The sequence below is a fragment of the Variovorax glucosi genome, assembly GCF_051216695.1.
Lineage (GTDB): Bacteria > Pseudomonadota > Gammaproteobacteria > Burkholderiales > Burkholderiaceae_C > Variovorax.
In genome coordinates this window covers 451317-562485 of the sequence record NZ_JBPJZE010000003.1, presented here as the reverse complement: position 1 = coordinate 562485, position 111169 = coordinate 451317, and the positions used below count along the sequence as shown (strand labels likewise).

Annotated in this window: 107 protein-coding genes and 2 pseudogenes (1 of these 109 running past the window's edge); 72 read left to right on the top strand and 37 right to left on the bottom strand. The window is 64.1% G+C overall.

Features of this window, described 5'->3' with window-relative positions; genetic code table 11:
• Together ACSFA3_RS17345 and ACSFA3_RS17340 are read left to right on the top strand one after the other, a co-directional pair.
• A pseudogene (locus ACSFA3_RS17345) lies at window positions 1-55 on the top strand (aminotransferase-like domain-containing protein); it begins 1158 nt to the left of the window's first position.
• 59 nt (window positions 56-114) lie between these two features.
• Window positions 115-432 (top strand): hypothetical protein, encoded by a 318-nt coding sequence (locus tag ACSFA3_RS17340; RefSeq protein WP_435506722.1) that lies wholly within the window; start codon window positions 115-117, stop codon window positions 430-432.
• On the opposite strand, the gene ACSFA3_RS17335 is transcribed toward ACSFA3_RS17340, so the two are convergent.
• The 5 genes from ACSFA3_RS17335 to ACSFA3_RS17315 form a co-directional block, all read right to left on the bottom strand.
• Window positions 422-847, bottom strand: a complete 426-nt coding sequence (locus tag ACSFA3_RS17335) for a hypothetical protein (RefSeq protein WP_435506721.1) — start codon at window positions 845-847, stop codon at window positions 422-424. The two genes, ACSFA3_RS17340 and ACSFA3_RS17335, sit on opposite strands and share 11 nt — an antisense overlap.
• Window positions 848-954: 107 nt before the next feature.
• Window positions 955-2196, bottom strand: a complete 1242-nt coding sequence (locus ACSFA3_RS17330) for a CaiB/BaiF CoA transferase family protein (RefSeq protein ID WP_435506720.1) — start codon at window positions 2194-2196, stop codon at window positions 955-957.
• A 44-nt stretch (window positions 2197-2240) separates the two neighbouring features.
• Window positions 2241-2774, bottom strand: coding sequence for a hypothetical protein (locus ACSFA3_RS17325; RefSeq protein WP_435506719.1), 534 nt, complete (start codon window positions 2772-2774; stop codon window positions 2241-2243).
• Window positions 2774-4114, bottom strand: a complete 1341-nt coding sequence (locus tag ACSFA3_RS17320; RefSeq protein WP_435506718.1) for a DUF6402 family protein — start codon at window positions 4112-4114, stop codon at window positions 2774-2776. Before ACSFA3_RS17320 ends, ACSFA3_RS17325 begins: the two co-directional genes overlap by 1 nt.
• Before the next feature lie 74 nt (window positions 4115-4188).
• Window positions 4189-5388: an acyl-CoA dehydrogenase gene (locus ACSFA3_RS17315; RefSeq protein WP_435506717.1), complete on the bottom strand. Its 1200-nt coding sequence runs from the start codon at window positions 5386-5388 to the stop codon at window positions 4189-4191.
• A 194-nt stretch (window positions 5389-5582) separates the two neighbouring features.
• Between ACSFA3_RS17315 and ACSFA3_RS17310 the strand changes: the two genes are divergently transcribed.
• The 6 genes from ACSFA3_RS17310 to ACSFA3_RS17285 all read left to right on the top strand — a co-directional run bounded on the left by ACSFA3_RS17310 (window position 5583) and on the right by ACSFA3_RS17285 (window position 10767).
• Window positions 5583-6542: a LysR family transcriptional regulator gene (locus tag ACSFA3_RS17310; protein ID WP_435506716.1), complete on the top strand. Its 960-nt coding sequence runs from the start codon at window positions 5583-5585 to the stop codon at window positions 6540-6542.
• Window positions 6543-6549: 7 nt separating this feature from the next.
• Window positions 6550-6951 carry a phage holin family protein gene (locus ACSFA3_RS17305; protein ID WP_435506927.1) on the top strand — a complete coding sequence of 134 codons (402 nt, stop codon included), beginning with the start codon at window positions 6550-6552 and terminating at the stop codon, window positions 6949-6951.
• Window positions 6952-7399: 448 nt separating this feature from the next.
• The gene (locus ACSFA3_RS17300; RefSeq protein ID WP_435506715.1) at window positions 7400-8239 is read left to right on the top strand and encodes a LytR/AlgR family response regulator transcription factor; all 840 of its coding nucleotides are present in this window, start codon (window positions 7400-7402) and stop codon (window positions 8237-8239) included.
• 145 nt (window positions 8240-8384) lie between these two features.
• The gene (locus ACSFA3_RS17295) at window positions 8385-8993 is read left to right on the top strand and encodes a hypothetical protein (RefSeq protein ID WP_435506714.1); all 609 of its coding nucleotides are present in this window, start codon (window positions 8385-8387) and stop codon (window positions 8991-8993) included.
• Window positions 8994-9005: 12 nt separating this feature from the next.
• Window positions 9006-9842: a hypothetical protein gene (locus tag ACSFA3_RS17290; protein ID WP_435506713.1), complete on the top strand. Its 837-nt coding sequence runs from the start codon at window positions 9006-9008 to the stop codon at window positions 9840-9842.
• Window positions 9811-10767: a protein-tyrosine phosphatase family protein gene (locus ACSFA3_RS17285; RefSeq protein WP_435506712.1), complete on the top strand. Its 957-nt coding sequence runs from the start codon at window positions 9811-9813 to the stop codon at window positions 10765-10767. Before ACSFA3_RS17290 ends, ACSFA3_RS17285 begins: the two co-directional genes overlap by 32 nt.
• Here ACSFA3_RS17285 and ACSFA3_RS17280 read toward each other — a convergent pair.
• Both ACSFA3_RS17280 and ACSFA3_RS17275 read right to left on the bottom strand, forming a co-directional pair.
• Window positions 10764-12749, bottom strand: coding sequence for an acetoacetate--CoA ligase (locus ACSFA3_RS17280; protein WP_435506711.1), 1986 nt, complete (start codon window positions 12747-12749; stop codon window positions 10764-10766). The genes ACSFA3_RS17285 and ACSFA3_RS17280 overlap by 4 nt on opposite strands.
• The gene (locus ACSFA3_RS17275) at window positions 12746-14065 is read right to left on the bottom strand and encodes a hypothetical protein (protein ID WP_435506710.1); all 1320 of its coding nucleotides are present in this window, start codon (window positions 14063-14065) and stop codon (window positions 12746-12748) included. Before ACSFA3_RS17275 ends, ACSFA3_RS17280 begins: the two co-directional genes overlap by 4 nt.
• 48 nt (window positions 14066-14113) lie before the next feature.
• On the opposite strand from ACSFA3_RS17275, the gene ACSFA3_RS17270 reads away from it, so the two are divergent.
• A complete protein-coding gene (locus tag ACSFA3_RS17270) occupies window positions 14114-14536 on the top strand; it encodes a hotdog fold thioesterase (RefSeq protein ID WP_435506709.1) in 423 nt (140 codons plus the stop codon).
• A gap of 9 nt (window positions 14537-14545) precedes the next feature.
• Here the strand turns inward: ACSFA3_RS17270 and ACSFA3_RS17265 are convergent, their stop codons facing one another.
• Window positions 14546-14803, bottom strand: a complete 258-nt coding sequence (locus ACSFA3_RS17265) for a hypothetical protein (RefSeq protein WP_435506708.1) — start codon at window positions 14801-14803, stop codon at window positions 14546-14548.
• A gap of 121 nt (window positions 14804-14924) precedes the next feature.
• On the opposite strand from ACSFA3_RS17265, the gene minC reads away from it, so the two are divergent.
• The 6 genes from minC (at window position 14925) to ACSFA3_RS17235 (ending at window position 20264) form a co-directional block, all read left to right on the top strand.
• Entirely contained in the window at window positions 14925-15695 is a 771-nt protein-coding gene (gene minC, locus ACSFA3_RS17260; protein ID WP_435506707.1) for a septum site-determining protein MinC, read from the top strand.
• Window positions 15696-15754: 59 nt separating this feature from the next.
• A complete protein-coding gene (gene minD / locus ACSFA3_RS17255; RefSeq protein WP_435506706.1) occupies window positions 15755-16570 on the top strand; it encodes a septum site-determining protein MinD in 816 nt (271 codons plus the stop codon).
• Window positions 16571-16573: 3 nt separating this feature from the next.
• Window positions 16574-16876, top strand: a complete 303-nt coding sequence (gene minE / locus ACSFA3_RS17250) for a cell division topological specificity factor MinE (RefSeq protein ID WP_435506705.1) — start codon at window positions 16574-16576, stop codon at window positions 16874-16876.
• Window positions 16877-17497: 621 nt separating this feature from the next.
• On the top strand, window positions 17498-19417 hold the full coding sequence (locus ACSFA3_RS17245) for a GspE/PulE family protein (RefSeq protein WP_435506926.1): 1920 nt from the start codon (window positions 17498-17500) through the stop codon (window positions 19415-19417).
• Between the two features lie 22 nt (window positions 19418-19439).
• A complete protein-coding gene (locus ACSFA3_RS17240; protein ID WP_435506704.1) occupies window positions 19440-19874 on the top strand; it encodes a low molecular weight protein-tyrosine-phosphatase in 435 nt (144 codons plus the stop codon).
• A 141-nt stretch (window positions 19875-20015) separates the two neighbouring features.
• Window positions 20016-20264: a hypothetical protein gene (locus tag ACSFA3_RS17235; protein WP_435506703.1), complete on the top strand. Its 249-nt coding sequence runs from the start codon at window positions 20016-20018 to the stop codon at window positions 20262-20264.
• Between the two features lie 34 nt (window positions 20265-20298).
• On the opposite strand, the gene ACSFA3_RS17230 is transcribed toward ACSFA3_RS17235, so the two are convergent.
• The gene (locus tag ACSFA3_RS17230) at window positions 20299-20790 is read right to left on the bottom strand and encodes an RcnB family protein (protein WP_435506702.1); all 492 of its coding nucleotides are present in this window, start codon (window positions 20788-20790) and stop codon (window positions 20299-20301) included.
• Window positions 20791-20920: 130 nt separating this feature from the next.
• Window positions 20921-21502, bottom strand: coding sequence for a cob(I)yrinic acid a,c-diamide adenosyltransferase (locus ACSFA3_RS17225; RefSeq protein ID WP_435506701.1), 582 nt, complete (start codon window positions 21500-21502; stop codon window positions 20921-20923).
• 91 nt (window positions 21503-21593) lie between these two features.
• Between ACSFA3_RS17225 and ACSFA3_RS17220 the strand changes: the two genes are divergently transcribed.
• Entirely contained in the window at window positions 21594-23021 is a 1428-nt protein-coding gene (locus ACSFA3_RS17220) for an FAD-binding oxidoreductase (protein WP_435506700.1), read from the top strand.
• Window positions 23022-23214: 193 nt separating this feature from the next.
• On the opposite strand, the gene ACSFA3_RS17215 is transcribed toward ACSFA3_RS17220, so the two are convergent.
• From ACSFA3_RS17215 to ACSFA3_RS17185, 7 genes are all read right to left on the bottom strand, one after another.
• On the bottom strand, window positions 23215-24165 hold the full coding sequence (locus ACSFA3_RS17215; protein WP_435506699.1) for a ParB/RepB/Spo0J family partition protein: 951 nt from the start codon (window positions 24163-24165) through the stop codon (window positions 23215-23217).
• Between the two features lie 5 nt (window positions 24166-24170).
• Window positions 24171-24734, bottom strand: a complete 564-nt coding sequence (locus tag ACSFA3_RS17210; RefSeq protein ID WP_435506698.1) for an RBBP9/YdeN family alpha/beta hydrolase — start codon at window positions 24732-24734, stop codon at window positions 24171-24173.
• Window positions 24724-25605 (bottom strand): ParA family protein, encoded by an 882-nt coding sequence (locus tag ACSFA3_RS17205; protein WP_435506697.1) that lies wholly within the window; start codon window positions 25603-25605, stop codon window positions 24724-24726. Before ACSFA3_RS17205 ends, ACSFA3_RS17210 begins: the two co-directional genes overlap by 11 nt.
• A gap of 30 nt (window positions 25606-25635) precedes the next feature.
• Entirely contained in the window at window positions 25636-26250 is a 615-nt protein-coding gene (locus ACSFA3_RS17200; RefSeq protein WP_435506696.1) for a LysE family transporter, read from the bottom strand.
• Between the two features lie 82 nt (window positions 26251-26332).
• Window positions 26333-27004 (bottom strand): 16S rRNA (guanine(527)-N(7))-methyltransferase RsmG, encoded by a 672-nt coding sequence (rsmG, locus tag ACSFA3_RS17195; protein WP_435506695.1) that lies wholly within the window; start codon window positions 27002-27004, stop codon window positions 26333-26335.
• A complete protein-coding gene (mnmG, locus tag ACSFA3_RS17190; protein WP_435506694.1) occupies window positions 27001-28971 on the bottom strand; it encodes a tRNA uridine-5-carboxymethylaminomethyl(34) synthesis enzyme MnmG in 1971 nt (656 codons plus the stop codon). Before mnmG ends, rsmG begins: the two co-directional genes overlap by 4 nt.
• 375 nt (window positions 28972-29346) lie before the next feature.
• Window positions 29347-29532, bottom strand: coding sequence for a DUF1328 family protein (locus ACSFA3_RS17185; RefSeq protein WP_435506693.1), 186 nt, complete (start codon window positions 29530-29532; stop codon window positions 29347-29349).
• Between the two features lie 166 nt (window positions 29533-29698).
• On the opposite strand from ACSFA3_RS17185, the gene gstA reads away from it, so the two are divergent.
• Complete coding sequence (gstA, locus tag ACSFA3_RS17180; protein WP_435506692.1) at window positions 29699-30310, top strand: glutathione transferase GstA; 612 nt, start codon at window positions 29699-29701, stop codon at window positions 30308-30310.
• A gap of 49 nt (window positions 30311-30359) precedes the next feature.
• On the opposite strand, the gene ACSFA3_RS17175 is transcribed toward gstA, so the two are convergent.
• On the bottom strand, window positions 30360-31901 hold the full coding sequence (locus tag ACSFA3_RS17175) for a cryptochrome/photolyase family protein (protein ID WP_435506691.1): 1542 nt from the start codon (window positions 31899-31901) through the stop codon (window positions 30360-30362).
• A 115-nt stretch (window positions 31902-32016) separates the two neighbouring features.
• On the opposite strand from ACSFA3_RS17175, the gene ACSFA3_RS17170 reads away from it, so the two are divergent.
• On the top strand, window positions 32017-33120 hold the full coding sequence (locus tag ACSFA3_RS17170) for an alkene reductase (protein ID WP_435506690.1): 1104 nt from the start codon (window positions 32017-32019) through the stop codon (window positions 33118-33120).
• 19 nt (window positions 33121-33139) lie between these two features.
• On the opposite strand, the gene ACSFA3_RS17165 is transcribed toward ACSFA3_RS17170, so the two are convergent.
• Complete coding sequence (locus ACSFA3_RS17165) at window positions 33140-34510, bottom strand: sensor histidine kinase (RefSeq protein WP_435506689.1); 1371 nt, start codon at window positions 34508-34510, stop codon at window positions 33140-33142.
• A gap of 4 nt (window positions 34511-34514) precedes the next feature.
• Entirely contained in the window at window positions 34515-35204 is a 690-nt protein-coding gene (locus ACSFA3_RS17160) for a response regulator transcription factor (protein WP_435506688.1), read from the bottom strand.
• Window positions 35205-35300: 96 nt separating this feature from the next.
• On the opposite strand from ACSFA3_RS17160, the gene ACSFA3_RS17155 reads away from it, so the two are divergent.
• The 7 genes from ACSFA3_RS17155 to ACSFA3_RS17125 are packed head-to-tail and all read left to right on the top strand — an operon-like array spanning window position 35301 to window position 44603.
• Window positions 35301-36605: a TolC family protein gene (locus tag ACSFA3_RS17155; RefSeq protein WP_435506687.1), complete on the top strand. Its 1305-nt coding sequence runs from the start codon at window positions 35301-35303 to the stop codon at window positions 36603-36605.
• 20 nt (window positions 36606-36625) lie between these two features.
• Window positions 36626-37831 (top strand): efflux RND transporter periplasmic adaptor subunit, encoded by a 1206-nt coding sequence (locus ACSFA3_RS17150; RefSeq protein WP_435506686.1) that lies wholly within the window; start codon window positions 36626-36628, stop codon window positions 37829-37831.
• A complete protein-coding gene (locus ACSFA3_RS17145) occupies window positions 37828-40938 on the top strand; it encodes an efflux RND transporter permease subunit (RefSeq protein ID WP_435506685.1) in 3111 nt (1036 codons plus the stop codon). Before ACSFA3_RS17150 ends, ACSFA3_RS17145 begins: the two co-directional genes overlap by 4 nt.
• Complete coding sequence (locus ACSFA3_RS17140; protein WP_435506684.1) at window positions 40935-41774, top strand: alpha/beta hydrolase; 840 nt, start codon at window positions 40935-40937, stop codon at window positions 41772-41774. The genes ACSFA3_RS17145 and ACSFA3_RS17140 overlap by 4 nt, the downstream gene beginning before the upstream one ends.
• Before the next feature lie 49 nt (window positions 41775-41823).
• Entirely contained in the window at window positions 41824-42117 is a 294-nt protein-coding gene (locus ACSFA3_RS17135; protein WP_435506683.1) for an acyl carrier protein, read from the top strand.
• 20 nt (window positions 42118-42137) lie between these two features.
• A complete protein-coding gene (locus ACSFA3_RS17130) occupies window positions 42138-43457 on the top strand; it encodes a beta-ketoacyl-[acyl-carrier-protein] synthase family protein (protein ID WP_435506682.1) in 1320 nt (439 codons plus the stop codon).
• Window positions 43458-43478: 21 nt separating this feature from the next.
• Entirely contained in the window at window positions 43479-44603 is a 1125-nt protein-coding gene (locus ACSFA3_RS17125) for a sterol desaturase family protein (RefSeq protein ID WP_435506681.1), read from the top strand.
• Window positions 44604-44998: 395 nt separating this feature from the next.
• On the opposite strand, the gene ACSFA3_RS17120 is transcribed toward ACSFA3_RS17125, so the two are convergent.
• A complete protein-coding gene (locus ACSFA3_RS17120) occupies window positions 44999-47266 on the bottom strand; it encodes a heavy metal translocating P-type ATPase (protein WP_435506680.1) in 2268 nt (755 codons plus the stop codon).
• Between the two features lie 113 nt (window positions 47267-47379).
• Here ACSFA3_RS17120 and ACSFA3_RS17115 point away from each other — a divergent pair, with 113 nt between their 5' ends.
• Window positions 47380-47574 carry a heavy-metal-associated domain-containing protein gene (locus tag ACSFA3_RS17115; protein WP_435506679.1) on the top strand — a complete coding sequence of 65 codons (195 nt, stop codon included), beginning with the start codon at window positions 47380-47382 and terminating at the stop codon, window positions 47572-47574.
• Window positions 47575-47597: 23 nt separating this feature from the next.
• Window positions 47598-47993: a Cu(I)-responsive transcriptional regulator gene (gene cueR, locus ACSFA3_RS17110; RefSeq protein WP_435506678.1), complete on the top strand. Its 396-nt coding sequence runs from the start codon at window positions 47598-47600 to the stop codon at window positions 47991-47993.
• Here the strand turns inward: cueR and ACSFA3_RS17105 are convergent.
• Window positions 47990-48961, bottom strand: coding sequence for a YcjF family protein (locus tag ACSFA3_RS17105; protein WP_435506677.1), 972 nt, complete (start codon window positions 48959-48961; stop codon window positions 47990-47992). The two genes, cueR and ACSFA3_RS17105, sit on opposite strands and share 4 nt — an antisense overlap.
• Before the next feature lie 514 nt (window positions 48962-49475).
• On the opposite strand from ACSFA3_RS17105, the gene creB reads away from it, so the two are divergent.
• From creB to ACSFA3_RS17080, 5 genes are all read left to right on the top strand, one after another.
• Entirely contained in the window at window positions 49476-50252 is a 777-nt protein-coding gene (creB, locus tag ACSFA3_RS17100; protein WP_435506676.1) for a two-component system response regulator CreB, read from the top strand.
• The gene (gene creC / locus ACSFA3_RS17095) at window positions 50249-51685 is read left to right on the top strand and encodes a two-component system sensor histidine kinase CreC (protein WP_435506675.1); all 1437 of its coding nucleotides are present in this window, start codon (window positions 50249-50251) and stop codon (window positions 51683-51685) included. The genes creB and creC overlap by 4 nt, the downstream gene beginning before the upstream one ends.
• Before the next feature lie 86 nt (window positions 51686-51771).
• Window positions 51772-53865, top strand: coding sequence for a VIT and vWA domain-containing protein (locus tag ACSFA3_RS17090; protein WP_435506674.1), 2094 nt, complete (start codon window positions 51772-51774; stop codon window positions 53863-53865).
• Window positions 53866-53879: 14 nt separating this feature from the next.
• On the top strand, window positions 53880-55376 hold the full coding sequence (gene xrtQ / locus ACSFA3_RS17085; protein ID WP_435506673.1) for an exosortase Q: 1497 nt from the start codon (window positions 53880-53882) through the stop codon (window positions 55374-55376).
• Between the two features lie 15 nt (window positions 55377-55391).
• Window positions 55392-56645 (top strand): biosynthetic peptidoglycan transglycosylase, encoded by a 1254-nt coding sequence (locus ACSFA3_RS17080; RefSeq protein WP_435506672.1) that lies wholly within the window; start codon window positions 55392-55394, stop codon window positions 56643-56645.
• Between the two features lie 23 nt (window positions 56646-56668).
• Here the strand turns inward: ACSFA3_RS17080 and ACSFA3_RS17075 are convergent, their stop codons facing one another.
• A complete protein-coding gene (locus ACSFA3_RS17075; RefSeq protein WP_435506671.1) occupies window positions 56669-56821 on the bottom strand; it encodes a hypothetical protein in 153 nt (50 codons plus the stop codon).
• Window positions 56822-57035: 214 nt separating this feature from the next.
• Between ACSFA3_RS17075 and ACSFA3_RS17070 the strand changes: the two genes are divergently transcribed.
• From ACSFA3_RS17070 to ACSFA3_RS17040, 7 genes are all read left to right on the top strand, one after another.
• Entirely contained in the window at window positions 57036-58073 is a 1038-nt protein-coding gene (locus ACSFA3_RS17070; protein ID WP_435506670.1) for an ABC transporter ATP-binding protein, read from the top strand.
• Between the two features lie 53 nt (window positions 58074-58126).
• Window positions 58127-59416 (top strand): ABC transporter substrate-binding protein, encoded by a 1290-nt coding sequence (locus ACSFA3_RS17065; RefSeq protein ID WP_435506669.1) that lies wholly within the window; start codon window positions 58127-58129, stop codon window positions 59414-59416.
• A gap of 8 nt (window positions 59417-59424) precedes the next feature.
• Entirely contained in the window at window positions 59425-60342 is a 918-nt protein-coding gene (locus ACSFA3_RS17060) for an ABC transporter permease (protein WP_435506668.1), read from the top strand.
• 1 nt (window position 60343) lies between these two features.
• Window positions 60344-61234: an ABC transporter permease gene (locus tag ACSFA3_RS17055; protein WP_435506667.1), complete on the top strand. Its 891-nt coding sequence runs from the start codon at window positions 60344-60346 to the stop codon at window positions 61232-61234.
• Between the two features lie 25 nt (window positions 61235-61259).
• Window positions 61260-62000 (top strand): aspartate/glutamate racemase family protein, encoded by a 741-nt coding sequence (locus tag ACSFA3_RS17050; protein WP_435506666.1) that lies wholly within the window; start codon window positions 61260-61262, stop codon window positions 61998-62000.
• A gap of 29 nt (window positions 62001-62029) precedes the next feature.
• On the top strand, window positions 62030-62353 hold the full coding sequence (locus tag ACSFA3_RS17045; protein WP_435506665.1) for a thioredoxin family protein: 324 nt from the start codon (window positions 62030-62032) through the stop codon (window positions 62351-62353).
• A 116-nt stretch (window positions 62354-62469) separates the two neighbouring features.
• Complete coding sequence (locus tag ACSFA3_RS17040) at window positions 62470-63039, top strand: Spy/CpxP family protein refolding chaperone (protein WP_435506664.1); 570 nt, start codon at window positions 62470-62472, stop codon at window positions 63037-63039.
• Window positions 63040-63137: 98 nt separating this feature from the next.
• Here ACSFA3_RS17040 and ACSFA3_RS17035 read toward each other — a convergent pair whose 3' ends face one another.
• A complete protein-coding gene (locus ACSFA3_RS17035; RefSeq protein WP_435506663.1) occupies window positions 63138-63500 on the bottom strand; it encodes a serine/threonine protein kinase in 363 nt (120 codons plus the stop codon).
• A gap of 227 nt (window positions 63501-63727) precedes the next feature.
• Here ACSFA3_RS17035 and ACSFA3_RS17030 point away from each other — a divergent pair, with 227 nt between their 5' ends.
• The 6 genes from ACSFA3_RS17030 (at window position 63728) to ACSFA3_RS17005 (ending at window position 70274) form a co-directional block, all read left to right on the top strand.
• On the top strand, window positions 63728-64540 hold the full coding sequence (locus tag ACSFA3_RS17030; protein WP_435506662.1) for an endonuclease/exonuclease/phosphatase family protein: 813 nt from the start codon (window positions 63728-63730) through the stop codon (window positions 64538-64540).
• Complete coding sequence (gene clsB, locus ACSFA3_RS17025; protein ID WP_435506661.1) at window positions 64537-65766, top strand: cardiolipin synthase ClsB; 1230 nt, start codon at window positions 64537-64539, stop codon at window positions 65764-65766. Before ACSFA3_RS17030 ends, clsB begins: the two co-directional genes overlap by 4 nt.
• Window positions 65763-66746: a lysylphosphatidylglycerol synthase domain-containing protein gene (locus ACSFA3_RS17020; RefSeq protein WP_435506660.1), complete on the top strand. Its 984-nt coding sequence runs from the start codon at window positions 65763-65765 to the stop codon at window positions 66744-66746. The genes clsB and ACSFA3_RS17020 overlap by 4 nt, the downstream gene beginning before the upstream one ends.
• Before the next feature lie 15 nt (window positions 66747-66761).
• Complete coding sequence (locus ACSFA3_RS17015) at window positions 66762-68063, top strand: putative DNA modification/repair radical SAM protein (RefSeq protein ID WP_435506659.1); 1302 nt, start codon at window positions 66762-66764, stop codon at window positions 68061-68063.
• A 43-nt stretch (window positions 68064-68106) separates the two neighbouring features.
• Window positions 68107-69669 carry a UdgX family uracil-DNA binding protein gene (locus ACSFA3_RS17010; RefSeq protein ID WP_435506658.1) on the top strand — a complete coding sequence of 521 codons (1563 nt, stop codon included), beginning with the start codon at window positions 68107-68109 and terminating at the stop codon, window positions 69667-69669.
• A gap of 101 nt (window positions 69670-69770) precedes the next feature.
• A complete protein-coding gene (locus ACSFA3_RS17005; RefSeq protein ID WP_435506657.1) occupies window positions 69771-70274 on the top strand; it encodes a polyhydroxyalkanoate granule-associated phasin in 504 nt (167 codons plus the stop codon).
• On the opposite strand, the gene ACSFA3_RS17000 is transcribed toward ACSFA3_RS17005, so the two are convergent.
• On the bottom strand, window positions 70262-71467 hold the full coding sequence (locus ACSFA3_RS17000) for a metallophosphoesterase (RefSeq protein ID WP_435506656.1): 1206 nt from the start codon (window positions 71465-71467) through the stop codon (window positions 70262-70264). The genes ACSFA3_RS17005 and ACSFA3_RS17000 overlap by 13 nt on opposite strands.
• Before the next feature lie 118 nt (window positions 71468-71585).
• Here ACSFA3_RS17000 and ACSFA3_RS16995 point away from each other — a divergent pair, with 118 nt between their 5' ends.
• The 12 genes from ACSFA3_RS16995 to ACSFA3_RS16940 all read left to right on the top strand — a co-directional run bounded on the left by ACSFA3_RS16995 (window position 71586) and on the right by ACSFA3_RS16940 (window position 82011).
• A complete protein-coding gene (locus ACSFA3_RS16995) occupies window positions 71586-72758 on the top strand; it encodes a sensor histidine kinase (RefSeq protein WP_435506655.1) in 1173 nt (390 codons plus the stop codon).
• A 45-nt stretch (window positions 72759-72803) separates the two neighbouring features.
• Window positions 72804-73043 carry a ribbon-helix-helix domain-containing protein gene (locus tag ACSFA3_RS16990; protein WP_435506654.1) on the top strand — a complete coding sequence of 80 codons (240 nt, stop codon included), beginning with the start codon at window positions 72804-72806 and terminating at the stop codon, window positions 73041-73043.
• A complete protein-coding gene (locus ACSFA3_RS16985; protein WP_435506653.1) occupies window positions 73040-73378 on the top strand; it encodes a type II toxin-antitoxin system RelE/ParE family toxin in 339 nt (112 codons plus the stop codon). Before ACSFA3_RS16990 ends, ACSFA3_RS16985 begins: the two co-directional genes overlap by 4 nt.
• A gap of 22 nt (window positions 73379-73400) precedes the next feature.
• Window positions 73401-74072, top strand: coding sequence for a response regulator (locus tag ACSFA3_RS16980; protein WP_435506652.1), 672 nt, complete (start codon window positions 73401-73403; stop codon window positions 74070-74072).
• A gap of 136 nt (window positions 74073-74208) precedes the next feature.
• Entirely contained in the window at window positions 74209-75549 is a 1341-nt protein-coding gene (locus tag ACSFA3_RS16975) for a CmpA/NrtA family ABC transporter substrate-binding protein (protein ID WP_435506651.1), read from the top strand.
• On the top strand, window positions 75546-76418 hold the full coding sequence (ntrB, locus tag ACSFA3_RS16970; protein WP_435506650.1) for a nitrate ABC transporter permease: 873 nt from the start codon (window positions 75546-75548) through the stop codon (window positions 76416-76418). The genes ACSFA3_RS16975 and ntrB overlap by 4 nt, the downstream gene beginning before the upstream one ends.
• A 145-nt stretch (window positions 76419-76563) precedes the next feature.
• Window positions 76564-77373 carry an ABC transporter ATP-binding protein gene (locus ACSFA3_RS16965; RefSeq protein WP_435506925.1) on the top strand — a complete coding sequence of 270 codons (810 nt, stop codon included), beginning with the start codon at window positions 76564-76566 and terminating at the stop codon, window positions 77371-77373.
• A gap of 46 nt (window positions 77374-77419) precedes the next feature.
• Complete coding sequence (gene cynS / locus ACSFA3_RS16960) at window positions 77420-77863, top strand: cyanase (RefSeq protein WP_435506649.1); 444 nt, start codon at window positions 77420-77422, stop codon at window positions 77861-77863.
• A gap of 73 nt (window positions 77864-77936) precedes the next feature.
• Window positions 77937-78641, top strand: coding sequence for a DUF3348 domain-containing protein (locus ACSFA3_RS16955; protein ID WP_435506648.1), 705 nt, complete (start codon window positions 77937-77939; stop codon window positions 78639-78641).
• 16 nt (window positions 78642-78657) lie between these two features.
• The gene (locus ACSFA3_RS16950) at window positions 78658-80748 is read left to right on the top strand and encodes a DUF802 domain-containing protein (RefSeq protein WP_435506647.1); all 2091 of its coding nucleotides are present in this window, start codon (window positions 78658-78660) and stop codon (window positions 80746-80748) included.
• A complete protein-coding gene (locus tag ACSFA3_RS16945; RefSeq protein WP_435506646.1) occupies window positions 80748-81386 on the top strand; it encodes an OmpA family protein in 639 nt (212 codons plus the stop codon). Before ACSFA3_RS16950 ends, ACSFA3_RS16945 begins: the two co-directional genes overlap by 1 nt.
• Window positions 81379-82011 (top strand): DUF2894 domain-containing protein, encoded by a 633-nt coding sequence (locus tag ACSFA3_RS16940; protein ID WP_435506645.1) that lies wholly within the window; start codon window positions 81379-81381, stop codon window positions 82009-82011. The genes ACSFA3_RS16945 and ACSFA3_RS16940 overlap by 8 nt, the downstream gene beginning before the upstream one ends.
• A gap of 183 nt (window positions 82012-82194) precedes the next feature.
• Here ACSFA3_RS16940 and ACSFA3_RS16935 read toward each other — a convergent pair whose 3' ends face one another.
• From ACSFA3_RS16935 to ACSFA3_RS16915, 5 genes and pseudogenes are all read right to left on the bottom strand, one after another.
• Window positions 82195-85395 carry a type I restriction endonuclease subunit R gene (locus tag ACSFA3_RS16935; RefSeq protein ID WP_435506644.1) on the bottom strand — a complete coding sequence of 1067 codons (3201 nt, stop codon included), beginning with the start codon at window positions 85393-85395 and terminating at the stop codon, window positions 82195-82197.
• A 126-nt stretch (window positions 85396-85521) separates the two neighbouring features.
• Window positions 85522-85749, bottom strand: a pseudogene (locus ACSFA3_RS16930) (restriction endonuclease subunit S domain-containing protein); the annotation flags it as partial.
• 297 nt (window positions 85750-86046) lie between these two features.
• Window positions 86047-87141: a virulence RhuM family protein gene (locus ACSFA3_RS16925; protein ID WP_435506643.1), complete on the bottom strand. Its 1095-nt coding sequence runs from the start codon at window positions 87139-87141 to the stop codon at window positions 86047-86049.
• Window positions 87134-88645 carry a type I restriction-modification system subunit M gene (locus ACSFA3_RS16920; RefSeq protein ID WP_435506642.1) on the bottom strand — a complete coding sequence of 504 codons (1512 nt, stop codon included), beginning with the start codon at window positions 88643-88645 and terminating at the stop codon, window positions 87134-87136. Before ACSFA3_RS16920 ends, ACSFA3_RS16925 begins: the two co-directional genes overlap by 8 nt.
• Complete coding sequence (locus ACSFA3_RS16915; RefSeq protein WP_435506641.1) at window positions 88642-89199, bottom strand: restriction endonuclease subunit S; 558 nt, start codon at window positions 89197-89199, stop codon at window positions 88642-88644. Before ACSFA3_RS16915 ends, ACSFA3_RS16920 begins: the two co-directional genes overlap by 4 nt.
• A gap of 177 nt (window positions 89200-89376) precedes the next feature.
• Between ACSFA3_RS16915 and ACSFA3_RS16910 the strand changes: the two genes are divergently transcribed.
• Complete coding sequence (locus ACSFA3_RS16910; protein ID WP_435506640.1) at window positions 89377-89679, top strand: DUF3892 domain-containing protein; 303 nt, start codon at window positions 89377-89379, stop codon at window positions 89677-89679.
• Between the two features lie 40 nt (window positions 89680-89719).
• On the opposite strand, the gene ACSFA3_RS16905 is transcribed toward ACSFA3_RS16910, so the two are convergent.
• The 4 genes from ACSFA3_RS16905 to dnaA all read right to left on the bottom strand — a co-directional run bounded on the left by ACSFA3_RS16905 (window position 89720) and on the right by dnaA (window position 96192).
• Window positions 89720-90904 (bottom strand): FAD-binding domain-containing protein, encoded by a 1185-nt coding sequence (locus tag ACSFA3_RS16905; protein WP_435506924.1) that lies wholly within the window; start codon window positions 90902-90904, stop codon window positions 89720-89722.
• A 50-nt stretch (window positions 90905-90954) separates the two neighbouring features.
• Window positions 90955-93576, bottom strand: coding sequence for a DNA topoisomerase (ATP-hydrolyzing) subunit B (gene gyrB / locus ACSFA3_RS16900; RefSeq protein ID WP_435506639.1), 2622 nt, complete (start codon window positions 93574-93576; stop codon window positions 90955-90957).
• A 63-nt stretch (window positions 93577-93639) separates the two neighbouring features.
• Window positions 93640-94758, bottom strand: a complete 1119-nt coding sequence (gene dnaN / locus ACSFA3_RS16895; RefSeq protein WP_435506638.1) for a DNA polymerase III subunit beta — start codon at window positions 94756-94758, stop codon at window positions 93640-93642.
• A 33-nt stretch (window positions 94759-94791) separates the two neighbouring features.
• Complete coding sequence (gene dnaA / locus ACSFA3_RS16890) at window positions 94792-96192, bottom strand: chromosomal replication initiator protein DnaA (RefSeq protein ID WP_435506637.1); 1401 nt, start codon at window positions 96190-96192, stop codon at window positions 94792-94794.
• A gap of 302 nt (window positions 96193-96494) precedes the next feature.
• Between dnaA and rpmH the strand changes: the two genes are divergently transcribed.
• The 6 genes from rpmH to ACSFA3_RS16860 all read left to right on the top strand — a co-directional run bounded on the left by rpmH (window position 96495) and on the right by ACSFA3_RS16860 (window position 101091).
• Complete coding sequence (gene rpmH, locus ACSFA3_RS16885; RefSeq protein WP_007834827.1) at window positions 96495-96629, top strand: 50S ribosomal protein L34; 135 nt, start codon at window positions 96495-96497, stop codon at window positions 96627-96629.
• Between the two features lie 46 nt (window positions 96630-96675).
• Window positions 96676-97098, top strand: a complete 423-nt coding sequence (locus ACSFA3_RS16880) for a ribonuclease P protein component (RefSeq protein ID WP_435506923.1) — start codon at window positions 96676-96678, stop codon at window positions 97096-97098.
• A complete protein-coding gene (gene yidD / locus ACSFA3_RS16875) occupies window positions 97095-97376 on the top strand; it encodes a membrane protein insertion efficiency factor YidD (RefSeq protein WP_435506636.1) in 282 nt (93 codons plus the stop codon). The genes ACSFA3_RS16880 and yidD overlap by 4 nt, the downstream gene beginning before the upstream one ends.
• Window positions 97373-99052: a membrane protein insertase YidC gene (yidC, locus tag ACSFA3_RS16870; protein WP_435506635.1), complete on the top strand. Its 1680-nt coding sequence runs from the start codon at window positions 97373-97375 to the stop codon at window positions 99050-99052. Before yidD ends, yidC begins: the two co-directional genes overlap by 4 nt.
• 74 nt (window positions 99053-99126) lie before the next feature.
• Complete coding sequence (gene mnmE / locus ACSFA3_RS16865) at window positions 99127-100566, top strand: tRNA uridine-5-carboxymethylaminomethyl(34) synthesis GTPase MnmE (RefSeq protein WP_435506634.1); 1440 nt, start codon at window positions 99127-99129, stop codon at window positions 100564-100566.
• Window positions 100567-100623: 57 nt separating this feature from the next.
• Window positions 100624-101091, top strand: a complete 468-nt coding sequence (locus ACSFA3_RS16860) for a Crp/Fnr family transcriptional regulator (RefSeq protein WP_435506633.1) — start codon at window positions 100624-100626, stop codon at window positions 101089-101091.
• A 29-nt stretch (window positions 101092-101120) separates the two neighbouring features.
• On the opposite strand, the gene ACSFA3_RS16855 is transcribed toward ACSFA3_RS16860, so the two are convergent.
• Window positions 101121-103106 carry a monovalent cation:proton antiporter family protein gene (locus tag ACSFA3_RS16855; protein ID WP_435506632.1) on the bottom strand — a complete coding sequence of 662 codons (1986 nt, stop codon included), beginning with the start codon at window positions 103104-103106 and terminating at the stop codon, window positions 101121-101123.
• Window positions 103107-103172: 66 nt separating this feature from the next.
• On the opposite strand from ACSFA3_RS16855, the gene ACSFA3_RS16850 reads away from it, so the two are divergent.
• The 4 genes from ACSFA3_RS16850 to ACSFA3_RS16835 are packed head-to-tail and all read left to right on the top strand — an operon-like array spanning window position 103173 to window position 106220.
• The gene (locus tag ACSFA3_RS16850; RefSeq protein WP_435506631.1) at window positions 103173-104174 is read left to right on the top strand and encodes a KpsF/GutQ family sugar-phosphate isomerase; all 1002 of its coding nucleotides are present in this window, start codon (window positions 103173-103175) and stop codon (window positions 104172-104174) included.
• Window positions 104174-104752, top strand: a complete 579-nt coding sequence (locus tag ACSFA3_RS16845) for a KdsC family phosphatase (protein ID WP_435506630.1) — start codon at window positions 104174-104176, stop codon at window positions 104750-104752. Before ACSFA3_RS16850 ends, ACSFA3_RS16845 begins: the two co-directional genes overlap by 1 nt.
• Window positions 104749-105408, top strand: coding sequence for an LPS export ABC transporter periplasmic protein LptC (gene lptC / locus ACSFA3_RS16840; RefSeq protein ID WP_435506629.1), 660 nt, complete (start codon window positions 104749-104751; stop codon window positions 105406-105408). Before ACSFA3_RS16845 ends, lptC begins: the two co-directional genes overlap by 4 nt.
• Before the next feature lie 32 nt (window positions 105409-105440).
• Window positions 105441-106220, top strand: coding sequence for an SDR family oxidoreductase (locus ACSFA3_RS16835; protein ID WP_435506628.1), 780 nt, complete (start codon window positions 105441-105443; stop codon window positions 106218-106220).
• Between the two features lie 71 nt (window positions 106221-106291).
• Here the strand turns inward: ACSFA3_RS16835 and ACSFA3_RS16830 are convergent, their stop codons facing one another.
• On the bottom strand, window positions 106292-106891 hold the full coding sequence (locus ACSFA3_RS16830; RefSeq protein WP_435506627.1) for an RNA recognition motif domain-containing protein: 600 nt from the start codon (window positions 106889-106891) through the stop codon (window positions 106292-106294).
• Window positions 106892-107223: 332 nt separating this feature from the next.
• Between ACSFA3_RS16830 and metX the strand changes: the two genes are divergently transcribed.
• The 3 genes from metX to ACSFA3_RS16815 are packed head-to-tail and all read left to right on the top strand — an operon-like array spanning window position 107224 to window position 109572.
• Entirely contained in the window at window positions 107224-108387 is a 1164-nt protein-coding gene (metX, locus tag ACSFA3_RS16825) for a homoserine O-succinyltransferase MetX (protein ID WP_435506626.1), read from the top strand.
• On the top strand, window positions 108384-108968 hold the full coding sequence (metW, locus tag ACSFA3_RS16820) for a methionine biosynthesis protein MetW (RefSeq protein WP_435506625.1): 585 nt from the start codon (window positions 108384-108386) through the stop codon (window positions 108966-108968). Before metX ends, metW begins: the two co-directional genes overlap by 4 nt.
• Window positions 108969-108972: 4 nt before the next feature.
• Window positions 108973-109572: an IMPACT family protein gene (locus tag ACSFA3_RS16815; RefSeq protein ID WP_435506624.1), complete on the top strand. Its 600-nt coding sequence runs from the start codon at window positions 108973-108975 to the stop codon at window positions 109570-109572.
• Between the two features lie 12 nt (window positions 109573-109584).
• Here the strand turns inward: ACSFA3_RS16815 and ACSFA3_RS16810 are convergent, their stop codons facing one another.
• Window positions 109585-110481 carry an ion transporter gene (locus ACSFA3_RS16810; RefSeq protein WP_435506623.1) on the bottom strand — a complete coding sequence of 299 codons (897 nt, stop codon included), beginning with the start codon at window positions 110479-110481 and terminating at the stop codon, window positions 109585-109587.
• 143 nt (window positions 110482-110624) lie between these two features.
• Here ACSFA3_RS16810 and ACSFA3_RS16805 point away from each other — a divergent pair, with 143 nt between their 5' ends.
• A complete protein-coding gene (locus ACSFA3_RS16805) occupies window positions 110625-111152 on the top strand; it encodes a bactofilin family protein (RefSeq protein WP_435506622.1) in 528 nt (175 codons plus the stop codon).
• The last annotated feature ends 17 nt before the right edge of the window (window positions 111153-111169 follow it).

Below are 111169 nucleotides of genomic sequence, written 5' to 3'. Positions count from 1 at the left end.
GATCGATGCCGCCATTCGACAACTCGGTGCGATTGTCGGTAGGCTGTCCGAATGATGAAACGCGCCCTGCTCAAATCCGTCTCCTGTTTTCGCTCAGCGACCGCTGTTCTTGGCATGTGCGCTGCCTGCGTCGCCAGCGTCGCCGCGCTCGCGCAGACACCCAAGATTCCGTTCAAGAGCGATGACCAAGGCAGCCTGTACGTGAGCCCGAACGTGATCTCAAACGACGTGGCAACCGAAACCAAAGGCGCGACGGTCGGCGTCGAGCGCAAGGACGGCAGCTCGACCTACGGCGGCGTCGACACCGCCGGCGCGCGACCGATTTACTCCGTGGGCGGCGCCACCGGCGGCAGCGTGTCCTATTCGGCCGGCGTGCAATCGGACGGCAAGGACAACAAGGGCGTCAAAGCCGGCGTGACGATCAAGTACTGAGTCCGAGCAGCACGGCTTTCTGCATGGCGGCGACATCCCTGGCACTTGCATTTCCGGTGGGCGAGCACATACCGCCCATGATCAACATGCCGATACCCCGCTGCGGAAAGTCGACGTAAAGCATGCCGTCGCCCGCCTCGGTGATTTTTCCGCGAACGCCGGAAACGTCGAACTCGAAATTGCGGCTGAACTGGCCGCCCGGCGGCACCTTCGCATCGAAAAGCGTCTGCACCCTTTCCTGAAAAGTAGCCGATTCGTCGGATCGGTCCACGCTCGTCGCGCGCACAGGGCTTTCGCTCGCCCGCTTGAAGACAGGCGATTCGTGGCGCTGGTGAGACAGCGGCGTCGCAGCTGCATCCGGGTTTCTGACGGCTGTGATCGCAGCGATGCCGGAAACGGTATTGACTGAACTCATGCGATGGCTTTCGAAGATTGCGCGGTGGAGAAACTCGTCGCAATCTAGAAGACCTCGTCACCGCACCTCCTAGGATCATTCCTAATCCGTGCGGCTGGTTGCAGCCGTCAGATTGCGCCGGCCTTGCGCAGCGCGGCGATCTGAACGGCATCGACGCCCCATTCCGCCAGCACTTCTTCGGTGTGTTGTCCCAGCGAAGGCGGCGCGCGGCGCAGCACCGGCGGCGTGGCCGACAGCCGCAGCGGACTCGCGACGCCGACGATGCTTTCGATGCCGTCGCCCAGCGCGGCGCCGTCGCGCGGCAATGCCACCGCGAGTCCGCGCGCCTTTACTTGCGGATCGTCGAAGGCCTGCGCGATGTTGTTGATCGGCCCGCACGGCACGGCCTTGTCTTCGAGCAACGCGATCCACTCGCCGGTTGTGCGTGTGCGAGTGACGTCCTGCATTGCCGGAATCAGCACTTCGCGGTGCTTGACGCGCAAGGTGTTGGTGGCGAAGCGCGGGTCCGCGGCCCATTCGGGATGACCCGCTGCCTCGCAGAAACGCACGAACTGCCCGTTGTTGCCGATGGCCAGCAGCATCGCGCCATCTTGCGTCTGGAAGTCCTGGTACGGCGCCAGGCTCGGATGGCTGTTGCCCTGGCGCTGCGGCACGCTGCCGGTATTGAGAAAAGCGCTCGCCTGGTTCGCGAGGATCGCCATGCCCACGTCGAGCAGCGCCATGTCGATGTGCTGCCCTTCGCCGGTTCGATGCCGCACCTGCAGCGCCGCGAGAATCGCGGTGCTCGCGTAGACGCCGGTGAACAGATCGGTCAGCGCGACGCCGACCCGCAGCGGACCGCCGCCGGGCACGTCGTCGGGCCGGCCGGTGATGCTCATCATTCCGCTGGTCGCCTGAATCATCAGGTCGTAGCCTGCACGCGCGGCATGCGGACCGTCGTGCCCAAAGCCGGTGATGCTGCAGTAGATAAGCGCCGGGTTCACCGCGCGCAGGGTTTCGTGGTCGAGGCCATATTGCGCGAGTCCGCCGGTCTTGAAATTCTCCACCACGATGTCGCAGTCCGCCGCCATGCGCTGCAGCAGCGCCTGGCCTTCGGGCGTCGCCATGTCGATGGTGACCGAGCGCTTGTTGCGGTTGCACGCGGTGAAATAGGTCGCCTGGTCGGTGTCGTTGCCGTTCGAATCCTTGAGGAACGGCGGGCCCCAGCCGCGCGTGTCGTCGCCGACACCGGGGCGTTCGATCTTCACGACATCGGCGCCGAGGTCCGCGAGGATCTGCGTGCACCACGGGCCGGCGAGAACGCGGGAGAGATCGAGGACCTTGATGCCGTCGAGTGCTGGTTGTGTCATTGGGAACGGTGATAAGTCAATTGAATTGGGGTCGCGGATGACAGTCATGGGAGTTTTGCGCGGAGTTGGTCCCAGCGGGTCGGTGGCAATGCGAATTCAGCATTGCCATCTGCCACACCGACACTCAGATAGTCGGGTGCCCAGTACACGATATTGAAAGAAGGGTTGTAGAAGTCCCGCTCGGCTAAAACACGGCCATCCACCGTCGACCGGAGACGTACAAAACCTTCCGTATCTGCGTTTTGCGGCAAGCCTGCTGTCACGCACACCAAGGCGTCGTAGGGCCCGTATGGCGATGGGCCTTTGACTGTGCACTCGCTTGGCGGAGCGTTTGCACGCAAATGCGCAGCTTGTAAATAGTAGGCAACATCGGCCCCCAAAATCACTGAGGCAAATAGCAGGCCCGCACGGACGGTCCGCTGCTTGCGCCGCCCGCTTTCACGCAAGACATAGGACGGAGCTTTTAGCGCCAGTATCAATAACAACGGGATGCTCCACATCCAATAGCCCCAGCGCACGTACTCTTCATCGGGGAAGTGCCACGCGAAAATTTGCTCCAGAAAGCGCCAGATGTGCATCAGAGGCTCACAAGCAACTCTTGAGGCAATCGGACTTTTCGGGCATCGGTATATGACAGAAAATCTCCACCTCGATTATGTTTGGCCCGCCAGTCGCGAAAGCTTCTGTTTGAGACGGGATACATGATCGCGCTCTTTTCGTAAATACTTCGCTTGATGTCGGCCAAGGGTGCGCCGATCCAAGAACCAAGCCCTTTTCTGTAAATGGAAGGCAGCGGTGCAAGGTAGACTCCATCCTCGTTCCAGTGCCCTAGGTATTGGGACTGTTCTTGATCTTTATCCAAGAACGAATACGAATCGCGCACGTAAAGATAGATCGATTTCACTCGCGCAACGCGGGAGACGGAACTGAAAGACACTTCGCCTAAAGCTGCGTAAATTGAGAAGGCACCAAGGGCTCCTGTCAGATCGTCCGGCGCTTTGATCGCACCGGCGCGTCCATCAATCCACAGAAAGAACTTCTCGGAAAGTTTCGCATCGATACTGATTTTTTGAAACTGGAAATCCGAGTGCAGGCGGTGAATATCCAGCCCGCTGGATGTCATTCCATCGATTGAGGCAAACGTGCCCGACTGACGTCTTATGAAGGCAGATAGCCGCTTCTTTATTTCCACACGTGCAGTCGGCTTGTAAACTGCATCCGACAACAAATCGTCATACGCCTTCTGTGCACGCTGGAAGGTCAACACCCAGTCAAGCGTAATGATGTTCTTATCAATCATGTCTGACGCATAAGGATTGCCGTACTGATCAATTCCTGCTACTAAATCCTCTCCGGTTTTAGAGTAATTTTCCGAACCTGCAAACCAATATCGCATCATCCGCGCAGACACCGGCAACTTGAGCTTCTCCATTGCATCCGGAATCTGCTGTATATCAAAAGGCGGAATGATCGGTGCAGCAGATGACTTCTGAATTGCTGGCGCAGGCAAAGGCGCAGATAACGCCGCCGGCTTCGGTGGCAAGAGCGGCGGAAACGGCTTGTTCCACCACGTACGAACACTTTCGGCAACCCGTAGAGCCTTCATCAACCGCAACGCATCGCTTTCTGCCTGCGTGAGTGGCGTCTTTGCGGGCGGGTTTGCTGCAGAAATCAATGTCGCAGCTGCAGATGCCGGAATCGGCGGACTACGCAACGGCGGCGGCGCCTGATCCAGTGAAAGCGCGGCCTGCGCCACCACCGCGCAACCCTCTTTGTCGGATACGACACAGGCCACCCACGTGTAGGTCCACCAACTCCGCGTGTAGTACGTAATCGGCCGCGCCGACCTGCTCAACACCACCCGGCCGTTCTTGCCGAACTCGTACCGGCCCAGCTCAGTCACTGTCTCGTTGCTCATTTGTTCGCCCTGTCTGCGCGCCTTATAGGTCAGACCCAAGGCGCCAACAGACACGGGACGGGAGCAACTGAGACTTAGTTCGCGAAAGCAGCAATACCGGTAATCGCGCGGCCCAGGATCAGCGCGTGAATGTCATGCGTGCCCTCATAGGTGTTCACCACTTCGAGATTCACCAAGTGCCGCGCCACGCCGAACTCGTCGCTGATGCCGTTGCCGCCCATCATGTCGCGCGCCAGCCGTGCGATGTCCAGCGCCTTGCCGCACGAATTGCGCTTCATGATCGACGTGATCTCGACTGCAGCCGTGCCTTCGTCCTTCATGCGGCCCAGGCGCAGGCAACCTTGCAGGCCCAGTGCGATCTCGGTCTGCATGTCGGCCAGCTTCTTCTGGATCAGCTGGTTGGCTGCGAGCGGGCGACCGAACTGCTTGCGGTCCAACGTGTACTGGCGTGCGCGGTGCATGCAGTCTTCGGCGGCGCCGAGTGCGCCCCAGGCGATGCCGTAGCGCGCACTGTTGAGGCAGGTGAACGGACCCTTGAGCCCCTGCACTTCCGGGAAAGCGTTCTCCTCGGGGCAGAACACGCCGTCCATCACGATCTCGCCAGTGATGCTCGCGCGCAGACCGACCTTGCTGTGGATGGCTGGCGCGCTCAGACCCTTCATGCCTTTTTCCAGCACGAAGCCGCGGATCGGTCCGACCGCGCCGGCTTCGCTCACTTCCTTGGCCCAGACCACGAATACGTCGGCGATCGGGCTGTTGCTGATCCACATCTTGCTGCCCGACAGCGAATAACCGCCCGGCACTTTCTTGGCCCGCGTCACCATGCTGCCCGGATCGGAGCCGTGATCGGGCTCCGTCAGGCCGAAACAGCCGATGAATTCACCCGTCGCCAGCTTCGGCAGGTATTTCTGCTTCTGCGCCTCGGTCCCGAATTCGAAGATCGGCACCATGACCAGCGAACTCTGCACGCTGGCCATCGAGCGATAGCCGGAATCGACGCGTTCGACTTCGCGCGCGATCAGGCCATAGGCGACGTAGTTCAGGCCGGGACCGCCGTATTCCTCGGGAATCGTCGGGCCGAGCAGGCCGAGCGCGCCCATTTCGCGAAAGATCGCCGGATCGGTCTCGCCGCTGCGAAAACCCTCGACCACGCGGGGAAGGAGACGCTCCTGGCAATACGCATTCGCCGCATCGCGAATCATCCGCTCGTCGTCGTTGAGTTGCTGGTCGAGCAACAGCGGATCGTCCCAGTGGAAAGCAGCTTTGGTAGCCATGGTGTTTGTCTCCGGAGGTCGGTGGAAATTTGGGCGACGGTGACTGCCGCGCGATGAACCGATCGTAGCGACGCTCCTTCACCGGTGCAAACGAGTCTTTCGAACCCAGATATGCGTACGGAGAATGTCTGGCGCTTGAGCCGATCGCCCTAAACGCTTTTAACGGGCCTGCTAGTCATACACTTCCAGCATATATGGGCCGCAAGATTCCCCCGCTCCAGACTTTGCTCTGTTTCGACGCAGCCGCGCGTCACGAAAGCTATACGCGTGCAGCGCAGGAGCTGTCTCTGACGCAAAGTGCCGTGTCGCGGCAGATCGGCACGCTCGAATCGTTTCTCGGCGTCGCCCTGTTCCGGCGTACGCGGCACGGCGTCGCGCTGACGGCAGGCGGCGCGGCATATGCACGGCAGATCGCAAGGCGCCTCGAGGCCATGGAGCGCGACACGCTCGACGCCATGGCCCATCTCGACGGCTCCGGCACCGGCGGCGCGCTGTCCCTGGCGGCCGTGCCGACTTTCGCGACGCGCTGGCTGCTCCCGAGACTTCCCCGATTCGCGGCGCTGCAACCGGACACCGTCGTTCACCTCGAAACCCGCACCCGCCCTTTCCTTTTCGGCGACACCGAATTCAATGCTGCGCTCTATGCCGGCACGCGGGCGCAGGTCGAAGGCTGGGCCGGCACCGAAGCCACGCTGCTCATGCGGGAAGACGTGATCCCGGTCTGCAGCCCGGCATTCCTGCGCGCTTCGGGAACGACCGGAAACGCCTTGCCGCCGGCCGCCATTGCGATGCTGCCGCTATTGCAGCAAAGCACTCGGCCCGACGGCTGGCGGCAGTGGTTCGACGCGCAAGGCGTCGAAGCGCCGCTGGCCCGGTCCGGGCCACGGCACGAACTGTTCTCGATGCTGGCCACTGCCGCCGCGTACGGCATGGGCGTTGCGCTGATCCCCACGCTGTTGATAGCCGACGAACTGGCACGCGGCGAACTTGTGATCGCCTGCAACCGTCCGTTGCGTGGCGAACGCAGCTATTACTTAGTCACGCCCGAGCGCGCCGACCCGCATCCCGTATTGGCGCTGTTCAGGGACTGGCTGGTCGCGCAGGCCAAAGCTGACGCCGCAAATGCCGCAGGTGCCGCATACCCCCCGATATGATCGCCGGATGCTGCAAAACCTGACTCCTTTCCTTGTGCACTGGGCCATCACGGCACTCGCACTCTGGGCCGCAAGCTTTCTTTTTCGCGGCATCAAATTCGACAGTACCGGCGCGCTCGCGATTGCAGCACTGCTCCTGGGTTTTGCCAATGCGGTCGTCAAGCCACTGCTCATCGTCCTCACGCTGCCGTTGACGCTGCTGACCTTCGGCCTCTTTCTGCTGGTCATCAATGCATTGATGATCCTTTTGGTTTCGGCGCTGGTGAGAGGTTTCCGGGTCTCGGGATTCTGGACAGCGCTTTTCGCAAGCATCTTCATCTCGCTCCTGAGCATCGCCATCGGGTCGCTCGTCGGCGGCAGCGATCCGGCAACCACGATCCAGATGCCCCAAAGCGGCAACTGGTTGTAGACGAACAGCTGACCGGCGAAGGGGTGCCGGGGTGCCGGGGTGAAGGGATGAAGGGGTCAAGGCAAGCCCCTTGCTGCATCCAAAGGTCGGCGCCCGTGATTTTGCAAGTTCCCAGACGCATCTCCGACAGAGTGGATGCACGGCTTTTGGGAACAAAGTGACATCTCGGCAATTCGGACTCCTACGAAACCGGTAACCTCGAATTTCGCTGGTGCTGTCAGGCGAAATAGCGAATTGCCGGTCGTCCGAATCTGAACTTAACTGTCCAGTAGACCTCCCGTCTGAATACGGGAGTTCATCATCGGCCTGTTCAAACAGCGCCTGCACCACAAAAGCATTAATTCAAAACGGTAGGAAAATCTTTCTTCCTTTGCCGACAATCGTCCGTTCCCGGCACAAATTGCTTCAATTCTGAACAATTAATTAGCCAAGTTTTTGCACCCACTTCATGCAAGACCTCATAACTCCCGAGCCCCATGTAGCGTCGCGCGACAAGAAGCCAGATGTCGGCAGCGAATCGACTGTCGCCAATGCCCGTCCGACACCGGCAGAAAATGCGGTTTCGGTGCTCTTGGTCGACGACGATCCGTATCAATTGGCGCATCTGGCCTCGCTGGTCAATCAGCTTCGACCGGAGTGGCGTGTGGCTGCACAGCTTTCTTCCGTCGTGAACATCGCCACGGTGCTGGACACCGTCCAACCCGACCTGTGCATATTCGACGTTCTGTTCCCGGGCACTACGAGTCTTGTCGTGGTTCGCGAATTAGGCGACATGTGTCCCGTCATCTTCGTGACCGGCGACCCTCTTTTTGCAGCGGAAGCCTTCGATTGCGACGCCGTCGACTACATCATGAAGCCCGTGCGCGCCGAAAGATTCGAGCAGGCCCTGCGCAAAGCGGAAGCGCTGCTGGCTTCGAGATCTGTCGAACTTGCAAAAACACCCGAAAGCGCGCCCGCAGGCTTCACGTCCATCCGTTTCCTGCGCGGCCAGGATGTCGTCTGGAGCGCACTGCGCGAGGTCCGCTATTTCCAGGCACAACGCAAATACACACGCGTCGTGCTCAAGGACCAGGAAGGGCTATTGAGGCTTGGGCTGACGAACGTGCAGCAGCATCTGAGACCCGCTGAATTCTTGCGTATCCATCGTGGTTTCGTCGTCAACGTCAATCACATCGAGAACGCACGAAGAGACGACTTCGGCCGATTGGTGGTTCGGGTATCGGGTCGCGATGACAAGCTGATCGTTTCCAAACCGTACGAACGCTTCTTTCGCGATGGCTTCAGCTGAATCGAAGTCGGAACGCGTCAAAAAAATCAGAACGATTGATTAGGAGAAATCCGAGCGTTTTCGAAGACGGCCGACCATATTCTTGCAGGCTGGCCACGGACGCAAGAGACCGAGCTTTTCATTCATATTTCAGGACGCCATGACAATGATCCGATCGCTTGCGCAAAGTCCACCATTGTCGTTGGCCACCGTCTCGGCTTCGGTCCCCGCACGGATGCGCCATAAAGCCGGACACGATTCCGTATTTTCAGACTCCGAAAAGATTGCCGACGCAGTCGTCAAATTCGATCAGGAGAATTCAGACGTCGGCAATGAAAGACTGGCCGGCCGCCTTGTCGTCGCGGGTGACTATTTCAAGCTGGGTGGTCTTCTTCATAGAAAGCTGATCGATCCGAATACGAAGTCCATAAACAAAAGCAATTCGCTACTTCACGCGGCATTCGGCTTTGTGGACAACCATTTCAATCAGCAACTCGTCGTCTACGAACTGGTTTCCAGTGGTGCCGATGTAGATGCCAAGAACATCTATGGCATGACGCCGCTCGATGTTGCCGTCGGACGCACGAATCCCAACCGGGTGGCGATCGGTCATCTGCTTCGCTTTGGAGCTCAGGTGACCCTTGCCGCGCATCAAAGGGCATTGGGGCTGGCTCGCGAAGGCGATCGACGCCTGTTGCACACCTTCAGAAATCTGAAAGCTCGTCAGGCGAATCCACCTGTCGACGCGTCGCATTTCTTCGGTTCTTTCTTTTGAGGATAACGGTTCATGCAGACCAAATTCAATCTTGCAGCGACGTCGGTTAAAGACAACCCTGTTCTTTTCTCGTCGACCGTTGGACCGTCGATTTCCCCTTCCGGCATCTGGACACGCAAGACGCTCGATACGGCCAAAACGCCGGCCGACCAGTCTTTTCCAAAACCCCTGGGTGCAATGCTGACAGGAACCAACCTAGAAAAACTGGAAAAGAACGAAGCTGCCCATTTGTCTTATCTGCGCGCGCAACTTAAAAATCACAAACTCGACCACCTGAATGTCGGCAACGAAATAGGGCGCGGCGCGGCAAAGACCGCTTACGATCTTCCCGGCACAGGCACGGCGCTAGTAACCATACCCTCAGGACCCTGGGGCCTTGCCGATGAAATCAAGAATATCAATCGTCTGAAAACAGCTGGAATGCCAACTGCAAAAATTCTGGCTGTTGGTAATTACCGGGGTTCCGAGGCCATGGTGATGGAGAAGTTCTCCGAAATCGTGAAGCCAATGCCCCCGACTACCGCGTCTGGTGAAGATTTCGTCAACTCGAGGCTGACCAATCACCGGACTCTCGCTTCTCTCATCAAGATAAGAGACTCGATCGCGAGAGAAAAAATCATTGTCCTGGATCTGCAATTCGGAGTTCGGGGGCCTGGTGAGGCTGACAGCAGGAGTGCGAAAGACCAAATAGGATCGCTGGCTGTTCTCGATCCATTCCAGGTTTGGCCATCGGAAGATGGTTTTGACAACGCTTCACAACTCCAGGACCTGGATGAGTTGATTTCGGCGATACGCGAAAAACTGAGCTCCAGAAGATTTGCTGTTCGACAACCCATCGGACACCACTGAGATGGATTCCGTAACTTCAAAGTCCGGGATTGCGAGAGCGCAGACAGGCCATCGATTGCCGGCCGCAAAGGAAGTGGATTCCGTGCGCGACGCAAGAGCCAACAACTCTCTTGGAAACAATGCGATGCAGCGGGTATTGGCGCCGCTGAATCCTTACGAACGACAGAAAGCAAATCAGCTCGCGCGCACGTTGGCGCCCACGCATCGCGCTTCGGCACGATTCAACGCGTCGACGCCCAGTCATGCGGTCGGGCCCTATTCGGGCACGCAATACACATTCACCTGTTGCCCCACCGAACACGGTGCGCCCGGCACTGGAAATTTCAAGCTCGATGACATGCTCGACAGTGCGTTCAGGTCCGGGACCACCACGACGATGAGTTTGACCAACGAAGGTGATGCGAGGCATTCCACTTATTACAAGCGGAGCCAGACTACGCCAAGCGGCAAGTACACGGTAGCTTCGCACGGAACACCTGAATACACCACGATGGTCAATGAGCGCGGAAGGCCAGTCACCGGTTCCATATTCAAGAACACCGTGCGGAACAACCAGACCGGGCAGATTCAACAGATGAAGATGATCCACGTCAACGGCTGGCCGGATCAAACTGCGATCGAAGCGAAGAACGAGTTGAAAATCCTGTCGGATGTCAGCGCGAACCTCGGTCCGAACGACATGAAAAAAGTCTTGATCCACTGCACGGCGGGTCGCAACCGGACATGCTCCGCCACATCCATATTCGAAATGGCGAATGCGGCGTCCAAAGGTATGAAACCTAATGTGGACGGGGTGCTCGGCTGGTTCAGACAGGCGCGCGTTGCAGATGCAGCAGGCATTCCGTCGCAATTGCAGGCGCTTGCCGAATCGAGCATCCGCCTCGGACGTTTGGCCAAACCCTCAGGCGCCGGATTCGTGCGCTAGTTGCGACTTGCAGTGAACGATTCGTACCAGGCAAGGCATCCGGGATTGGCCATCGCCTCGCGGTTCACTATCTTGTCGAGCGGCTGGCCGAGCAGCAGTTTCTTGATCGGCAATTCCTGCTTCTTTCCGGACAGCGTGCGCGGAATTTCCGCCACCTCGAAGATGTCGTTCGGCTGGAATCGCGGCGAAAGCGAGGTCCTGATGGCATCGTTGATCTTTTCGCGCAGCGCCTCGTCGAGCGTTGCGCCGGTACGCAGCACGACGAACAGCGGCATATAGCTTTCGCGGCCCAGATACTCGAGATCGACGACCATCGAATCGAGCACTTCCGGCAGGCTCTCCACAGCGCTGTAGATTTCGCTGGTGCCCATGCGCAGGCCCTGACGATTAATGGTCGCGTCGCTGCGACCGTAGATGATGCAGCCGCCGTCGTTGCCGATCTTCAGCCAGTCGCCGTGTCGCCAGACTCCCGGGTAAATGTCGAAATAGCTCGACAGGTAGCGCGCATCGCCGTCGTCGTTCCAGAGACGGAGCGGCATCGACGGCAGCGGCTGCACGCACACCAGTTCACCGACATCGCCAATGACCGGTTCGCCTTGCGCGTTCCATGATTCGACGGCAGCGCCGAGTTGACGGCACTGCATCTGACCCGGCACCTCGGGCAGTTCCCGATGGCCGCCGACGAAGGAACTGCAGAAGTCGGTTCCGCCCGAAATGTTGCACCACCAGAGATTTTCCGATCCGGCCGCTTTCAGCTGCGCCGAGCCCCAGCGCTGCACGTCTTCGGCGAGCGGCGATCCGGTACTGCCGAGCGCTCGCACGCGCGACATGTCGCCGCAGCGCGCAACGTCGAGCCCCGCCTTCATGCAGTTTGCAAAGTACGCGGCACCGGCGCCGAAGAACGTGACGCGATGCCGCGCGACGAAACGCCACAGCACGCCCCAGTCCGGCCGCTCCTTGCTGCCGGCCGGGTTGCCGTCGTAGAGCGCGACCGTGGCGCCGAGAGCCAGCCCCGCGAGCTGGCAGTTCCACATGATCCAGCCGGTGGAGCTGTACCAGTGGAAGCGTTCGCCGAAGTTGTTGGCGCCGTAGCTGGCGCCGATGTCGTTGTGCAGCCCGCACGCGTACATCGTGAGAACGACGCCGCCATGACCATGAACGATGGCTTTGGGCAGGCCGGTCGTACCGCTGGAATACACGATCCAGAGCGGATGATCGAAAGGCAGCCATTCGGGCTCGAATGCGGCGACTTCGGCATCGTCGCGCGCGATGGCGGCATTCCAGTCCACCTCGGCAGACGTCGCACGCGATGCGAAAGGCGTCCGCAGCAGCACGAGGTGCCGCACGCTTGGCAACGCGGCGCGCAGGTCCTGCACGACGCCGCTGCGGTCGAGCGGCTTGCCGCCGTAATGAACGCCGTCGGCGGCGATCAGCATCGTCGGCTCGATCTGCAGGAAGCGGTCGATCACGGCTGCGGTGCCCATGTCGGGCGCACAGACGCTCCAGACCGCGCCGATGCTCATGCAGGCCAGTGCGGCGACCATGGTTTCCGGCACGTTCGGCAGATAGGCCGCAACGCGATCGCCGCGCTTCACGCCGAGCGATTTCAACGTCAGCGCGACCGAGGCCACCTGGCGGCGCAGTTCCCGCCACGACAACTCTCGCGTCTCGCCCAGCTCGTTGTCGCTGACTATGGCCGGCATGCCGGCTGCGTGTGCGGCGTCGGCATGCCGCAGGACTTCGCGCGCGTAATTGACCTGTGCGCCCGGAAACCACACCGCACCCGGCATCCGGTTCTCCAATAGAACGGTGCTGTGGAGCGTCGGCGAATGCATGCCGGCATAGTCCCAGATGCTTTGCCAGAACGCATCGAGATCGGTGACCGACCAGCGCCACAGCGCGTCATAGTCGTCGAAAGCGAGGCCGCGCGTCTCGCGCAGCCAATCCTGATACAGCCGAATCTGCGGAATCTGTGGAGTCATTGCGCCCGTGGTCCCTTGTGCGGTTGTTTCTTTTTGCCTTCGCTGCCGAAGATGCGTTCGAGTTGCTGCCCGATGCGCGCGCCGATCGCGGTGCCGACGCCCGGCAGCACCGCCGAACCCACAGCCGCACCGGCCAATGCGCCACCCGTCAGCGAAAGTTCGGGCGCATCGAGCGTGCCTCCGAGCTTCAACGGCACGCCGACCACGCCGTCGACGATGTCCACCGCTGCCTCGCCGTCGAGCTTGCGATTCAGGATGCGCGCCGAACCGGTCGCAGTGAGCAGACCCGATCGCGCCTTCAGGTCGCGGTAGGTCATCTGCGTGCCATCGCTGGTCGCCTGCGTGTCGAGCGTGCCGGACAACTGGTCGAGCGGCGTGCGGCCGCCACGGCTGATGCCGGCGGTCTTCACCGCCGCGGCCAGGTCGAACTTCGTCAATGCGGCAGGGCTGACTGCGAACCGCGTGCGCGTATGCAGGTTGCGCGTGAGCTCGGACATGCCCTCTCCGCGCGTGTCGACTTCGGTTTCGCCGTTGACCTTGCCGGACACAGGCGCGCTGCGGCCGAATGACTTCACCAGAAGTTCGACATCCAGATTGCGCGGCGCCAGCTGCGCGTTGAAAGACAGCTGGCCGCCGTCGGCCACCTTGAACGTCGCGGTGCCGTTCACGGTACCGGCGGCCACGTCGATCAGCACGCGCCAGCGGTCTTCGGCGCTTGCGGTGCTTTCGCGTTCGACGCGAAGACGCGCGGGCGGCGACGCGTCGCGGCGACTGAGCTCGGCCGTCCGCGGGCGCCAGTTCGGATCGAAATCGATGCTGCCGTCGTAACTCAGCGCGATGCCGCGCCGGTCGACCCAGGTCGCGTCGGTCACGCGCAGGTGCGCGAGTGGCGTGTCGGCAAGCTTCCAGCTGCCGATGGATCCGGAAATGCCCGTGTCGCCCTTGCCACCCTTCCCGCGGAAGGCGATCGTCGATTCGCGTGGCACCGCCAGGCCATCGGCTTCCAGGCTGTCGATGCGCACTTCTCTGGCGAAAACGGCGCGCCACGGCATCGCGGCAGCGAGCCGGTGGGCGCGGATCGGCGCGTCCTGCACCGTCGCGACTTCCTCGATCACGATCCGCGGCGACGGAAACGGCGTCCAGTGCAGGCGACCGATCTTCAACTCGACGCCTGTGCGCTCCCTGAACTCCTGTGCCAGACGCGCGGCCAGCTGGTCGTCACTCGGCAGCTTCCAGGCGACGAAGGCGGCGCAAGTGCCGAAAAGCACGACCAGCGAGGTGGCAGCAAAGGTCAGCTTTCGGCGCAGCGGTGTCATTGGCGCAGCTTAGCTATAGTTTTCCTTGCTCTTCTACTGGAGTCTTCCATGACCATCTGGCAAAAACCAATCTCGATCGAGTTCCTCACCGAGAACGCACGCGACACCGCGATCTCGCATCTGGGAATCGAATTCACCGAGATCGGCGACGATTTCCTGCGCGGTCGTGTGCCGGTCGACAAGCGCACCGTGCAGCCTTTCGGACTGCTGCACGGTGGCGTGTCGGTAGTGCTGGCCGAAACGCTGGGTTCGGTCGGTGCGATGTATGCATCGCCCGAAGGCCATCGCGCGGTCGGGCTCGACATCAACGCCAACCATTTGCGCGCGGCGACCGGGGGCTGGGTTACCGGCACGGCCCGCCCGATTCATCGCGGCCGCACGACGCAGGTCTGGCAGATCGAGATGGCCGACGATGCTGGCAATGCGGTCTGCATTTCGCGCATCACGATGGCGATGCTGTTGCCGCGTTGAAAAAGACGCTCAAAGAATGCCCAACGCGAATTTGAAACTGATGACCTGACCGTAGGCTTTTTCAAAGCTCTTGTGCAAAGCAGCTCGTTGGGCGTCGATCTCCTTTTGAATGGGCCGAACGAAAATGCCGGACTCCTTCGGTGAAACGTCGCCATCGTTTGCGTAGGCTTTGATCCGCGAATCTGCCGGTGCCAAATGTCTTATCTGCATGTCTTCGATTCCAGGATTGTTGAATTGGCAATATGGGAAGCGAGACGAAATGACCATTCAGGCATCGTCCTAAATCACACGTGTCGTCGAAACACTTTGTCGCGCAGGTCTGCGCTGCAGGCGTTGCTCCGAACCGCGACGCCGTTAGACTTCAACGCTTTTCGGACGACTTCTACCTATGGCCGATGCATCCGCCGCGCGCACCAAGGCGGTATTCGAATTCAAGAGCGCCACGCTCCCGCTGATCGCGGTCATCCTCAAGACGGCCGACCTTTCGCTGCTGGCCACCGCGCTCGACCTGCAACTGGCCGACTCGCCCGATTTCTTCGAGCAGGAGCCGGTGGTCATCGATCTTTCGCAACTTCCCGAAGACGACGCCTCCGCCGCCATCGACTTCCGCAAGCTGCGCGACATGCTCGCCCGCCACCAGACGCAGCCGATCGCGGTCCGCGGCGGCAGCGCCGAGCATCACGTGGCGGCTCGCGCAGCCGGACTGTCGATCGCCGAAATGCCGGCCGCGCCTCTGCCCGCCGCCCGCGCGCCTGCGCCCGCGCAACCGGCTCCGGCTCCGGCGCCCGAAGCGCCGCAGATCGTCCGGGAAGTCACCGTGCCCGCGGGCGCCACGCTCGTGATCGACAAGCCGTTGCGTTCGGGCCAGCAGGTGTACGCCCGGGGCGGCGACGTGATCGTGCTGGCGGTCGTGAGTTTCGGCGCCGAAGTGATCGCCGACGGCAACGTGCACGTCTACGCGCCGCTGCGCGGCAAGGCGATCGCCGGAGCGCGCGGCGACACGGCTGCGCGCATCTTCACGACCTGCATGGAAGCGCAGCTCGTCGCCATTGCCGGCATCTACAAGACGTCGGAAGTCGACCTGCCGAAGAACCTGCAGGGCAAGCCGGTGCAGATCCATCTGGACGGCAAGAAACTACTCATGGAACCCATCGTCTGATGGCCCGTCCACGCAAACAACACGACCGCAAAATCGAAAACCGGAACAGGAACAGAACAATGACCAAAATAGTGGTGGTGACTTCGGGCAAGGGCGGCGTCGGCAAGACGACGACGAGCGCGAGTTTCGCGTCGGGCCTGGCGCTCGCCGGCAAGAAGACCGCAGTGATCGACTTCGACGTCGGCCTGCGCAATCTCGACCTGATCATGGGTTGCGAACGCCGCGTGGTGTACGACCTGATCAACGTGATCCAGGGCGAAGCCAACCTGAACCAGGCGCTGATCAAGGACAAGCAGTGCGACAACCTGTTCGTGCTCGCTGCCTCGCAGACGCGCGACAAGGAAGCGCTGACGCAGGAAGGCGTCGAGAAAGTGCTGAAGGACCTGTCTGAGATGGGTTTCGACTACATCGTCTGCGACTCACCGGCCGGCATCGAGACCGGCGCCATGATGGCGATGCATTTCGCCGACGAGGCGCTGATCGTCACCAACCCCGAAGTCTCCTCGGTGCGCGACTCCGACCGCATCCTCGGCATGCTCGGCAGCAAGACCAAGCGCGCCAAGGACGGCGGTGATCCGATCAAGGAACACCTGCTGATCACCCGCTACAACCCGAACCGTGTCGCCGGCGGACAGATGCTGTCGCTCGACGACATCAAGGACATCCTGCGTATCGAGCTGATCGGCGTGATTCCGGAATCGGAAACCGTGCTGAATGCGTCGAACCAGGGCGTGCCGGCGATCCACGACAAGGGCACCGACGTGTCCGAGGCGTATACAGATGTCGTGGCCCGCTTCCTCGGCGAAGAGCGCCCGATGCGTTTCATCGACGCCGAAAAGCCGGGCTTCTTCAAGCGCATCTTCGGAGGGAAGTAAGCCATGTCGTTCTTCTCCTTCCTTCTCGGCGAAAAGAAGAAAACGGCGAGCGTCGCCAAGGAGCGGCTGCAGATCATCCTCGCCCACGAACGCGGCAGCCTGGGCGGCAAGCGGCCCGAATACCTGGCCGATCTGCAGCGCGAGCTGATCGCCGTGATCTCGAAATACGTGTCGATCAGCCCGGAGGACATCAAGGTGAACCTCGAACGCCAGGACGACCTCGAAGTGCTCGACATCAAGATCGAACTGCCCGAGAAGCTGCCGACGCCGCCGGTCAAGCCGGCGCTGAAGCCTGCCGTCAAGTAAGCCGAAAGGTTCAATCACAAAACACGGTTTTCGGGGGGCGGTCCGGGGGTAGTAAAGTTGTCTGTTGCGCCTGGAGTTTTGCCGATGACGACATCAAGACCGCTTGACTGGAACCCCCCGAAAGACAGCCGGGAAGCGAAGGTATTTCTCTGGCCAAGCCCGCCGGACGTGAGCTATCCGCCGGCAGTTCCTCAGTCCGAACCGCTGGCCTGCGAGATCCTCGGCCTCAACGACAAGCGTGTCGCCGGCCGCATGACCTTCTTCGTGCCCGATGAGGGCGTTGCCCATGTCCAGTTGCCGCAGACACGGACCACGCTGCCGCTGCGTTTCGACCAGTTCCGCGCGCTGACGCTGACAGCACCGATCGAGCCCTTGCTGCCACCCGCGATCGATCCGCGCACCGGCACGCCACGCCAGCCCAGCCGCACGCATTTCTGCGTATTCCTGAAGAACGACACCGAACTCCAGGGCGAGACCATCGGCCACGTCGAAACGCCTTTCGGCCTGTTCCTCTTCCTTCCGCTGGACGACTACGGGCGCGTGCAGCGCAAGTTCGTGCCGCGCGTCGGTTTCCATCGCTTCGAGATGAACCTCGCGACACCGTCGACGGCGGCCGACCCTATGCCACCCGATGCTGCGCCCGACGAATCCTTCCTGTCCCGAGTCGTGACCGCGCCGGCGCAACTGTTGGCGGCGCTGGCGCACCAGGCGCAGATGCCGCTGGTCCGCATCGGCGAGGCGCTGACCTCGCTCGGCATGATCACCGCAGCGCAGCTGAGCGACGCGCTGGCGCAGCAGCGGCTCGAGCGCCGCACGCCGCTGGGCGAGTTGCTGGTGCGTTCCGGCGCCGTGACGCGGGCGCAGCTGCAGATCGCGCTGGTCCGGAAGATGGGCTATCCGCAGGTCGACGTGGACGTGTTTCCGGCCGAGCCCGATGCGCTGCGCAAGATCAGCTACACCGCGGCGCAGCGGCTGCAGGTGATGCCCCTGATGATCCACGAGGGTCGCCTCATCGTCGCGCTCGACGATCCGGCCAACCGCCGTTCGGCGGTCGACGAGGTCGAGTTCATCGCGCAGATGAAGACGATGCCGGTCCTCGCGCAATGCCTGCAGCTCGACCGGACGCTGAGCGCCGCCTACGAAAAGATCGGCGCAGCGTCGGAAGGGCGTTTCGCGGCCGGAAATACGCTGCAACCGATCGAATTCGACGGCGGCAAGACGGAAGAACTGTTGCAGACGCTGGAGAAGGAGGGCTTCCAGGACGCGCCGGAGGAAGATGCGCCGATCGAGCAGTCCGACAATTCGCTGGTCCGCATGATCAACCGCATGGTGCTCGACGCGCACCAGGCACGTGTGTCGGACATCCACATCGAGAGCTATCCGGGCACCGAGAAGATCCGCATCCGCTTCCGGAAAGACGGCCAGTTGCGCACCTACCTCGAGCTGCCGCACAACTACCGCAACGCCATGATCGCGCGCATCAAGATCATGTGCGACCTCGACATCAGCGAAAAGCGCAAGCCGCAGGACGGCAAGATCAACTTCGCGAAGTTCTCGCCGCAGCACAAGATCGAACTGCGGGTCGCGACGATCCCCACCAACAGCGGCCTGGAAGACGTGGTGATGCGGATCCTGGCGTCTGCCAAGCCGATTCCGCTGGAGCGGCTCGGCCTGTCGCCATACAACCTCACGGCGCTCAAGCGCTCCGTGGAGCGGCCCTACGGCATGGTGCTGTGCGTCGGACCGACCGGTTCTGGCAAGACGACGACGCTGCATTCGGCGCTCAGCCACATCAACGTGCCCGAGCGGAAGATCTGGACTGCGGAGGATCCGATCGAAATCACGCAGCCCGGCTTGCGGCAGGTGCAGGTGAATCCGCGCATCGACTGGACGTTCGCGCGGGCGCTGCGGGCTTTTCTGCGAGCCGATCCGGACGTCATCATGGTCGGCGAAATCCGCGACGAGGAAACCGCGAAGGTCGCGGTCGAAGCTTCGCTCACGGGTCACCTGGTGCTGTCGACCCTGCACACCAACAGCGCGCCCGAAACCGTGACGCGCCTGCTCGACATGGGCATGGATCCGTTCAACTTCGCCGATTCGCTGCTTGCGATCCTGGCGCAGCGGCTGGTGCGCCGCATCTGCCCGGCCTGCCGAACGAGCCGGCCGGCGACGGAGGACGAGGTCGAGGAGCTGCTGTCCGACTACGTGCATGTCTTCGGGCCCGATTTTCCGGCGGCGGACCGCGCTGCAATTCGGGCGGGCTGGGTCGAGCGCTATGGCATCAACGGCTTGCTGCAGACCTATCACTGCCCGGGTTGCGCGCAATGCGACCAGACCGGTTTCGACGGTCGCGCCGGCCTGCACGAGCTGATGGTGATCTCGCGCGAATTGCGGCATCTGATCCAGACCGGCGGCCGCGCAGAGGCATTGCAGGCCACCGCGCTTCGCGAGGGCATGCGCACGTTGCGCCAGGATGGCATCGACAAGGTGTTCGCCGGACAGACCGCTATCGAGGAGGTGCGGGCCACCAGCAACGTCTGAGGCTGGCCACGCACAATCCCTTATGAAAACCGTTCTGATCGTTTGTATCGGCAACATCTGCCGCAGCCCGATGGCCGAGGCGATGCTGTCGGCCGCCCTGCCCGGTATCGCCGTGTCTTCGGCCGGAACCGGTGCGCTGGTCGGTCAACCGGCCGACGAAATCGCGCAAACCCTGATGAACGAGCATGGGCTGGACATCGGTGCGCACCGCGGCCGGCTGCTCAACACCGCGATGTGCCAGCAGGCCGATCTGATCCTGACGATGGACAACGAGCAGCGTCGCTTCATCGAGGAGCGATACCCGTTCGCGCGCGGAAAGGTGTTTCGAATTGCCGAAACCGCGAAAGTCGATGTGCCCGATCCCTATCGCCGGGGTCGTGCAGCTTTTGACGATGCATATCGTCTGATCGATGCCGGCGTTTCAAACTGGGCTGAAAAAATAAGGAAATTCAAATAATTTCACGGTTGCGCAACGCCTGGGGAATAGAAGTTGCTACGACGGATTCGCAAATATGTCCAAATGAGACTTCGCGCTGAGACATGAGGCGCGTACATTGGCGACAGTCCCTTATCAGTCAGCTTCTCGAACGGATCATTCATGGCATCGACCCAGAAGGCGCGAATCGAATTGAAGATAGCCACGGCAGCGGCTTTGCGAGAACGGTTGCGGCAAGGTTTGCCGCTCACGGTATCCAGGCTCAATCACCGACAGGCAGACCAGATCGAAGACAGCGACATCGATGCGTATGTCGGCTTGAACTGGCTCGAATGGCAAGGTGGCGGCCTGCGGCTGACCATCACCGGGAAGAATGTCTGCGCCCAGATGACGGCGCCCAGCCTGGGCTGAGCGCGCGTTGCAGCCATCCGGCTGACGGTCTGGATCAGCGGTTGACGATGATCTGCGCGATGATGCCGGTCGCGATGGCGGCAAGGGCGAATTCACCGCCGACGCCCACCCATTGATAACCGCGCGGCGGCGCCTGTAGCTGATACGCCCGGTAGTCGTTCACGACATAGTTGTGATTGCGATATTCCGGCGGAAGACGACCGCCGCGACGCCAGTCGGCGGGACGCGGCTGATAGCCGTTGCGGTCGTAATGGCTGCCGGGCCGATAGTCCTGGCGCGCGTCGAAACGATGATCGCGGCGGTCGTCGCGCCGATCGTCCCGACGGTCGCGTCGATCGTCCCGGCGGTCTTCCCGACGATCCTCCCGGTGGTCGCGGCGATCTTCACGCTGTTCCTGGCGCGGGCCGCCCGGGCCGCGGTCGTCGCCTCGGCCCTGTGCGAAGACGCTGCCGGCGCCCATGCACAGTGCCAGCACGGCGGCGCCTACGGTCATCGCCTTGCGGCTCGTCGATTGCTTGTTGTTCATGTGGAACTCCTTCTGCGTGAATGAGGATTGCAGTCTCCGTCGTCCCTGTATCGCCGACGCCGTTGCGTCGTTCGCGGGACGTGAATACTGTAAGGAGATGTATTGTGCGCCTCCTCAGGTCAGAGCTTCGTCAGTCAAGTGTCGATGCAGCGCGCGCCATGCGCTCGCTTTTCCAGTAGACATCGTCGCCGCCATCCACGCGGTTCAGCACGCGAGCCAGCACGAAGAGCAGATCGCTGAGCCGGTTCAGATACTGGCGCGGTGCCTCGTTGACTTCCCCTGCAGCGCTTGCCATCCCCAGCGCCACGACCGCCCTTTCTGCCCGTCGCGCGACGGTACGGTTCACGTGGGCCAGCGAAGCAGCGCGAGTGCCGGCCGGCAGGATGAATTCGGCCAGGCGCGGCAATGCGGCGTTGTGATCGGCCAGCGCGTTGTCGAGCTGCAGCAGCGCATCGGGTTTCAGCAGCGTGTAGCCGGGCATCGACAACTCGCCGCCGAGATTGAAGAGCTGATGCTGAATATCGACCAGCAACTCGCGCACGGCGTCGGGCAGCGGCTCGCAGAGCAGCACGCCGAGGTTTGAATTGAGCTCGTCGACATCGCCCATCGCGTGCACGCGAAGGTGGTCCTTCGGCACGCGGGTGTTGTCGCCGAGGCCGGTGGTGCCGTCGTCGCCGGTGCGTGTGGCGATCTGCGTGAGTCGGTTGCCCATGATGGTTGCTTTCGTTGTGCGGATTGATGCGATTCGTAGAATGGTAGACCGCCCGAGCGCACACGCGCAAAGCACATCAGGAGACAGACCGATGAATGCACCGACCGATCTTTCACACATCCTGCCGGACATCGCCGCCGTGCGCGAGACGCCCGCCGCGCTGATCGATGCGCTCAAGGCGCGCTTCGGCGACCGCTGCTCGACTGCCCTGTCGGTACGCACGCAGCACGGGCGCGACGAATCCTCGTTCGACGCGCCGCCGCCCTCCGCCGTGGTCTTCGCGGAAAGCACGGCGGACGTGGCCGACGCCGTGCGGCTGGCGAGCGAGTACAGCGTGCCGGTGATCCCGTTCGGCGTCGGCTCGTCGCTCGAGGGCCACCTGCTGGCCGTGCAGGGCGGCATCAGCATCGACGTCTCGCGCATGAATCGCGTGCTGTCGATCGACGCCGACGACCTGACCGTGACGGTGCAGCCCGGCGTGACGCGCAAGCAACTCAACGACGAACTCAAGAGCACCGGCCTGTTCTTCCCGATCGACCCCGGCGCGGACGCTTCCATCGGCGGCATGACGGCGACGCGCGCCAGCGGCACGAATGCGGTCCGCTACGGAACGATGCGCGAGAACGTGCTGGCGCTCGAAGTGGTGACGGCCGACGGCGAGACGATCCGCACTGGCACGCGCGCCCGCAAGTCGTCGGCCGGCTACGACCTGACGCGGCTGATGGTCGGCAGCGAAGGCACGCTCGGCGTGATCACCGAAATCACGGTGCGGATCTATCCGTTGCCGGAAGCAGTGTCGGCGGCGATCTGCTCGTTCCCGAGCATCGAGGCGGCCGTGCGCACGACCATCGAAATCATCCAGCTGGGTGTTCCGATCGCGCGCGTCGAGCTGATCGACGTGAACACGGTGCGCATGGTCAACGCTTACGCCAAGCTCGGCCTGCGCGAGGAACCGATGCTGCTGATGGAGTTCCACGGCTCGCCGGCCGGCGTGAAGGAACAGGCGGAAACGGTGCAGGAACTGGCCAGCGGCCACGGCGGCAACGCATTCGAATGGGCCAGCACGCCCGAAGAGCGCACCCGCCTCTGGACGGCGCGCCACAACAGCTACTTCGCGGCGATCCAGTCGCGCCCCGGCTGCCGCGCCATCTCGACGGACACCTGCGTGCCGATCTCGCGGCTGGCCGACTGCCTGCTCGATTCGGTTGCGGAAGCCGATGCCAGCGGCATCCCGTACTTCCTGGTCGGCCACGTCGGCGACGGCAATTTCCACTTCGGCTACCTGATCGACCCGAACGACCCCGACGAACGGGCGCGCGCCGAAGTGCTCAACCACGCACTTGTTTCACGTGCCATCGCGCTGGAAGGAACCTGCAGCGGGGAGCACGGCATCGGGCTGCACAAGATGGATTTCCTGGTGACTGAAGCAGGCGCCGGCGCTGTGAACATGATGCGGACGATCAAGCAGGCGCTTGACCCGAAGAACATCATGAATCCGGGGAAGATTTTCCGGGCCTGAGCGCGAGACCGTTGCGCCGTAATTGAATAGCCGTTCGGACTGAGCCAACCTACCGTTCGGACTGAGCCAACCTACCGTTCGGACTGAGCTTGTCGAAGTCTGAGTGCTGCTTCGACAAGCTCAGCACGAACGGGTTGCGCGGCATCGATCCGACCGGATGGGGTACATCGATCCGAGCGGCTCGGGGCGGACCTTAACCAGCCGTCTTCCGGATCCGCTCGATCAGCCCGTTCAACGCGTCGATCGAGCCGAAGTGGATGGCCAGCTCGCCGCTCTCCACCATGCCGCCGCCGCGCTGCTTCTTGCGTTTCTTCACGCGCACCTCGACGGCAGCCATCAGCAGATCGGCCAATTCGTCTTCCACGCGGACCATGTCACGCGACTTCTCTTCGGCGCCCTTGGCCTGGGTCGCGGTCGACGGGCTGTAGTCGGCAGCCAGCTTCTTCACAAGCGCCTCGGTTTCCCGCACCGACAGCTTCTTCGCGACGATCTGCGTCGCCGCCGACACCTGCGCTCCGCGATCGAGCGCCAGCAGCGCCCGTGCGTGGCCCATGTCGACGTCGCCGGCCATCAGCATGGCCTGTACCGGCTCCGCGAGATTCAGCAGACGCAGCAGATTGCTGGCGGCGCTGCGCGAGCGGCCAACAGCTTGAGCTGCGGCTTCGTGCGTGAGGCCGAACTCCGCGACCAGACGGTTCAGGCCTTGCGCTTCTTCCAGCGGGTTCAGGTCCTCGCGCTGGATGTTCTCGATGAGCGACATCGCGGCCGCGGCCTCATCCGCTACGTCGCGCACCAGCACCGGCACGCTTTCCAGACCGGCCAGCTTGGCGGCGCGAAAACGGCGCTCGCCGGCGATGATTTCAAACTCGGCGTTCTTGGTCGCGGCAGCTTCCGCGCCGAGCCGGCGCACCAGGATCGGCTGCATGATCCCCTGCGCCTTGATGCTCTCGGCCAGCTCGTACAGCGCGCCCTCGTCCATCCGGGTGCGCGGCTGGTAGGCGCCGGCGACCATCTGGCCGAGCTTGAGTTCGGTCGGATTCGGCAGCGCGGCATCGTCGGTATCGACGCTGTCCGGACCGCTGAATGTGGGGCCGAGCAAGGCTTCGAGTCCGCGGCCGAGGCCCTTGGGTTTCTTGGTAGCCATGGCTGTCATTCTTTTCTGATGAGTTCGGTGAGCAAGGCGCGGCCTGCGGGCCAGTCGCCGAGGCCGGATTCGCCGTTGAGATGGCCGCCGGAGCCGCCGACCGCCTGCACATCCGCATCGACAAAACGAGCGCCCCAGTCGGCAGCCATCGCGCGCGAGCGGGCGGCATCGCAGTAAGGATCGTTGCCGGCCGCGACGAGCATCGACGGAAACGGGAGGCGCTGGCGCACGATCGGTGCCCAGCCGGGAATCATCTGGCGCAGATCGTCGCGCTCCAGGTCGCCGGGTGCCACGAGGAACGCAGCACGCACTTTCGCGGTGTTGCGCGAATGCGCGGCCCACGCGGCGACCAGGATGCAGCCGAGGCTGTGCGCGACGAGCACGACCGGCGACGGCGCGGCGATCACCTCTTCCTCAAGCCGCGCGGACCAGTCGCCGCGCAGCGGACGAATCCAGTCGTGCTGCTCGACGCGGCGATCACCGTAGACGACTTCCCAGCGGCTTTGCCAGTGGGCGGCGTCGCTGTTCTGCCAACCCGGCAGGATGAGAAACGTCGGCTCAGGCGTCATCGGGCGTCGCTTCTTCGGGTGTCACGGGTGCGATTGGTACAAGTGCCGGTACCGGTACCGGTGCCGGCACCGCTGCCGCCATCGCCGCACCGGCCGTGGCGATCGCGGGCGGCATCTTCTCGACCAGTTCCTTGGCGAAAGCGATGAAAGCCTGGCTTCCGCGCGCCGAAGGATCGAACACCACGCCCGGCAAGCCGTAGCTCGGCGCCTCGGCCAGCCGCACGTTGCGCGGGATGACGGTGTCGAACACCTTGTCGCCGAAATGCGCCTTGAGCTGCTCGCTCACCTGCTGCTGCAGCGTGATGCGCGGGTCGAACATCACCCGCAGCAGGCCGACGATCTGAAGATTCTTGTTGAGGTTGGCATGCACCTGCTTGATGGTGTTGACCAGATCGGTCAGCCCTTCAAGCGCGAAGTACTCGCACTGCATCGGCACGATCACGCCGTGCGCGGCGCACAGGCCGTTGAGCGTCAGCAGGCTGAGGCTGGGCGGGCAATCGATCAGGATGAAGTCGTACTGCGCGCCGACGGCGGCGAGCGCTGTGCGCAGGCGCTTCTCGCGGCGGTCCAGCGCAACCATTTCGACTTCGGCGCCGGCCAGTTCGCGGTTGGCGCCGAGCACGTCGTAGCCGCCCTTCTCCGACGAAATGCGTGCTTCGGCGACGGTGGCTTCTTCGAGCAGCACGTCGTATACCGTCAGCTCCAGCTCGCGCTTGTCGATGCCCGAGCCCATCGTCGCGTTGCCCTGCGGATCGAGGTCGATCATGAGGACGCGCTGTCCGACCTTGGCCAGACCGGCCGCCAGATTGACGGTGGTGGTGGTCTTGCCGACGCCACCCTTCTGGTTCGCGATGCAGAAAATCTTTGCCATGGGTTCTATCTGTTGCTTTTCTCTTGTGACTCAACGCGACGCTGCGAGCTTGATGCCGAAGCCGATCAGGAAAACGCCGGCCAGTTTCCCCAGCCCGGCGACGACGCGCGGATTGGCGCGCAGTCGCTCGGCAAGGAAGTGCGCGAGCAGCGTGGCGATCAGGCCGTAAATGAAGGTCAGCACCGCGATGGTCGCAGCCATGACGCCGAAAGTGCGGAAACCCTGATGCTGCGCCGGATCGACGAACAGCGGGAAGAAGGCCATGTAGAAAACGATCGCCTTCGGATTCAGGAGCGTGATGAAAAGGGTTTGCCGAAAGTAGTCGCGCGGGCGGAAGTCGAGGATGGGCGCGTCGCCGGGTTTGGCGCGCAGCATCCGGAAACCGAGCCAGGCCAGGTAGCCGGCGCCGATCCATTGCACCGCTGCGAATGCAGACGGGTAGGCCGCCAGCATCGCAGCGACACCGGCGACAGCCAGCCACATCAGCACCTGGTCGCCGGCAATCAGGCCCATCGTCGCAGCCAGTCCGCCGCGGATGCCGCCCTTCCCTGTCGATGTCAGCAACGCCAGATTTCCCGGTCCGGGAATCGCAAGAAACAGGACGATGGCTGCAACGAATGCGCCGTAATCAGCGATGCCGAACATGGAGACTGCCTGAAATGACGGAAGTGGAGTCTAAGCGACCCACTTCCCGCACACTTCCCGCACGCGATCCCCGGCAAGCGGGTCAGACCGGTTTGCGGGCCCAGACGATGCAGCGTTCGGCATCGAGCCCTGGAACCTGCAGATGTTCCACGTGAAACACATCGACGCCGTGCGACAGATCTACCAGACCGCGCAGCTCTACAAGTTCCGCATCGGGCACTTTGCCCTTCATCGCCAGCCACACGCCATCGGCTGCGAGCAGCTGCTTTGAGCCCTGGTAGAAATCAACCAGTGAAGCGAAGGCGCGGCAGCTGATCACGTCGTATGCGCCGGTCAGGTTCTCGACTCGCGCATGAATGCCACGCAAGTTGGGCAGCTTGAGTTCGACGGCCACTTGCTGAACGAACGCGGCTTTCTTGGCGACAGCATCGACGCAGCTCACATCGATGTCGCCGCGCAGGATGGCGATGACCACGCCCGGCAACCCTGCCCCGGCACCGACGTCGAGCAAACGAAGCTTGGCATCGCTTGGCCCGCCGCACTGGCGCTCCAGCGGTTTGATCACGGAAAGGCTGTCCAGCAGATGGTGCGTGAGCACCAATGCCGGGTCGCGCAACGCCGTCAGGTTGTAGACCTTGTTCCACTTCAGGATGAGTGCGCCGTACGCCAGCAATCGCTGAACCTGCAGGTCGCTTAGCGCCAAGTCCAGCTTCGCCGCGCCTTCGCGCAGCGTTTTTTCTTCCGCATCGATCATGGAATGAGCGACTCCGCTGCCGCCACAGTCGCTTCTGCAGTAGCCGCATCGCGGGCAAACGCACGATGACCGCCCTTGCGCAAATGCACCATTAGCAACGAAATGGCGGCCGGCGTGACGCCGGAAATTCGCGAGGCGTGACCCAATGTCTCCGGCCGCTGGCGACCGAGCTTTTGGCGAACCTCGAAACTCAGCGCCGTCACCTGTTCGTAATCGAATTCGTCCGGCAGCCGGAGATTCTCGAAATGCGATGCGCGCTCGACTTCGTCATGCTGACGGTCGATGTAGCCGGAATACTTGGCGGAGATTTCCACCTGTTCGATCTCGGTCGGATTCAGCGCAGCCAACGGCGCGTACTTGCCGCCGGCCAGCGACATCAGCCCTGCGTAGTCGACATCGGGACGACGCAGCAGATCGCCGAGGTTGTATTCGTGCTCGATCGCCTTGCCCAGCACGCGCGCCGATTCCTCGGCCGGCAGATTGCGCGGATTGATCCAGATCGATTTCAGACGCTGTGTTTCACGTGAAACAGCGTCACGTTTTCGCGAGAAAGCATCCCAGCGCGCGTCGTCGACCAAGCCCAGACGACGCCCGGTTTCGGTCAGGCGCAAGTCGGCGTTGTCCTCACGCAATTGCAGCCGGAACTCTGCCCGGCTGGTGAACATGCGGTACGGCTCGGTCACGCCCTTGGTGATGAGGTCGTCGACCAGCACGCCGAGGTAAGCCTCGTCGCGGCGCGGCAACCAGGCCGCCTCGCCGCGACATTGCAACGCCGCATTGATGCCGGCGAACAGCCCTTGCGCTGCGGCTTCTTCGTAGCCGGTCGTGCCGTTGATCTGTCCGGCGAAAAACAGGCCCTGGATCGCGCGCGTCTCGAAGCTGCTCTTGAGCTCGCGCGGATCGAAGTAGTCGTACTCGATGGCATAGCCGGGACGCAGGATGTGCGCGTTTTCCAAGCCAGCCATCGTCCGCACCAGTTGCAACTGGATGTCGAAAGGCAGGCTGGTGGAAATCCCGTTCGGGTAGTACTCGTTGGTCATCAGCCCTTCCGGCTCCAGGAAGATCTGATGGCTTTCCTTGTCGGCGAAACGGTTGATCTTGTCTTCGACGCTCGGGCAATAGCGCGGCCCGACGCCTTCGATCTTTCCGGTGAACATGGGACTGCGGTCGAAGCCCGAGCGGATGATCTCGTGCGTCCGCGCATTGGTGTGCGTCACCCAGCAGGCCATCTGCTTCGGATGCATGTCAACGCGACCCATGAAGCTGAATACCGGGAGCGCATCGGTCGTGCCGCCAGGCATGCCGTCGCCCGGCTGTTCGGTGCACTTGGAAAAGTCGATAGTGCGACCGTCGAGCCGGGGCGGCGTGCCGGTCTTCAGGCGCGCCTGCGGCAGCTTAAGTTCTTTCAGCCGTGCCGACAGCGTGACCGCCGGCGGGTCGCCAGCGCGTCCGGCCTGGTAATTGTCGAGTCCGACATGGATGCGGCCATCCAGGAAAGTCCCCGCCGTCAGCACCACGGTGCGCGCACGGAACGCGATGCCGACCTGCGTCACGGCACCCACCACGCGATCGCCCTCCACCATCAGGTCGTCGACGGCTTGCTGAAAGAGGCTGAGATTGGGCTGATTCTCGAGCCGGTGACGGATCGCCGCCTTGTAGAGCACGCGATCGGCCTGTGCCCGCGTGGCACGTACGGCAGGCCCCTTGCTCGAATTGAGAATGCGGAACTGAATGCCGGCTTCATCGGTGGCGAGCGCCATCGCACCGCCGAGCGCATCGACTTCCTTCACGAGATGGCCCTTGCCGATGCCGCCGATCGACGGGTTACAACTCATCTGACCCAGCGTCTCGATGTTGTGGGTCAGCAAAAGCGTCTTGGCGCCCATTCGGGCTGCTGCGAGCGCAGCTTCGGTGCCGGCGTGACCGCCACCGACGACGATGACGTCGAATTCTTCGGGATAAAGCATGTGGGATTTGCGCACTCTCAAGCGTGCGCTGCGTGAGACTCTGCGTGAGCCGGGACGTCGATTTTAAAGCGACCGCCCTGCCCGGCCCACCATGAGGCCAACCCCGGAAGTCTGGCTATCGAAGCAGAAGCGAGGCTTCGGCCCGCTGCCGCGACCACACACGTGACGACACGAGTCGCGGTGTTTCCCGCAACACGGCTGCAGCATTGCGCGTCGCATTCCGAAACATGACCGAGGAACGCGACAGTGTTGAGGCCGCGACTGCCGCCGCCGCTGTTTGAACCGCCGCGACGGGTTTGGTAAACCAGTGCGCCTGCGTGACCTGCAATATGCGCAGCACACGCTGCGCGATCGACGACTTTTCTACCTGGCTCATCAGTCGATGGCCTTTCGTACCGCGCCGACGCCCAGTGCGGCGAGCACCAAGAAAACAACCGTCAGGACCAGGAACAGGCCGAACAGGACTTTGGCGATACCGGCAGCACCGGCAGCGACACCGCCGAATCCGAACGCACCGGCGATAAGGGATACAACGGCAAAAATGATGGCGTACTTCAACATGGGAGGCTCCAGAAGCGGCTCCATGCCGCAAGGTGAATCAAGTTTAGAAACAAGCCTCTTTGCTCCGGATAGTCGGCCCGCGCGTGAAACCGTAGGACAGAAACGCGGCGGTCGTGCAGCTAGGATGAACGCCTCCTCTCTACTTTTGCTCCCCCGGAGTTTTTGAATGAAACTGTATTTCTCGCCCGGCGCATGCTCGCTGGCATCGCATATCGCCATCCTCGAAGCCGGCCTCGCTGTCGAACCTGTCCTGGCCAGCACCAAGACCCACACGCTGCCGGACGGCACGGATTACTACAAGATCAATCCGCTAGGTTATGTGCCGCTGCTGGAAATGGACGACGGCACGCTGCTGCGCGAAGGCCCGGCGATCCTGCAATACATCGCCGATCTCGCGCCATTGAAAAATCTGGCGCCAGCCAATGGCACGCTGCAGCGCTATCGCCTGCAGGAATGGCTAAGCTTCATCAGCACCGAGATCCACAAGAACTTCAGCCCGATGTTCAATCCGAAAATGCCGGCCGAAGCCAGGACCATCTTCAAGGACAAGCTGAAGAGCCGCTACACATGGCTCGACGAGCAACTGGCAGACAAGCCGTTCGTAACCGGCGAGCACTTCACTGTCGCGGATTGCTATCTGTTCACGGTGACGAACTGGGCGAAACCCTTGTCGCTCGACATCTCAGGCTGCGCCAATGTGCTGGCCTGGCACGCGCGAATCGGCGAGCGGCCGGCGGTACAGGCGGCCATCGCCGCGGAAAAGCCGAAAGCCGGTTGAACGATCTGGCGTCGATCTTGTAGAAAGATCGGCGCGCATTAGAGGCGGTTCACAACAGATCGGGCTGCTCGCGCATTCTTTGCGCAGTGGCCCGCAGGGCCTTGACGTCGCCAGGGTCCATTCGCCCGAGGTTTCTGGCCATCATCACGGTGCGCGGATTGGCTTCGAGCATGTCCGCATGGCGGGCGACGAAATCCCAATACATGACGGTTACCGGACAGGCGGTTTCGCCGGTGCGGTCGCCCGGCTTGTAGGCGCAGCCGCTGCAGTAGTTGCTCATGCGGTTGATGTAGGCGCCGCCTGCCGCGTAAGGCTTCGTCACGAAACGCGAGCCGTCGGCATAGAGCGACATGCCGAGCACGTTCGGCATCTCGACCCACTCCACCGCATCGACGTAGACCGACAGATACCAGGCGTGCACCTGTTGCGGTTCCATGCCGAAAGTCAGCGCGAAATTGCCCGTGACCATCAGCCGCTGGATGTGGTGCGCATAGCCGGTCGTCAGCGTCTGGCCGATGGTTTCGCGCATGCAGTTCATCCTGACCTTGCCGGTCCAGTACCAGTCGGGCAGCGGCGCGTCGTGCTTCAGCGCGTTGGCCTGCGCCAGATCGGGCATGCGCCACCAGTAGACACCGCGCATGAATTCGCGCCAGCCCAGGATCTGCCGCACGAAGCCTTCGACGGCGGCCAGCGGCGCGCTGCTGCCCACGGCGGCGGCGATGACCTCGCGCGGATCGAGCAGTTTCAGGTTCATCGCAGCCGACAGACGCGCGTGATACAGATACGGTTCGCCCTGCCACATCGCGTCCTGGAAACGTCCGAAGTCCTGCAGCCGGTGCGTGACGAAGTCTTCCAGCGCGACCAGCGCCTGCTTGCGCGTCACCGGCCAGTCGAAAGCGTCGGCGCTGCCGTACTGATCGCCCAGATGCAGCACCATGTCGGCGATCACTTCCAGCGTGATCGCGTCGGGCTCGAAATCGACTGGCTTCGGCACCAGGCCCGGTCCCTTGCGGCCGAACGCACCGCGGTTCTCGTGGTCGTAGTTCCATTCGCCGCCGGTCGGCCCGCTGTCGGCGTCGAGCAGGATGCCGTGCTTCTTGCGCATGCGCCGGTAGAACGGCTCCATGATCAGTTGGCGCTTGCTGCCCACGTACTCTGCGAACTCCTGCTTCGACGCCATGAAGTGCAGGTCGTCGCGTTCGTCGAGCCGCACCTTGCCGCGCGCACAGCATTGCGCGATCGCCTCCGCCAGACGCCATTCGCCGGCCTGCGTCATGACCAGCGCAGCCGGCCGATGGCGCACCAGCGCATCGTCGAGCGCGTCGGCAATGGTTTCGAAGCCGTGCGCCCCGAGCCGCAGATAGTCGAGCGGCCAGGCGCGCCCGGTGATCTCCTCGTCGGCGAAATGCCGCATCGCCGACAGGAACATCGCCGTACGCATGCGGGTGCTGGGGACGTGCATCGACTCGTCCCTGGCTTCCACCATCAGCACGCGATCCTGTAGCGGATCGAAATTGGCGAAGGCGGTGCTGCGAACGTCGAGCTGGTCGCCGAGAACGAGAACGAGATGGCGGATGGGTGATGTCGACATATGAAAGATTTTGATGCCGCGGTTTGCGTAACAGCTGCCGGACAACCCCGCGACAGCACGGAAGCTCGTACGGGTTTACGCTGATCGTCCTTTGTCACTCACAACAAGAAGCAACATGCCAACTCTCTTCGACACCGTCAAAGCCGGCGACCTCGACCTCGCCAACCGCATCGTCATGGCACCGCTGACGCGCAACCGCTCGCCGAACGCCATTCCGAAGCCGATCACCGCGACGTATTACGAGCAGCGCGCCACCGCCGGCCTGCTGATCACCGAAGCGACTGCCATCAGCCACCAGGGCCAGGGCTATTCGGACGTTCCGGGCCTCTACGGCACGGAGCAGCTCGACGGCTGGAAGAAAGTCACCGATGCAGTGCATGCCAAGGGCGGCAAGATCGTGGTCCAGCTGTGGCATGTGGGCCGCATCTCGCATGTCGACCTGCAGCCGGACGGCGGCAAGCCGGTGGCGCCTTCGGCGATCACCGCCAAGGCCAAGACCGTGCTGATCAAGGATGGCCAGGCCACCTTCGTCGAAACTTCCGAGCCGCGCGCGCTCGACGCCTCCGAACTCCCGGGCATCGTCCACACCTACGCCGCCGCCGCACGCAACGCGGTTGAAACCGCCGGCTTCGACGGTGTCGAAGTGCACGCGGCCAACGGCTACCTGCTCGACCAGTTCCTGAAGAGCGACAGCAACGTGCGCACCGACGACTACGGCGGCAGCATCGAGAACCGCGCCCGCTTCACGCTCGAAACGACCCGCGCCGTGGCGGACGCCATCGGCGGCGGCAAGACCGGCATCCGCCTGTCGCCGGTTACCCCGGCCAACGATGCGCACGACAAGGACCCGCAGGCGCTGTTCGAATACGTCGTGCAACAGCTCGCGCCGATGCACCTCGCCTACATCCACGTGATCGAAGGCGCCACTGGCGGCCCGCGCGAACTGGACGACCGCCCGTTCGACTACGAAGCGCTCAAGGCCGCCTACCGCACTGCCGGCGGCAAGGGTGCATGGATGGTCAATAACGGCTACGACAAGCCGCTGGCCGAAACGGCGGTCAAGGAAGGCGACGACCTGGTCGCCTTCGGCCGTCCGTTCATCGCCAACCCCGACCTGGTGCGCCGCATCCGCGAGAACGCGCCGTGGAACGAAGTCGACAAGGCCACCATGTACGGCGGTGGCGAGCACGGCTACACCGACTACCCGACGCTGGGCTGAAGAAACTCCCGCCGGGGATTCAGGCTTTCGGCACGGCGATCGCCGTCGGGCCGAAAGCCACGCTCACGCGCAGGCCGCCTTCCGCCGTGGCCGGCGTGAAGGCCAGTTCGGCGCCGAGCAGCGCGACGTAGCGCGTGATGATCGCCAGCCCCAGTCCGGCACCCTGCCCCAGCTTCACGCCTTCCGAACCCTGCGCCCAGCGCTGCATCAGGTTGCGCTGGGCTTCGGGCGCGATGCCCGGGCCGTCGTCGACGACAGACAGCATCCGCTCCGACAGCTCGACCGTGACGGTGCTGCCGCCATAGCGCAGTGCGTTGTCGATCAGGTTGTCGAGGATTCCTTCGACCAGCGCGATGTTGGCTTCGACCGTCACTTCTTTCTCGAGACCGCGCGCTCCGAGATCGACACCCTTGGCATCGGCGCGCGACAGATGCCGCAGCACCGCTTGCGAGGCGAGTTCGTCGAGCCGCACGGGTTCGTGCTGCAGCCGGGTCTTGCCCTCGTCGGCCAGCGCCAGGCCGAGCAACTGGTCGACCAGATGGCTGGCGCGCGCCTGGCTGGTGGCGATGCGCTCCAGCTGCTCGCGCCACACCGCCGGCTTCTGCTGCGCCAGTCCGTAATCGGCCAGCGCGCGGATGCCGGCGAGCGGCGTGCGCAGCTCGTGCGCCACGTTGCCGGCGAACTCGCGCTGCGACCGCACGCTGTGGCTCAGGCGCTCGAACAGCGAGTTGAGCGCGTCGCCCAGGCGCTCCAGCTCGCGTGAGGTATGCACCACCGACACTGGCGAAAGATCCTGCGCGTCGCGTCGGTCCAGCACCTGTTGCAGATCGCCGAGCGGCTGCAGGTCGCGGCCGATGCCGCGCCACAACCAGGCGGCCAGCATCAGCAGCAGCACGAGCTGCGGCGCAAGCGAATAGATCAGCAGCCGCTCGACCATCGCGGCACGCGTGCGCGTGGTCTGCGCGATGAGAACGCGGAAGCCGTTGGGCTCGGTCCGGTCGAGCACGACGGCCCGCAGGTTCTTGCCGTTGTAGACGACGTCGGAGAAGCGGTAGCTCGTACCCTCGTCGGGCGCCGGTGCCTGCAGCCCCGCGTGACCCGCGATCAGCGACCCGTCGAGCCGCTGCACGCCGAAATACACCGATTCGGACTGGTCGAACAACACCGTCGTCATCTCGCGCGGCGACAGCATCAGCTCCAGGCCCTGCTTGCTCCTGTGAACGTTGGCGGACACCGAATAGGCGTCGTCCAGCATCGCGCGGTCGAAGGCCTGACTCGTGAAGTACTGCGCCACGACCAGCGCCAGCCCGGAACCGATCAGCCATGTGAGCGCCAGCGGCGCCAGGACACCGCGCAGGACGCGGCCCTTGAGCGTCGATGTCGCGGCCATCCGCCTATCGCTCCGCTTCGAGCAGATAACCGATGCCGCGCAGCGTGCGGATGCCGGCGCCGCTGTCGACCAGCTTCTTGCGCAGGCGCGAGATGAAGGCTTCGAGAGCGTTGTCGCCGAGCGATTCGTCGAAGGTGGAGAGCTTGTCAGACAGCGCCCGCTTGCTCACGGTGTGCCCGGGCGGGCTCATCAGCTCCCAGAGCACCTCGAACTCGCGCGCCGGCAGGTCGAGCGGCGTGCCCGCGACCGCGAAGCGCCGCGCCTTGCGGTCGAGCTTGAGCTGGCCGAGCACGACCATGTCGTCGGTGCCCTGCGCGCGCCGCACCAGCGCCCGCAGCCGGGCCTCGACTTCGGACAGGTCGAAGGGCTTTCCGAGGTAGTCGTCGGCGCCGGCGTCGAGGCCGGCGATGCGCTCCTCGGTGCGGTCGCGGGCGGTCAGCACCAGCACCGGCGTGCGGTCGCCTCGCGCACGTGCCTGGCGCAGTGCAGTGAGGCCGCTGCCCATGCCGCTGGTGGCACTGCCGGTGGACGGAAGGCTGAGGTCGAGCAGCACGGCATCGAAGGGCTGGACATGCCAGAGCTGGTCGGCGTCCTCGACGTTGGTCGCCACGTCGACGCGATGGCCGGCATCGCGCAGGCTCTGCAGCATCACGTCGCGCAGGACGGCGTCGTCTTCGACAAGCAGGATTCGCATAGGGATCTTCCCGATAAAAAGGTACGTTGGAGATACGTATTTCTACGGTCGCAACGGGTCAGCGACGGGTCAGTACTCCCGCGCGATAAACGGGGCATGAGCATACGACGTCACACCGCAGGAGCGGTTCTTTCCATCGCAATGACACTGGTGCTGCCTGCGTTGGCGCAGCAGCAGACCGCACAGCCACCTCTCACCCTTTCCGAAGTCCTGCTCGCGGCACGCGACAACGCCGACGTCCGCTTCTCTCGCCAGGCGCTGGCAGCCGCCCGCGCCGACATCCTTGCCGCCGACCATGCACCCGTCCCCGTCCTGAGCGCCAAGGCCGCTTCGATCGACCTGCAGAACGGCGTCGGCGCCGGCAACCTCGCCAACAAGCGCATCGACAACTCGATCGGCATCGACTGGGTCTGGGAACGCGGCGGCAAGCGCCGGGCGCGCACGCTGTCCGCCGAGCGCTCCGCAGCCGCCGCCGAAGCCGACGTCGACGAGGCCACCTACCAGCAGCAGTTCGCCGCGGGCAGCGCTTTCTACGACCTGCTGGGTGCGCAGGAACGCATCGTCGAAGTGGCATCGATCGAACGCGGTGCGGCGCAGCTCTCGGGCACTGCGACGCGACGCGTGCAAGCCGGCGACCTGCCGCAGCAGGAAGCCTCGCGCAGCGCGATCGAGGCGCAGCGCAGCAATGTCGAACTGCGCGCCGCCGAACTCGACCGTGACCGCGCGCAGATCGCGCTTGCCCAATTGCTCGGCACGACGATGCCGGTGCGCGGTCGCATCGCGGGCAACGACTGGCCGACGCTCGCACCGCTGCCTGCGCTGGGTGCGGCCGCCATGCAGATTTCGGACAGCTACGACACGGACGCCGTCGTCGACGCCCGCCCCGACGTTCGCGCCGCACAGGCCCGCGTCGCCGCGATGTCGGCAGCGCTCGACAACGCACGCGCGCTGCGCAGTTCCGACGTGACCTGGGGCGTGTCGCTGGAGCGCTATCCGGGCACATCGAACCGCCTGGTCGAGCTGCGCGCCAGCATCCCGCTGCAGATCGGCTACCGCGCCGAGGGCGAGATCGGCCGTGCCGAGGCGATGTACGTCCAGTCGCAGGACGTGCTCGACAGGACCCGCAACGATGCGCGGCTCGAGCTGCAGCGCCTGCGCGCCGAGGCCGATGCCAACGCCCGCCGCCTGCAGACCTTCGAGCGCGACATCCTCGGCGGCGCGCGCCAGCTGGCCGAAAGCGCCGAGTTTGCCTACCGCCGCGGCGCGATGTCGCTGACCGACGTGCTCGACGCCCGCCGCACGCTGCGCGCGACGCAGCTCGACGCCATCGCCGCCCGTATCGACCATGCCAAGGCCGCGCTGGCCTGGCGCCTGCGCACCCAACCCCTCACAGCCCAGTGATCCGTCCAGTGACTGCTTCCATGAACGTCCTCATCTCTTCCTTCCGGCCGGTGGCCTCCGCCACCATGCTGGCCGTCCTGCTGCTTGCCGGCTGCGGCGAACGTACCGCGCCGACCGCCCAGGCCGAGCCGCCCGCACCCAGCGTGCAGGGCAACCAGATCCGCTTCTCCCCCGACCATCCGCAGCTCAAGCTGCTGGCCGTGGTTCCCGCGACTTCGGGCCGGAGCGTGCGCGTCGACCTGCCCGCCCGCCTGGTCTGGAACGAAGAGCGCACGCAGCGCATGTTCGCGCCCTTCGCCGGCCGCGTGACCGAGATCAAGGCCGACGTCGGCCAGCGCGTGAAGGCGGGCGACCTGCTCGCGCAACTCGCCTCGCCGGACTTCGGCATCGCGCAGGCCGACACGGCCAAGGCGCAGGCCGACATGTCTTTCTCGCGCAAGAACCTGCAGCGCCAGCGCGAGCTGTTCGAGGCCGGCATCATCGCCCGCAAGGACCTGGAACAGGCCGAGGCCGACAATGCCCGTTCGCAGGCGGAAGCCTCGCGCGCCAATGCCCGCACGACGATGTACGCAGGCGGCTCGGGCGTGAACCAGCGCTTCGGATTGCGCTCGGGCATCAACGGCGTGGTGGTCGAGCGCAACATCAACCCCGGCCAGGAACTGCGTCCCGACCAGTCCGGCGCGGGCATGCAGGCGCTCTTCGTCGTGACCGACCCGACTTCGCTCTGGGTCCAGATCGACGCCAAGGAAAACGACGTCGGCAGCCTGCGCGCCGGTGCGACGTTCACGCTGCAGGTGCCGGCCTATCCGGACGAGACCTTCACCGGCCGCGTCACGGCCGCTTCGGATTTCATCGACCCGACCACGCGCACCATCAAGATCCGCGGCGTCATCGACAACCCGGACCGCCGCCTCAAGGGCGAAATGCTGGTGACGGCCGTGGTGACCGAAGCGCTCGAAGGCACCGTGGTGCCGGCGCGCGCCGTCACGCTCGACGGCTCGAACCAGACCGTCTACGTGCAGGTCCAGCCCGGCATCTTCGAGCCGCGCAAGGTGGTGCTCGGCCACATCGGCACGCAGGAAGTGGTCGTCGTGAAGGGCCTGGCTGCAGGCGAACAGGTGGTGGCCGACAACGCCCTGCTGCTGGCTCGCCAGTTCGCAGTGGCCCGTGAGGACGCCATGCCGTCGGGTTCCGCCGACGCCGCCAGCGGAGCCGCGAAGAAATGAAGCGCCTGGTCCAGTACGCGCTCCATCAGCCGCTGTTCATCGTCCTCGGGACGCTGCTGTTCGCCATGGCGGGCATCTTCGCGTTCAAGAATCTTTCGGTCGAAGCTTTCCCCGACGTCACCGACACGCAGGTCACGATCATTTCGCTCTTCCCCGGCCGCGCAGCGGAAGAGGTCGAGAAGCAGGTCACATTGCCGATCGAAGTGGCGCTGGCCGGCCTGCCGAATTCGATCCGCGTGTTCTCGCACACGCAGTTCGGCCTGTCCTTCACCGTCGTCACCTATGACGACAAGGCCGAAGTCAACCTGGCCCGCCAGCAGGTGGCCGAACGCCTGCGCGGCATCGACCTGCCCGACGGCGTCGAAGCCGACATCGCACCCAACGCCACACCGGTCGGCGAAATCATGCGGTATCGCCTGCGCGGCGACGGCCTGTCGACGACCGAGTTGCGCACGCTGGAAGACTGGACCGTCGAGCGCGGCCTGCGCCAGGTACCCGGCGTGGCCGACGTGGTCGCGATGGGCGGCGCGATCAAGCAGTACGAGGTGCAACCCGACCTCGACAAGCTGCGCGCATACAAGGTCACGTTCCAGAACCTGCTCGACGCACTGGGCCGCGGCAATTCCAACGCCGGAGGCAGCTATGTGCGGCAAGGCGCGCAGCAGTACACGATCCGCGGACTGGGCCTGCTGCAGTCGGCCGACGACATCGGCCGCATCGTGGTCGCGGCGCGCAACGGCACGCCGATCCTGATCCGCGACATCGCGCAGGTGAAGATCGGCGCCGTGCCGCGCCTGGGCGTGGTCGGCCAGGACAACGACGACGACGTGGTCACCGGCATCGTGATCATGCGCAAGGGCGAGAACCCGAGCGTGGTGCTCAAGGGCGTGAAGGAAAAGATCGAGGAGCTGAACGCCAAGGCCCTGCCGCCGGGCGTGAAGATCACGCCGTTCTACGACCGTACCTGGCTGATGGAGAAGACGCTCTCGACCGTGTTCCGCAACCTGGTCGAAGGCGCGCTGCTGGTGTCGGTGGTGCTGTACATCTTCCTGTCGAACTTCCGCGCCAGCCTGGCCGTGGTGGTGGTGATTCCGCTGGCGCTGCTTTCGACCTTCATGGGCCTGAAGATCATGGGCGTGCCGGCCAACCTGCTGTCGCTCGGCGCCATGGACTTCGGCATCATCGTGGACGGCGCAGTGATCGTGATCGAAAACATCATGCATCGACTGGCCGAGAAGAAGGAGACGATGGACCCGCAGGAGCGACGCGCGGTGATCGTCAAGGCGGTCACCGAGGTCGGCCGCCCGACGCTGTTCTCGATGCTGATCATCATCGCGGCGCACATCCCGATCTTCGCGCTGCAGCGGCACGAAGGCCGGATCTTCCAGCCGATGGCGCTGTCTGTGACGTCCGCGCTGATCGGCTCGCTGATCTTCTCGCTCACGCTGGTGCCGCTGCTGGCGTTCTGGATGCTGCGCAAGAAACTGCCGCACGGCGACAACCGCGTGGTGCGCGGCGCCAAGCATTTCTACGCGCCGATCCTCGACTGGGCGCTGCGCCGCCGCAGCACGGTGGTGGTCATCGCGCTGGCCGCTTTCGGCGTGACGACCGTCGTCGCTTCGCGGCTCGGCTCGGAGTTCCTGCCGGAGCTGAACGAAGGCACGACCTGGGTCAACTTCACGCTGTCGCCGAACGTGTCGACGCAGGAAGCCTCGCGCATCCTGCACATGGCGCGCAAGGCGCTGCTGACGATTCCAGAGGTGCGCACCACGGTGTCCAAGGCCGGCCAGCCGGAAGACGGCACCGATCCCAAGACCATCTCGATGGCCGAGATCTTCGTCGACATCAAGCCCGAGGAAGAGTGGCGCAAGGGCATGACGCGCGAGAAGATCACCGAGGAGATGAACCGGGTGCTTTCGGCGATCCCGAGCATCGATCCGGCGTTCTCGCAGCCGATCCGCGACAACGTGCTGGAGTCGATCTCGCAGATCAAGGGCCAGATCGTGATCAAGCTGGCTGGCGACGACCTGGCGCTGATGAAGCAGGTGACCGACCAGATCGCCCGCGAAGTCAAGCAGGTGCCGGGCGTGGTCCGCGCCGAGATCGACCGCGACGGCCAGGTGCCGCAACTGCTGCTGGACATCGACCGCGACCGCGCCTCGCGCTACGGCCTGAACGTCGGCGACATCCAGGACGTGATCGAAGCCGCGCTCGCCGGCAAGGCCGCGACCAGCCTGTGGGAAGGCGAGCGCAAGTTCGCGGTCGCCGTGCGCCTGCCGCCGGAAGAACGCGTGATGTCCAACCTGCGCCGCACACCCATCGCGACGCCCGACGGCGGCTTCGTGACGCTGGGCGACGTGGTGAACGTGCGCGAAACCACCGGCGCGATGAACATCGCCCGCGAATCGGGCCGCCGCACCACCGCCATCGGCATCTTCATCGCCGGCCGCGACATGGGCTCGGTGGTGGCCGACATGAAGGCGCGCGTCGAGCAGAACGTGAAGGTGCCGTCCGGCTACCAGGTCAACTGGTCGGGCGAATTCGAGAACCAGGAACGCGCGATGAAGCGGCTGGCGGTGGTCGTGCCGATCTCGCTGCTGCTGATCTTCGTGCTGCTGTTCGATGCGTTCAAGTCGCTGAAGATCGCCTCGCTCATCCTGCTGAACGTGCCGCTCGCGCTGATCGGCGGCTTCGTCGCGCTGTGGGTCTTCGGCATTCCGCTGTCGGTGTCGGCGGCCATCGGCTTCATCGCGCTGTCGGGCCAGTCGGTGCTGAACGGCGTGGTGATGCTGTCGGTATTCCAGCAACTGCGCAACGAAGGCCACGACGTGGTCGAAGCGGTGCGGCTGGGCTCGATGCAGCGGCTGCGCACGGTGCTGATGACGGCGATGCTGGCTGCGCTCGGACTGCTGCCGATGGCGCTCTCGCACGAGATCGGTTCGGAGACGCAACGGCCGCTGGCCATCGTGGTGATCGGCGGTCTCTTCACCGCCACGCTGCTGACGCTGGTGGTGCTGCCGGCGCTGTACGTGGCCTGGTTCAAGCCACGGCGCAAGACCGGCGCCAATCCAAAAACGACGGACGACAACCTGAGGACGAACTCATGAGCGCGCGCGATTTTTTCGACCCTTCCACCCTGGCGCATGCCGAGGCCGGCCGCATGGCCGTACTCCTGCTGCACGGACTCTGCAGCACACCCGACGAGCTGCGCTCTGTCGAGTCGTCGCTGCGCAGCCTCGGCTACGCGGTGGAGCCGATGGCCATCGACGGCTACTCGTTCAACGCCGCGTCCGACGTGCAGGCGGCCACGCCTTTCGAGGGTTGGATCGACACCATCGAGCGGCGCGTCGATACGCTGCGCGAAACGCACGACCGCGTGATGCTCATCGGAATCTCCGCCGGCGCTTCGCTGGCGCTGGGCGCGGCCATCCGCTGCGGCGCGCGCGTCGATGCGCTGGTGCTGATGTCGACCACGCTGCAGTTCGACGGCTGGGCCGTGCCCAGGCTGCATTTCCTGCTGCCGGTGATGCTGTACACGCCGCTCGGCCGCTTCTGGAAATACAAGGAACGCGCGCCCTACGGCGTCAAGAACGAACGCGTGCGCGCCTGGATCGAGCGCGAACTCCGCACCCGCCGCATCTCCAGCGCCGGCAGTTCGATCATCGGCGTCAGCCATCTGCGCGAACACGACCGGCTGCTGCGCCACCTGCGCAAGAACCTCGCGAAGGTCGTCTGCAACAGCGTGCTTGCGCTGCATGCGCGCGAGGACGAGGTGGCAAGCGTCGCCAACCTCGGCATCCTGGCGCAGGGGCTCGGCTGCAGCGCCTTCCGCTCGGTCGTGCTGGGCAACAGCTTTCACATGATCACCATCGACAACGACCGCCAGCAGGTGGTCCGCGAGACGGTCGAATTCGCCGCGTCCATCGCGCACGGCACCGCTTGAAGGCGCGGTTCTCGCCTTCGTTTTTCTTCAAGGTCATCCAGGAGACATCATGAACACCCCCACCTTCAACACCATCGTCGGCATCCTCGAGAAGGATTTCCGCATGTCGCGCACCGACATCCATCCCGAAGCGGCGCTCGGCGAACTCGGGCTCGACTCGCTGGCGCTGATGGAATTCGTCTTCGCAGTCGAAGACTCTTTCCGACTGCGCATTCCCGAAGACCGCCTCGACCCGCGCGAAGCCGGCATCACGCTGCAACGCCTTTGCGAAGTGATCGACAGCATGCAGGCGCAACCCGCAGCCTCGGCGACCAAGACGACGCCGCTCGCCATGCAGGCCTGAACTGAACTGAACCGAACATCATGAAAGCTTCGTTCGCCACGCCTACCGTGCGCGCCGCCGTGCGCCCCACGCCTGCCAACACCCTGCACGCCGCGCGCATCGCGGTCGCGGGCATGGGCTTCGTCACGCCGCTCGGCCACACGCTGGCGGACTTCGACGAAGCCCTGTTCAACGGCCGCTCGGCCATTCGCGCCCAGAAGCTGAAGATCGGCACGCTCGACGAGATGACGCTCGCCATCGCTGCCTGCGACTTCGACGATTCCAATGCGCGCAGCACTTCGCGATTGCCGCTGGACCGCGGCACCGCCATGGCGATCGCAGCCGCGAAGGATGCGTGGACGCAATCCGGCATCGGTGCGGCAACCGAAGACGCCGACACGGACACCGGCTTCACGCTCGACGGCGAGCGCCTCGGCGTCTACTGGGGCAGCGGCATGGCCGGCTCCGCCACCTTCGACAACACCGCACGCAGCCTCTACTCGGAAAGCAGGCGCGTGCGACCGACCACCGTCCTGACGACGATGCCCAATGCCGCTGCGGCGGAAATCGCGCTGCTCTTTGGCGCCCGCGGTGCCGCACTGACCTACGCCTGCGCATGCGCTTCGTCGGCGGTCGCGATCGGCGAGGCGATGCGTGCCATCCGCGGTGGCTGGATCGATGTCGCGATCGTCGGCGGCCACGAGTCGATGCTCACGCCGGCGACGCTCGCCAGCTGGCATTCGATGCGCGTCACGGCCCCGCCGCCCGAAGGCGCACCGGAAACCGCGTGCCGACCGTTCTCGGCCGACCGCACCGGCTTCGCGCTCGGCGAAGGCGCCGCGGCACTGGTGATCGAATCCGAAGCGCATGCGCGCGCACGTGGCGCATCGCCGTCGATGACGCTGTCGGGCTACGCGACGAACTGCGACAGCGTGCACATGACCAATCCGGACCCAGGCGGCCAGGCCCGCGCGATGCGCGCCGCACTCAAGGACGCCGGCCTGCGTCCCGAGGACATCGGCTACATCAACGCCCACGGCACCGCCACCGGCGCCGGCGATGCAGCCGAAGCGGCCTCGATCCATGCGGTGTTCGGCGGTGCGGTACCTGTGAGCTCCACCAAGGCGATCCACGGTCACCTGCTGGGCGGCGGCGGCGTGCTGGAGGCGATCGTCGCGCTGCGTGCGCTGGCAGAGGAATCCCTTCCACCCAATGCCAACCTGGAAACACCAGATCCTGCGTTCGCGATCGATCTGGTGTGTGGCTCGTCGCGCGCAGCGCCGGGCATCCGTCATGCGATGTCGAACTCGTTCGCCTTCGGCGGCACCAATGCCGTGCTGATCGCATCCCACGCCGACTGACTACCACCAACGACCACTGAAGTGCACCGCATCGTCGTTCTCGCCGTTCCGATCTTCGTCCTCCTGATGGCCTGCGAATGGCTCTATGGCTGGTTCAGGCAGCGCAACACCTACCGTCTGGAAGACAGCATCTCGAGCCTCGGCCAGGGACTGCTGAGCCAGGGCCTGGCCGTGTGCACGCAGCTGTTCCAGATCGGCATCTACGCGATGGTGTTTCCGCTGATCGCGCTGTGGCCAAAGCCTGCGTTCTGGGACAGTGCCATGGGCTGGATCGTCGCGATCCTGCTGTTCGATTTCTGCGACTACTGGCTGCATCGCGCGGGTCATGAAGTCGCCGTGCTCTGGGCTGCGCATTCGGTGCATCACCAGAGCCAGCGCTTCAACTTTTCGACGGCGTTGCGACAGGAAAGCACGGTCGCATTCCTGGGTTGGCCTTTCTATCTGCCGATGGCGCTGATCGGCGTGCCGCCGGAGCAGTTCGGCGTGGCGGGGCTGGTGGTGCTGGTGTATCAGTTCTGGATCCACACGGAGCACATCGGCAAGCTGGGCTGGTTCGACCGCATCTTTTCGTCGCCTTCGAACCATCGTGTGCACCACGCGGTGAACGACGGGTATGTCGACCGCAACTACGGCGGGATGCTGGTGATCTGGGACCGGATGTTCGGTACGTTCAAGGAAGAATCCGAACCCTGCATCTACGGAACTCGCAAGCAGTTGGACAGCTGGAGCCCGGTGCGTGCGGTGCTCGGGCCGTACACACCTCTGCTGCGCGACGCATGGCATACGCGGCGGTGGAGCGACAAGCTGCGCGTGTGCTTCAGGGCGCCGGGCTGGCGGCCTGCGGATGTGGCGGCGCGTTTTCCGGAAGGCGACTTTTCCATCGACGCGGTGCGTATGTACGAACCTGAGGCAACGCGGGCGCAGCGGTTGTCGAGCGGATTGCAGTTCATGCTGTGGACAGGTGTGCTGCTGGGATTTTTGTGGCAGGCGGATGAGCTGTCGTTCGGTGTGAGCGCGCTGCTGCTGGGCTTGGGGACGGCCGGGCTTTGGGTGATCGGCAAGGTTGCGGATGGGCGGTGGTCTTTGGTCTGGGCCTGGTTGGCACAGGCTGCCTTGTTCGTCACCGCTCTCTGGATACTTGCTTGAATAGGCAGGATTGGTCGCTATTTGGGTCCGCCCGGCAGGTGAAGCGCTTGGGACGACCCCACTGCGCCGGCCCTTCGGGCTTCCTTGCGGTGCTCGCATTTCGCGGGGTCCAAAGAACTCGCTTCGCTCAAACAGCTTTGGCCCTGATCCGCGAAAGGCTGCGCTCCTCAGCGGCGCAGAGGGGTCGTCCCAAGCGCTTCACCTGCCGGGCTTTGGGTGGCGCGACTGTTGCGCTCGCTGCTGAGAGATGTACAACGATCGTGCCCTGGGGCGTCGGTGGGTGGCTGAGGCTGGGGTCGGCTGTTGAGCCTCCGGCGCAGCCGCGAAGTCCGAAGGACCGGTGGCGACTGCCGTCCCCAGCCTCAGCCACCCGCCGACGCCCCTCCCCCCACACATCACTTCCCCCTCCGCCGCAACAACAACGCATTCGCCATCACGCTCACACTCGAAGCCGCCATTGCCGCTCCAGCGACAACCGGGCTCAACAACCCGAACGCCGCAAACGGAATCCCGACGACGTTGTAGGCAAAGGCCCAGAACAGGTTCTGCCGGATCTTCGACACCGTGCGCGCCGACAGGTCCAGCGCCTGCGCCACCAGCGCCAGGTCGCCGCGCATCAGCGTGATACCGGCTGCTTCCATCGCCACGTCGGTGCCGTTGGCCATCGCGATGCCGACATCTGCCGCAGCAAGCGCCGGCGCGTCGTTGGCGCCGTCGCCGACCATCGCGACGATGTGTCCGCCCTCTCGCAGCGCAGTCACCTGCGATGCCTTGTCCGCTGGCAACACGTCGGCACGCACGTCTTCGGGCGCGATGCCGACACGCGCAGCCATGGCCTGCGCCGCCTGCAGGTTGTCGCCCGAGATCATCACCACGCGCAGTCCGCGTGCGCGCAAGGCCGCGACCGCTTCGGCGGCGTGAGGCTTCGGCTCGTCGCTGAAAGCGAGCAATGCCTGCATACGCGGCGCGACGGCATCGTCGGCGCTCATCGGTTCGCCGAACTCCAGTAGCGCGGACACCGTCGCGCCTTGCGACTGCAGGCGCGCCACTTCGGAGGGGTCCGGGACCACGCCGAGTTCAGCGCACCAGCGCAAGCTGGCGATGGCGTATTCACCGTCGTCCGCCGTGCCGTTCGTCCCCACGAATCCGCGAACGCCACGGCCTGGCATCGCGCGCACGTCGCGCGGCGCAGCCACCGCGATGCCCTTCTTTTCCGCCGCCTGCACGACCGCGCGCGCCAGCGGATGTTCGCTTCCGCTCTGAAGACTGGCTGCCACTGCCAGCAATCTGTCTTCGTCAACGGCATCGGTCGCCGGCAGCAGCGCGGTCAACGTCGGCCGGCCGAGCGTCAGGGTGCCGGTCTTGTCGAACGCCACTGTGTCGACCTTGTGCGCGAGTTCGAGCGCGCGTGCGTCCTTTATCAGGATGCCGTGCTTCGCAGCCACGCCGGTGCCGGCCATCACCGCCACCGGCGTCGCCAGGCCGAGTGCGCACGGACACGCGATGACCAGTACGGCGACTGCGTGGATCAGCGCCGTCTCCACGCCTGCGCCGACGAGCAGCCAGCCCACCAGCGTCAGCAGTGCGATGCCTATCACCACCGGTACGAAAACAGCAGCCACCCTGTCGACCAGACGCTGTATCGGTGCCTTGGCAGCCTGTGCGTCTTCGACCAGCCGGATGATCCGCGCCAGCACGCTTTCGGCGCCGACGGCACGCACCTCGATCACCAGACGGCCGTCGCCGTTGACCGAGCCTCCGGTCACGGCGTCGCCCGATGCTTTCGCGACCGGCAGCGGCTCGCCGGTCAGCATCGACTCGTCGACTTCCGACTGACCTTCGTGCACTTTTCCGTCGGCAGGTATGCGCTCGCCCGGACGCACGGCGAGCCGGTCGCCGGCCATCACTTCGGACAAGGGCACATCGGTCTCGGTGCGCGGACCCACCAGGTGCGCGACTTCCGGCCGGAGTTGCTGCAATGCGCGGATCGCCGACGTTGCCTGACGCTTGGCGCGTGCCTCTAGCCACTTTCCCAGCAACACCAGCGAGATCACGACCGCCGAGGCTTCGAAGTACAGATGCGGCATGTCGCCCGAATTGCCAGACTCTGCGCTCCACCATAGCCAAAGCGACAAGCCGAAAGCCGCGCTGGTGCCGAGCGCGACCAGCAGATCCATGTTGCCGGTGAGTGCGCGCGCCGCATGCCAGCCGGCGCGATAGAAACGCGCGCCGAGCCAGAACTGCACCGGCGCGGCGAGCAACAGTTGCCACCACGGCGACAGCATCGCGTGGATGCCGAAAGGCTGCAGCAACATCGGCGCGAGCAACGGCGCGGAAAGCAGGAGGCCGGCAGCGACAGGTGCGAAGCCATGCCAAGGCGACTCGGACAAGGCGGATTCGGCAGCCGCTGCGGAACGCGGCTCATACCCGGCGGTGCGAACGGCGCGGCGCAGACGCGCGTCGATTGCTTCGTCTGCCCCGCCTTCGTGAGCAGTCAACGAAACCCGCGCCGACTCGGTCGCGAGATTGACGGCGACGGTCTCGACACCCGGCACCTGCCGGAGCGCCCGCTCGACGCGCATCACGCACGATGCGCAGGTCATCCCTCCGATGGAGATGTCGACCGTGTCGTTCGCCGATGGCGTGCCATGTAGTGCATTCATGACGTCAGGTTAAAGCCTCACATCATGGAAAGGTCAAGTCTCCAGCGCTTGACCTTCACATCGTGTGAAAGTCCAGACTGCGAATCTTTAGCAGCCAAATTCCGAGGAACACCATGAGCCAGAAATTCGAAGTCGCCGGCATGAGTTGCGGGCATTGCGTCAATGCGGTCCAGAACGCGGTTCAGACCGTCGACCCCGAAGCGCAGGTCACGGTCGACCTGGCGACCGGCCACGTCGATGTGGTGAGCGAGCAGCCGCGCACCGACCTTGCGGCGGCGATCGAGAACGCCGGCTACGAGGTTCGATGATCCGGTCTCCGGTGAACGAAACCATGTTGCTCAGTATTGGCGAGGCTGCCGAACGCTCGGGCGTGTCGGCGCGCATGTTGCGGCACTACGAAGGTCTCGGCCTGCTCGGTCGCGTGGCGCGCACCGAGAAGGGCTATCGCCAGTACACCGAAGCCGACATCCATAGCCTGCGTTTCATCAAGCGCGCGCGCGACCTCGGTTTTTCCATCGATGAGATCTCCGAACTGATGGGGCTCTGGCAGAACCGCCGCCGTGCGAGCAGCAGCGTCAAGCGCATCGCGGAGAAACACCTGGCCGAACTCGAGCAGCGCATCGCCGATATGCAGGCAATGCAGCGCACGCTGTCGACGCTCGTGCATTGCTGCCACGGAGACGCACGACCGGACTGTCCTATCCTGGAAGACCTGGCAGGAAGCTAGGCGCCGCGCACCATCGCCAGGACCTGCGACGGATTCAGCGTGCGGGCTTTTTCCTGGATCGCCGGCAGGTAGCGCGTCTGCAGGCTCTTGCCTTCCTGCGTGACGCTGGCATAGGTGTCCTTCAGCATCTGCGTCGACAGGGTGCGACCTCCACCGTAATAGCGCTTCGCCACATGCCCCAGCGCATAGGTGCTGGCAAAGCTCATCCCCGAGCTGACCGCCTGATTGCCCAGGCCGCGCAACAGCCCGCCGCCGACCTTGCCGAGCAACCCGCCCAGAAGCTTTCGTCCGGCCTGTTCGAGGTACTGCGAAGTCAGGCCGACGCCGACCGTCGCCAGAAAGTCCTTCACGTGACCGCTGTCTAGCGTGTAGCCATGCGCCTTGCCGATACGGTAGACCAGCTTCATCTGCAGCGGAATGATCGCCATCGTCGACAGCGTTTCGGGCAGCAGTTCGAGCGCGCCGTTCAGGATGGCAGCATTCAGGATCGCCTTGTCGAGTTCGACCTCATCGACCGCTGCCGATGTGACGACCGGACCGGCATCCGACGTCGCGGCAGAGGCGGCAGCCAAAGCCGTGCCGGCGGCCAGCGGCACGGCAGCCAACGCCTCCGCATCCTGCGTGAAGGCAGCGGCCGTTCCGGCGTCCAGACCCAGCGAAGTGCGCACCTCGCGAAGGAACTCCTGTTCCGCCCTGCTCTGGGCGCCATCCGCGTCGCAGACGCAGACCGCCATTTCATAAGCCAGTTGCCGGGCGTCATCGGTGGTGAGCGCTGACGCCACATCGGAAAGCGATACACGTTTTATCAACACGTCCTGATAGAGCGTGGGCAGATGAATGCCGTCGGCCTGCGACAGGTTCTCGGCGATGCGTTTGATCTCCGATCGCTCGCGTTCATGCTTTTCGCCGTCGACGAAAGCGGCCAGAAGGCTGAGTTTCACGATCGCAGCGGTTTCGGTGGGGTTCATATCCAGATCCTTGATGTTTGAAAGCCAGCTTATTTCGATCGCAGGCTTTCTCCCCACAAAGCCTGAGCAACTCTGTGGATAACCCGGGCACTTCCATGTAGAGGGCTCGCAAGTCGTTGTTCTATATAGGAAAACAACGCGGTGCTCAAAATTTAAGCAGTGCATTTTCTGTGATGAATTCCTCCTTTCACAGAATTTCGCGATGCTGTCAAAGGACAACTCTGGGGAGCGATCCGGCACAACCGGGGGGTTATCCACAGGGGGGTGGGCTCAGCCGAAGTTGTCCCTTTGGCCGCGACAGCAGAAAACGCGGCTGCACACATGGAAAAAAGTGATGCAAGCCGTTGTCAGGATTGATGAAAAGTGACCTGTCCACAGAAAAGTGCGTCCCTTATCTACTACTACTAATTTAAATAAGAGAAATAAGAGATAGGAAGCAGGCGCAAGCCTGCCGCGAAATAAACAGCTCCGTCCGCGTCGCGGACATCGCAGCGGGCTGGCTAACATCCGACGCATGAGCGCACTGCCTGCCGGGTTCAAACCGAAAATCCTGATCGCTGAAGACGAATCGGGCATCGCCGATACGCTGCAATACGTGCTGAGAAGCGATGGCTTCACACCCGTCTGGTGTGCGACGGCCGAGGCGGCCATCTCCGAATTCATGCGGGAACCGCCGGCGCTGGCCATCCTGGACATCGGTCTGCCTGACCTGAACGGCTTCGAACTGTTCAAGCGGCTGCATGCCATCAGTCGCGCGACGGGCGGCATCGAGGTGCCGATGCTGTTTCTGACGGCTCGCAGCGACGAAATCGATCGGGTGGTCGGTCTCGAGCTCGGAGCCGACGACTACATCGCGAAACCTTTTTCTCCAAGAGAACTCGTGGCAAGGGTCAGAACCATCCTGAGACGCAGCGTGCGCGCCTCGACCCCGTTTCCTGTGGTCCACCCCGTCCAAAGGGAAGAAAACGCATCACGGCCGTTCCTGGTGGATGAGGCGAGGCATCGGATCCGCTACTACGACTGCATCCTGGAACTGTCTCGCTACGAGTACGGACTGCTGCGCCTGCTGGTGCAACGCCCTGGCCGCGTCTACACACGCGACGAACTGATGGCGCGAGTCTGGGACGATCCGGGCGACACTTTCGATCGCACCGTCGATGCCCACGTCAAGACGCTGCGCGCCAAGCTGAAGGCCGTCGCGCCCGAAGTCGAGCCCATCCGCACGCTGCGCGGCACCGGCTATGCGCTGAACGAGGACCTTCCGGCTTCGCGCACCCTCCCGGCAGGATGAACAAGCGCTCGCGAATCTTTCTCGGCATCCTGCTGATCTATGCGGCTGGCATCGCTTTCCTGCTCTACAGCGTGGTGGCGGATATCGATCCGCGCTACCGCGAATCGGCGGAAGAATCGCTGGTCGACACTTCGCAGCTGATGGCGAGCCTGGTCGAGCAGGACGTCGTCGCCGGTGCCATCAACACGGCGAAGCTGGAACCGGTCTTCCAGTCGCTCGCATCGCGCCAGTTCTCGGCGCAGATCTACAACCTGCACAAGAGCCGCGTCGACATGCGCGTCTATGTCACCGACAGGAACGGACGCGTGCTTTTCGATTCGCGCGGCCTGCAGACCGGCGCCGACTTTTCGCGCTGGAACGACGTCAGCCGTTCGCTGGCGGGGCTCTACGGCGCACGCACCTCGCGCGATGTCGAAAGCGATGCCCGCACCTCCGTGATGTATGTCGGCGCACCGATCCGCTGGAACGACGAGATCGTCGGCATGGTCGGCATCGGAAAGCCGATCCGGAGCTTTGGCCAGTTCATCGAGGATGCGCGGGCGCGCACGCTGTGGGTCGGCGTCGGCTCGGCTTTCGCGCTGCTGGTGCTGGCGGTGATCGTGTCTGCCTGGCTGGTGCGGCCTTTCGGACTGATCGCCGACTATCTCGCCTGGGTCCGGACACAGCAGCGCCTGAGCCTGTCGCGCATGGTCCGACGCGCCGTCGACACGTTGCGCGGCGGTTTTCGGGAAATGCGCGATGCGCTGACCGGCCGCAATTACGTCGCCGACTACGTTCAGACCTTCACGCATGAAGTGAAAAGCCCCTTGTCGGCGATTCGTGGCGCCGCCGAACTGCTGCAGGAACCGGCGATGCCGCAGGAGGAACGCGAACGTTTCCTCGGCAATATCGCGCGTGAAACGCTGCGCATCCAGGAAATCGTCGACCGGATGATGGAACTCACGGCGCTCGAAACACGCCGTGTGCTCGACCGCACGGAGCCGGTCGGTCTGGCCTCGCTGCTGGACGATGTCGTCGCCAGTGCGCGCGGTGCGGCTGCTGCGCGCAATCTGCGCATCGTGCTCGACCTGCGCGCCGAGCCCGTGGTCGAAGGCGATCCGTTCCTGCTGCGCCGCGCTGCGAGCAATCTGCTCGACAACGCCATCGACTTTGCACCCGAAGGCAGCGAGGTGCGCATCGGCCTCGATGCGAGCGCACGCGATGCACAAGTCAGCGTGCGCGACAGCGGCCCTGGCATTCCGGATTACGCGCGGGACAAAGTCTTCCAGCGCTTCTATTCGCTCGCGCGGCCGCACAGCGCGAAGAAAAGCACCGGACTCGGGCTGGCGTTCGTGAAGGAGATCGCGACGCTGCATCGCGGCAAGGCAGAACTCGGCAACGCGCGCGGCGGCGGCGCACTGGCCGTGCTCACGCTGCCGCTGAAAAAGCGCTGACTTCACACAGACTTCACACTGGCTTCCCGGGCGTTGCCGACATTGCGTCACCGTGCAAACCGCACGACGACACAAGGATTGACGCCATGCCTCGACTACCCCGTTTCATCTGGGCCGCAACCCTCGCTCTCGCGGCCTTCGCCGTCGTGCTGCTCACGGCCCGTCCGCTGAATGCGCAGGAACGATCTGCCGACGCCTCCAGCGACAGGCAACGTACCGGGAGCCCCTACTTCTTCGTCAGGAGCGACGATCCGTATGTCGACGCGCTGCCGCTGAAGAACACCGCTGTCGACGTGAAGATCTCCGGCGTGATCGCGGACGTGACCGTCACGCAGACCTACCGCAACGAAGGTCGGCGCGCCATCGAAGCGCGCTATGTCTTCCCGGGCTCGACGAAGGCCGCGGTCGGCGGTCTCAATGTTCGGCTGGGCGATCGCCTCATCACCGCGCAGATCCGTGAAAAGCAACAGGCGCGCATCGAATACGACGTGGCCAAGAAAGAGGGAAAGACCGCGGCGCTGCTCGAACAGCACCTGCCGAATGTGTTCCAGATGAATGTCGCCAACATCCTGCCGGGCGACGATGTAAAGGTCGAACTTCGCTATACCGAATTGCTGGTGCCGAATGCCGGCAACTACCAGTTCGTGTTTCCGACGGTGGTCGGGCCGCGCTACAACAGCCCGCAATCCACAGAAGCGCAATCGACCTGGGTCGCACAGCCGACGCTGCGCGGCGGCAAGCCGTCGAATGCCGGCTTCCAGCTCAAGATTGCGATGGACACGCCGATGGGGCTGAAGGAGATCCGCTCCACGACGCATGCCATCGGCGTGAAGAAGAAGGAAGACGACCGCCATGCCGACGTGGTCGTCGCGGACAGCACCGCCGACCGCGACTTCGTGCTCGACTACCGGCTGGCCGGCGAGAAGATCGAGTCGGGGCTGATCCTCTACAGGGGCCAGGGCAACGGAGCCGGCAAAGGAACCGGCGAGGGCACCGAAAACTTCTTCCTCGCCATGATCGAGCCGCCAAAGTCGATCGCAGCCGATGCGTTATCGCCGCGCGACTACATCTTCGTGGTCGACATCTCGGGTTCGATGCACGGCTTTCCGCTCGACACGGCGAAGGCGACGCTCGAACGCCTGATCGGCGGACTGCGGCCCAGCGACACCTTCAACGTGCTGCTGTTTTCGGGCAGCAACAGGATGCTGTCGCCGAAGTCGGTGCTTGCGACGCGCGCCAACATATCGAAGGCGCTGGCGACGATCCAGGGTCACGAAGGCGGCGGCAGTACCGAGCTGATTCCTGCGTTGAAGCGCGTCTATGCGGAGCCGAAGGCACCGGACGTCTCGCGCACGGTGGTCGTCGTCACCGACGGCTACGTGACGGTGGAGCGCGAAGCCTTCGAACTGGTCCGGAAGAACCTGTCGAAAGCCAACCTCTTCGCCTTCGGCATCGGCTCGTCGGTCAACCGGCATCTCATGGAGGGACTGGCGCGCGCCGGCATGGGCGAGCCTTTCATCATCACCGACCCGGTGCAGGCACCCGAGCAGGCCGCGCGTTTTCGCCGCATGGTCGAGTCGCCGGTGCTGACCGGCGTGAAAGCGAGATTCGAAGGACTGGACGTGTACGACGTCGAACCGGCCGCGCTGCCCGACGTGCTGGGCGAACGGCCGGTGATCGTGTTCGGCAAATGGCGTGGCGAGGCCAAGGGCCGCATGATCATCGAAGGCCAGGGCGCGAACGGGCCGTACCGGCATGAAATCGCAGTCGATGGCAGATCGGAAAACCACGGCAACGCGCCGGCGCTGCGCGCGCTCTGGGCACGTCACCGCATTGCATCGCTGAGCGACCAGGAAGCGCTCGAGGGCGGTGACATGCTGACCAGGGCCATCACCGAGCTTGGGCTGAAGTACAGCCTGCTGACGCAGTACACCAGCTTCATCGCCGTTGACGAAGTGGTCCGGAATGCCGCGCCGCAGAACACGGTCGGCGTGGATCAGCCCTTGCCTTTGCCGCAGGGCGTCGGCGAATCCGCATTGAGCGAAGCGCAGAGCTTCGGCGCAGCGGTGCCAAGCACGCCGGAGCCGGAACTGCTGGGTGCGGTCGCCGTGGTGCTGTCGATGCTCGCCATGCTGCGGCGGCGCGCGCGCCGGCACGATCCACGCCGTTTCACCGCCTGAGCGAGGGGAAGAAGATGCGATTTCCTGCCCTAGCCTCTCCGATCGGCGGCCTGTCGTTGGCGACTCTTGCGCTGCGCCATCCACGCATCGTCGACAACGGCATCCGGATCGACCGCGTCCCGGCCTGTGCATGGCTTGGCCTGCAGGCTGCGGCGCTGTGGCCGACCTGGCGATGGATGGCCGCGCGCCTGCGCGACGGCTCCGACGATCCGCTCGGCCTCCTCGCGATCGCAGCGCTCGCGTTGCTGCTCTGGACCGTACGTCGCGAGCTGCGCGCGACGCCGCGTCTCGGCTGGTTGCTCCTCGCATCCATCGGCACCACGACGGCCAGCGTGCTGAACGGGGGCGCAATGGTTCCGCCTCTGGTGACCGGGCTGATTGCCGTGCTGGCCTGGTCGTGCGGACTTCTCGCCTTCCTGCCGCGACGAACGGCGGCGTTTCCGGTCGTCGGTCTGGCCGTGCTGGCCTTGCCGTTGTTGTCGTCGCTGCAGTTCTATGCCGGCTATCCGCTGCGCGTCGTCACGGCGGAAGCGAGCCGCTGGTTGCTGATGCCGGGCTTCGACGTGACGCGCGAAGGCAGCACACTGGTCGTCGACGGACTCCAGGTCATCGTCGATGCGCCCTGTTCCGGCGTTCAGATGGTCTGGCTCGGCTATTTCACCGCCTGCGTCGTGGCGCTGTGGGTGCGTCGCGTCGATCGAAGCTTCGTCGCCCGGCTTCCCGTCGTGGGTCTGTCGGTGCTGGCGGGCAATATCGTGCGGAACAGCGTTCTGGTTGGCTTCGAGGCAACCGGGCAGCCGCTGGCGCCCTGGGCGCACGACGTGTGGGGGCTGGCGCTGCTGGCATTCGTGTGCGGAAGCATCTGCTGGGCCATGACATATGAGAAAACGCAAGACGCAACGCCCGGGAAAGCACGTCGAGGCGCGTCGTCTGGCGGGTTGCTGCTGCAGAACCGCTTCATCGACCGCGTCGCGCACAAGACGCTGTTCGCGGTCGCGATGATGCTGAGCCTGATCGGCGGATTCGCCGGCGCGTCTTATTCCGCTTCCTCGACCGCACCGTCCGGCGGCAGGTTCAACGAGTGGCCCGCAGCATGGGACGGCTCAGTGTTGCGGCCGCTGGCTCTGACCGACGTCGAACACCGTTTCGCGCAGCAGTTTCCGGGCGCCATTGCACGCATGACGGATGGCGAACGCATGTTCGTGCTGCGCCGGGTCGACGCGCCGACGCGCATGCTGCATCCCGCAGCGGACTGCTACCGCGCGCTCGGCTATCGCATCGACCAGGCAAGGCTGGAGCGCGACGCGCAGGCGCGGATGTGGCGCTGCTTCTCCACAGTGAAAAACCGGACCGGCAAGCAAGGGCAAACCCTGCGCGTTTGCGAGCGCATCGTCGATGCCGCGGGCATCGCTTTCACCGACACTTCAGCCTGGTACTGGGCCGCTGCGGGTGGCCGTTCGCAAGGTCCCTGGCAAGCGGTGACACGAGTGGAAAGAGCGGCACCGAGCTGATTCGTCGAGGGAATTTTGAAAAGAACGCTGCGTTTCCTGTTGTTCGCGTTGCTGGCGCTGGTCGTCACCTCACTCGTCGCACTGATCCTGATCGCCAGATTGCTGCTCGCGCCAGCGACCGGCGAGTGGATGGTCCCCTGGCGGCTGGGACCGGTCACGCTCGATGTTGGCGTGCCGACGACGATGCGTCTCCTGACGTCACCATGGCTTGCGCCTCGGCTGGCCGGATTCGACGTCGATACGCGCTACGGCCCCGTGCGTCTGGGTTGGGAAGAAAGCAGCGGCAGCCTCATGCTCGATTGCGCACCCTGCAGCGCGCCGGTGCCCGCACTGGGAAGCCAGCCCTTGCGTGTTGCGCAACTCACGGTCACGGTCCGCCGTGATGGCAACCGGCTGTTCGGCCGCTTCGATGCGAAGGCCGACAAGGAAGAATCCCTGCGAGGCCGCTGGGACGGCCGACTGTCGCAGACCTCGCTGCAGATCGACGCCGATATCGACGACGCACCGCTGACCCGCTGGTATGCGGTGCTGGCGCCGGACCTCCAGGAACTTCGGCAGGCGCGGATCGGCGGCAGTCTCGCCATGCATGGCCGTGTCGTGTTGCCGGCCGGCGAACTGGTCCTGCAGCCTCGCGTATCGCAGTTCAGGGTCGAAGGACTGGGTACCGAGGCTGTCGTCGGTGCGCGCAGCAACAGTTGCGGGCCGTCAGCGCGGCTGGCGAACGACAGCTGGCTCGCACGCGCGGTGGTGGCAGCCGAGGATCAGCGTTTCTTCACGCATCCCGGTTACGACCTGGTAGAGCTCGGTGCGGCCGCGAGCGGCAATCACAAGACCGGCGCGGTGGAGCGCGGCGCGAGCACAGTGACTCAGCAACTGGCCAAGCTGCTCTTCACCGGCAGCGAGCGCAGCAGCGAACGCAAGCTGCGCGAGCTGCTCTACGCGGTGGAAATGGAAGAAACGCTCGGCAAGGCGCGCATCCTTCAGCTGTATCTCGACAACGCGCCCTGGGGAGGGACGGTCTGCGGAGCGGAGGCTGCATCGAGACGCTATTTCGGCCGGAGCGCCCGCGCGCTGGAGCCTGCACAGGCCGTCTGGTTGGCCGCCATGCTGCACAAACCGTCCGCAGAACTGGCCGAATGGCGGCGCACCGGAAGCATCGACGCGGCGCGGGCGAAATGGGTAGCAGAAGGAATCCGCGGCATTAGCCGCAACCAGCGCGAAGCGCTGCTCGGATCGATTGCCACGGCTCGCTTTGCGCCGCCGCCTTGAGCCTCCGGTCGCATCTCACGTCCTCACTTGAGGTTGGCGATGATGTAGGCGCAGCCGTTCACGAAAACGATGTGAATGGCAAAGGGTATGCGGTTTTCCGGTGTCGCGAGGCTGATCGCGAGGGTGGCGAACACCAGCGTCAGCAAGCCCAGACCGATAGTGACTTCAGTATCCATCTTGCGAGTTCGGTGACCATGCCGCGCCGAACGGGAGTCGATCGGCGCTTTTCTGCGTTGTTCGGAGCGCCGAATATTAGCGGCTACGGATCAGACGTTGCATATTGTTTGGAATTGAAATGGCAACTTGTGCACAGAGATGGCACCTCGTTGTTTTCGGACGCGCACCTTCCTGGTGCCTGTCGACTTGGCATATGTCTTGCGATGTCGGGGCATGGAAGCTGTCGTTCCCACCCCCGCCGCCGTCGAAATCGTTTCGCTGACCAAGCGCTATGCAGCCGGTACGCCTGCCGCCGTAGACAGCATCGATCTGCGCATAGAGAGCGGCAGCTACTGCTGTCTGCTGGGCCCGTCGGGCTGCGGCAAGAGCACGACGCTGCGCATGATCGCGGGCCACGAGTCAGTGACTTCCGGCGACATCCTGCTGGACAACCGGAACATCACCGATCTGCCCGCCGCAGCGCGCGGCACGGCCATGATGTTCCAGAGCTTCGCGCTGTTTCCGCACCTGTCCGCTCTCGACAACGTGGCCTTCAGCCTGAAGATGAAGGGCGTCGGCAAGGCCGAGCGTCATTCGCGTGCCAACGATCTGCTGGCGCGCGTGGCGATGGGTCACCTGGCCGAGCGCAAGCCGGGTGAACTCTCCGGCGGACAGCAACAGCGCGTGGCGCTGGCGCGCGCGCTGATCACCGAGCCCCGCGTGCTGCTGCTCGACGAGCCGCTTTCGGCCCTCGACCCGTTCCTGCGCATCCAGATGCGCGCCGAACTGCGCCGCTGGCAGAAGGAACTCGGCCTGACTTTCATCCACGTCACCCATTCGCAGGAAGAAGCGATGGCGCTGGCCGACACGATGGTGGTGATGAACCACGGCCTGATCGAGCAGGTGGGCCCGCCGCGCGAGGTCTACAACCATCCGGCCAGCGAATTCGTCGCGCGCTTCATGGGCGGCCACAACGTGCTCGACGTACCGACGGGGAAAGTGGCCGTGCGCAACGACCACATGCACATCGTGCCGGAAAGCGCCGCGTACAGCCTGGGCGCCAACGCCCTCTCCGCCGAGATCACCGATGTCGAATACCAGGGCACCTATGTGCTCCTGGGGCTCGCCCTTGCCGATGCCGCATCCGCCGGCAAGAGCGTGTCGGTGTTGCTCGGCGAAGCGGCCTTCATCGCACGACCGTATGCGCAGGGCGAACGCGTTCGCCTGGGCTGGGCGGATGCCGATGCGCGGACGCTGGCACCGGCTGCCTGAACTTCTCGAACAGACCCAACACCGCAACCAAGAACCCGAAAGAGACTTCCAACATGTCCGAATCCGACCCGATCAAGTCCAACGTCGCCGGCCCGCTCGGAGGCCTGCAGCGCCGCACCCTGCTCCAGGGGACCGCCGGCATTCTGGCTTCCGGCATTGCGCCTTTCGTGCATGCGCAGGAAAAGATCACGCTGCGCTACCTCGGCACGGCGGTGAACCAGGACAAGGCCATCGCCGAGAAGTTCAAGGCCGACACCGGCATCACGATCCAGTACGTGGCCGTGACTACCGACGACGTGACCAAGCGCGCCGTGACCGCGCCCAACAGCTTCGACCTGATCGACACCGAGTACTTCTCGCTCAAGAAGATCGTGCCGACCGGCAACCTGAAGGGCATCGACACCAAGAAGATCAAGAACGCCGACAAGATCACCACGCTCTTCACCAAGGGCGAAGTCGGCGGCAAGAAGGTCGGCGACCAGGGCACGGCGCCGAAGAAGGTGATCTACCTCGAAGGCGAGAAGTCGAAGGTGTTCTCGGCCATGCCGACGCAGTTCATGTCGCTGATCCCGACCGTCTACAACGCCGACACGCTGGGCATCCGTCCCGACCTGATCAAGCGTCCGATCGAATCGTGGGCCGAGTTGCTGAACCCGGAGTTCAAGGGCAAGACCGCGATCCTGAACATTCCGTCGATCGGCATCATGGACGCGGCGATGGTGGTGGAAGCCAAGGGCATCCACAAGTACGCCGACAAGGGCAACATGACCAAGGCCGAAATCGACCTGACGATCAAGACCCTGATCGAAGCCAAGAAGGCCGGTCAGTTCCGCGCGCTGTGGAAAGACTTCAACGAGTCGGTCAATCTGATGGCGTCGGGCGAAGTCGTGATCCAGTCGATGTGGAGCCCGGCCGTGACCGCCGTTCGCACCAAAGGCATCGCCTGCACCTTTCAGCCGCTCAAGGAAGGCTATCGCGCCTGGGCTGCCGGCTTTGGCCTGCCGGCGACGCTGTCGGGCCGGAAGCTCGACGGCGCCTATGAGTTCATCAACTGGTTCCTCGACGGATGGGCTGGTGCGTACCTGAATCGCCAGGGCTACTACAGCGCCGTGCTCGACACGGCCAAGTCCAAGATGGAGGCCTACGAATGGGCCTACTGGATGGAAGGCAAGCCCGCTTCGCAGGACATCAAGAGCCCCACCGGCGACGTGCTGGCGAAGACGGGTTCGGTGCGCGACGGCGGCAGCTACGAACAGCGCATGGGCGGGATCGCCTGCTGGAACGCGGTGATGGACGAGAACGAGTACATGGTCCGGAAATGGAACGAGTTCGTCGCGGCCTGACCTGAGAAATGAGCACTCCAGTCGCATCCGCCCACGCCGCCACAGCCCCGACGCACACCGTCAAGGCCTGGTGGCAGGCGTTGCCTTTTGCGCTCGTGTTTCTCCTGTTCTTCCTGATTCCGCTGGCGCTGATCGCCATGGTCAGCCTCTGGAACTTCAACGAATACGAGCTGATTCCCGCAGTCACGCTGCGCAACTACCTGAGCCTGTTCGAAGGCTGCTCGCGGCTCACCGACAACGGCGATTTCTGCGTCACGCTGAGCACCTACATCAGCACGCTCAAGTTCTGCCTGCTGGTCTGGGGCATCACGCTGCTGATCGGCTTCTCGGTCGCGTATTTCCTGGCGTTCCACGTGCGCTCGGCCACCATGCAGACGGTATTGTTCGTGCTCTGCACCGTGCCGTTCTGGACCTCGAACGTGATCCGCATGATCTCGTGGGTGCCGCTGCTCGGGCGCAACGGGCTGGTCAACCAGGGGCTGATGTCGATGGGCGTGGTCGATCAGCCGGTCGAGTGGCTGCTGTTCTCGAATTTTTCAGTGGTGCTCGCCTTCGTGCACCTCTACACGATGTTCATGATCGTGCCGATCTTCAATTCGATGATGCGCATCGACCGCTCGCTGCTCGAAGCCGCCAGCGACGCCGGCGCCACCGGCTGGCAGACGCTGTGGAACGTGATCGTCCCGCTTTCGCGCACCGGCATCCTGATCGGCTCGATCTTCGTCATCACCATCGTCATGGGCGACTTCGTCACCATCGGCGTGATGGGCGGCCAGCAGATCGCCTCCATCGGGAAGATCATCCAGGTGCAGACGTCCTATCTGCAGTTCCCGCTGGCAGCGGCCAATGCGATGATCCTGCTGGCCGTGGTGCTGATGATCATCTGGGGCCTCACGCGGCTCGTCGACATCCGCAAGGAGCTGTGAGATGAGCCAACGTTTCGGCGAAAAACGTGCAGCGGGCTTCTGGCCTCTGGCGATCGTCTTCGGGCTCTTCGTGCTGTTCCTCTACGGCCCGATGGTCACGATCTTCGTGCTCAGCTTCCAGGGGCCGGAAGGCGGGCTGACCTTTCCGCTGCGCGGCGTGTCGCTGCACTGGTTCCGCCAGCTTGCGGCGGGACTGGGCACCGTCGACATCGGCGCGGCTTTCGGTCGGTCGCTGATGCTGGGCGCGGTCGTGATGCTTTTCACGGTGGTCCTGTCGGTGCTCGCCGGGCTGGCGTTCCGCAAGAAGCTCGCGGGCGGCAACACGCTTTTCTTCGTCACCGTGGCCAGCCTGATCATGCCGTCGATCATCGTGTCGCTCGGGATCGGGCTGCAGTTCCGGCTGCTCGATACCGGCATCAAGGACGGTCTCACCGCACTCGGCGCGACCGACCTGCTGGAAAACTACGGCACCTCGCTCGGCCTGCTCACCTCCGCGCTCGGCGCGCACCTGACCTGGACGCTGCCGTTCGGCCTGCTGATCATGTTCGCCGTCTTCAACCGCTTCAACCCGGCCTACGAGGAAGCCGCGCGCGACCTCGGCGCCACGCCGTGGCAGACCTTCCGCCATGTCGTGCTGCCGCTGATCGGCCCGTCGATCGTCGGCATCGGCATGTTCGGCTTCACGCTCAGTTGGGATGAGATCGCGCGCACTTCGCAGGCGATCGGCGACTCCAACACGCTGCCGCTCGAACTGCAGGCGCTGACGTCGACCGTCACCACGCCGTCGATCTATGCGCTGGGCACGGTCACGACGATCGTCTCGCTGGTCGTGATGGGCGTCGCGCTCGGCGCCGTGGCTCTGCTGCGCCGGCGTGCCGTCCAGCGACGCTGATTCTTCGCCCCGACAGGAAACCCGGATGCCACGGCTGCTCGTCATCAACCCCAACACTTCGGCGCCGATCACGGCGATGCTCCAGCGCCATATCCAGACCGTCGCGGGCCCGGCGCTCGACGTGCATGCCGTGACCGCGCGTTTCGGGGCGCCGTACATTTCGTCCGAAGCGGGTTACGCGGTCGCCAGTCATGCCGTGCTCGACGCCTGGGCCGCGACGGTGTCGGAGCCGGCCAACCGGCCCGATGCGGTCCTGGTGGCCTGCTTCGGCGACCCGGGCGTGTTCGCGATGCGCGAAGGTGCGGGCGTGCCTGTCAACGGTCTGGCGGAAGCGGCTTTTTCGGAAGCGGCATGGCATGGCCGATTTGCGATCGTCACCGGCGGCGAGCGCTGGCGGCCGATGTTGTCGCGGCTCGCGGCTGCGCTGGGACACACGCAGACGCTGGCGGGCATCCACACCGTCGCTCCGTCCGGCGCGCAGCTGGCCGCCGATCCGGCTGGCGCCCGCGTGCTTCTGGCGGAAGCCTGCTGCCAGGCGATGGAGCGCTTCAAGGTGCAGGCGGTGATCCTCGGCGGCGCTGGTTTGGCCGGCATGGCCGCGGATATTGCATCGCTGGTGCCGGTGCCGGTGATCGACAGCGTGAGCGCAGGTGCGCAATGGGCTGTGGACGCACTGCGCCGCGGCGACCGCGCGCCGGCCGACGGCACGCACGGCTTCGGCATCGCATGGCAGAACGTTGCCTGGGAATTGGCCGCACTCGACTGATCCCGGCCACGTCGTGGCAGCATGGGCGCATGACGAATCCATACACCCCCGAATCCCAGACCCGCGCCGATATCGATGCGCTGCGCGGACTCGCCGTGCTCGATTTCGGCACCAACTGGTGCGGCCATTGCCAGGCTGCTCGGCCGCTCGTCGACCAGGCTTTGGCCGGTCGTGGCGACGTGGCGCACATCAAGGTGGAAGACGGCAGCGGGCGGCCGCTCGGACGCACGTACCGCGTGAAGCTCTGGCCGACGCTGGTGTTTCTTCGCGATGGAGTGGAGGTGTCGCGGCTGGTGCGGCCGACGGACTCGGCAACCGTTTCCGAGGCGCTTTCGGCCGCAGCGTCCGGGTAGCGCAGGCGGACGTTAACGCCGTCTTTACGCACGCATACGGTGCGCTTACCTCTGCGCCGGGCCGCCGATACATGGCGATCGCAGACTTGGTTTCCCAACCTCGAAAGGAAGCAACCATGATTTCTTCACGTCAACGCATTCTCTGGGCCGGCCTTCTGGCATCGGCGACTTTCGCAGCCGCTGCGCAAACCCCGCCGCCGGCTTCGGTACCGACGAATTCGCCGGCCGCAATTGCTGCTGCCGCGCAGCATCGTGCCGGCAACGATCCTGCCGACAAGATGACCCGGCCGCACGATGGCAAAGGCATGGAGCGTATGCAGGAGCGCCGCGCCAGGCACCTGAACGATCTCAAGGCCAAGTTGAAGCTCGATGCATCCCAGCAAGGCGCATGGTCGACGTTCATGACATCGATCCAGCCGCCGCCGATGGCACAGCGTCCCGACCGCGCAGCGATGCGCGCCGAGTTCGAGAAGCTCACCACGCCACAGCGCCTGGACCGCATGCAGGCGCGTCAGGCCGAACGCGCGGCCATGGCATCCAGGCGCGCCGATGCGACCCGCGCGTTCTACGCCACACTGAAGCCCGAACAGCAGAAGACATTCGATGCCGAGTCGATGCGCTTCGAGCCGCGAGGCGAACATGGACCGCGCGGTCACGGTGAGCACGGCCCGGCTCCCAAAGGCTGATGCCTTGGTCGGCTGAAGACGTAAAAAAACCCGCAGCGCGATGGCGTTGCGGGTTTGTTGTCTTGGAAGCCCGAAGGCTTCCTTGAGAAAACGAAAACTTACTTGGCTGGCACGAACACCTGGCCGTCCTTCGGCTTTGCCATCTTGGCTTCGTTGCGCACTTCGGCGCGGGTCGTGCCGCTGTTGACCTTTGGTGCGGCGTTGATCTGACCGTTGGTACGGGTCGATGCCTGGCCCTTGGGAATGTCGGTGTTCGTCAGATTGTTGGCGTTGGCCTTTGCGCCGGCCTTCACATCGGCGCGGTCGGCTGGCATCGTGCCGCTCGGACGCTGCGTCTGTGCACGGTCGGACACACCGGTCTGTGCATTGATGTTGGCGGTGCCCGGGGTGGTCTGGGCGGAAGCTGCGCCTGCGGCCAGAAGGCCTGCAACGAAAACGGTAGCGATCAGATTGTGTTTCATGGTGTCTTCCTTCGAGGTGTGATCCGGAGATCGAATAATGATTGGCTTCTAAAAACAGGTTTCTCTCAACGAGTCTTTTCGAAGACTCTGAGATGGACATTAACGGTGTTCCGGTGTTAGGCCTGTGAGGCGGCGGCACGCAAATATGTAGGACGTGAAGGCGCCGCAGCCGAAGTAGCTGGCGCGTCCTACAGCGTGTAAAAGGAGTGGGCTCTACAAACTTCACCATGTCTTCCACTCGTACTTCTCCTTCGACTTCTTCTTCCTCGGCCGAGCCGTCCACGCCCGCCGCCGTGACGTCGCTCAAGGTGATGACGGTGAACACGCACAAGGGTTTCACCGCGCTGAATCGCAGGTTCATCCTGCCCGAGCTGCGGGAGGCCGTCCGCACGGTGGGCGCCGACGTCGTCTTTCTCCAGGAAGTCCAGGGTACGCACGACCGCCATGCGCGCAAGCACAGCAACTGGCCGGAAGCCCCTCATTACGAATTCCTTGCCGACACCATGTGGCCGCAATTCGCCTACGGTCGTAACGCGGTCTATCCGAAGGGTCATCACGGCAACGCTGTGCTGTCGAAGTTTCCGATCGTCAATTACACCAACCACGACGTGTCCATCGCCGGACCGGAAAAACGCGGCCTGCTGCATTGCGCCCTGCGTGTTCCCGGCCGGGTTGCCGAAGTGCACGTGATCTGCGCGCATCTGGGCCTTGCCGAATCGCATCGCCAGCAGCAGCTCGAGCTTCTCTGCCACATCGTTCGCGATGAGGTTCCGGCCGATGCGCCGCTGGTCGTCGCAGGCGACTTCAACGACTGGCGAGGTCGCGCGCACGACATCCTCGAAAAAGGCGCGTCGCTGCAGGAAGTGTTCGTGCAGGCCAACGGCTCTGCGGCCAAGACCTTTCCGGCGCGGTTCCCCATCCTGTCGCTGGACCGCATCTATGTGCGCAATGCCGGCGTGCATTCGCCGGTCGTGCTGCCGCGCCGGCCGTGGTCGCATCTTTCGGATCACGCCCCGCTGGTCGCGGAGATCCAGCTGTGAACCGCTGGATCCCGGGCAACACGATCGAACTGCTCGAAAACGGCGAAGAGTTCTTTCCGCGCGTGTTCGAGGCCATACGGGCGGCGAAGCGCGAAGTCGTCATCGAGACCTTCATTCTTTTCGAGGACAAGGTCGGCAAGGGCCTGCATGCGGCGATGCGGGAGGCGGCACTGCGAGGCGTGAAGGTCGACCTGATGATCGACGGCTTCGGCTCTCCCGACCTCTCGCCTGAATTCATCGGCGGGCTCACGTCGGCCGGCGTGCGGGTGCGGGTGTTCGACCCCGGGCAGCGCTTCTTCGGCACGCGGCTGAACATCTTCCGCCGCATGCACCGCAAGATCGTCGTCGTCGACGGCGAGCGTGCTTTCGTCGGCGGCATCAACTACTCCGCCGACCACCTGATGGACTTCGGTCCGCAGGGCAAACAGGATTACGCGGTCGAACTGACCGGGCCGATCGTGCCGGACATACACCGCTTCGTGCTGCGAGCGATCGCGGTCGGCGGGAAGAGCCCGGGCTGGTTTCGGCGGCGTCTCAGGGAAGCCAATCACACCGAGCAGCACCCGCATACCGGAGAGGCCGACATCCGCTTCGTCACCCGCGACAACCGGCGCCACACCAACGACATCGAGCGCGAGTACCGACTGGCGATCCGGTCGGCCCGACATCGCGTGGTGATCGCCAACGCGTACTTCTTTCCCGGCTACCGTCTCATCAAGGAAATGCGCCGAGCCGCGATGCGCGGTGTCGACGTGCGACTCATCCTGCAGGGCGAGCCCGACATGCCGATCGTCAAGACGGCAGCCACGATGCTGTACCACCACCTGCTGCATGCGGGCGTGCGCATCTACGAATACTGCGAGCGGCCGCTGCACGGCAAGGTCGCGCTGATGGACGATCAGTGGAGCACCGTCGGCTCCAGCAATCTCGATCCGCTGAGCCTGTCGCTCAATCTGGAATCCAACGTGATCGTGCGCGACAGGGCCTTCAACGAAGTGCTTTACGGGCGGATGGACGACCTGATGCAGAACGCCTGCAAGCAGATCACGACCGACCAGCTCACCGGCTGGAGCGGCTGGCGGCTGGTGCGCAGCTTCTTCATCTTCCATCTGCTGCGCTGGTGGCCATCCATGGTCGGCTGGCTGCCGCGGCACACGCCGAAACTGAAGCCGCTGCACACGCCCGAGCCCCGCGCCGGCGGCGCCACGCAGACGGACGTCGCATGAACGCGACCGCGCCGGGCTCGGTGTGGTCCCGGCTTCGGCAAAAGCCGTGGTGGCCCTGGGCCAAACGCATCGCCATCGTCGGTTTTGCGGTGTTCGTCATCACGTTGCTGGTGATCAACGCCCGCGCGATCGAGTGGGCCGAAGTATTCACCGCCGTGCGCGCCTATCCGATTCGCACGCTGCTGATCGCGGCTGCGCTCGGCGCCGCGAGCCATGTGGTCTACAGCACCTTCGACCTCATCGGCCGGCACTACACCGGCCACAGGCTGCCGGCGCCCACGGTGATGGCGATCGCCTTCGTGAGCTACGCCTTCAACCTGAATCTCGGCACCGTCGTCGGTGCGGTGGCGATGCGCGTGAGGCTCTACACGCGGCTGGGTCTCGACGGTGCCGACGTGGCGCGCATCGTCGGCGCCAGCATGCTGACGAACTGGCTCGGCTACTTCCTGCTCGCCGGGCTGGCCTTCATCTGGTGGCCGCTGAAGCTGCCGGACGACTGGCATGTCGGCATCGGGGCGCTTCATGCCGTGGGATTCGTTCTGGTCGCGATTTCGCTGGCTTATGTGGCGCTTTGCGCGTTCTCGAAGCGCCGCGAGTGGACGGTCAAGGGTCACGAGATTGCACTGCCGGCATTCCGTGTGGCGCTGGTTCAGCTGTTCATCTCGAGCCTCAACTGGGCGCTGATGGGCGCGACGATGTATGTGCTGATGCAGGGCAAGGTGGCCTATCCGCTGGTCCTGGGGGTGTTGCTGATCGGCGCGGTCGCCGGACTGCTGTCGCGCGTGCCGGCCGGTCTCGGCGTCCTGGAAGCGCTTTTCATCGCCCTGCTTTCGGCGCAGATGTCGCAGCCGGCGCTGATCGCCGGCGTGCTGCTCTACCGGGCGGTGTATTACTGGGTGCCATTGCTCGTGGCCGGGGTGCTCTATCTCGCCATGGAAGCCAGTGCAAAGAGACTGGCGGCAGCAGGGTCTGCGGACTGACTGTATATTCGTACAGTGCTCATACAACGCAAACTCGCCATCCTCGCCGACGCCGCCAAATACGACGCATCCTGCGCGTCGAGCGGCACCAGCAAGCGCAGCTCGGTCGGTGGACGCGGCATCGGTTCGACCGAAGGCTCCGGCATCTGCCACAGCTATGCACCCGACGGCCGATGCATCTCGCTGCTCAAGATCCTGCTGACCAACTTCTGTCAGTACGACTGCCTGTATTGCGTCAACCGCGTCACGAGCAACGTGCCGCGGGCACGCTTCACGGTCGAAGAAGTGGTGCAGCTCACGCTCGATTTCTATCGTCGCAACTGCATCGAGGGCCTGTTCCTGTCCAGCGGGATCATCCAGAGTCCCGATTACACGATGGAGCAGGTGGTCGAAGTGGCCCGGGTGCTGCGCGTCGACCATGACTTCCGCGGTTATATCCACCTGAAGACCATTCCCGATGCATCGCCCGAGTTGCTGCAGAAAGCCGGCCGCTATGCCGACCGCCTCAGCATCAACGTCGAACTGCCTACGGTGGAAAGCCTGGAGTCGCTGGCACCGGAGAAGGACGGCGCCGCCATCCGCCGTTCCATGGCGCGGCTGCGGGTGCACATCGACGATGCCAAGGGCGAGGCGCGCGATGCATCGACGGTATCGGTGATGTCGATGCCGCAGTCGAAACCGAAGCGCGCCAAGGCGCCGAAGTTTGCTCCGGCCGGCCAGAGCACGCAGATGATCGTCGGCGCCGACGCGACCGACGACCGCACCATCCTCTCGGCCAGCGCCAATCTCTACGGCGCCTACCGGCTGCGACGCGTCTACTACTCGGCCTTCAGTCCGATCCCGGATGCGTCGTCGTCGCTGCCGCTGTCGGCGCCGCCCATGATCCGCGAGCACCGGCTCTACCAGGCCGACTGGCTGATGCGCTTCTACGGTTTTGCCCACGACGAAATCGTTCCTCCCAGCATCGCCGGCCAACCCGACGCGCCGGGCAGCGGCATGCTGTCGCTCGATGTCGATCCGAAGCTGGCCTGGGCGCTCGCGCATCGCGACCGCTTTCCTGTCGACCTCAACGCCGCGCCGCGCGAGATGATGCTGCGCGTACCGGGGCTCGGCGTGAAGGCGGTCGAACGCCTGCTGGTGGCGCGGAGGGTGCGCAAGCTGCGCAGCGACGACCTCTCCCGGTTGCACGTCCCGCTGAAGAAGGTGATGCCCTTCGTGCTGACCATCGATCACAAGCCCGGCCGGGCCCTCGATTCGACCGACCTCGCCGCTTATCTAAAGCCGCAACCGGTTCAGGCCTCTCTGTTTTCCGCCTGAGCGCCTACAGAGCGCACAAGTCGCCGACCAGACATTGATCGATATGGCGACGCAAACTGTCACGCTCGACGGCGATACCGATTGGTCCGGCTTCCGCCATGAGGCTCGCACGCTGCTAGCAAAGCAGATACCGCCGGAGGATGTCGTGTGGCATACGCGGGCCAGCGCGGCGGGCGACCTGTTCGCGGCCGACGAGCCGCCCTTCGATGTGTCGGCGTCGGCGGCGGCGTTTTCACCCTCCACCCGATCCGGCTCGCATGTGGGTGCGTCCGCATCGGTCGTCCCGCCGGCTTTCGTGAGGTTGTGCGAAACCGTCGTCCTGCACGAAGACCCTTCCCGGTTCGGCCTTCTCTACCGGTTGCTCTGGCGACTGGTGCACGAACGTGGCTTGCGCAACGACCCGCTCGACGCCGATCGCGTGCATGCGCAACACATGGCGCAGGCAGTGCGGCGCGACATGCACAAGATGAAAGCCTTCGTGCGTTTCCGAAGCATCGTAGAAGCCGGGAATCCGGAGCCGGTCCATGTGGCGTGGTTCGAGCCGGTGCATCACATCGTCGAGGCAGTGGCTCCGTTTTTCGTCCGCCGCTTCACCCAGATGCGCTGGGTGATCCTGACGCCCGAGCGTTCGTTGCGCTGGGAACCCGCGGCAACGGCGGGTGGGTCCGGCGCGGCCGAAGGTGCACTCGGGTTCGGACCCGGCGCGCGACGGCAGGATGCGCCGCCGGCCGATGCGGGCGAGGCGCTCTGGCTCACCTATTACCAGAACATCTTCAATCCGGCGCGTCTGAAGCTGGCGATGATGCAGAAGGAAATGCCGCGTCGGTACTGGCGCAATCTGCCCGAAGCCGAACTCATCACGCCGCTCACGATCGATGCGATGGCACGCAGCGGCCGGATGATCGAGGCACCGCCGACGGTACCCGCGCGTCGGATCGAAATCGTGGACAGCCTGGCTTCGCCGGCATCGCTTTCGCTCATTCCGGAACAGACGCAGCTGTCCGACGACCCGGCGGAGGCGCTTGCCCAGCTCAGGGAAGCCACCCAGCGCTGCCGCGAATGCCCGATCGGTGCGCATGCGACGCAGTCCGTCTTCGGCGAAGGTCCGCTGCGTGCGGCGCTGATGGTTGTCGGCGAGCAGCCGGGCGATCAGGAGGATTTGCGCGGCCGGCCGTTCGTCGGCCCGGCCGGTCAGCTGTTCGACCGTGCCATCGCGGATCTGGGCTGGCCGCGCGAGGCGCTTTACGTCACGAACGCGGTCAAGCACTTCAAGTTCGAGCTTCGCGGCAAGCGGCGCATCCACAAGACGCCCGCTCAGCAGGAAGTCGCGGCGTGCCTTCACTGGCTGGAAAGCGAAAAAGCACAGGTGCGGCCCCAGGCGCTGGTCGCGCTGGGTGCCACCGCCGCTCGCGCGCTGCTGGGACGACCGGTTGCCGTCATGAAGGAGCGCGGCCAGTGGTACACCGATGCGCACGGACGGCAGGTGCTGGTCACGCTGCATCCGTCGGCGCTGCTGCGTGCAGACCCGGCGCAGCACGAAGAAGCCTATGACGCCTGGCTGCGCGACCTCGCGCTGGCCAGCAGCCTGGTCCACGCCGCGGCCTGAAGGGCCGGGCTTTGAAATTAGGCATGTTGCACTGCAGCAATTTTTGCGTTGCAGGCCTATAGTGATACGCATCACTCCAGATCGGATTTCGATCGACCACCATGCCAACCACGTACGACCGATTTTCTTCGCGCTACTTCAACCCGTTCCTGTTGTGGACGGATGTCGCCCTGAAGACGCAGGAAATGCTGCTGTCGTCAGGCACCGTGATCCAGATGCGCACCGAACGCATGGTTCTGGCCGGCCTGGTGCCAAGTGCCGTCGACACGGAGGAATTCAGGTTGATGGGTGAAGAAAAGCTGACTGCCGCCAACCAGTCCGGCGCCGCCATCGCCAGCCAGCTTCAGCTTTCCAGCCAGGCGCTTTTCCAGCGCACCATGCGCCACTGGCTCGGCAGCGCGACCGCGTTGATCGGCCTGGTCACCAGCACCACGCCGGCCCAGGCCGCTGCCAACAGCCACGAATGGCTGCAGGCCAATGCCCGCGCGACCGCAACCGTGACGCAGCTTTCGAGCGTCGGTGCGCGTGTCGTGCAGCGCGGGCTGAAGCCGATTCATGCCAAGGCGACGGCCAATGCGCGCCGCCTGACCGCCTATCGGGCCTGACCGGCCACCACCAGCCGCACCAGCGTGATTTCCGACGGCGCACCGAAGCGCTTCGGCGGGCCCCAGTAACCGGTGCCGCGACTCGTATAGACCCACATGTCGCCCAGCGCATGCAGTCCGGCAGTGAAGGGCTGTTGCAGCGGCACGAACAGGTTCCACGGAAAGAACTGGCCGCCATGCGTGTGGCCCGAAAGCTGCAGCTGGAAACCCGCCGCAGCCGCAGCCGGTGCGCTGCGCGGCTGATGCGCCAGCAGCACGCGCGTCGCCGCGCCCGAAGGCGCGCCGGCCAGTGCTGCCTCCGGACTGCTGGCATGCGCGGCGTCGAAATGCGCCGCGTGGAAGTCGGTGACGCCGGCCAGCACGAGTGTGGCGTTGTCCATTTCCTCGTCGGTCTGTGCCGCACCCGATCCGCTGGCACCGAGAAGCACATGCTCGTTCATCAGCACCCGCAGCCCGAGCCGGCGGAGTTCGTCGATCCAGGCATGCGCGCCGGCGTAGTACTCGTGGTTGCCGGTGACGACGAAGGTTCCGTGGCGCGCCCGCAATCCGGCCAGCGGCGCGATGTGCTGCTGGAGTGCCGCGACCGTGCCGTCGACCAGGTCGCCGGTGATGGCGATCGCGTCGGCCTCCAGCCTGTTGACCCGGTCGACGATGCGCTGGATGTAGCCGCGCCGGATCGTCGGGCCGACGTGCAGATCGCTCAGCTGCGCGATGGTGAAGCCATGGAAGGCGGCGGGCAGGCCCCTGATCGGCACGTCGACGCGCTTCACCGGCGCGGTGCGGCGGGCGTTGAAGAAGCCGATGACCGAAGTCGTCGTCGCAAGCAGCGGTACGGCCGTCGCGCTCCATAAGTGCAGCCGCGGCCAGTTGATCGCCAGTTCGACCGCAGCCTGCGCCGCCCAGGTCAGCAGCAGACCCGCGTCGCGCCCCAGAGTCAGCACGATCATCGAAGAAAACCAGCCCATGGCGAGCAGACCGGCCCATTGCCATGCCGCAGACACTGGCCGGCGCGTCGATTTCCGACCCGACTGCATCCCGATGAACGGCAGCGGAATCGTTGCTGCCGAAAAAACCAGAGCCAGAAACAGGACGACCGCTGCAACCGGGTTCGCGCCGTAGATGGCCGGCAGCAGGCGCAGCCCGATGTAAGCATGCAGCAGCGCGGTGAGAAAGGAGAGAGGACGAAGCGGCATCCGGACTTTGTGGAGAGCTGACAGATCGGGCAATTGCGAGGCGTTACCGACGCATTCAAGCCCCGTGCCAGCAATCGGTTCTGGCGTCGCTGGCACAGCCGTTGCGTGCATGCGACGCATGTCCGACCCCGTCGTTACCGCCGATCCTCTCTGGCGCCATCAGCTGAGCCTGTTGCTCGAATCCACCGGCGACGGCATCTTCGGCATCGACCTGGCCGGCCACTGCATGTTCATCAACCGGGCCGGTGCCGAACTGCTCGGCTGGTCGGCGGACGAAGTGATCGGCCGCAACATGCACGATCTGACGCATCACTCGCACTGGGACGGCTCGCCTTACGCCGATGTCGACTGCCCGATCTTCAACGCCTTCCGCCGCGGCCTGCCCTGCCGGATCGACACCGAAGCCTTCTGGCGGCGCGACGGCAGCGCATTCGCGGTCGAATATTCGAGCCATCCGATCCTCGACGGCGGCGTGGTGCGCGGCGCGGTCATCGCTTTCGTCGACATCACCGAGCGCCGGCGCGTGGCAGCCGCGCTCCAGCAGTCCCGCAGCGAGCTCGAACAGCGCGTGGCCGAGCGCACCGCCGAACTCAGCGCCGCGTTGCAGCAGGTGCGCGAGTTGTCCGCCTGGACGGATTCGGTGCGCGAGGAAGAACGCACCCGCATCGCCCGCGAAGTGCACGACGAGCTCGGCAGCCTGCTGGTGGCGCTGAAGATGGATGTGAACTGGATCGGCAAGCGCCTGGGCGAGCAGCAGGCGCGCGACCCGGAACATGCGCAGGCGATGCGGATGAAGATGGCCTGCAAGTGCGTCAACATGAGCGGGCTGATCGAGCGCGCGGTCGACAACGTCGGCCGCATCATCACCGACCTGCGGCCCAGCATCCTCGACCACCAGGGCCTGTGGGCCGCGCTCGAATGGCAGGCAACCGAATTCGTGCAGTCGGCCGAGCTGGAACTGGTGTGGGACGCGCAGGTCGACGAGTCGCTCGAATTGCCCGGCCCGGCCGCCACCGCCGTGTTCCGCATCTTCCAGGAGATGCTGAGCAACATCGCCCGCCATGCCCGCGCCCGCCGCGTCGACATCCGCATCCGCACCGACGACGGCATGCTCGACCTGCGCGTGCGCGACGACGGCATCGGCGCACCGCCGCAAGCCTTCAGCGCACTTACGGCCTACGGAGTGCGGGGCATGCGCGAGCGCGCGCTGCATTTCGGGGGGACGGTGGAGATTGCGAGCGAGACGGGGCTGGGGAGTACGTTCAGGTTGCGATTGCCGCTGCCGGGCTGACAGATGGTCATTGCCATTTTTTGCCAAGCTGGCTAGTCTGGTGGCATGAGCACCATGAACATTTCCCTGCCCGAAACGCTGAAAGCTTTCGTCGATTCGCAGATTTCCGAGCGGGGGTATGGCACCAGCAGCGAATACGTCCGCGATCTGATTCGCAAGGATCAGGACATACAGAAACTCCGTCGGCTGATGCTTGACGGCGCGGAGTCGGCGCCGGGCGCGGTCGCAGATGCAGACTACTTCGACTCGCTCCGAAAGCGTGTTGCCGCGCGCGCCGCCAAGTGAAAGACAAACCGATCGTTCCACGTGAGCTTGCGCAGCGTGATGTCGAGGAAACCGTCGCTTACTATTTCGAGGAAGGCTCTGAGCCTGCGGCTTTGAGTTTCATTGCTGCGCTGGAGCGGGCCTATGTGCATATCGGTCGAAATCCAGCTACCGGCTCGTTGCGATATGCGCATTCGCTCAACCTTGCCGGTCTGCGAAGTTGGCCGCTGACTCGATATCCCCAGCTGGTCCTGTATGTCGATCGCGAGGACCATATCGACGTTTGGCGCGTGCTGCACGGTCGGCGCGATCTGTCCGAATGGCTGCAGATGCCGGTGTCGACCATGGCTTCATGAGATCGCCGACAACTCCGACGCCATGCCCACCCCACTCCGCGTCCTGATCGGCGACGACCACCGCATCGTCCGCGAAGGCCTGAAGCAGGTGCTTGGCGACGCATCGAACGGCACGCCGGAAATCCTGGTCTGCGCCGAAGCCCAGACCGGCCCTGAAGTCATCGAACGCGTTGCCGCCATCCAGCAAGGCCCCGAATCCGAGCGACTCGACGTCGTTCTGCTCGACATCGCCCTGCCCGAGCGCGACGGCCTCGAGGTTCTGCAGGCGTTGCGTGCGTCATGGCCGGCGCTGCCGGTGCTGATGCTGTCGACCTACCCGGAGCGCCAGTACGCGGTGCGGTGCATCAAGCTCGGCGCAGCGGGCTATCTCAACAAGAGCGCCGATGCCGATGCGATGGTCGCCGCCGTGCGCAAGGCGGCTGCAGGCGGAATCTACGTTTCCGCGGCGACGGCGGAGGCGCTGGCTGCGGCCGTCAGCAAGGCTTCGGCGACCGAGGCGCTGTCGCACCGCGAGCACCAGGTGTTCCGTCTGCTCACGTCGGGGCACAGCGTGAGCGAAATCGGTGCGCAGCTTGGTTTGGCTGCCAACACGGTCAGCACCTACCGGGCTCGCATCCTCGAAAAAACCGGCACCAAGAACGACGTCGACCTGGCGCTCTACGCCGAACGGCACGGCAAAACGTCGAACTTGTAGGGCTGGCACTACAAGTCGTCGACCGGCCACCCGCGACTTTGCGGGTGCCGCGTGCGAGACGGCCAAAACGGGCCTGAAGCCAGCCTCCTCGGCCCGGCGCTTGCAAGACCGCTGCATCTTTTCATCGAGGTGCACCATGAACGATCCGTACGACGCCGACCGTCCCCTGACACTGCGCTGCGCCTGTGGCCAGAACCACGCGCCCGACCAGCACGCGAGTGCGATCGCGGCTTCGGACGCCAAGCTGGAGGCCAGCCTGATGAAGGCGCTGTTCCCGGTCGACAGCGTGCGCCGCCACTTCCTGCGTGCCGTCGGCGCCAACACCGCGCGTGCCGCCATCGCATCGCTCATGCCGCTTGGCGCACTGCAGGCGATGGCCCAGGAAAAGGGACCGATCGAGAAGAAGGACCTGAAGATCGGCTTCATACCGATCACCTGCGCCACGCCGCTCATCATGGCCAAACCGCTCGGCTTCTACGACAAGCAGGGGCTGAACGTCGAGGTGGTGAAGACCGCAGGGTGGGCGCTGATCCGCGACAAGATGATCAACAAGGAATACGACGCCACGCATTTCCTGTCGCCGATGCCGCTGGCGATCTCGATGGGCGCCGGCTCCAACGCCACGCCGATGAACGTCGCGACGATCCAGAACACCAACGGCCAGGCGATCACGCTGGCCAACAAGCACAAGGACAAGCGCGATCCGAAGATGTGGAAGGGCTTCAAGTTCGCGGTGCCCTTCGAATACAGCATGCACAACTTCCTGCTGCGCTACTACGTGGCGGAAGCTGGCCTGAACCCGGATACCGACATCCAGATCCGCGTCGTGCCGCCGGCCGAAATGGTCGCCAACCTGCGCGCCGGCAATATCGACGGCTACCTCGGCCCCGATCCGTTCAACCAGCGCGCGGTGTTCGAGGAAGTCGGCTTCATCCATATCCTCACCAAGGAAATCTGGGACGGCCATCCGTGCTGCGCATTCGGCACCTCGACCGAATTCATCCAGAAGAATCCGAACACCTTCGCCGCGCTCTACCGTGCAGTGCTCACCGCGTCGGAGATGGCGCGCAAGGCCGAGAACCGGGAGCTGATCGCCAAGGTCATCGCGCCGGCGCAGTACCTGAACCAGCCCGAAGTCGTGCTCACGCAAGTGCTCACCGGCCGCTTCGCAGACGGCCTCGGCAACATCAAGACCGTGCCGAACCGCGCCGATTTCGATCCGATCCCGTGGCAGTCGATGGCCGTCTGGATGCTCACGCAGATGAAGCGCTGGGGCTACGTCAAGGGCGACATCAACTACAGGCAGATCGCGGAAAAAGTGTTTCTCATTACCGACGCCAAGGCGCGCATGAAGGAAATCGGCCAGACGCCACCCGAGGGCGCGTACCCGAAGTTCACCATCATGGGCAAGGTGTTCGACCCGACGAAGCCGGACGAGTACGTCAAGAGCTTCGCAATCAACAAGATGGCCGCATGAACACGGCGGTGCGCAAGCTCAATGCCAAGGCGGCGTTGCTGTCGGTGGTGCTGCTGCTGCTGTTTCTCGGCATCTGGCAGGCAGCGACGTTCTCCGGCAGCGGCGGTGCGGCGTCGCAGGCCGGCATGACGACGGAGCAGATCGAGTACCAAAAAATGCTCGGCAAGGATCCGGGACAGGTGAAATCGGCCGGCTTCCCGACGCCTGCCGACATGGGCGCCACCGCCTGGAAACATCTGTCGAATCCGTTCTACGACAACGGCCCGAACGACAAGGGCATCGCGATCCAGCTGGGCTGGTCGCTGGCCCGCGTCGGGCTGGGTTTCGCGCTGGCCTGCCTGGTCGCGGTGCCGCTCGGTTTCGTCATCGGCATGTCGCCGTTGCTGCGCAAGGCGTTCGATCCGTTCATCCAGTTGCTCAAGCCGATTTCGCCGCTGGCCTGGATGCCACTGGCGCTCTACATCATCAAGGACTCGTCGATCAGCGGCATCTTCGTGATCTTCATCTGCTCGGTCTGGCCGATGCTGCTCAACACCGCGTTCGGCGTGGCCTCGGTCAAGCGCGAATGGCTCAACGTGGCGAGCACGCTGGAGGTCAAACCGCTGCGCAAGGCATTCCTCGTGATCCTGCCCGCCGCCGCGCCGACCATCCTGACCGGCATGCGCATCAGCATGGGCATCGCCTGGCTGGTGATCGTGGCGGCCGAAATGCTGGTCGGCGGAACCGGTATCGGCTATTTCGTCTGGAACGAGTGGAACAACCTCTCGCTGACCAACGTGATCTTCGCGATCCTGGTGATCGGCGTGGTCGGCATGCTGCTGGACCTGTCTTTCGCCGCCCTCCAGCGCAAGGTGACCTATGTCGAGTAATCAGGCACTCCCCCAGGCACGTTCCCAGGCAAACCCACCGCGCATGGTCGCCAACCCCCTCTCTGAGGGCAGTGCTGACGACCCGGATGAGCCGATTTCGCGGCATTTTGCGGAATGGATCACTCCGGCCATCGAAGCCGGCGAAATGGCGACGGCTGTGCAGGCACCGTTGTTGCGCATCGAAAGGCTGGCAAAGGCCTTCGTCCCGGCCAAGCCGGTGTTCGCCGACGTTTCCTTCACGATAGATCGTGGCGAATTCGTCTGCGTGATCGGGCATTCGGGCTGTGGCAAGACGACCATCCTGAACGTGCTCGCGGGGCTCGACACCGCCACCGCCGGCCACACGTTCATGGAAGGCCGCGAGATTTCCGGACCCAGCCTCTCGCGCGGCGTCGTCTTCCAGAGCCATGCGCTGATGCCGTGGCTCACCGTTCGCAAGAACATCGCTTTCGCGGTGAAGTCGCGCTGGCCCGAGTGGACAGCCGATCAGGTCGACGAGCAGGTGGTGCGCAATGTCGCACTGGTCGGGCTGGCCGCCGCCATCGACAAGAAGCCGTCGCAACTGTCGGGCGGCATGAAGCAGCGCGTCGGCATCGCCCGCGCCTTCGCGATCCAGCCGCGCATGCTGTTGCTCGACGAGCCGTTCGGCGCGCTCGATGCGCTCACGCGCGGCACCATCCAGGACGAGCTGATGAGCATCGTCCGCCAGACGCAGCAGACGGTTTTCATGATCACGCACGACGTCGACGAGGCCATCCTGCTGGCCGACCGCATCCTGCTGATGAGCAACGGCAGCGAGACCGCCGCCGGCTACCGCCCAGGAAACATCGCCGAAACCGTCGTCAACCCGCTGCCGCGCGAGCGCACCCGGGCCGGACTGCATCACCTGGACGACTACTACCCGCTGCGCAACCACATCATGGATTTTCTCGTCAAGCGCGCCAAGGCAGCCTGACGGTCCATCTCAGTTTTCCCCCTCAAAACACACAGGAGCTACTCCAATGAACCGCAACGACGTCACCGAAAAGATCATCACAGCCAAGGTAGCCAACGGTATCCAGTGGGCCGACGTGGCCGAAAAGGTTGGCCTTTCCAAGGAATGGGTCACCGCGGGCTGCCTCGGCCAGATGACCTTCGACGCCGACCAGGCCAAGACAGTCGGCGACATCTTCGGCCTCACCGACGAAGAGCAGAAGTGGTTGCAGGTCGTGCCGTACAAGGGCTCGCTGCCCACGCCGGTGCCGACCGATCCGCTGATCTACCGCTGGTACGAAATCGTCAGCGTCTACGGCACGACGATCAAGGAGCTGATCCACGAGGAATTCGGCGACGGCATCATGAGCGCGATCGACTTCAGCATGGACATCCAGCGCACTGCCGACCCCAAGGGCGATCGCGTGAACGTGGTGCTGTCGGGCAAGTTCCTGCCGTACAAGCAGTACTGAAAGCATGGTGGCCGGCACCTGGCTGGCCAGAGGATCGCCCGTGTAGACTGCACGGTTTTTCCGATCTGTCGTTATGGTGCAAGTGTCACGGCGCTCACCGCGCACAGGTTCAACGGCTCCGGCCGCAGCGTCCGGCGTCTCCGGCTCGGCGCTCGTTGGCCTGCTGACGCGTCTCACCGATTCCCGAATTCCCGAATCCGGCCAGTCGATTTCCGAGCGCCTGAGCCAGTGGCTGGGCTGGACGGATGCGATTTCGCTGTCGTCCGTTCTGGGCACTGCTAACAAGAAGCAGTCTTCGGCTTCCAGGGTGGCCTTCAATGCAGAAGAAGCCGAAGTCGCCCGCGTTCGAGACGCTCTGATCAAGACACTGGCCGACGAAGGGGGTGGATTGCGCACCGCCTCCGACTTCTCCCCCTACCGCCGACGCTACGTGTCGCGCCAGCAGACCATGGAATCCGCCATCGCTCCGCTGCGCACCCGTCTACAGGCCGCGCTGGTCGCGCGATCGCCGGCACTCGCGCAACTCGCCGCTGTCGACGCGGTCATGGCGCAGGCGCTCGGCTCGCACGAGGTGCGGGTTTTGTCGACGATTCCCGTGCTGCTGGAGAAGCACTACACCCGACTGCGCCGTTCGCAGGCCGACCAGATCGACCCCGACGTTTCACCCGACATGTGGCTGGACGGCTTCACCGACGACATGCAAAGCGTGCTGTTCGCCGAACTCGACATCCGACTGCAACCGATCGAAGGGCTGCTCGAAGCCCTCCGATCGAACTGATCCCCGACCCCAGCCAATGAACAGAACCCTTCACTACACCGCCTTCTTCCTCGGCCTGGCCGCCATCGTCTGGGTCGGCGTCGGCTATGTCGGCTCCAATCCGCTCGCGCTGGTGATCACGCTGCTGATCGGCGGCTTCTATCTGATGGGCGCAGCGGAACTGCGTCGTTTCGACGCAGCCACTTCGACGCTGGCCGGCGCCGTCGCGAACGTGCAGGCGACGCCGCCGAGCCTTGGCGAATGGCTCGATCCGGTGCATCCGTCCCTGCAGAACGCCGTGCGCCTGCGCGTCGAAGGCGAGCGTGTCGGCCTGCCCGGCCCGTCGCTGACGCCTTATCTGGCGGGGCTGCTGGTGCTGCTCGGCATGCTCGGCACGTTTCTCGGCATGGTCGTCACGCTGAACGGCACCGGCACGGCGCTCGAGAGCGCTTCGGATCTCCTGGCCATCCGCTCGTCGCTGGCTGCGCCGGTCAAGGGATTGGGGCTGGCTTTCGGCACCTCTCTGGCCGGCGTTGCTGCATCCGCGATGCTGGGGCTCGTCTCGGCGCTCTGCCGGCGCGACCGCGTACAGGTCGCGCAGCGGCTCGATTCGCGGATCGCCACCACGCTGCGGCCGTTTTCGCTTGCGCACCGACGCGACGAATCCTTCAGGCTGCTGCAGCGCCAGGCCGAAGTGATGCCCGAACTGGCCGACCGTCTGCAGACCATGATGGCGACCATCGAGCGGCAGAGCGAAGCGCTGAACCAGCGGCTGATCTCGAACCAGGACGGCTTCCACGGCAAGGCCGAAACCGTCTACATCGGCCTCGCCGCCTCGGTCGACCGCGCACTCAAGGACAGCCTTACCGAAAGCGCCCGCATCGCCGGCGCGACGATCCAGCCGGTCGTCGAAGCCACGATGGCCGCCATCGCGCGCGAAACAGCGGCGCTGCAGGGCACCGTCGCGCAGGCGTTGCAGACGCAGCTCGACGGGTTGTCGACCCGGTTCGAGACCACGACCGGCAACGTCGGCGAGATCTGGAAGTCGGCGCTGGCCGAACATCGCCAGACCGGCGAAACGCTGTCGAACGACCTTGGCGCATCGCTTGATCGCTTTGCCGAAACCTTCGAGCAACGCTCGGCTATGCTGGTCGATGGTGTCTCGGCGCGCCTGGAAACCACCGTTGGCCAAGTCTCCGACGGCTGGCGCTCCGCCCTCGCCCGCCATGGCGAAATCAGCGAAAAGCTCTCCGGCGACACGCACCGCGCGCTGGCCGAAACCGCAGCCGGATTCGCGCAGCAGGCGGCAGCGCTGCACGACACGGTCGGCAAGTCCCACGCCGATCTGCAGTGCGACATCGACGCGCGCGATCAGCAGCGCCTCGCCGCCTGGACCGACTCGCTCGGCGCGATATCCGTCGCGCTGAAGCAGGAATGGCAGCAAGCCGGCGCCGACACCGCGCAGCAACAACGCGACATCTGCCAGACGCTCGCAGAAACCGCGAAGCAGATTTCCGCCCAGACCGAATCGCAGGCGAAAAGCACTATCGCCGAGATCGGCCGCCTGGTCGACGCCGCCGCCGAAGCGCCGCGCGCCGCTGCCGAAGTCATCGTCGAACTGCGGCAGAAACTGTCCGACAGCATGGTCCGCGACAACGCGATGCTCGACGAGCGCACCCGCATTCTCGGCACGCTCGAAACGCTGCTCGACGCCGTGAACCACGCTTCCACCGAACAGCGCGCGGCCATTGATGCGCTGGTTGCGACGTCCGCCGGTCTGCTCGACCGCGTCGGCACGCAGTTCAGCGAGACGGTCGACACCGAGGCCGGCAAGCTGGCGCTGGTCGGCGCGCAGCTCACAAGCAGCGCAGTCGAGGTCGCGAGCCTGGGCGAATCGTTCGGACTGGCGGTGGAACTGTTCAGCCAGTCAAACGACAAGCTCGGCGCGCAGCTGCAGCGCATCGAAACCGCACTCGGAAAATCGATGGTGCGCAGCGACGAACAACTCGCCTACTACGTCGCGCAGGCGCGGGAAGTCATCGACCTGAGCATCCTGTCGCAGAAGCAGATCGTCGAGGATTTGCAGCATCTCGCCAGCCAGCGCGCTGCAGCGGGAACTGAAGCGTGATGACGGAGGACATCGATGGTGGCTCGGAGCCGACGGTTCCGGTCTGGGCTGTCTTCGGCGACCTGATGTCGGGCCTTCTTGGCGCGTTCGTCCTGATCCTGGTCTGTGTGATCGGCATGCAGCTGGAACTGGCGACCAAGCTGGAATCCGAAGTCAAACAGCGCCAAGTTGAAGCGCAACGCCGCGAAACGCTCGAAAAAGCCCTTGCCGGACCGCTCGCAGCCGGCCGCGTGACGCTGACGAACGGACGCATCGGCATCAGCGGCAACGTGCTGTTCGCGCTCAATTCCGCCGAACTGCAGCCCGAAGGCCGGCAGTTGCTCAAGACGCTGACCGGCCCGCTGGCCGCGTACCTGCAGTCGCGCGACGAGATCCTGATGGTCAGCGGCTTCACCGACGACCGGCAGGTGCGCGGCGGCAACCGGCCGTTCGCGGACAACTGGGAGTTGTCCGCGCAGCGCGCGCTGACGGTGACGCGGACGCTGATCGAGGACGGCATTCCGTCGGCATCGGTGTTCGCGGCGGCTTTCGGGGCGGAGCAGGCGGTGGCTTCGAATGCGGATGCGGACGGGCGGGCGAAGAATCGGCGCGTGGAAATGGCGCCGACGCCGCGGCCTTCGGGTGTGGTGCGTGAATAAGGTGACCGAGGTGGAGCGCGGCGATCCGGTGCGCCTTCGCTTCATCGAGGCGATGGAAAGGCGGGCTGCCGGGCATTTCGGCGAGGCGCGGCGGTTATTGGATGAAAGAGTGGCGGCGCTGCGGGTTGCTTATGACGCGATGCCTGGATCCGAGCCGTCGATTGGCGTGATCGCTTCGCAGACTGGAACGCCGTCGGAAATGCAGCGCGGTCCGCTTTCCGAACTTGCTGCATGCATCGCCGAGCAGGCTGTTCTGCGTGGCGGCGGCAGCGACATCTCGAGTGGATATGCGCCGGCAGGAAATAGATCCGCGCCGACCGAGCTTGCATCCCTCGCCTTTTTCCGCAGCACCTGGTCGCGGCTCAGCGCCGAGCGTCGGCTGACCAAGTCTCTGGCTACGGTTCCCGAAAATGCCGGTCCATTGAATTCGCACCAGCTTGTGCACCGAGCGTTGCAATCGATGCGGGAGACGTCGCCTGGCTACCTGCATCACTTCATGACGTATGTGGATGCGTTGCTTTGGCTGGATCAGGCGGGTGGAAATAGCGCAGTCGCCAGCGTAGGCCCTGCGCGCGCGAAGCCGGTGAAGGGCGGCAAGGCAGCGGTTCGCGGCAAATCCGGTTGATATTCCGTATCGAAACAACGGGATCGACTTCAAGGCAAACGTGCGCAGGCGGCATGCCGACCGTAGCTCCGGTGCTCCTGGCTCATCAATTGAACACTTTGTTCAATTTTGCAAAATCAGCTCTGCCAGCCCATCCAGCTCCTGCTTCCGCTCCACCCGATCCGGCAGCAACCGCGCCGCACCTCAGAAACTCCCCCGGCTTAGCTCCACGCGCATGACCCGAATCACCTGCTCGATCGCGTCCTTCGCGTTGTCCAGCCCCATCGACGCGAAAAGTCCGGGAAGCAGCGTCTTGCGGATGGACGTCTCGATGTTGTGCGGGTTCAGCGAATGCTCGGCTACCGCCTGTTTGACGGCCTCGTCGATGAGAAAGGCTTGCGTTACCAGACTGTCGATGTCGGCCTGCGCAAACACCTTCTCGCCGACCACCAACCTGCAGATGCCGAAGTACGAGCGTGCGTGCGGATGACCGACCAGTGCGTCCGGCATGCCGTCCAGCACCCGGGTCGTGACCTGCGCATCGAATTTCCTCAACAACGCGTATTGCTTGACCGGATGCTCGACCAACGCTTCGGCATCTGCAGTCGCCTGCATCAGCAATTCCGCGAAGACTTTCTGCGCATAAGGATCGTTGGCCAATTCCTGCTCGATGGTCTTTTTCAATCGCGTCCGGATCAAGTCCGTCTCATTGCGCGTCTTTTCGGCCGTCCAAAATGCCGGTGCGTCGTGTGGAGAGAGCCTTTCAGGCTGCCCTGGCTTGTGCACCAGGTATATGCCTTCCGGCTCCCGCACCTCCAGGCCGATTTCCTGCCGATCCACCATCCGGCGGATCTGGTCGTCATGGGTGCTGTAACGCACCGTCTCCTGCGCGTCCTGCCGCGCGATGCGGCGCAGTTCGGTGAACAACTGCAGGTCGTCCTTGTACGTCTGCAGCGTCTGCTCGGAAAAACCGTGGTCCTCGAAGAAGCTGCGTGACGACAGCGCTGTCTGCAGGCACAGCCCGAAGCGGGTCAGCGCCGCGTCGAAATCGTCGCGCACTTTCTGGCGCGTGTCGTAGCTCCGGCCCGTGGCGTCTTCGGCGAAACGGGGCATCAGCACCTGCCGGAACTGTTCGCGGTCGTCGCGGTTCGTCACTTCGGCAAAGATCTCCCACAGCGTGTCGTGCAGGCCCGGCAACTGCCTGTATTCGCTGCTGAACTGACGGTACAGACCCTCGATATCGCTCAATTCGTATCCACCCTGCGTCCGAGCCTCAAGGTCCTGATAAGCGCGGACGGCCGTGTCCAGCTCCTTCAAAATGCCTCGGTAGTCCACCAGCACGCCGTAACGCTTGGCCTCGTGCGGTCGGTTCACCCGCGCGACCGCCTGGATCAGGTTGTGCGCCTTGAGCGACTTGTCTATGTACAAGACGGCGTTGCGCGGCTCGTCGAAGCCGGTGAGCAGCCGGTCGGCCACGATCAGCAGATCGGGACTGCCGTCCGTGCCGAAATCGCCGAGCACCTTCGCCTCGTAGGCCTCCGCGTGCTTGCCCACGTTCGCTTTCCACCAGGCCTGCACTTCCGGAATCGTGCTCTCGTCGACATCGGTATTGCCTTCCCGGCTGTCCGGCGCCGAGATGACGACCGCGCTGCTGACCAGCCCGGTGTCGTCCAGATGACGCTTGTAGCGGATCGCGTCCAGCTTGCTCGACGTTGCCACCTGGCCCTTCAGGCCCAGGCCGAGTGCGCCGATGTTTTCGCTGAAATGCTGGGCGATGTCATTGGCGATCAGCTTGATGCGATCGGCCGCGCCGTCGCCGAGAGACAGCGCCGGCAGGCGCTCCTCATAAAGCAGCGGCGCCACGGTTTCGTCGTCGACCGCGCGCTGCATCGTGTAGGCATGCACGATCGGGCCGAACCTGTTCGCCGTCTTTTCCGACTTCAGCAGCGGCGTGCCGGTGAAGGCCACACAGGCCGCGCGCGGCAGCGCCTTGCGCATGCGCTCGTGTGTTTCGCCGCCGTGGCTGCGATGCCCTTGGTCCACGAGCACGATCAGGTCGGCCGAGTCGTTGTGGCATTCGGGCAGCTTCGACGCCGTCGCGAACTTGTGGATCAGCGCGAAGACGATCTGCTCGGTCCCCTGCCCGATGCGCAGCGCCAGCTCGCGGCCCGAGCCGACCTTCGCCTTCTCGCCCTTATTCGTCGTCGCGAGGGCCGAACCGAACGCGCCGCCGTTCATGAGGTTGCGCGCCAGCTGGCCTTCCAGGTCGATCCGGTCCGTCACCACCAGCACGCGGCAGGCCTGCGTCGCCTCGTGCAGCATCAGCGCCTTGGCCAGAAACACCATCGTGAAGCTCTTGCCCGATCCGGTCGCTTGCCACACCACGCCGCCCTCGCGTGCGCCGTCGGGCCGGCGCTGCTGAATGCGCGCCATCAGCGCTCGGACGCCGAAGAACTGCTGATGGCGCGCCACTACTTTGCCGACCTTGTGGTCGAACAGCACGAAGAGGCGCAGGAATTCGAGCAACCGGTCGGGCTGGAGCAGCGCGACCAGCAGTCTGTCCTGCTCGGTCTGCAGCGACGGCTGCGACCAGAGGCGCGTGAAATAGTCGACAAGCGCGGCAGGTTTGCCGTGCAGCAACGCGGCCTGCACGTCCGCGTCCAGCGGCTGGTTCTTCCACCCGGCGAGTTGCGCATCGTCGAGCGCTTCTTCGCGCCACCGCGCCCAGAGCTTCGACGCCGTGCTGGTCGTTCCGTAACGCGCTTCGCTGCCGCCGACGGACAGCAGCAACTGCGCATAGGCGAAAAGCTGCGGAATCTCGTCATGGCGCTGGTTGCGCAATTGCTGGCCGATGCCTTCTTCCACCATCGACCGGCCGTCCGGCCCCACGCCCGGCCGCTTCGCCTCGATCACCACCAGCGGCATGCCGTTGACGTAGCCGACGAGGTCCGGCGTCCGGACGTGCGTGCCGTTCGCGGAAAGCACTTCCAGTTCTTCGGTCACGTCCCAGCGGTTTGCATCGGCGTGCTGCCAGTCGATGAGCGCGATGGTCGGTTGGTGCCTCTTGCCGTCGGGCATGAATTCGGTGACCGTCACGCCGAGCGTGAGCAGTCGATACAAGCGCTCGTTGGCCGGCAACAGGCCTTCGACGAGGCTCAGCGTCTGCACCTGACGCACGATCTGATCGATGCCGCCGGACGACAGCGGATGAAACTCGCCCTTGTATTCGAAGCGGCGGATTTGCAGGACCTCGATCAGGCGCGGCTTGAGGATGACTTCGCGCGTGCTGCCTCGGAATTTCAAGGCGTCTGCTTTGCTGAGGAATTGCCAGCCCAGGTTGATGAGCAGGTGGAGCGCGGGGATGTGGGCGCTGTATTGCTCGCGAGTGGGCGGGGCGATGGTCATGTGGGGTTCGGTTCAGCGGTTGGCAGAGCGTCGGTGTTGCAGGTGGCGGGTAGGTGGACGCGGCGTTTGCCGGTGAGGACGTCCTGCATGAGGGGAGACCTTTTCTGCTTAAACGGACATCACGCTTCAATCAATGAGCGCTTGTGTTTGCTTGCGGCTGTTTATCGCAAATCTTTCGGCAGTAGCAATCGCAGCATCCCAAATTGCAACGATGCGAACAATTTGAAGTTGTTCGTCTCTGGGCGGCAAAGGAATGATGATTTCTTTTGTTAAACCCGCATTCGGATTTTGTTGGGTGTCTGCATTGCTCATTTCACGGATTACGTCGTAGTGAGAAGAAAGGAATTGATGAAGATATTCTGCGTCACATAAGTCGTTGACTCATATCGCGTCGCAAGCCTGGTTGGTAGCGGCTTCGATATTTAGTCGCGCAACGTGACTACGCGTTTTTCCTTGTCCATACATGGCCGTCAGCAAGGTGCCTGCAGGAAATAATTTCACGGAAGAGTTTCAACGGCCAGCGGCACTTGTTTTTTCAAAGGTCTCCGTAATCGCGTTGAAATTAATCTCGCTCGTAGTGACCCATGAAATGTCGCCGCCTCGATAGCTGGCATCCGATCTATCTGGCGTACAACCAGAGCTGATCACGCCTCAGGCAGCATCTTTCCCACCCTTCTTTTTCGTCAACTGCTTTGACAGCTGGCTAAGTTCGGCCATGCTTGACTTTTCTTCTTTTGGTGCGTCGAGCAGTCGGATCGCGTAGGCACTTCCCTCTGCTTCAAATTCTTTACGTCGTTGTGCTGAGAACTGCTCGTATTGTTGTTCTGCGTGCAAGACCGCCTGCTTATGTGTCACCGTGCCGGCCCCCGACAGGATATTTCGTTCATTAAAACTTAAAAATGCATCGAGCTTATTCACCCAATCCCGCAAAAAAACCTGTTTTCGACGCAGTGCTTGATCCTCGGCAAAATCAAGCCACATTGAAACGATGCGATTAAGTTCGCTAATTTCGTTTTCGCGCAGGTAATTCTTTGCGACGGTGGCATCAGACTTCTGCACTTGACCAGACTTCCATGTGCGCAATCCCATGTTTGCTTGCAGACAGTCGGCGCGTTGCTGGATCAGTTCCGCCGCAGTCTGACCCGTCACCGCGTAGTGCAGCTTGTTTTGAATTAGTCGAAAAAACCGAGTGGTTTCAGGCAATGTCGGCACATAGTCTGCAGCCATCGCGAAGATTTCGCGCACCCGCAGGTACATGCGACGCTCGCTGGCGCGAATGTCGCGGATGCGTTCGAGGAGTTCGCCAAAACGGTCGGGCACCGCCGACGTTCCCACGGGCGGGTTCTTGAGCCGCTCGTCGTCAAGCGTGAAGCCTTTGACGAGGTACTCGCTCAATCGCTCGGTTGCCCAGCGCCGGAACTGGGTGCCGCGTGCGGAACGGACGCGGTAGCCCACCGCAAGGATCGCATCGAGGTTGTAATGATCGATCTGTCGGTTGACCTGCCGTCCGCCTTCCTGCCGAACTATTCGGATTTTCCGAATAGTTGCCTCTGCTTGAATTTCGCCATCGGTCAGCAGCGTCTTGAGGTGCTCGTTGATGTTAGGCACGCCCACTTGGAACAGCTCGGCCATCAGCGCCTGAGTCAGCCACAGCGAGTCTTCAATGAAGCGGCATTCGACCCGGGTCCTGCCGTCCTGGGTCTCATACAGCAGAAATTCGCTTGGTCCTGGTGCGTTCTCACTCATACCCCAACTCCCTCAAATACCCAGCCATCTCCTCCTCCAGCCCCGCCAGCTCCGCCTTCAATTTCAACCTTTCCTCCCGCAGCGCCACCAGATCGATCGCGACCGCCTCCTCGAACGTGTCCACATACCGGGAAATGTTCAGATTGAAGTCGTTCCCCGCAATCTCCGCCGGGCTCGCGAGGCACGCGTATTTCGCCACGCTCTGCCGCGCATCGACCGTCGCGACGATCGCGTCCAGATCGCTCGCCCGCAGCAGGTTCTGGTTCTTCCCATCCTGGTAGGCCCGGCTGGCGTCGATGAACAGCACCTTGTCGTCCGCCTTGTTCTTCCGCATCACAAGCACCGCAGCCGGGATTCCCGTGCCGTAGAACAGCTTCTCCGGCAGGCCGATCACCACGTCCAGCAGGTTTTCCTCGATCAGCTTCTGGCGGATCTTCCCTTCGGCCGCGCCACGAAACAGCACGCCGTGCGGCACCACCACCGCCATGCGGCCGGTGCCGGCCTTCATCGTCTCGACCATGTGCAGCACGAACGCGTAATCACCCTTCGTGCGCGGCGGCAGTCCGCGGCGAAAGCGCTTGTGCGGGTCATTTCCGGCGGCTTCGTGGCCCCACTTTTCCAGCGAGAACGGCGGAGCGGCGACCACGATGTCGAAATGCTTGAGCAGGCCCTGGCTGTCGAGCAGCTTCGGGTTGCGCAGCGTGTCGCCCCACTCAATGCGGTGGTTGTCCTCGGCCTGCAGGAACATGTTCATCCTGGCCAGCGCCCAGGTGCTGCCTGTGGCCTCCTGCCCGTACAGCGCATATTTGCGGCTGCCGGTCTGCGCGCGGATCAGCTGCCCGCACTTCATCAGCAGCGAGCCCGAACCGCAGGTCGGATCGCAGATTTCGTCGCCTGCCTGCGGCGTCATCAGGCGAGCCATGAGTTGCGACACTTCGGGCGGCGTGTAGAACTCGCCGGCCTTCTTGCCGCTGGTGGAGGCGAAGTTCCTGATGAGGAATTCGTACGCGTTGCCGATCACATCCAGGTTGTCGACGCGGCGTTCGCCCAGGTTCAGCGACGGTTTGGCGAAGTCTTCCAGCAGGTGCCGCAGGATGTCGTTCTTCTGCGCTTCGTCACCCAGCCTGGTGGAGTTGAAGCTGATGTCCTGGAATACGTCGCGCAGCTTGGCAAGATTGGCGTCCTCGAGCGCGTGCAGCGCCTTGTCGATGCGCTCGCCGTTGCCCGGCTGGTGGCGCGCGGCGAGCAACGCGTAGAAGTTGGCGCTCGGCGGCAGCACGAAACGCTCGTTCTTCAGCAGCTCTTCGATGAGTTCGGGATGGTCGCCGTGGTCTTTCCTGTAACAGTCGTGGTGGTCCTGCCAGACGTCGGAGACGTACTTGAGGAAGAACATCGTCAGGACGTAATCCTTGTGGATGCCCGGTTCCACGGTGCCGCAAAAGGTGGCGCACGCACCCCAGACGGCGGCGTTGATGGCGTCCTGGCTGAGCGCGGTGTCGTTCATTCGGATCGATTCGGACTGTCGATGGAAAGTGTTCGGGTCGACAGAAGCTGGTTCGCCAGGGCATCGAGCTGCTGTTCGCGGGTCTGGATGAGCGCTTCGAGGCAGCGGCGCTCGCGGGACGCAGCCGCGGCGAGGGATACCAGAAACTGCTGGCGTTCGAGAGGCGGGATCGCGATCGGCATGTCTTCGAGCACGGTGCGGCGGATGCTCAGCTGGTTGGTGCCCTCGGCATTGCTTGCGAGATAGCGCTGGCAAGGTCCGCTGTTCATGTGCCAGGCCAGGTAGGCAGGCAGAACATCCGGCGCATGTGCCTTCTTGATTCGCAACACGAAGAAATATTGCGCGCAGACCGTCCGGGCTGGCACATTTTCCAGGCAGATCGCATAGTTGCGCGTGCCGCGCGCCGCGAAAAGCAAGTCGCCGTCTTTCAGCCAGTCGGGCGACCGGGAGCCGGAGAGCGACGTACGCACCAGCGTCGGCCAGGCCACGACGCTGGCAGCCGAGATATCCCGCATCTGGATGACCTGCGCATCGCCGTTATCCACCAGCGGCACGCTTCCCCGAAACGGATGACCCGCACGAACCTCGACTAATTGACTAAGCGCATGGATCATTTTTGCATCAACCCGAATGATGCGTGATTATGCGCTTCAAGCTTCGACACAACGAATTAAGCTGATCTTGTGCATGCATCAATTTGAATGATGCACAAATTTAACAGAGTTGTTGAGATGAAAGAACTTGAAGTCAGCTGCATCACGAGGTCGAGGCACGCGACCGGCCACGAGCACATCACCCAGATCGGCAACAACGCCAACCGGTGGCGACTCAGCCACGAGATCGCGATCCAGCGGATCGAGACGAAGGTCGAGGCTTACTACACGGTGAGTGCGGTGACGAAGAGGCGTGCGTATATCGGCGTCGTTCGCACCGCTGGAAATGCGCCGTATCTGAGAGCGTTTGGGGTCGACGGGTGGAACAACGACCTGTTGGCGCTGGACGAATGTGGTGGGGAGTGCGTGCTTGTCGCTTGAGATCACATCGGCTTCAAGAAGCTGGACATGCACACGATGGCTACGCCCGTCGATCCTTGAGAGGTCGTTGCATGCCCGCGACCGAGCTAGGACCGCGCGAGGCGCGCGTCCACCATTTCGAGAAGGAATCGCAGCGCTGATCGATAGGCGGGAAGAGCGCAGGCACGACCTCGCACGCAGCCCAATCGGTCAACCACGGCGCGAGGTGCGGCTCGTCGATGCTGCGCACGCTGCGGGCTGCATTCAAGGCGATACCGATGGCGCTGGCATCGCCATGCCAGCTCTGCGACGTCAGTTCGGCCATGCGTCGACCGACGAAATCCCAGCGCCGTTCGCTCCAGGGCCAGGCGCGATGGAAATCTGCCACGAAGACGCCGATGACCAGGGTGTCGGCCGGCAACGTCGCAGGAAGGTCGCCCAGACTCCAGGGGTGCACCAGCCAGATGTCGCGGCCGGCCACCGCAACCGCGTCGGGCGCCGTCGCATTCATCTCGGCGGGTGGCTCGGCGGTCAGACGCGGTTCGATCGCCCGGGAAGTGTCCAGCACATGGGGCTTGCCCCGACCCAGCTGCGCGGGATCCCGCGCCATTTGGTCGAGCGCCTCGTACGACGTGTCGATCACGCTGCCGGGGCTGTGCCACGGATCGGGTGCGAAGCGGGCCACGTTGTCGGCATTGAAGAGATACGGCTTGCTGCTGCCGGTGGCCGCCACCCACTGCCAGCTGAGGTGGTTGCTTGCGATGTCGCCGTCGATCAGGTGGCCGTAGAGCCAGTCCGCGGCGACACGCCAGTGCACCTTGCGCACATGCACCGTGTAGCTGGCGAGCCACATTCGCGCGTGGTTGTGCAGCATGCCTGTGGCGTACAGCGTACGCACCGCCTCATCCACCACGGGCACGCGGGTGTCGCCCTGGCGGATGTCTGCCGGCACTTCCCAGGCGTAGGCATCGTCGGGCAGAAGACCTTCGTGCAGCGATTGCAGGATGCCATCTCCGCGGTGCTGCCAGACATGGCGAAAGTAGGCGCGCCAACCGAGCTCGTAGACGAACTTGTGCTGCGCATCTAGCGCGTGACGCGAGGCCACGCCGGCCAGCACGTCCGCAAGCGTGACGAAGCCGTGCGTGATGTATGGCGAGAGCTGGCTGACTGCACCGTCGAGTGCGTTGCGGGTGCGTGCGTAGGCGTCGGGTTGTACGGCTGCGATACGACCTTGCGCCGCCGCCATCGTGGGTGCGAACGCCGACAGTAAATCGTCGCAGTTGTCAGGCACGTTTCTCAAACGTCGATATTGGCAGCTCGCAACGCATTCTGCTCAATGAACTCCCTGCGCGGCTCGACTTCATCGCCCATCAGCATCGTGAACACCCGATCCGCCTCGATCGCGTCATCGATCTGCACCCGCAGCAACCGTCGAACAGTCGGGTCCATCGTCGTCTCCCACAACTGCTCCGGGTTCATCTCACCCAGCCCCTTGTAGCGCTGACGCGAAGTCGCATGCTCCGCCTGCCCGATCAGCCACTTCATCGCGATACGGAAATCGGCGACCTTCTCTTCCTTCTGCCGCTCGCCTTCACCGCGCTTCACGACCGCGCCGTCTTCGTTCAGAAGATCGCGGAAGGTGTTGGCCGCCAGAGCCAGCGCTGCATAGTCCGCGCCATGCACGAAGTCCTGCGTGATCACGCTGCTCTTTATGTTGCCGTGGTGGCGGCGGCTGATGCGCAGGATCGGCTTGTCGGTGCGCACGTCGAATTCGCTCGCCACTTCTGCAGGAATGCCGGTGGTGTTGAGTTCGCGCAGTTTGGTCTGCAGCGCGACGGCCGATTTCTCGGCGCTTTCGGTGGTGTCGAGGTCGAGCACCACGCCGTCGGCGATGGCGCGCAGCGCTTCGGCGTCCATGAAGTTGCGCAGACGGGCGATGACGGCTTCGGCCAGCTGGTGCTTGCGCGCCAGTTCGGCCAGCGTGTCGCCGCTGAGCGTCGTCGAGTTCGGACCGCCGGTTTCGATGCTGGCGTCCTTGAGCGCGACCTTCAGCAGGAACGCGTTCAGCGCCGCTTCGTCCTTCAGGTACTGCTCTTCCTTGCCGACCTTCACCTTGTACAGCGGCGGTTGCGCGATGTAGATGTGGCCGCGCTCGACCAGCTCCGGCATCTGGCGGTAGAAGAACGTGAGCAGCAGCGTGCGGATGTGGGCACCGTCGACGTCGGCGTCGGTCATGATGATGATGCGGTGATAGCGCAGCTTGGCGACGTTGAAGTCGTCGGCGCCGCCGCCGTTGGTCGTTGCGCCGGCGCGGCCAATGCCTGTACCGAGCGCGGTGATCATCACCAGGATTTCGTTGCTGGTCAGCAGCTTTTCGTAGCGCGCCTTTTCGACGTTCAGGATCTTGCCGCGCAGCGGAAGAATCGCCTGGAACTTGCGGTCTCGGCCTTGCTTTGCGGAGCCGCCGGCGGAGTCGCCCTCCACCAGATAGACCTCGCACAGCGCCGGGTCCTTTTCCTGGCAGTCGGCCAGCTTGCCGGGCAGGCCCATGCCGTCGAGCACGCCCTTGCGGCGCGTCATTTCGCGGGCCTTGCGGGCGGCTTCGCGGGCGCGGGCTGCTTCGACGATCTTGCCGCAGATGATCTTGGCGTCGGCCGGGCGTTCCTGCAGGTAGTCGGTCAGCAGCTTGCCGACGATGTCTTCCACCGGCGCACGCACTTCGCTCGACACCAGCTTGTCCTTGGTCTGGCTCGAGAACTTGGGCTCGGGCACCTTCACGCTCAGCACGCAGCACAGGCCTTCGCGCATGTCGTCGCCGGTGACTTCGACCTTCGCCTTCTTGGCGAACTCGTGTTCTTCGATGTATTTATTGATGACCCGGGTCATCGCGGCGCGCAGGCCGGTCAGGTGGGTGCCGCCGTCGCGCTGCGGGATGTTGTTGGTGAAGCAGAGCACCTGCTCGTTGTAGCCGCTGTTCCACTGCATCGCCACTTCGACGCCGATGTGCGTGCCGGGAATGCCGCCATAGGTTTCGGCCGGGCGCTCGCCCTCGGCATAGAACGATGTCGGGTGCAGAACCGTCTTGCCCTTGTTGATGAATTCGACGAAACCTCGCACGCCACCGGCGCCGGAGAAGTCGTCTTCCTTGCCGGTGCGCTCGTCCTTCAGACGGATGCGCACACCGTTGTTCAGGAAGCTCAGCTCGCGCAGGCGCTTGGCCAGGATCTCGTAATGGAAGTCCGAGTTTTCCTTGAAGATTTCGGTGTCCGGCAGGAAGTGGACTTCGGTGCCGCGCTTGTCGGTGTCGCCGATGACCTTCATGGGCGAGACTTCGACGCCCTTGAACTGTTCGAGGATCCGGTTCTGCACGAAACCGCGGCTGAATTCGAGCTCGTGGATCTTGCCTTCGCGCCGCACGATCAGCCGCAGCTTGATGCTCAGCGCGTTCACGCAGCTCACGCCCACGCCATGCAGGCCGCCCGAGACCTTGTAGCTGTTCTGGTTGAACTTGCCGCCGGCATGCAGTTCGGTCAGCGCGATCTCGGCGGCCGAGCGCTTGGGCTCGTGCTTGTCGTCCATCTTCACGCCGGTCGGGATGCCGCGGCCGTTGTCGGTGACGGAGATCGAATTGTCGGAATGGATGGTGACGACAATGTCGTCGCAATGGCCGGCGAGCGCTTCGTCGATCGAGTTGTCGACGACTTCGAACACCAGATGGTGCAGGCCGGTGCCGTCGGACGTGTCGCCGATGTACATGCCCGGGCGCTTGCGCACCGCTTCGAGTCCTTCGAGGATGGTGATCGAGCCTTCGCCGTACGAGGTATCGGCAGGCGTGATTTCAATCGGGATCGCGCTCTCGATCTCCGGCGTGTAGACCGGTTCGGTGTGCGGGACTTCCGGGTTGTTTTCTTCGCTCATTGGGACTCTTTCTGACTATCTCGGTAACTCTGGAAGCGCTGGCTCTGTCTGTCCGGGTGCGGACTAAATTCGCATCGGCATCACTACGTACTTGAACGAAGCATTTTCTGGAATCGTGAACAGCGCCGAGCTGTTCGAATCCGCCAGCTCGAGCGTCACCATGTCCTGGTTCATGTTCGACAACGCGTCGATCAGGTAGGTCACGTTGAAGCCGATCTCGATCGCGTCGCCGCCGTAGTCGATGTCGAGCTCGTCCTGGGCTTCTTCCTGCTCGGCGTTGTTCGACGCGATGCGCAGCGTGCCGGGCTCGATGTTGAGTCGCACGCCCTTGAACTTCTCGCTCGTCAGGATGGCGGTGCGCTGCAGGCTGGCCAGCAACGTCGCGCGGCCCAGCGTGACGCTGTTCTTGTGTGTCTTCGGGATCACGCGGTTGTAATCGGGGAACTTGCCCTCGACCAGCTTGGTGACGAACTCCATGCCGCCGAAGCTGAACTTCGCTTGGTTGCTGGCGAACTGCATCTCGATCTGCGGCTGGTTGTCGCCGCCGGCATCCGACAGCAGGCGCTGCAGCTCGATCACCGTCTTGCGCGGCAGGATGACTTCCTGGCGCGGCACTTCGACGTCGAGCGTGGCCGAGGCGAAAGCCAGCCGGTGGCCGTCTGTCGCGACCAGGCTCAGCTGCTTGCCTTCCGCCACGAACAGGATGCCGTTCAGGTAATAGCGGATGTCGTGCACGGCCATCGCGAACGACACCTGGTTCAGCAGGTCTTTCAGCGTCTTCTGCGGCACGCTGAACACCGGGCCGAAACTGGCGGCTTCCTGTACCAGCGGGAAATCTTCGGCCGGCAGCGACTGCAGCGTGAAGCGGCTCTTGCCGCCTTTGAGCACCAGCTTGGCCGCGCTCGATTCGAGGCTCACGGTCTGGTCGGTCGGCATCGTACGCAGGATGTCGATCAGCTTGCGCGCGCCGACGGTGGTCGTGAAGTTGCCTTCGTCGCCGCCGAGCTCGGCATTCGTGCGGATCTGGATTTCCAGGTCGCTGGTCGTGAGCTGCAACTGGCTGCCGGTCTTGCGGATCAGGACATTGGCGAGTATCGGCAGCGTATGACGACGTTCTACGATACCGGCCACCGATTGCAGCGCGGCGAGGACTTTGTCTTGTTGTGCTTTCAGGACGATCATTTCTTACCTCTCCTCTGGATTCAATTGAGTTCTTCAGCCTTTGAGCGTCTGCTCGAGGACGTGGAGTTGCTGGTTCAGCTCGGTGAGCTGCTGGCGTTCGCCGGAAATCTTGCGCACCGCATGCAGCACGGTCGTGTGGTCGCGCCCGCCGAACAGCTCGCCGATTTCCGGCAGGCTCTTCTGCGTCAGCTCCTTGGCCAGGTACATCGCGATCTGCCGCGGCCGCGCGATGCTGGCCGGACGCTTCTTGCTGTACATGTCGGCGACCTTGATCTTGTAGTAGTCGGCCACCGTCTTCTGGATGTTTTCCACGGAGATCTGCCGGTTCTGGATCGACAGCAGATCGCGCAGCGCCTCGCGGGCCAGCGCGATCGAGATCTCTTTCTGGTTGAAGCGCGAATACGCCAGGATCTTGCGCAGCGCGCCTTCGAGCTCGCGTACGTTGGAACGCACGTTCTTTGCAACGAAGAAAGCCACCTCTTCCGGCATGTCCGCCGATTCGGCGCGCGCCTTGTTGATAAGAATCGCGACGCGCATCTCCAGCTCGGGCGGCTCGATCGCGACCGTGAGGCCGGAATCGAAGCGCGACACCAGCCGCTCGTGGATGTCGGCCAGGCCCTTGGGGTACGTGTCGGACGTCATCACGATGTGCGACTTCTTGGCAAGCAAGGCCTCGAACGCATTGAAGAATTCTTCCTGCGTGCGGTCCTTGTTGGCGAAGAACTGGACATCGTCGATCAGCAGCAGATCGAGCGAGTGATAGCGCTCCTTGAACTCGTCGAAAGTCTTCCGCTGGTACGCCTTGACCACATCCGACACGAACTGTTCAGCGTGGATGTAGAGAACTTTGGATTCGGGCCGGTCGACCATCAGCCGATTGCCCACCGCGTGCATCAGGTGGGTCTTGCCCAGACCGACGCCGCCGTAGATGAACAGCGGGTTGTAGAGATGCCCCGGCATGCCCGCGACGTGCATCGCGGCGGCGCGCGCCATGCGGTTCGCCGTACCCTCGACGAGCGTGTCGAAAGTGAGGCCCGAGTTGAGGCGATTCTTGAAGCCGTTCGAGGCTGCATCCTCACCGATGCTTCCACCGCCGGCCATGCCGCCACCGCTGTCGCGCGGCACATCGGTATCGGACATGACGGGCACGGGAGACGAGCGCACGGGCGCTTCGCGCGGAGCGAGCGCTAACTCGACGATGACGGACTGGCCGTAGATCTTCTCCGCCATGGCCGCGATCTTGCCGGCGTACTGGGCCCGGATCCAGTCGAGCTTGAAGCGGTTCGCGACGAACACGGTCATGCGCGACAAGTCGTCGGTGACCTGTGCGGTCAGCGGCTTTATCCAGGTGTTGAATTGCTGCTCGGAAAGCTCCTGCGCGAGCTGGTCGACGCAGGCCTGCCAGAGGCTCTGGCCTACGCCTTCAGAGGGCATGGGCGCGCTGAAATGGGGGGTGTCCCTCGTTCATTTTCTGGTTATCGTGTTGTGGATATTTGCGCCGTAAGCCGCCTCGTATTCTAACTTGTCAAAGCCTTATCCACATGCGCCGGCGACCCAGGTAAAACGGGTATTCCAGAGCGCTGGTCAAGCCCATGTTTGGCGGTTGTCCAAATCTTTGCGATAATCGCGGGCTTTTCCCTGAAAGCTTCTGTGTTTCGGGGATCTTCTGCTTATCCCGCCTTGGCGCTCGTCTCCGACGGCAAGGCTCTCCCCGATCAGGGGACCAGGAAATCATCATGAAACGCACCTATCAAGCTTCCAAAGTCCGCCGCGCCCGCACCCACGGTTTCCTCGTCCGCATGAAGACCCGTGGCGGCCGTGCCGTTATCAACGCTCGCCGCGCCAAGGGCCGCAAGCGTCTGGCTGTCTAAGCCTTCAGGTCGTCAGGACAACGCCGAACGGCGCCGCAGCACTCTTGTGGAGCAGCAGCTACCGCAACGGTCGGACCGGCTTCGGCGTCTCAAGACCCGCGCGCAATTCCAGGCTGCCCTCGCTGGTGCCACCGTGGCGCGCACTCCCCATTTCGCTCTCCATCGCTGCGCTCTCGAAGCGCGGCCCGATGCCGTACAGCTGTTCGAATCGACTGACGATGTGTGGCTCGGTGCGATGGTGCCCAAGCGCTGGGCGAAGCGCGCGGTTACGCGCAATGCCATCAAGCGTCAGATCTACAACGTGAGCGACGCGGCGGAAACTTCTCTTCCCCACGCTGCACATGTCGTACGCCTGCGCGCCGGGTTCGATCGCAAGGAATTCGTGAGCGCCACCTCGGAAAAGCTCAAGGCAGCCGTGCGCGCAGAACTCCAGCAACTGATGCAGCGGGCCCGCGTGGCGCGGACATGATCGCGCGCCTGCTCATCGGCTTCGTCAAAGGCTATCGGCTGCTGTTGAGCCCCTGGCTCGGACAGTCCTGCCGTTTCGAACCGACCTGTTCGGCCTACGCGATCGAAGCGCTGGAAACCCGCGGTGCCGCTGTCGGCTCCTATCTGACCGTTTGCCGCATCGCGCGCTGCCAGCCGTGGTGCGAAGGCGGGCACGATCCCGTGCCGCCGCCCAAGTCCGGTATTTTCTCTTCTGCCATTTCCTCCGCTATTTCTTCCGACAAGAAGTCTTCTTCATGAACGATATCCGCCGCACCATCCTGCTGGTGATCTTTGGTTTCTCGCTGGTGATGCTGTGGGACCAATGGCAGGTCCACAACGGCAAGAGCCCGACCTTCCTGCCGTCTTCCAAACCGGCGGCCAGTGCGGCTGCTCCCGCGGCTCCGAGCGTGGTGCCGCCGACGGCCAATGGCGTTCCGAACGCGACCACCGGTGCAACGGGTGTCGCGGGCGCGGCAGCCGTACCGGGTGGCATCACCCCGATGGCGACGCCGGCCGAACGCATCGTCGTCAGCACCGACGTGCTGCAGCTGACCTTCGACACCGAAGGCGGCTCGATTGTCGAGAGCGAATTCGTCCAGCACGACGACCTCGCCACCAAGGACAGCAAGCCCTTCGTGCTGCTGGACCAGAGCCCGAACCGCTTCTACGTCGCGCAGACCGGCCTGATCGGCGGCACCTTCCCGACGCACAAGACGCCGATGAAGTTCACCGGCGACCGCGCATTGAAGGACGGCGCCAGCGACCTGGTGCTGCGATTCGAATCCGCTGACCTGGGCGGCGTGAAGCTGGTCAAGACCTGGACGCTCAAGCGCGGCGCCTACGACATGACCGTGCGCCACGACATCGTCAACACCGGCACCGCGCCGGTGTCGCCGCAGCTCTACATGCAGATCGTGCGCGACGGCAACAAGCCGCCGGGCGAATCGTCGTTCTATTCGACCTTCACCGGTCCGGCCGTCTATACCGAAGAGAAGAAGTACCAGAAGGTCGACTTCAAGGACATCGAGAAGGGCAAGAACGACTTCGTCAAACAGTCGCCGAACGGCTACGTCGCAATGGTCCAGCACTACTTCGCCAGCGCATGGCTGCTGGCCGATGGTGTGCAGCGCGACATCTTCGCGCGCAAGGTCGACAACAACCTCTATGCCATCGGCATGATTACGTCGCCGGGCGAAGTCGCTCCGGGCGCGACCAAGTCGGTCGACGCACGCTTCTTCGTCGGCCCGCAGGCCGAAAAGACGCTTGAAGCCGTTGCGCCGGGCCTCGAACTGGTCAAGGACTACGGCATCTTCACGATCATTTCGAAGCCGCTCTATTGGCTGCTCGACAAGCTGCACGGCATCCTGGGCAACTGGGGCTGGTCGATCGTCGCGCTGGTGGTGCTGCTGAAGGCGGCTTTCTACTGGCTCAACGCCAAGGCCTACGCCAGCATGGCCAAGATGAAGGCCATCAACCCGAAGATCACCGAAATGCGCGCGCGTCTAAAGGACAAGCCGCAGGAAATGCAGCAGGAGATGATGCGGATCTACAAGACCGAGAAGGTCAATCCGATGGGCGGCTGCTTCCCGATCGTGATCCAGATCCCCGTGTTCATCGCGCTCTACTGGGTGCTGCTGTCGAGCGTCGAGATGCGCCACGCACCGTGGATCCTGTGGATTCAGGACTTGTCGGCACCGGACCCGTGGTACATCCTGCCGGTCGTCATGACCGCGACGTCGCTGTTCCAGACCTGGCTCAATCCGACACCACCCGATCCGATGCAGGCCAAGCTGATGTGGATCATGCCGCTCGCCTTCAGCGTGATGTTCATCTTCTTCCCGGCCGGCCTGGTGCTGTACTGGATCACGAACAACATCCTGTCGATCGCGCAGCAGTGGTTCATCAACAAGCGTCTTGGCGTGCTCGGCAAGTAACTGCCGCGTCACAGCCAGAGCAATTCCATCAGGGCCGCGCAAGCGGCCCTTTTGTTTTTTGAAAGAATGAAGCCATGTTCGCCCGAACCTCCGACCCCATCGTCGCCATCGCCACGGCCCCCGGGCGCGGCGCAGTCGGCATCGTGCGCGTGTCCGGCAGCGATCTGGCGCTGCTGATCGAAGCGCTCTGCGCACGCCAGCTGAAGCCGCGCGAGGCGACTTATCTGCCATTCCGCGATGCCACAGGCCAGCCGATCGACCACGGACTGGCCATCCACTTCCCGTCACCGCATTCCTTCACCGGCGAAGACGTGCTCGAACTGCAGGCGCACGGCGGGCCGGTCGTGCTGCAGTTGCTGGTTGCGCGCTGTCTTGAGGCAGCGGAAGAAGTCGCTGGCGCCGATTTGCAACCTCGCTTGAAGAGCCTGCGAGTGGCCGAACCCGGCGAGTTCAGCCAGCGCGCGTTCCTCAACGGTAAGATCGACCTCGCACAGGCCGAAGCCATCGCCGACCTGATCGACGCCAGCACCGAAGCCGCGGCGCGCAGCGCGAGCCGATCGCTGTCGGGCGAGTTCTCCAGAGAGATCCATACGCTGCGCGATGCGCTCATCCACCTGCGCATGCTGGTTGAGGCGACACTGGATTTCCCGGAGGAAGACATCGATTTCCTGCAGAAAGCCGATGCGGCGGGGCAACTGCTGGCGCTGCAGCATCAGATCGCGCAGGTGCAACAACGCGCGCGCCAGGGCGCGTTGTTGCGCGAAGGCATCAAGGTGGTGATCGCCGGGCAACCCAACGCAGGCAAGAGTTCGTTGCTCAATGCGCTGGCCGGCGCCGAGCTCGCGATCGTCAGCGCCATCGCCGGCACCACGCGCGACGTGGTGTCGCAAACCATCCAGATCCAGGGCGTGCCGCTGCATGTCGCCGACACAGCCGGCCTGCGCGACAGCAGCGACGAGGTCGAGCAGATCGGCGTCGCGCGCGCCTGGGGCCAGATCGAAAGCGCCGATGCGGTGCTGTTCCTGCACGACCTGACGCGCGCTACCCTGCCTGACTACGCAGAAGCCGACGCCGACATCCTTCGCATGCTCGGCGACAAGCTGCCGCCCGGCGTGCCGGTGCTCAACGTCTGGAACAAGCGCGATGCAATGCTGGATGCTGCGGACGGTGCGGCCTTTGCAGCCGATCCGGTGAACGCAAAGAACAGCATCGCGATCTCGGCAAAAACCGGCGACGGCATCGAGGCGCTGCGTCAGCGGCTGCTCGCCATCGCGGGCTGGCAGGCGCTGCCAGAAGGCATCTATCTGGCGCGCGCCCGCCATGTTCAGGCGCTCGAACGTGTGGATCGACACATCGCCATTGCGGTAGAAGTGCTCGCCGCGCGCATTCCGGCGCTCGACCTGCTGGCTGAGGAACTGCGCCTGTCCCAAAACGCGTTGAACGAAATCACGGGCAGCTTCGGCGCTGACGAGTTGCTCGGTGAGATTTTTTCCCGCTTTTGCATAGGAAAGTAATTCAAAAGTTCGAAATAGCACTCGTCGATTTGGTTGCATTTGGCTACATTTCGATTCATGCCTTCCTCGATCCAGAGTCTTCGCGACGCCATCGTCAACAACACCAGTTACGACGCGTTCGCGCCGGGCCTGTCTGCAAAGCAGTGGGACCTGCTCGAAACGTACATGCAGACGATCGACCTGTCGGCCGGCCAGACACTGATCAGCCAGGGCGCGCAGGATCGCGGACTGTTCTTCATCGAGAGCGGCGTGCTGAGCGTGCATCTCGTCGGCGACAAAGGCCAGATGCGTCTGGCGATCCTCAACCCGGGTTCGGTGGTCGGCGAGGGTTCTTTCTTTTCGCACCTGCCGCGTTCGGCCAGCGTGTCGGCAATGGGTTCGGCCCGGTTGTGGCGCATGACGCAGCCGCGCTTCGGTGAGCTTTCGATCCGTCAGCCGGAGCTCGCGCTGGAAATCGCGATGTCGCTTGGCGGCGTTATTGCACGGCGACTGGTCGACCGCATGAAGCGTGTCGCGGTGACCTGACGACGTGACGACCTGAACTAAGCGGACCGTCAGCCGCGCTGCAGCCGCGTAACCGCCAGCGCCAAGGCTTCCGGCTTGCCCGACAGCACCAGCGTGTCGCCGTCGATCAGCACCGTCTGCGCATCGAGCTTCACAGCCTTGCCGTCCTGCCGCCGGATGTTGGCGACATGGACGCCGACCGTTTCCAGCGCCAGCGCGCCGATGCTCTGGCCTATGGCGCGCGCGTCGGCGGTGAGCGTGAAGGTATTGAGCCGCTCATGGTCGATCTCGTCGGCCTTGTCGTCGTCGGCGCCGTGGAAGTAGCCGCGCAGCAGGTTGTAGCGGGCATCGCGCAGGTCCTGCACGATGCGGATCACGCGACGCATCGGCACGCCGACCAGCGCCAGTGCGTGGCTGGCCAGCATCAGCGAACCTTCGATGGCTTCGGGCACGACCTCGGTCGCGCCGGCCGCCTGCAATTGCTCCAGGTCGAGATCGTCCTGCGTGCGCACGATCACCGGCACCTGCGGCGCATGCGAGCGCGTATGCGCCAGCACCTTGAGCGCGCCGGGCACGTCGAGATAGGTGACGACCACCGCGCTGGCTCGCGCCAGTCCGGCGGCCATCAGCGCCTGCAGACGCGCGGCATCGCCGAACACGACGGAATCGCCGGCGGCGGTGGCCTGGCGCACGCGGTCGGGGTCGAGGTCGAGCGCCAGGTACGGAATGCCTTCGCGCTCGAGGATGCGCGCCAGGTTCTGACCGCAGCGTCCGTAACCGCAGATGATCACGTGCCTGGCCGTGTTGATGGTCTTGCGCGCGATGGTCGTCATCTGCAGTGACTGCTGCATCCAGTCGCTGGCGACCAGTTTGCGGACGATCGCATCGCTGTACATGATGATGAACGGCGTCGCCAGCATCGACAGCACCATCGACGCCAGCACCGGATTCGCCAGCCACGGCGGCAGCAGATTGCGGTCCTGTGCCAGGTTCAGCAGCACGAAGCCGAATTCGCCGGCCTGCGCCAGATACAGGCCGGTGCGCAGCGACACGCCCGCCGTCGCGCCCAGTCCGCGCGCAAGAAAGGTCACCAGCAGCAGCTTGAAACCCAGCGGCAGCAGCAGCAGTGCCGCGACCAGCGCCCAGCGCTCGATCACGATGTGCCAGTCGAGCGACATGCCGATGGTGATGAAGAACAGCCCGAGCAGCACGTCGTGGAACGGCCGGATGTCGGTTTCGACCTGGTGCTTGTATTCGGTTTCCGACACCAGCATCCCGGCGACGAACGCACCCAGCGCCAGGCTGAGGCCGGCAAGCTCGGTCAGCCAGGCCAGGCCGAGCGTGACCAGCAGCAGATTGAGCATGAACAGCTCCTCGCTGCGCCGACGCGCGACCAGCGTCAGCCACCAGCGCATCACGCGCGGGCCGCCATAGAGCAGCAGGCCGACCAGCACGGTCGCCTTGATCAGCGCGAGCGACAGCGCCTTGAACAATGCCTCCGGCGGCGCGCCGAGCGCAGGAATCAGCACCAGCAGCGGCACTACGGCCAGGTCCTGGAACAGCAGCACGCCCATCACGCGCTTGCCGTGCTCGCTTTCCAGCTCCAGCCGTTCGGCCATCAGTTTGACGACGATGGCGGTACTGCTCATGGTCAGTGCGCCGGAAAGCGCCAGCGCCGTCTGCCAGCCGAGCCGCCATGAGGCCGGCAGTTGCGAGGCGATCAGCAAGGCAGCCGCCGTTGCGATGCCCATCGTCAGCACCACCTGCGCCAACCCGAGTCCGAAGACATGCCGCCGCATCGCACGCAGCTTGGGCAGGTTGAATTCCAGCCCGATCGCGAACATCAGGAACACCACGCCGAACTCGCCCAGGTGGCGGATGCCTTCGGAGTTCTGCGCCAGCGCCAGCGCATGAGGACCGATCAGCACGCCGGCCGAAAGGTAGCCCAGCATCGGCGGCAGCTTCAGCGACCGGCAGACCACCACCCCGATCACCGCGGCCAGCAGGTAAAGAAGCGTGAGATCGAGCGAGGACATGCGCTGATGCTAAGTGACCGTCTGCAGCTTTCAGGGGCTATCGGCGCCCCCCATAAAATGATCGCGATGAGTTCCCGCCCCAAACTGGCTGTTTCAGCCGATTCCGAACAGCTTCTCGCGCGTGCCCGCGCCACGTTCGACATCGAGGCCGCCGCCGTGCTGGGTCTCAAGGAGCGGCTGGGGCCGGGTTTCGTCGAGGCGGTGCACCGAATTCTCGAAGTGCGCGGCCGGGTCGTCGTCATGGGCATGGGCAAGAGCGGCCACGTCGGCCGAAAGATCGCAGCCACGCTCGCATCGACCGGCACGCCGGCCATGTTCGTGCACCCGGCCGAGGCCAGCCACGGCGATCTCGGGATGATCAAGGGCGTCGATCTGGTGCTGGCGATATCCAACAGCGGCGAAGTGGCCGAGCTGACAACCATCCTGCCGGTCGTCAAGCGACAAGGCGTGCCGCTGATCGCACTCACCGGCGGGCTCGAATCCACGTTGGCCCGCCATGCCGACATCGTGCTCGACACCGGCGTCGCGATGGAAGCCTGCCCGCTCAACCTCGCACCCACCGCCAGCACCACCGCGCAGATGGCCATGGGCGATGCGCTGGCGGTGGCGCTGCTCGACGCACGCGGTTTCGGTGCCGAGGATTTCGCGCGATCGCACCCTGGCGGCTCGCTCGGACGCAAGCTGCTGACGCTGGTCGGTGACCTGATGCGCACCGGCGACGATCTCCCGCGCGTCGCGCCGACGGCAAGTTTCAGCGAGCTGATGCGCGAGATGAGTTCCAAGGGACTCGGCAGCGCGGCCGTCGTCGATGCCGCCGGCCGAGCCATCGGCGTCTTCACCGACGGCGATCTGCGCCGGCTGGTCGAGACCGGCGCCGATCTGCGCGCGCTGTCCGCCACCGACGTGATGCACCACGGCCCGCGCACCATCCGCGCCGACGCTTTGGGCGTGGAAGCCGCCGAGATGATGGAAACGCACAGAATCAACAGCCTGCTGGTGGTCGACGCCAGCGGCATCCTGAGCGGTGCCATCAGCATCAACGACCTGATGCGGGCGAAAGTCATCTGATGGCGGCGCCGGCGCTGAACTTTCCTGCCGAAACGCTGCTCGCTGCGCAGGACATCCGCATCGCTTTCTTCGACATCGACGGCGTCCTGACCGACGGCGGCGTGTATTTCAGCGAGCACGGCGAAACGCTCAAGCGCTTCAGCGTGCTCGACGGCTACGGCCTCAAATTGCTGCGCATGGCCGGCATCGTGCCGGCGGTGATCACCGGCCGCGATTCGAAACCGCTGCGCGTGCGGCTCGAAGCGCTGGGCATCGAGCACGTGCGCTACGGCACCGAAGAAAAGCTGCCGGCGGCCAAGGCGATGCTGGCGCAACTGGGTTTCGACCGGACGCAGGCGGCGGCCATCGGCGACGACTGGCCCGATCTGCCGATGCTCGGCCACGCGGCCTTCGCGGTCGCGCCGGCCAATGCGCACGCGGAAGTTCGTGCGATGGCGAATTACGTGACGACCGCACGCGGCGGCGAAGGCGCGGCGCGCGAGTTCTGCGACCTCCTGCTGACGGCTGGCGGCCACTACCGCCGCATGCTCGACGACGCACGCGGCGACACGCTGCGAACCGGGAGCGGCGCCGCATGAAGCCCGTGCTGAAACTGGTCCGCGACGGTATCGATCGCCTGACGATGTACCTGCCCGTCATCCTGGCTGCAGGTCTGGCGCTCGGCACCTACTGGCTGGTGCGCAATGCGCCCAAGCTGTTCGAACCGACCACCGCCGCAGCGCCGGTGCACGAGCCCGACTACTTCATGCGCAGTTTCGTCGTGAAGAATTTCCTGCCCAACGGCGACCTGCGCAGCGAGCTGTTCGGCAAAGAAGGCCGGCACTATCCGGACAACGACACACTGGAAGTCGACCAGGTGCGCCTGCGTTCGATCTCTCCTCAAGGCCTGACGACGCGCGCGACGGCCAATCGCAGCCTGTCGAATGGTGATGCCACGGAGGTGCAACTCTTCGGAAACGCCATCGTCATCCGCGATGCCGCGACATCGCCGACCGGCCAACCGCTGCCGCGCCTCGAATTTCGCGGCGAGTTCCTGCATGCTTACCTGGACACCGAGCGCGTGAAGTCGAACCAGCCGGTGACATTGATCCGGGGCAAGGACCAGTTCACCGCCGACAACCTGGATTACGACAATCTCAGCGGCGTCGCCAATCTGCAGGGACGCGTGCGCGGCACGCTGATTCCGACGGCGACGCCAGCGCCCGCTGCACCGCCGGCCCGGGCCAAGCGCTGAAACCGGCTGCCTCAGCGCCGGCAGGCCGCACGATGCCGCTGGTCTTCATCACCGGGGCTTCGAGCGGAATCGGCCAGGCGCTGGCCGAACGCTTTCATCGCGCCGGCTATCGGCTCGCGCTGGCTGCGCGCCGCACCGACGAAATGTTGGCCTGGGCGACGCGGTGCGGCATCTCGGTCGACGGCGTGAGCTGTGCGATCCACGGCGTGGACGTGGCGGATATCGATGCGATCGTGGCTGCCGGCGACCGCTGCATCGCGCAGCAGGGCGTGCCGGATGTGGTGATCGCCAACGCCGGCATCAGCGTCGGCATCGACACTGCGGTGCGTGGCGACCTTGACGTTATGGCGCAGGTTCTCGCGCTGAACAACACCGGCCTGGCGGCGACTTTCCATCCGTTCGTGGCCGCGATGCGCGCGCGCGGCAGTGGGCGGCTGGTCGGTATCGGCAGCGTCGCGGCGATCCGTGGACTGCCGGGTCATGGCGCCTATTGCGCCAGCAAGGCCGGAGTCGTCGCTTATTGCGAAAGTCTGCGCGGCGAGCTGCGTGGATCGGGCGTGAAGGTCGTGACGCTGTGCCCTGGCTATATCGATACGCCGCTGACAAGGGGCAACAGTTACGGCATGCCGTTTCTGATGCCGGTCGAAGATTTCGCCAACAAGGCGTTTCGCGTCATCGAAGCCGGGACAAGTTACCGCGTCATCCCATGGCAGATGGGCGTGGTCGCCCGGCTGATGCGGCTGTTGCCGAATGGCCTGTTCGATCGGCTGGCGGCAGGCCGGGGTCGAAAGAAACGCTTAGGGGAGCGCTGAGTTATAAACAGCGCGTCGGACGCAGGTCGAAAAGCAAGAAGGCTCCAAAAGGAGCCTTCTGACTGTCTGGTTCAGTAGCCGCCGCCGCCGTTACCGCCGCCGCCATAGCCACCACCACCACCGCCGCTACGGCCACCGCCGCCTCCGCGCGGGCCGGCGCCATAAGGGCTGCGGAAACCGCCATCGCCACCGCCGCCCCCGCCACCCCCGCTTCGGCCACCGCCGCCACCGTATCCGCCGCCACCACCACTGCGACCGCCGCCACCGCCACCTCCGTAGCCTCCGCCGCCACTGTTACCGCCGCCGCCGTAGCCACCGCCACCACTTCCTCCGCCGCCGTAACCGCCACCGCCGCTTCCACCACCGCCGTAGCCGCCACCACCACCACCGTATCCGCCGCCACCGCTGCGCGGTGGGCGTGCTTCCATCGGACGGGCTTCGTTGACGACGATGCTGCGGCCGCCGAGCGGTTGGCCGTTCATGCCGTTGACTGCAGACTGTGCTTCGGCATCGCTGCCCATTTCGACGAAGCCGAAACCCTTGGAGCGACCGGTGTCGCGTTCCATCATCACCTTGGCACTGGTCACGGAACCGAACTGGCCGAAAGCCTGCTCGAGATCGCCGTCACGCACGGAATACGGCAGGTTGCCGACGTACAGTTTGTTGCCCATCGAGGGACTCCTAAAAAACACATCAATGAAAGCGATGGAGTCCCGAAGGCGCCATCTCGACGAAGCTGCCGAGCCGCGCGAAACTGACCAATCACCGAGTTGACTTCCCAGGAAATTTGAAGGAAGGCTCGTGCATTATGAGACAAATACATAAAACCCGAGCAGGAGTTTCCCGTAATCCGACCCATTGAAAATTTCGGGTTGCGATGCGCTAAACTGAACCTGCGCCGATTTGCTACAGCTTGCGGGCGCTTTATAAATTCAGCTAAAGACACAGGCAAACCCGGCTCGTCTTTGGCGAGGCCGGGTTTTTTGTTGGCAACGTCGTGTCCATGTCCTCTTTCGAAGTCGTTCCCCAGTCGATGCCGTTCGCGCAGGCGCTGCCGTTGCGCAGCGGTTCGTCCTTGAGTGGTTACTCACTGGCCTACGAAACCTACGGCACCCTCAATTCCGACCGCAGCAACGCGGTGCTGGTGTGTCACGCGCTCAACGCATCGCACCATCTGGCCGGCGTCTATGCCGGACAACCGAAATCCGAGGGCTGGTGGGACAACATGATCGGGCCCGGCAAGCCGCTCGACACCGACCGCTTTTTCGTCATCGGCGTGAACAACCTGGGCTCCTGCTTCGGCTCGACCGGGCCGATGGACGTCGACCCCGCGACCGGTCGCGTCTACGGCGCCGATTTCCCGGTCGTCACGGTCGAAGACTGGGTCGATGCGCAGGCCGCGCTGCTCGACGCGCTGGGTATTCGCACCCTGGCTGCGGTCATGGGCGGAAGCCTCGGCGGCATGCAGGCTTTGTCGTGGACGCTGCAATACCCCGACCGCGTGCGGCACGCCGTGGTCGTCGCCAGCGCGCCGAACCTCACAGCGGAGAACATCGCCTTCAATGAAGTCGCTCGCCGCGCCATCGTCACCGACCCGGAATTCCACGGCGGCCACTTCTACGAACACGGCGTGATTCCGAAGCGTGGCCTGCGCATCGCCCGGATGATCGGCCACATCACCTATCTGAGCGACGACGTGATGAACACGAAGTTCGGCCGGCAGCTGCGCAGCGCTGTCGAGGGCGAGGTGGCCGGTGCCGCTGCCACCGACTACCGCTATTCGACGCAGGACATCGAGTTCCAGATCGAAAGCTACCTGCGCTACCAGGGCGACAAGTTCAGCGAGTACTTCGACGCCAACACCTATCTGCTGATCACCCGCGCACTCGATTATTTCGACCCGGCGCGCCAGTTCGGCGGCGATCTGACAGCCGCCTTCGCGAGTGTCAGCGCGAAATTCCTGCTGGTGAGCTTCACGACCGACTGGCGCTTCGCACCCGCCCGCAGCCGCGAGATCGTCAAGGCGCTGCTCGACAACCGCCGCAGCGTCAGCTATGCCGAGATCGACGCACCGCACGGTCACGACGCGTTCCTGCTCGACGATGTCCGCTACATGGGCGTGGTGCGGTCGTACTTCGAGCGCGTTGCAGCGGAACTCCAGTCATGAGCGATATCGACACCCAGAAACTCATCGCCCGGCTCGTGCCGCAAGGCGCGCGCGTGCTCGACCTCGGCTGCGGCGACGGCGCCCTGCTCGACCTGCTCCAGCGCGAGCGCGGCTGCAGCGGCTACGGCGTGGAAATCGCCGACGGCAATGTGCTCAAGTGCATCCGTCGCGGTGTCGACGTGATCCAGCTGAATCTCGACGAGGGGCTGGCGATGTTCGACGACGCGTCCTTCGATGTCGTGCTGCAGATCGACACGCTGCAGCACCTGCGCAATGCCGAAATCATGCTGCGCGAAACCGCGCGCGTCGGCCGTCTCGGCATCGTCGCGTTTCCCAACTTCGCGCACTGGCCGAACCGCCTCAGCATCGCGCGCGGCCGCATGCCGGTGACGCGCCGCCTGCCCTATCAGTGGTACGACACGCCCAACATCCGCGTCGGCACCTTCGCCGATTTCGAGGTGCTGGCGCTCAAGAACAAGCTGCGCGTGCTCGATGCCTTCGGTGTGCAGGACGACCGCGAGGTACGGTTGCTGCCGAATCTGCGCGCCGGCACCGCCGTCTTCAAGTTCGAACGGGCCTGACGCCGTGGCGCTGACGCTGGCGGCGCCGGTCCACAGCGAACTCGCCATCAGGAAGAGTCGTTTCATCGGTTGCGTGCAGCCGGTCGACGGCCGCGAGGCCGCGGTGAAGATCGTCGACGAACTTCGCCGCCGGCATCCCGGTGCGGCGCATGTCTGCTGGGCGCTGATGGCCGGCGGCCAGTCGGCTGCCAACGACGACGGCGAACCCGGCGGCACTGCGGGCCGGCCGATGCTCGAAGTGCTGCGTCATCAGGAACTCGAAGGCGTGCTGGCCACGGTCGTGCGCTATTTCGGCGGCGTGAAGCTGGGTGCCGGCGGACTGGTTCGCGCCTACACCGATGCCGTCGCGCAGGCGCTGCTCGGCGCGGAAAAACTGACGCTGCAGCGGTTGCGCACGCTGGTCTGCGCCGTGCCGTATGCGATGGAAGGAATGCTGCGACGCGAACTGATATCCGCCGGCGCGACGCTGATCGAGGTGTCGCACGGCTCGCTGGTGCGCTTCGTCTTCAGCGCCGTCGATGCGGATGCGGACGCACTTATGATGCGCATCGACGATGCGACGCAAGGCCGCGCCGGATGGGAAGACGCCGTCGGGCTCGACTGAAAGAGCAGCCGCTCAGCCGAGCGATTCGCCGCAATGGCGGCAGAAGCGCGCATCCGATGCATGCGCACTGGCGCCGCAACCGGTGCATTGGCGGGGTGGCGCTTCCGGCAGCCCCTCGCGCCCGTAGCGCACCATTTCCGCCGACACGATGCCGGTCGGCACAGCCAGCACGCCCCAGCCCAACAGCATCATCACCGACGCGATCGCGCGGCCGAGGCCGGTCTTGGGCACCAGATCGCCGAAGCCGACGGTGGTCATGGTCGAAATCGCCCAGTAGATCGCGACCGGAATGCTGGTGAAGCCGTGCTGCGGCCCCTCGACCACGTACATCAGCGTGCCGAGCACCAGCACCACCATGCCGACGAAGCCGACGAAAACCATGATCTTCCGGCGGCTCGCTGCCAGCGCGGTGGCCAGCGCCCGGTATTCGGCGGCGTAGCGCGACATCTTGAAGATGCGGAACACCCGCAGCAGCCGCAGGATGCGGACGTCGATCAGCACAGAAAGCCCCGGCGTCAGGATCGCCAGATAGGTCGGCAGCAGCGCCAGCAGGTCGATCACGCCGTAGAAACTGCGCGCGTAACGCAGCGGATGACGCAGGCAGGCCAGTCGCGCGACGTATTCGAGCGTGAAGACGGCGGTGAATATCCATTCGAAGACGCTGAACATCGGGCCCCAGCGCGCATGGATCGACTGCACGCTGTCGAGCACGACGACCATCACGCTGAACAGGATCACCGCGATCAACGACAGGTCGAAGATACGGCCGGCGCGTGTTTCGGACTCGAAGATCACCGCGTAGAGGCTGAGGCGCCAGCCGCCCGACGGTTTGCCGAAGCGCGCCTCAACGGAGGTGTCGCGCACGGCGGGAGCGCGAGCGGCCGCGGGAGTGGCTGAAATAAGGGACATGCCGGATTGTCAGCCGTCGCCGGACGCTGGCGAAAGTACCCGGATCGCCACCTGGACTGGTATTTAGTTACCAATCTTTTTGTCAGAAAGTGCCAAGGTGGTGCAATGCCTTCTTACGATAGGCGTTTTCAGAGGAGCAGCTCTTGGCTTCACAGTCCCCCTTCTTCGGCAAACGCGATCGCGAACCCGAATCCCCCGTTTCCCGTCCTGCGCCGCTCGTCGGCTCCGGAAGCAATCTGGCCGGAACGCCGTTGCATTCCTCGTCTTCGCTGCCCCTTGGCGGTGCAGCAGCCACGCAGGCCGCCGCAGCGGCTCCGGCCGTCAAGGAAGGCGGCAGCAAGCTGACCGTCGGCCCGAACATCAAGCTCAAGGGCGTCGAGATCACAGATTGCGACACGCTCGTCGTCGAAGGCACGGTCGAGGCAACGATGGATTCGCGCGTCATCCAGATCGCCGAACAGGGCGCCTTCAAGGGCTCTGCCGACATCGACATCGCGGAAATCCGCGGTGTGTTCGACGGCAACCTCACGGTGCGCGAGAAGCTCGTGATCCATTCGACCGGCAAGGTCACCGGCAAGATCCGCTACGGCAAGATCGTGATCGAAGAAGGCGGCCAGCTTTCCGGCGAGATCACCTTCGGAGCGAGCGAAGCCAAGAAGGCTTCGGTCTGAGCTGACAGACTGACTGA

Excerpts from the sequence above, each read along its gene's own strand:
- ACSFA3_RS17040 (WP_435506664.1), top strand. The coding sequence starts at position 62,470 with ATGATTTCTTCACGTCAACGCATTCTCTGGGCCGGCCTTCTGGCATCG.
- ACSFA3_RS17205 (WP_435506697.1), bottom strand. The coding sequence starts at position 25,605 with ATGGCAAAGATTTTCTGCATCGCGAACCAGAAGGGTGGCGTCGGCAAG.
- ACSFA3_RS17105 (WP_435506677.1), bottom strand. The coding sequence starts at position 48,961 with ATGAACCCCACCGAAACCGCTGCGATCGTGAAACTCAGCCTTCTGGCC.
- mnmG (WP_435506694.1), bottom strand. The coding sequence starts at position 28,971 with ATGCTTTATCCCGAAGAATTCGACGTCATCGTCGTCGGTGGCGGTCAC.
- ACSFA3_RS16935 (WP_435506644.1), bottom strand. The coding sequence starts at position 85,395 with ATGACCATCGCCCCGCCCACTCGCGAGCAATACAGCGCCCACATCCCC.
- ACSFA3_RS17175 (WP_435506691.1), bottom strand. The coding sequence starts at position 31,901 with ATGTCGACATCACCCATCCGCCATCTCGTTCTCGTTCTCGGCGACCAG.
- ACSFA3_RS16950 (WP_435506647.1), top strand. The coding sequence starts at position 78,658 with ATGAACAGAACCCTTCACTACACCGCCTTCTTCCTCGGCCTGGCCGCC.
- ACSFA3_RS17090 (WP_435506674.1), top strand. The coding sequence starts at position 51,772 with ATGCCTCGACTACCCCGTTTCATCTGGGCCGCAACCCTCGCTCTCGCG.
- ACSFA3_RS17330 (WP_435506720.1), bottom strand. The coding sequence starts at position 2,196 with ATGACACAACCAGCACTCGACGGCATCAAGGTCCTCGATCTCTCCCGC.
- creB (WP_435506676.1), top strand. The coding sequence starts at position 49,476 with ATGAGCGCACTGCCTGCCGGGTTCAAACCGAAAATCCTGATCGCTGAA.
- ACSFA3_RS17020 (WP_435506660.1), top strand. The coding sequence starts at position 65,763 with ATGAACGCGACCGCGCCGGGCTCGGTGTGGTCCCGGCTTCGGCAAAAG.
- ACSFA3_RS16945 (WP_435506646.1), top strand. The coding sequence starts at position 80,748 with ATGACGGAGGACATCGATGGTGGCTCGGAGCCGACGGTTCCGGTCTGG.
- ACSFA3_RS16995 (WP_435506655.1), top strand. The coding sequence starts at position 71,586 with ATGTCCGACCCCGTCGTTACCGCCGATCCTCTCTGGCGCCATCAGCTG.
- ACSFA3_RS16860 (WP_435506633.1), top strand. The coding sequence starts at position 100,624 with ATGCCTTCCTCGATCCAGAGTCTTCGCGACGCCATCGTCAACAACACC.
- ACSFA3_RS16965 (WP_435506925.1), top strand. The coding sequence starts at position 76,564 with ATGGCGACGGCTGTGCAGGCACCGTTGTTGCGCATCGAAAGGCTGGCA.
- ACSFA3_RS16835 (WP_435506628.1), top strand. The coding sequence starts at position 105,441 with ATGCCGCTGGTCTTCATCACCGGGGCTTCGAGCGGAATCGGCCAGGCG.
- ACSFA3_RS17310 (WP_435506716.1), top strand. The coding sequence starts at position 5,583 with ATGGGCCGCAAGATTCCCCCGCTCCAGACTTTGCTCTGTTTCGACGCA.
- metX (WP_435506626.1), top strand. The coding sequence starts at position 107,224 with ATGTCCTCTTTCGAAGTCGTTCCCCAGTCGATGCCGTTCGCGCAGGCG.
- ACSFA3_RS17145 (WP_435506685.1), top strand. The coding sequence starts at position 37,828 with ATGAAGCGCCTGGTCCAGTACGCGCTCCATCAGCCGCTGTTCATCGTC.
- yidC (WP_435506635.1), top strand. The coding sequence starts at position 97,373 with ATGAACGATATCCGCCGCACCATCCTGCTGGTGATCTTTGGTTTCTCG.
- ACSFA3_RS16920 (WP_435506642.1), bottom strand. The coding sequence starts at position 88,645 with ATGAACGACACCGCGCTCAGCCAGGACGCCATCAACGCCGCCGTCTGG.
- ACSFA3_RS16975 (WP_435506651.1), top strand. The coding sequence starts at position 74,209 with ATGAACGATCCGTACGACGCCGACCGTCCCCTGACACTGCGCTGCGCC.
- ACSFA3_RS17320 (WP_435506718.1), bottom strand. The coding sequence starts at position 4,114 with ATGAGCAACGAGACAGTGACTGAGCTGGGCCGGTACGAGTTCGGCAAG.
- lptC (WP_435506629.1), top strand. The coding sequence starts at position 104,749 with ATGAAGCCCGTGCTGAAACTGGTCCGCGACGGTATCGATCGCCTGACG.
- ACSFA3_RS16855 (WP_435506632.1), bottom strand. The coding sequence starts at position 103,106 with ATGTCCTCGCTCGATCTCACGCTTCTTTACCTGCTGGCCGCGGTGATC.
- ACSFA3_RS17290 (WP_435506713.1), top strand. The coding sequence starts at position 9,006 with ATGCAGACCAAATTCAATCTTGCAGCGACGTCGGTTAAAGACAACCCT.
- ACSFA3_RS16990 (WP_435506654.1), top strand. The coding sequence starts at position 72,804 with ATGAGCACCATGAACATTTCCCTGCCCGAAACGCTGAAAGCTTTCGTC.
- ntrB (WP_435506650.1), top strand. The coding sequence starts at position 75,546 with ATGAACACGGCGGTGCGCAAGCTCAATGCCAAGGCGGCGTTGCTGTCG.
- ACSFA3_RS17315 (WP_435506717.1), bottom strand. The coding sequence starts at position 5,388 with ATGGCTACCAAAGCTGCTTTCCACTGGGACGATCCGCTGTTGCTCGAC.
- ACSFA3_RS17135 (WP_435506683.1), top strand. The coding sequence starts at position 41,824 with ATGAACACCCCCACCTTCAACACCATCGTCGGCATCCTCGAGAAGGAT.
- ACSFA3_RS16845 (WP_435506630.1), top strand. The coding sequence starts at position 104,174 with ATGGCGGCGCCGGCGCTGAACTTTCCTGCCGAAACGCTGCTCGCTGCG.
- ACSFA3_RS17140 (WP_435506684.1), top strand. The coding sequence starts at position 40,935 with ATGAGCGCGCGCGATTTTTTCGACCCTTCCACCCTGGCGCATGCCGAG.
- ACSFA3_RS16850 (WP_435506631.1), top strand. The coding sequence starts at position 103,173 with ATGAGTTCCCGCCCCAAACTGGCTGTTTCAGCCGATTCCGAACAGCTT.
- metW (WP_435506625.1), top strand. The coding sequence starts at position 108,384 with ATGAGCGATATCGACACCCAGAAACTCATCGCCCGGCTCGTGCCGCAA.
- ACSFA3_RS17165 (WP_435506689.1), bottom strand. The coding sequence starts at position 34,510 with ATGGCCGCGACATCGACGCTCAAGGGCCGCGTCCTGCGCGGTGTCCTG.
- ACSFA3_RS17045 (WP_435506665.1), top strand. The coding sequence starts at position 62,030 with ATGACGAATCCATACACCCCCGAATCCCAGACCCGCGCCGATATCGAT.
- ACSFA3_RS17200 (WP_435506696.1), bottom strand. The coding sequence starts at position 26,250 with ATGTTCGGCATCGCTGATTACGGCGCATTCGTTGCAGCCATCGTCCTG.
- ACSFA3_RS17270 (WP_435506709.1), top strand. The coding sequence starts at position 14,114 with ATGACCATCTGGCAAAAACCAATCTCGATCGAGTTCCTCACCGAGAAC.
- ACSFA3_RS17060 (WP_435506668.1), top strand. The coding sequence starts at position 59,425 with ATGAGCACTCCAGTCGCATCCGCCCACGCCGCCACAGCCCCGACGCAC.
- ACSFA3_RS17160 (WP_435506688.1), bottom strand. The coding sequence starts at position 35,204 with ATGCGAATCCTGCTTGTCGAAGACGACGCCGTCCTGCGCGACGTGATG.
- ACSFA3_RS17130 (WP_435506682.1), top strand. The coding sequence starts at position 42,138 with ATGAAAGCTTCGTTCGCCACGCCTACCGTGCGCGCCGCCGTGCGCCCC.
- ACSFA3_RS17265 (WP_435506708.1), bottom strand. The coding sequence starts at position 14,803 with ATGGTCATTTCGTCTCGCTTCCCATATTGCCAATTCAACAATCCTGGA.
- ACSFA3_RS17185 (WP_435506693.1), bottom strand. The coding sequence starts at position 29,532 with ATGTTGAAGTACGCCATCATTTTTGCCGTTGTATCCCTTATCGCCGGT.
- ACSFA3_RS17055 (WP_435506667.1), top strand. The coding sequence starts at position 60,344 with ATGAGCCAACGTTTCGGCGAAAAACGTGCAGCGGGCTTCTGGCCTCTG.
- minC (WP_435506707.1), top strand. The coding sequence starts at position 14,925 with ATGGCCGATGCATCCGCCGCGCGCACCAAGGCGGTATTCGAATTCAAG.
- ACSFA3_RS16830 (WP_435506627.1), bottom strand. The coding sequence starts at position 106,891 with ATGGGCAACAAACTGTACGTCGGCAACCTGCCGTATTCCGTGCGTGAC.
- ACSFA3_RS17210 (WP_435506698.1), bottom strand. The coding sequence starts at position 24,734 with ATGACGCCTGAGCCGACGTTTCTCATCCTGCCGGGTTGGCAGAACAGC.
- ACSFA3_RS17275 (WP_435506710.1), bottom strand. The coding sequence starts at position 14,065 with ATGACACCGCTGCGCCGAAAGCTGACCTTTGCTGCCACCTCGCTGGTC.
- ACSFA3_RS17240 (WP_435506704.1), top strand. The coding sequence starts at position 19,440 with ATGAAAACCGTTCTGATCGTTTGTATCGGCAACATCTGCCGCAGCCCG.
- ACSFA3_RS17215 (WP_435506699.1), bottom strand. The coding sequence starts at position 24,165 with ATGGCTACCAAGAAACCCAAGGGCCTCGGCCGCGGACTCGAAGCCTTG.
- ACSFA3_RS17305 (WP_435506927.1), top strand. The coding sequence starts at position 6,550 with ATGCTGCAAAACCTGACTCCTTTCCTTGTGCACTGGGCCATCACGGCA.
- dnaN (WP_435506638.1), bottom strand. The coding sequence starts at position 94,758 with ATGATCGTCCTGAAAGCACAACAAGACAAAGTCCTCGCCGCGCTGCAA.
- ACSFA3_RS17325 (WP_435506719.1), bottom strand. The coding sequence starts at position 2,774 with ATGCACATCTGGCGCTTTCTGGAGCAAATTTTCGCGTGGCACTTCCCC.
- ACSFA3_RS17335 (WP_435506721.1), bottom strand. The coding sequence starts at position 847 with ATGAGTTCAGTCAATACCGTTTCCGGCATCGCTGCGATCACAGCCGTC.
- ACSFA3_RS16955 (WP_435506648.1), top strand. The coding sequence starts at position 77,937 with ATGGTGCAAGTGTCACGGCGCTCACCGCGCACAGGTTCAACGGCTCCG.
- ACSFA3_RS16925 (WP_435506643.1), bottom strand. The coding sequence starts at position 87,141 with ATGAGTGAGAACGCACCAGGACCAAGCGAATTTCTGCTGTATGAGACC.
- ACSFA3_RS17010 (WP_435506658.1), top strand. The coding sequence starts at position 68,107 with ATGGCGACGCAAACTGTCACGCTCGACGGCGATACCGATTGGTCCGGC.
- ACSFA3_RS17120 (WP_435506680.1), bottom strand. The coding sequence starts at position 47,266 with ATGAATGCACTACATGGCACGCCATCGGCGAACGACACGGTCGACATC.
- ACSFA3_RS17295 (WP_435506714.1), top strand. The coding sequence starts at position 8,385 with ATGATCCGATCGCTTGCGCAAAGTCCACCATTGTCGTTGGCCACCGTC.
- ACSFA3_RS17150 (WP_435506686.1), top strand. The coding sequence starts at position 36,626 with ATGAACGTCCTCATCTCTTCCTTCCGGCCGGTGGCCTCCGCCACCATG.
- dnaA (WP_435506637.1), bottom strand. The coding sequence starts at position 96,192 with ATGCCCTCTGAAGGCGTAGGCCAGAGCCTCTGGCAGGCCTGCGTCGAC.
- ACSFA3_RS17030 (WP_435506662.1), top strand. The coding sequence starts at position 63,728 with ATGTCTTCCACTCGTACTTCTCCTTCGACTTCTTCTTCCTCGGCCGAG.
- ACSFA3_RS17070 (WP_435506670.1), top strand. The coding sequence starts at position 57,036 with ATGGAAGCTGTCGTTCCCACCCCCGCCGCCGTCGAAATCGTTTCGCTG.
- ACSFA3_RS17035 (WP_435506663.1), bottom strand. The coding sequence starts at position 63,500 with ATGAAACACAATCTGATCGCTACCGTTTTCGTTGCAGGCCTTCTGGCC.
- ACSFA3_RS17170 (WP_435506690.1), top strand. The coding sequence starts at position 32,017 with ATGCCAACTCTCTTCGACACCGTCAAAGCCGGCGACCTCGACCTCGCC.
- ACSFA3_RS17050 (WP_435506666.1), top strand. The coding sequence starts at position 61,260 with ATGCCACGGCTGCTCGTCATCAACCCCAACACTTCGGCGCCGATCACG.
- ACSFA3_RS17235 (WP_435506703.1), top strand. The coding sequence starts at position 20,016 with ATGGCATCGACCCAGAAGGCGCGAATCGAATTGAAGATAGCCACGGCA.
- ACSFA3_RS17075 (WP_435506671.1), bottom strand. The coding sequence starts at position 56,821 with ATGGATACTGAAGTCACTATCGGTCTGGGCTTGCTGACGCTGGTGTTC.
- minD (WP_435506706.1), top strand. The coding sequence starts at position 15,755 with ATGACCAAAATAGTGGTGGTGACTTCGGGCAAGGGCGGCGTCGGCAAG.
- creC (WP_435506675.1), top strand. The coding sequence starts at position 50,249 with ATGAACAAGCGCTCGCGAATCTTTCTCGGCATCCTGCTGATCTATGCG.
- ACSFA3_RS17155 (WP_435506687.1), top strand. The coding sequence starts at position 35,301 with ATGAGCATACGACGTCACACCGCAGGAGCGGTTCTTTCCATCGCAATG.
- minE (WP_435506705.1), top strand. The coding sequence starts at position 16,574 with ATGTCGTTCTTCTCCTTCCTTCTCGGCGAAAAGAAGAAAACGGCGAGC.
- ACSFA3_RS17005 (WP_435506657.1), top strand. The coding sequence starts at position 69,771 with ATGCCAACCACGTACGACCGATTTTCTTCGCGCTACTTCAACCCGTTC.
- ACSFA3_RS17245 (WP_435506926.1), top strand. The coding sequence starts at position 17,498 with ATGCCACCCGATGCTGCGCCCGACGAATCCTTCCTGTCCCGAGTCGTG.
- yidD (WP_435506636.1), top strand. The coding sequence starts at position 97,095 with ATGATCGCGCGCCTGCTCATCGGCTTCGTCAAAGGCTATCGGCTGCTG.
- ACSFA3_RS17300 (WP_435506715.1), top strand. The coding sequence starts at position 7,400 with ATGCAAGACCTCATAACTCCCGAGCCCCATGTAGCGTCGCGCGACAAG.
- ACSFA3_RS16905 (WP_435506924.1), bottom strand. The coding sequence starts at position 90,904 with ATGGCGGCGGCGCAAGGTCGTATCGCAGCCGTACAACCCGACGCCTAC.
- ACSFA3_RS17065 (WP_435506669.1), top strand. The coding sequence starts at position 58,127 with ATGTCCGAATCCGACCCGATCAAGTCCAACGTCGCCGGCCCGCTCGGA.
- rsmG (WP_435506695.1), bottom strand. The coding sequence starts at position 27,004 with ATGATCGATGCGGAAGAAAAAACGCTGCGCGAAGGCGCGGCGAAGCTG.
- cynS (WP_435506649.1), top strand. The coding sequence starts at position 77,420 with ATGAACCGCAACGACGTCACCGAAAAGATCATCACAGCCAAGGTAGCC.
- xrtQ (WP_435506673.1), top strand. The coding sequence starts at position 53,880 with ATGCGATTTCCTGCCCTAGCCTCTCCGATCGGCGGCCTGTCGTTGGCG.
- cueR (WP_435506678.1), top strand. The coding sequence starts at position 47,598 with ATGTTGCTCAGTATTGGCGAGGCTGCCGAACGCTCGGGCGTGTCGGCG.
- mnmE (WP_435506634.1), top strand. The coding sequence starts at position 99,127 with ATGTTCGCCCGAACCTCCGACCCCATCGTCGCCATCGCCACGGCCCCC.
- ACSFA3_RS16980 (WP_435506652.1), top strand. The coding sequence starts at position 73,401 with ATGCCCACCCCACTCCGCGTCCTGATCGGCGACGACCACCGCATCGTC.
- gyrB (WP_435506639.1), bottom strand. The coding sequence starts at position 93,576 with ATGAGCGAAGAAAACAACCCGGAAGTCCCGCACACCGAACCGGTCTAC.
- ACSFA3_RS17000 (WP_435506656.1), bottom strand. The coding sequence starts at position 71,467 with ATGCCGCTTCGTCCTCTCTCCTTTCTCACCGCGCTGCTGCATGCTTAC.
- rpmH (WP_007834827.1), top strand. The coding sequence starts at position 96,495 with ATGAAACGCACCTATCAAGCTTCCAAAGTCCGCCGCGCCCGCACCCAC.
- ACSFA3_RS16910 (WP_435506640.1), top strand. The coding sequence starts at position 89,377 with ATGAAAGAACTTGAAGTCAGCTGCATCACGAGGTCGAGGCACGCGACC.
- ACSFA3_RS17220 (WP_435506700.1), top strand. The coding sequence starts at position 21,594 with ATGAATGCACCGACCGATCTTTCACACATCCTGCCGGACATCGCCGCC.
- ACSFA3_RS17230 (WP_435506702.1), bottom strand. The coding sequence starts at position 20,790 with ATGAACAACAAGCAATCGACGAGCCGCAAGGCGATGACCGTAGGCGCC.
- ACSFA3_RS17280 (WP_435506711.1), bottom strand. The coding sequence starts at position 12,749 with ATGACTCCACAGATTCCGCAGATTCGGCTGTATCAGGATTGGCTGCGC.
- ACSFA3_RS17340 (WP_435506722.1), top strand. The coding sequence starts at position 115 with ATGTGCGCTGCCTGCGTCGCCAGCGTCGCCGCGCTCGCGCAGACACCC.
- ACSFA3_RS17225 (WP_435506701.1), bottom strand. The coding sequence starts at position 21,502 with ATGGGCAACCGACTCACGCAGATCGCCACACGCACCGGCGACGACGGC.
- ACSFA3_RS17115 (WP_435506679.1), top strand. The coding sequence starts at position 47,380 with ATGAGCCAGAAATTCGAAGTCGCCGGCATGAGTTGCGGGCATTGCGTC.
- gstA (WP_435506692.1), top strand. The coding sequence starts at position 29,699 with ATGAAACTGTATTTCTCGCCCGGCGCATGCTCGCTGGCATCGCATATC.
- ACSFA3_RS16810 (WP_435506623.1), bottom strand. The coding sequence starts at position 110,481 with ATGTCCCTTATTTCAGCCACTCCCGCGGCCGCTCGCGCTCCCGCCGTG.